Source organism: Pantoea rodasii (genome assembly GCF_002095465.1).
Classification (GTDB): Bacteria; Pseudomonadota; Gammaproteobacteria; order Enterobacterales; family Enterobacteriaceae; genus Pantoea; species Pantoea rodasii.
The window spans coordinates 57,288-145,282 of sequence record NZ_MLFP01000011.1 but is presented as its reverse complement, the minus strand read 5'-3'; the positions used below and the strand labels follow the sequence as shown (position 1 = coordinate 145,282).

Annotated in this window: 71 protein-coding genes, 6 tRNA genes and 11 pseudogenes (1 of these 88 only partly in view); 41 read left to right on the top strand and 47 right to left on the bottom strand. The window is 54.6% G+C overall.

Annotated elements, in window-relative coordinates; all coding sequences use genetic code 11:
* Together HA45_RS15400 and ypfH are read left to right on the top strand one after the other, a co-directional pair.
* A pseudogene (locus HA45_RS15400) lies at positions 1–1,610 on the top strand (tRNA(Met) cytidine acetyltransferase TmcA); the annotation flags it as partial.
* 73 nt (positions 1,611–1,683) lie between these two features.
* A complete protein-coding gene (ypfH, locus tag HA45_RS15395; RefSeq protein WP_100701238.1) occupies positions 1,684–2,379 on the top strand; it encodes an esterase in 696 nt (231 codons plus the stop codon).
* A 125-nt stretch (positions 2,380–2,504) separates the two neighbouring features.
* Here the strand turns inward: ypfH and HA45_RS15390 are convergent, their stop codons facing one another.
* From HA45_RS15390 to HA45_RS15380, 3 genes are read right to left on the bottom strand one after another with little or no spacing between them, the layout of a single operon-like run.
* Positions 2,505–2,693: a YpfN family protein gene (locus HA45_RS15390; protein ID WP_100701237.1), complete on the bottom strand. Its 189-nt coding sequence runs from the start codon at positions 2,691–2,693 to the stop codon at positions 2,505–2,507.
* Between the two features lie 25 nt (positions 2,694–2,718).
* Positions 2,719–3,846: a succinyl-diaminopimelate desuccinylase gene (gene dapE, locus HA45_RS15385; protein WP_100701236.1), complete on the bottom strand. Its 1,128-nt coding sequence runs from the start codon at positions 3,844–3,846 to the stop codon at positions 2,719–2,721.
* Position 3,847: 1 nt separating this feature from the next.
* Positions 3,848–4,207 (bottom strand): ArsC family reductase, encoded by a 360-nt coding sequence (locus tag HA45_RS15380; RefSeq protein WP_058959099.1) that lies wholly within the window; start codon positions 4,205–4,207, stop codon positions 3,848–3,850.
* A gap of 535 nt (positions 4,208–4,742) precedes the next feature.
* Here HA45_RS15380 and HA45_RS15375 point away from each other — a divergent pair.
* Together HA45_RS15375 and ypfM are read left to right on the top strand one after the other, a co-directional pair.
* Positions 4,743–5,891 (top strand): Fic family protein, encoded by a 1,149-nt coding sequence (locus HA45_RS15375; protein ID WP_100701235.1) that lies wholly within the window; start codon positions 4,743–4,745, stop codon positions 5,889–5,891.
* Between the two features lie 335 nt (positions 5,892–6,226).
* Positions 6,227–6,292, top strand: a complete 66-nt coding sequence (gene ypfM / locus HA45_RS29075; protein ID WP_366557345.1) for a protein YpfM — start codon at positions 6,227–6,229, stop codon at positions 6,290–6,292.
* Positions 6,293–6,388: 96 nt separating this feature from the next.
* On the opposite strand, the gene acrD is transcribed toward ypfM, so the two are convergent.
* The 3 genes from acrD to narQ all read right to left on the bottom strand — a co-directional run bounded on the left by acrD (position 6,389) and on the right by narQ (position 12,065).
* Positions 6,389–9,505, bottom strand: coding sequence for a multidrug efflux RND transporter permease AcrD (gene acrD / locus HA45_RS15370; RefSeq protein WP_100701234.1), 3,117 nt, complete (start codon positions 9,503–9,505; stop codon positions 6,389–6,391).
* 196 nt (positions 9,506–9,701) lie between these two features.
* Entirely contained in the window at positions 9,702–10,334 is a 633-nt protein-coding gene (locus tag HA45_RS15365) for a response regulator (protein WP_100701233.1), read from the bottom strand.
* Positions 10,335–10,376: 42 nt separating this feature from the next.
* A complete protein-coding gene (gene narQ / locus HA45_RS15360) occupies positions 10,377–12,065 on the bottom strand; it encodes a nitrate/nitrite two-component system sensor histidine kinase NarQ (protein WP_100701232.1) in 1,689 nt (562 codons plus the stop codon).
* A 243-nt stretch (positions 12,066–12,308) separates the two neighbouring features.
* On the opposite strand from narQ, the gene HA45_RS15355 reads away from it, so the two are divergent.
* Entirely contained in the window at positions 12,309–12,581 is a 273-nt protein-coding gene (locus tag HA45_RS15355; RefSeq protein ID WP_100701231.1) for a YdgH/BhsA/McbA-like domain containing protein, read from the top strand.
* Here HA45_RS15355 and HA45_RS27645 read toward each other — a convergent pair.
* Entirely contained in the window at positions 12,578–12,970 is a 393-nt protein-coding gene (locus HA45_RS27645; RefSeq protein ID WP_211280909.1) for a hypothetical protein, read from the bottom strand. The two genes, HA45_RS15355 and HA45_RS27645, sit on opposite strands and share 4 nt — an antisense overlap.
* On the opposite strand from HA45_RS27645, the pseudogene ansP reads away from it, so the two are divergent.
* From ansP to nudK, 6 genes and pseudogenes are all read left to right on the top strand, one after another.
* Positions 12,878–14,365, top strand: a pseudogene (gene ansP, locus HA45_RS15350) (L-asparagine permease); the annotation flags it as partial. The gene HA45_RS27645 and the pseudogene ansP sit on opposite strands and share 93 nt — an antisense overlap.
* A gap of 162 nt (positions 14,366–14,527) precedes the next feature.
* Complete coding sequence (locus HA45_RS15345; RefSeq protein WP_100701229.1) at positions 14,528–14,818, top strand: chaperone NapD; 291 nt, start codon at positions 14,528–14,530, stop codon at positions 14,816–14,818.
* A pseudogene (gene napA, locus HA45_RS15340) lies at positions 14,815–17,299 on the top strand (nitrate reductase catalytic subunit NapA). The gene HA45_RS15345 and the pseudogene napA overlap by 4 nt, the downstream one beginning before the upstream one ends.
* Before the next feature lie 11 nt (positions 17,300–17,310).
* Positions 17,311–17,742: a nitrate reductase cytochrome c-type subunit gene (gene napB / locus HA45_RS15335; RefSeq protein ID WP_100701227.1), complete on the top strand. Its 432-nt coding sequence runs from the start codon at positions 17,311–17,313 to the stop codon at positions 17,740–17,742.
* A gap of 8 nt (positions 17,743–17,750) precedes the next feature.
* Positions 17,751–18,335: a cytochrome c-type protein NapC gene (napC, locus tag HA45_RS15330; protein WP_100701226.1), complete on the top strand. Its 585-nt coding sequence runs from the start codon at positions 17,751–17,753 to the stop codon at positions 18,333–18,335.
* A gap of 189 nt (positions 18,336–18,524) precedes the next feature.
* Entirely contained in the window at positions 18,525–19,103 is a 579-nt protein-coding gene (gene nudK / locus HA45_RS15325; protein ID WP_100701225.1) for a GDP-mannose pyrophosphatase NudK, read from the top strand.
* Between the two features lie 105 nt (positions 19,104–19,208).
* On the opposite strand, the gene HA45_RS15320 is transcribed toward nudK, so the two are convergent.
* The 8 genes and pseudogenes from HA45_RS15320 to HA45_RS15285 form a co-directional block, all read right to left on the bottom strand.
* Complete coding sequence (locus HA45_RS15320) at positions 19,209–20,186, bottom strand: ribokinase (protein WP_100701224.1); 978 nt, start codon at positions 20,184–20,186, stop codon at positions 19,209–19,211.
* Complete coding sequence (gene alsK / locus HA45_RS15315) at positions 20,186–21,079, bottom strand: allose kinase (RefSeq protein WP_100701223.1); 894 nt, start codon at positions 21,077–21,079, stop codon at positions 20,186–20,188. The genes HA45_RS15320 and alsK overlap by 1 nt, the downstream gene beginning before the upstream one ends.
* On the bottom strand, positions 21,076–21,768 hold the full coding sequence (gene alsE, locus HA45_RS15310) for a D-allulose 6-phosphate 3-epimerase (RefSeq protein ID WP_100701222.1): 693 nt from the start codon (positions 21,766–21,768) through the stop codon (positions 21,076–21,078). Before alsE ends, alsK begins: the two co-directional genes overlap by 4 nt.
* The gene (locus HA45_RS15305) at positions 21,768–22,817 is read right to left on the bottom strand and encodes an ABC transporter permease (protein ID WP_100701221.1); all 1,050 of its coding nucleotides are present in this window, start codon (positions 22,815–22,817) and stop codon (positions 21,768–21,770) included. Before HA45_RS15305 ends, alsE begins: the two co-directional genes overlap by 1 nt.
* Before the next feature lie 13 nt (positions 22,818–22,830).
* A pseudogene (locus HA45_RS15300) lies at positions 22,831–23,819 on the bottom strand (ABC transporter permease).
* A complete protein-coding gene (locus tag HA45_RS15295; RefSeq protein ID WP_100701371.1) occupies positions 23,812–25,317 on the bottom strand; it encodes a sugar ABC transporter ATP-binding protein in 1,506 nt (501 codons plus the stop codon). The pseudogene HA45_RS15300 and the gene HA45_RS15295 overlap by 8 nt, the downstream one beginning before the upstream one ends.
* 2 nt (positions 25,318–25,319) lie before the next feature.
* Complete coding sequence (locus tag HA45_RS15290) at positions 25,320–26,303, bottom strand: substrate-binding domain-containing protein (protein WP_034825834.1); 984 nt, start codon at positions 26,301–26,303, stop codon at positions 25,320–25,322.
* A gap of 12 nt (positions 26,304–26,315) precedes the next feature.
* Positions 26,316–27,146 carry a DeoR/GlpR family DNA-binding transcription regulator gene (locus tag HA45_RS15285; RefSeq protein ID WP_034825836.1) on the bottom strand — a complete coding sequence of 277 codons (831 nt, stop codon included), beginning with the start codon at positions 27,144–27,146 and terminating at the stop codon, positions 26,316–26,318.
* A 580-nt stretch (positions 27,147–27,726) separates the two neighbouring features.
* Between HA45_RS15285 and HA45_RS15280 the strand changes: the two genes are divergently transcribed.
* Entirely contained in the window at positions 27,727–28,785 is a 1,059-nt protein-coding gene (locus HA45_RS15280; RefSeq protein WP_100701219.1) for a DUF1176 domain-containing protein, read from the top strand.
* A 103-nt stretch (positions 28,786–28,888) separates the two neighbouring features.
* Here the strand turns inward: HA45_RS15280 and ampH are convergent, their stop codons facing one another.
* From ampH to tal, 3 genes are all read right to left on the bottom strand, one after another.
* The gene (gene ampH, locus HA45_RS15275; protein WP_100701217.1) at positions 28,889–30,064 is read right to left on the bottom strand and encodes a D-alanyl-D-alanine-carboxypeptidase/endopeptidase AmpH; all 1,176 of its coding nucleotides are present in this window, start codon (positions 30,062–30,064) and stop codon (positions 28,889–28,891) included.
* A gap of 144 nt (positions 30,065–30,208) precedes the next feature.
* The gene (tkt, locus tag HA45_RS15270; RefSeq protein ID WP_100701216.1) at positions 30,209–32,218 is read right to left on the bottom strand and encodes a transketolase; all 2,010 of its coding nucleotides are present in this window, start codon (positions 32,216–32,218) and stop codon (positions 30,209–30,211) included.
* A 69-nt stretch (positions 32,219–32,287) separates the two neighbouring features.
* Complete coding sequence (tal, locus tag HA45_RS15265) at positions 32,288–33,238, bottom strand: transaldolase (RefSeq protein WP_100701215.1); 951 nt, start codon at positions 33,236–33,238, stop codon at positions 32,288–32,290.
* 319 nt (positions 33,239–33,557) lie between these two features.
* Here tal and maeB point away from each other — a divergent pair, with 319 nt between their 5' ends.
* Complete coding sequence (gene maeB, locus HA45_RS15260; RefSeq protein WP_100701214.1) at positions 33,558–35,837, top strand: NADP-dependent oxaloacetate-decarboxylating malate dehydrogenase; 2,280 nt, start codon at positions 33,558–33,560, stop codon at positions 35,835–35,837.
* A gap of 101 nt (positions 35,838–35,938) precedes the next feature.
* Here maeB and hemF read toward each other — a convergent pair whose 3' ends face one another.
* Positions 35,939–36,859 (bottom strand): oxygen-dependent coproporphyrinogen oxidase, encoded by a 921-nt coding sequence (gene hemF, locus HA45_RS15255; protein ID WP_100701213.1) that lies wholly within the window; start codon positions 36,857–36,859, stop codon positions 35,939–35,941.
* A 47-nt stretch (positions 36,860–36,906) separates the two neighbouring features.
* Positions 36,907–37,764, bottom strand: a complete 858-nt coding sequence (gene amiA, locus HA45_RS15250) for an N-acetylmuramoyl-L-alanine amidase AmiA (protein ID WP_100701212.1) — start codon at positions 37,762–37,764, stop codon at positions 36,907–36,909.
* Between the two features lie 210 nt (positions 37,765–37,974).
* Here amiA and HA45_RS15245 point away from each other — a divergent pair, with 210 nt between their 5' ends.
* The 10 genes and pseudogenes from HA45_RS15245 (at position 37,975) to HA45_RS15200 (ending at position 46,774) form a co-directional block, all read left to right on the top strand.
* Complete coding sequence (locus HA45_RS15245) at positions 37,975–38,400, top strand: GNAT family acetyltransferase (RefSeq protein ID WP_100701211.1); 426 nt, start codon at positions 37,975–37,977, stop codon at positions 38,398–38,400.
* 7 nt (positions 38,401–38,407) lie between these two features.
* Entirely contained in the window at positions 38,408–38,866 is a 459-nt protein-coding gene (locus tag HA45_RS15240) for a DUF2919 domain-containing protein (protein ID WP_100701210.1), read from the top strand.
* A 63-nt stretch (positions 38,867–38,929) separates the two neighbouring features.
* Complete coding sequence (locus HA45_RS15235; RefSeq protein ID WP_100701209.1) at positions 38,930–39,550, top strand: RpoE-regulated lipoprotein; 621 nt, start codon at positions 38,930–38,932, stop codon at positions 39,548–39,550.
* 253 nt (positions 39,551–39,803) lie between these two features.
* Positions 39,804–40,820 (top strand): sulfate ABC transporter substrate-binding protein, encoded by a 1,017-nt coding sequence (locus tag HA45_RS15230; protein ID WP_100701208.1) that lies wholly within the window; start codon positions 39,804–39,806, stop codon positions 40,818–40,820.
* Positions 40,820–41,653 (top strand): sulfate/thiosulfate ABC transporter permease CysT, encoded by an 834-nt coding sequence (cysT, locus tag HA45_RS15225; protein ID WP_100701207.1) that lies wholly within the window; start codon positions 40,820–40,822, stop codon positions 41,651–41,653. The genes HA45_RS15230 and cysT overlap by 1 nt, the downstream gene beginning before the upstream one ends.
* On the top strand, positions 41,653–42,525 hold the full coding sequence (cysW, locus tag HA45_RS15220) for a sulfate/thiosulfate ABC transporter permease CysW (RefSeq protein ID WP_100701206.1): 873 nt from the start codon (positions 41,653–41,655) through the stop codon (positions 42,523–42,525). The genes cysT and cysW overlap by 1 nt, the downstream gene beginning before the upstream one ends.
* Entirely contained in the window at positions 42,515–43,603 is a 1,089-nt protein-coding gene (gene cysA, locus HA45_RS15215) for a sulfate/thiosulfate ABC transporter ATP-binding protein CysA (protein WP_100701205.1), read from the top strand. The genes cysW and cysA overlap by 11 nt, the downstream gene beginning before the upstream one ends.
* A gap of 73 nt (positions 43,604–43,676) precedes the next feature.
* Positions 43,677–44,558, top strand: a complete 882-nt coding sequence (cysM, locus tag HA45_RS15210; protein WP_100701204.1) for a cysteine synthase CysM — start codon at positions 43,677–43,679, stop codon at positions 44,556–44,558.
* 178 nt (positions 44,559–44,736) lie between these two features.
* The gene (locus tag HA45_RS15205; protein ID WP_100701203.1) at positions 44,737–45,417 is read left to right on the top strand and encodes a response regulator transcription factor; all 681 of its coding nucleotides are present in this window, start codon (positions 44,737–44,739) and stop codon (positions 45,415–45,417) included.
* A pseudogene (locus HA45_RS15200) lies at positions 45,414–46,774 on the top strand (ATP-binding protein). The gene HA45_RS15205 and the pseudogene HA45_RS15200 overlap by 4 nt, the downstream one beginning before the upstream one ends.
* A 136-nt stretch (positions 46,775–46,910) precedes the next feature.
* Here the strand turns inward: HA45_RS15200 and crr are convergent.
* The 5 genes from crr to cysZ form a co-directional block, all read right to left on the bottom strand.
* On the bottom strand, positions 46,911–47,414 hold the full coding sequence (crr, locus tag HA45_RS15195) for a PTS glucose transporter subunit IIA (RefSeq protein WP_034825872.1): 504 nt from the start codon (positions 47,412–47,414) through the stop codon (positions 46,911–46,913).
* A 42-nt stretch (positions 47,415–47,456) separates the two neighbouring features.
* Complete coding sequence (ptsI, locus tag HA45_RS15190; protein WP_100701201.1) at positions 47,457–49,184, bottom strand: phosphoenolpyruvate-protein phosphotransferase PtsI; 1,728 nt, start codon at positions 49,182–49,184, stop codon at positions 47,457–47,459.
* A 159-nt stretch (positions 49,185–49,343) separates the two neighbouring features.
* The gene (gene ptsH, locus HA45_RS15185) at positions 49,344–49,601 is read right to left on the bottom strand and encodes a phosphocarrier protein Hpr (RefSeq protein WP_034825876.1); all 258 of its coding nucleotides are present in this window, start codon (positions 49,599–49,601) and stop codon (positions 49,344–49,346) included.
* A 387-nt stretch (positions 49,602–49,988) separates the two neighbouring features.
* Positions 49,989–50,960 carry a cysteine synthase A gene (cysK, locus tag HA45_RS15180; protein WP_100701200.1) on the bottom strand — a complete coding sequence of 324 codons (972 nt, stop codon included), beginning with the start codon at positions 50,958–50,960 and terminating at the stop codon, positions 49,989–49,991.
* Positions 50,961–51,100: 140 nt separating this feature from the next.
* Positions 51,101–51,859, bottom strand: a complete 759-nt coding sequence (gene cysZ, locus HA45_RS15175; protein ID WP_100701199.1) for a sulfate transporter CysZ — start codon at positions 51,857–51,859, stop codon at positions 51,101–51,103.
* A 217-nt stretch (positions 51,860–52,076) separates the two neighbouring features.
* Here cysZ and zipA point away from each other — a divergent pair.
* From zipA to HA45_RS15160, 3 genes and pseudogenes are all read left to right on the top strand, one after another.
* Positions 52,077–53,064 (top strand): annotated as a pseudogene (gene zipA / locus HA45_RS15170) (cell division protein ZipA).
* Positions 53,065–53,135: 71 nt separating this feature from the next.
* Complete coding sequence (gene ligA, locus HA45_RS15165) at positions 53,136–55,154, top strand: NAD-dependent DNA ligase LigA (protein ID WP_100701197.1); 2,019 nt, start codon at positions 53,136–53,138, stop codon at positions 55,152–55,154.
* Position 55,155: 1 nt separating this feature from the next.
* Entirely contained in the window at positions 55,156–55,374 is a 219-nt protein-coding gene (locus HA45_RS15160) for a DUF3820 family protein (RefSeq protein WP_100701196.1), read from the top strand.
* A gap of 30 nt (positions 55,375–55,404) precedes the next feature.
* On the opposite strand, the gene HA45_RS15155 is transcribed toward HA45_RS15160, so the two are convergent.
* Positions 55,405–56,406 (bottom strand): bile acid:sodium symporter family protein, encoded by a 1,002-nt coding sequence (locus HA45_RS15155; protein WP_100701195.1) that lies wholly within the window; start codon positions 56,404–56,406, stop codon positions 55,405–55,407.
* Positions 56,407–56,506: 100 nt separating this feature from the next.
* Here HA45_RS15155 and HA45_RS15150 point away from each other — a divergent pair, with 100 nt between their 5' ends.
* Positions 56,507–57,427, top strand: coding sequence for a LysR family transcriptional regulator (locus HA45_RS15150; protein ID WP_100701194.1), 921 nt, complete (start codon positions 56,507–56,509; stop codon positions 57,425–57,427).
* Here HA45_RS15150 and HA45_RS15145 read toward each other — a convergent pair.
* The 5 genes from HA45_RS15145 to HA45_RS15125 all read right to left on the bottom strand — a co-directional run bounded on the left by HA45_RS15145 (position 57,424) and on the right by HA45_RS15125 (position 58,318).
* Entirely contained in the window at positions 57,424–57,774 is a 351-nt protein-coding gene (locus tag HA45_RS15145; protein ID WP_100701193.1) for a FlxA-like family protein, read from the bottom strand. The genes HA45_RS15150 and HA45_RS15145 overlap by 4 nt on opposite strands.
* Positions 57,775–57,922: 148 nt before the next feature.
* Positions 57,923–57,998 (bottom strand) — tRNA-Lys (locus tag HA45_RS15140).
* A gap of 4 nt (positions 57,999–58,002) precedes the next feature.
* Positions 58,003–58,078, bottom strand: a tRNA-Val gene (locus tag HA45_RS15135).
* A 41-nt stretch (positions 58,079–58,119) separates the two neighbouring features.
* A tRNA-Val gene (locus HA45_RS15130) sits at positions 58,120–58,196 on the bottom strand.
* A gap of 46 nt (positions 58,197–58,242) precedes the next feature.
* Positions 58,243–58,318 (bottom strand) — tRNA-Val (locus HA45_RS15125).
* Between the two features lie 273 nt (positions 58,319–58,591).
* On the opposite strand from HA45_RS15125, the gene gltX reads away from it, so the two are divergent.
* Positions 58,592–60,013 carry a glutamate--tRNA ligase gene (gltX, locus tag HA45_RS15120; RefSeq protein WP_100701192.1) on the top strand — a complete coding sequence of 474 codons (1,422 nt, stop codon included), beginning with the start codon at positions 58,592–58,594 and terminating at the stop codon, positions 60,011–60,013.
* An 84-nt stretch (positions 60,014–60,097) separates the two neighbouring features.
* Here gltX and HA45_RS15115 read toward each other — a convergent pair whose 3' ends face one another.
* On the bottom strand, positions 60,098–60,451 hold the full coding sequence (locus HA45_RS15115; RefSeq protein WP_034825897.1) for a YfeC-like transcriptional regulator: 354 nt from the start codon (positions 60,449–60,451) through the stop codon (positions 60,098–60,100).
* 111 nt (positions 60,452–60,562) lie between these two features.
* The gene (locus tag HA45_RS15110) at positions 60,563–61,351 is read right to left on the bottom strand and encodes a formate/nitrite transporter family protein (RefSeq protein ID WP_100701191.1); all 789 of its coding nucleotides are present in this window, start codon (positions 61,349–61,351) and stop codon (positions 60,563–60,565) included.
* A 334-nt stretch (positions 61,352–61,685) separates the two neighbouring features.
* Here HA45_RS15110 and HA45_RS15105 point away from each other — a divergent pair.
* Together HA45_RS15105 and HA45_RS15100 are read left to right on the top strand one after the other, a co-directional pair.
* Positions 61,686–61,761: transfer RNA gene (locus HA45_RS15105), tRNA-Ala, on the top strand.
* Positions 61,762–61,804: 43 nt separating this feature from the next.
* A tRNA-Ala gene (locus HA45_RS15100) sits at positions 61,805–61,880 on the top strand.
* A 251-nt stretch (positions 61,881–62,131) separates the two neighbouring features.
* Here the strand turns inward: HA45_RS15100 and HA45_RS15095 are convergent.
* The 5 genes and pseudogenes from HA45_RS15095 to HA45_RS15075 all read right to left on the bottom strand — a co-directional run bounded on the left by HA45_RS15095 (position 62,132) and on the right by HA45_RS15075 (position 67,781).
* Complete coding sequence (locus tag HA45_RS15095) at positions 62,132–63,748, bottom strand: rhodanese homology domain-containing protein (protein WP_100701190.1); 1,617 nt, start codon at positions 63,746–63,748, stop codon at positions 62,132–62,134.
* Positions 63,741–64,330: pseudogene (locus HA45_RS15090) on the bottom strand (cysteine dioxygenase family protein). The gene HA45_RS15095 and the pseudogene HA45_RS15090 overlap by 8 nt, the downstream one beginning before the upstream one ends.
* Positions 64,327–65,310, bottom strand: a complete 984-nt coding sequence (locus HA45_RS15085) for an ABC transporter substrate-binding protein (protein ID WP_100701188.1) — start codon at positions 65,308–65,310, stop codon at positions 64,327–64,329. Before HA45_RS15085 ends, HA45_RS15090 begins: the two are co-directional and overlap by 4 nt.
* Positions 65,310–66,398, bottom strand: coding sequence for an LLM class flavin-dependent oxidoreductase (locus tag HA45_RS15080; protein ID WP_100701187.1), 1,089 nt, complete (start codon positions 66,396–66,398; stop codon positions 65,310–65,312). Before HA45_RS15080 ends, HA45_RS15085 begins: the two co-directional genes overlap by 1 nt.
* Before the next feature lie 192 nt (positions 66,399–66,590).
* Entirely contained in the window at positions 66,591–67,781 is a 1,191-nt protein-coding gene (locus HA45_RS15075) for a NupC/NupG family nucleoside CNT transporter (RefSeq protein ID WP_100701186.1), read from the bottom strand.
* 368 nt (positions 67,782–68,149) lie between these two features.
* Here HA45_RS15075 and HA45_RS15070 point away from each other — a divergent pair, with 368 nt between their 5' ends.
* The gene (locus HA45_RS15070) at positions 68,150–69,391 is read left to right on the top strand and encodes an Nramp family divalent metal transporter (RefSeq protein WP_100701185.1); all 1,242 of its coding nucleotides are present in this window, start codon (positions 68,150–68,152) and stop codon (positions 69,389–69,391) included.
* A gap of 46 nt (positions 69,392–69,437) precedes the next feature.
* Here HA45_RS15070 and HA45_RS15065 read toward each other — a convergent pair whose 3' ends face one another.
* Together HA45_RS15065 and mgrA are read right to left on the bottom strand one after the other, a co-directional pair.
* The gene (locus HA45_RS15065; RefSeq protein ID WP_100701184.1) at positions 69,438–69,794 is read right to left on the bottom strand and encodes a DUF2502 domain-containing protein; all 357 of its coding nucleotides are present in this window, start codon (positions 69,792–69,794) and stop codon (positions 69,438–69,440) included.
* Positions 69,795–69,953: 159 nt separating this feature from the next.
* A complete protein-coding gene (gene mgrA / locus HA45_RS15060) occupies positions 69,954–70,946 on the bottom strand; it encodes an L-glyceraldehyde 3-phosphate reductase (RefSeq protein ID WP_100701183.1) in 993 nt (330 codons plus the stop codon).
* A gap of 213 nt (positions 70,947–71,159) precedes the next feature.
* Here mgrA and HA45_RS15055 point away from each other — a divergent pair, with 213 nt between their 5' ends.
* Both HA45_RS15055 and glk read left to right on the top strand, forming a co-directional pair.
* A complete protein-coding gene (locus tag HA45_RS15055; RefSeq protein WP_100701182.1) occupies positions 71,160–72,809 on the top strand; it encodes a thiamine pyrophosphate-binding protein in 1,650 nt (549 codons plus the stop codon).
* A 162-nt stretch (positions 72,810–72,971) separates the two neighbouring features.
* A pseudogene (gene glk, locus HA45_RS15050) lies at positions 72,972–73,936 on the top strand (glucokinase).
* A gap of 33 nt (positions 73,937–73,969) precedes the next feature.
* Here glk and HA45_RS15045 read toward each other — a convergent pair.
* Together HA45_RS15045 and HA45_RS15040 are read right to left on the bottom strand one after the other, a co-directional pair.
* Positions 73,970–74,692: a LytR/AlgR family response regulator transcription factor gene (locus HA45_RS15045; RefSeq protein WP_100701180.1), complete on the bottom strand. Its 723-nt coding sequence runs from the start codon at positions 74,690–74,692 to the stop codon at positions 73,970–73,972.
* The gene (locus tag HA45_RS15040) at positions 74,689–76,380 is read right to left on the bottom strand and encodes a sensor histidine kinase (protein ID WP_100701179.1); all 1,692 of its coding nucleotides are present in this window, start codon (positions 76,378–76,380) and stop codon (positions 74,689–74,691) included. Before HA45_RS15040 ends, HA45_RS15045 begins: the two co-directional genes overlap by 4 nt.
* Before the next feature lie 649 nt (positions 76,381–77,029).
* Here HA45_RS15040 and HA45_RS15035 point away from each other — a divergent pair.
* Positions 77,030–77,554: a GNAT family N-acetyltransferase gene (locus tag HA45_RS15035; protein ID WP_100701177.1), complete on the top strand. Its 525-nt coding sequence runs from the start codon at positions 77,030–77,032 to the stop codon at positions 77,552–77,554.
* A 118-nt stretch (positions 77,555–77,672) separates the two neighbouring features.
* A pseudogene (alaC, locus tag HA45_RS15030) lies at positions 77,673–78,907 on the top strand (alanine transaminase).
* 43 nt (positions 78,908–78,950) lie between these two features.
* Here the strand turns inward: alaC and ypdK are convergent.
* The 3 genes from ypdK to HA45_RS15015 form a co-directional block, all read right to left on the bottom strand.
* On the bottom strand, positions 78,951–79,025 hold the full coding sequence (ypdK, locus tag HA45_RS15025; RefSeq protein WP_100701370.1) for a membrane protein YpdK: 75 nt from the start codon (positions 79,023–79,025) through the stop codon (positions 78,951–78,953).
* Between the two features lie 202 nt (positions 79,026–79,227).
* The gene (locus tag HA45_RS15020) at positions 79,228–80,256 is read right to left on the bottom strand and encodes an HlyD family secretion protein (protein WP_100701175.1); all 1,029 of its coding nucleotides are present in this window, start codon (positions 80,254–80,256) and stop codon (positions 79,228–79,230) included.
* Positions 80,257–80,261: 5 nt separating this feature from the next.
* A complete protein-coding gene (locus tag HA45_RS15015; RefSeq protein WP_100701174.1) occupies positions 80,262–81,863 on the bottom strand; it encodes an MFS transporter in 1,602 nt (533 codons plus the stop codon).
* Between the two features lie 152 nt (positions 81,864–82,015).
* Between HA45_RS15015 and HA45_RS15010 the strand changes: the two are divergent.
* The 4 genes and pseudogenes from HA45_RS15010 to HA45_RS14995 all read left to right on the top strand — a co-directional run bounded on the left by HA45_RS15010 (position 82,016) and on the right by HA45_RS14995 (position 84,609).
* Positions 82,016–82,800: pseudogene (locus tag HA45_RS15010) on the top strand (IclR family transcriptional regulator).
* A 7-nt stretch (positions 82,801–82,807) separates the two neighbouring features.
* Positions 82,808–83,260 carry a universal stress protein gene (locus HA45_RS15005; protein ID WP_100701172.1) on the top strand — a complete coding sequence of 151 codons (453 nt, stop codon included), beginning with the start codon at positions 82,808–82,810 and terminating at the stop codon, positions 83,258–83,260.
* A 9-nt stretch (positions 83,261–83,269) separates the two neighbouring features.
* Positions 83,270–84,073, top strand: coding sequence for a hypothetical protein (locus HA45_RS15000; protein WP_100701171.1), 804 nt, complete (start codon positions 83,270–83,272; stop codon positions 84,071–84,073).
* A gap of 254 nt (positions 84,074–84,327) precedes the next feature.
* Entirely contained in the window at positions 84,328–84,609 is a 282-nt protein-coding gene (locus HA45_RS14995) for a putative periplasmic lipoprotein (RefSeq protein ID WP_100701170.1), read from the top strand.
* A 496-nt stretch (positions 84,610–85,105) separates the two neighbouring features.
* Here HA45_RS14995 and HA45_RS14990 read toward each other — a convergent pair whose 3' ends face one another.
* Positions 85,106–86,323, bottom strand: a complete 1,218-nt coding sequence (locus tag HA45_RS14990) for an L-lactate MFS transporter (protein WP_100701169.1) — start codon at positions 86,321–86,323, stop codon at positions 85,106–85,108.
* A 266-nt stretch (positions 86,324–86,589) separates the two neighbouring features.
* On the opposite strand from HA45_RS14990, the gene HA45_RS14985 reads away from it, so the two are divergent.
* Positions 86,590–86,829, top strand: a complete 240-nt coding sequence (locus tag HA45_RS14985; RefSeq protein ID WP_100701168.1) for a hypothetical protein — start codon at positions 86,590–86,592, stop codon at positions 86,827–86,829.
* A gap of 37 nt (positions 86,830–86,866) precedes the next feature.
* Here the strand turns inward: HA45_RS14985 and HA45_RS14980 are convergent, their stop codons facing one another.
* A complete protein-coding gene (locus HA45_RS14980; protein ID WP_100701167.1) occupies positions 86,867–87,766 on the bottom strand; it encodes a DMT family transporter in 900 nt (299 codons plus the stop codon).
* Positions 87,767–87,947: 181 nt separating this feature from the next.
* Here HA45_RS14980 and HA45_RS14975 point away from each other — a divergent pair.
* Positions 87,948–87,995: pseudogene (locus HA45_RS14975) on the top strand (helix-turn-helix transcriptional regulator) (it continues 827 nt past the right edge of the window).

Here is an 87,995-nt window from a genome sequence, read left to right as displayed (position 1 = left end):
CCAGCCTGTACGCGCACCCGCATTGCTGCATCAGCATCAGCCTGTGCACGCACCCGCATTGCTGAATCAGCACCAGCCTGTACGCGCACCTACATTGTTGCATCAGCCTGCACGCACACCGGGGCTGCTGGATTTACCCGAGTGGCACTGCCAGGCTCCGCAGCAGCAGGCGCAGATCCTGCACCAGCTAATGACGATGCCCTCTGGCGTGGCGGTGATCACCGCCGCGCGCGGACGGGGCAAATCGGCGCTGGCCGGGATGCTGGCGCAGCAGAATCAGCACTGCCTGGTGACGGCGCCGGCCAAAGTCTCGACAGACGTGCTGGCGGCGTTTGCTGGTGAGCATTTTCACTTTATGGCGCCGGATGCCATCCTCGCGGCGGATAGCGTTCCGTCGGCTCAGTGGCTGATTATTGATGAGGCGGCTGCCATCCCCGCGCCGCTGTTGCAGCAATTGGTGCAGCGTTTTCCCCGTGTGCTGATGATCACCACCGTGCAGGGTTACGAAGGCACCGGACGTGGCTTTATGCTGCGTTTTTGTGCCACCTTGCCGCATGTACAACATTTCCAGCTCGATGAACCGCTGCGCTGGTCTGCCAACGATCCGCTGGAACAGTGGCTAAGCCGGGCGTACTGTTTGAGGATGCGGCAGAAAGCGAACTTCAGGGCGAGGTAACGATTTTCCCGGCCACGCCAGAGCAAGGGGTGCTGGAAGCCGGTTATCATCTGCTGGCGAGCGCACACTATCGCACTTCTCCCATCGATCTGCGCCGGATGCTGGATGCGCCCGGTATGCGCTTCTGGCTGGCGGGTAACCGGGAAAATATTGCTGGTGCGCTGTGGCTGGTGGAAGAGGGCGGATTGGATAAGTCGTTGGCAGAAGCGGTCTGGGCAGGTTTGCGCCGCCCGCGCGGTAATCTGGTCGCTCAGTCACTGGCAGCCCATGCGGGATATGCAGAAGCCGCCACCTTACGCTCTCAGCGCATCAGTCGTATCGCCGTGTTAGCCGTACAACGGCAATGCGGTATTGGCAGCGCGCTGGTTGCCGCAGCACATCAGCAGGCCGATGGGTGCGATTTTCTGTCGGTGAGTTTTGGCTATACCGAATCGCTGTGGCAGTTCTGGCAGCGCTGTGGATTTACCCTGGTGCGCATCGGCTCACAGCGTGAAGCCAGCAGCGGATGTTATGCGGCGATGGCGATACGCGCCTTAACGTCCGCCGGAGAAAACTACAGCAGCATGCGGCACAGCGATTTGCGCGTGATGCGCTGTGGCTACGCGACATTATTGATCTTCCCTTCGAGACGGCAGATCACCCTCAGACGCTTAACGAGGATGACTGGCCGCTGCTGGCAGGATTCGCCTGGGCGCAGCGGCCGTATGAAGCAAGTTATGCGGTGTTGCAGCGCCTGGTGCGCGCATCGCCACAGCCGTTACTCAAAGCCATCCTCGTGCAAAAACACTCGCTGAATGAGGTAGCCCAACAAGCGAGTCTCAGTGGCAGGAAAGCGGTGGTGCAACGCTTACGCCAGGAGACGGCTGAGGCGTTGATTCAGTGCGATATCCGCCGCGCGGAACAGTGGCGGCAGCACTTCGCTTCGTTGCAATAAATCCATTATCTCGTTCAAATTTTCCCAATATCACTCCCGCCTCAGCGGCGTATAGTGATTTGAGGAGGATCTTATGGCACTACGGTATGTAATAGTTCAGCAACCGACGTACGCTGCGCAGCTGTTTTTGCTGTATCACGGCGTGAATGACAACCCCGATTCGATGGCGCAAGTGGGCAACTGGTTTGCCAAAGCGTTTCCGGAAGCGTTCGTTGTGTCGGTGGGTGCGCCCTATCCGGCTAGCGAGCCGCAGGGTCGCCAATGGTTTGCGGATATTCCCGCGCATGATCGTTCGGAACAGCAGGGCGTCAATGCCGTGATGCCGATGTTTGTGGAATCGGTGCGTCACTGGCAGCAGGCATCGGGTGTTCGGCCGGAAGCGACGGCGCTGGTGGGCTTTTCGCAGGGTGGCACCATGGTGCTGGAGGGCGTCAAAGCCCATGCCGATCTGGCAGGACGCGCGATTGTGTTTAGCGGTCGTTACAGCACGTTGCCGGAGCGCGTCAGTTCACGGAATACCATCCACCTGATCCACGGTGATTATGATGATCAGATCCCGCTGGAACATGCTCAGGCCGCTTTGCAGCGCTTAACCGCGCTGGGAGGCGATGTGACGCTGGATGTGGTGGATGACTTACCGCACGCGATTGACGATCGCAGCATGCAGCTGGCGTTGAATCATCTGCGTTATACCATTCCGCGTCGTTATTTCGACGAGGCGCTTAGCGGTGCTAAACCGGGCGATGATGATGTCATCATGATGATGTGATGGTTGAACAGCGAAGGTTAATCTTAACGTAACGGCGAGATAAATCGCGCATCTCTGACGCTATTTTGCTATCAGATGCACGACGCATCACGCCGTTACGTTTATCGGGAAAGAGTTAACCGCAATTACTTCTTCTTCGGCCAGTCATCCTCATCGTCCCATTTGTCGTTAAAGTCACGATGTGGTGGTAAATTCGGCTTGTTGTCCATGAATTTTTTATGATCGATACGTTTTAAGTCTTTATAAACGTTCATTAAAATACCGACCATCAGCAGGATCACTAAGATCCACCAATACTCTTTAAAGAATTCCATCCCATTGCTCCTTTAGCGTGCTTACTTAAGCGATCAGCTGTTCCATGATGCGCTGGTACATACGACTCAGCATCTGCAAATCTGATGCTTTCACGCACTCATTGATCTTATGAATGGTGGCGTTCACCGGACCCAGTTCCACAACCTGCGCACCCATCCGCGCGATAAAGCGTCCGTCTGAGGTGCCGCCGGTGGTCAGTAGCTGTGGCTTAATCTCATTATAGTGTGCGACGGCGTTAACGACGGCATCGACCAGTTTGCCACGCGTTGTCAGGAACGGTTGACCGGAAACATTCCACTCCAGCGTGTAACGCAATTGATGGCGATCGAGCAGCGCGGCAACGCGCTCTTTGATCATCTGATCGGTGAGTTCGGTGCTAAAACGGAAGTTAAACTGCACGAAAAATTCACCGGGAATCACGTTATTGCTACCGGTGCCGGCTTGCACGTTGGCAATCTGCATGCTGGTTGGCGGGAAGAATTCGTTGCCCTGATCCCATTCGGTGGCCACCAGCTCATTCAATGCTGGCATCGCGCGGTGCACTGGGTTATCGGCCAGATGCGGATAGGCCACGTGGCCCTGCACACCGTGAATGGTCAGATTGGCGGTCATCGAACCGCGACGACCGTTTTTTACCACGTCGCCAACGATCTCGGTACTGGACGGTTCACCGACCAGGCAGTAATCCATGCGCTCGTTGCGCGCCATCAGACGCTCAACCACTTTCACCGTGCCGTTAACCGCGCTGGCTTCTTCATCGGAAGTGATCAGAAACGCCAGACGGCCTTTGTGCTGCGGATTGGCGGCGACAAAACGTTCAGCAGCCACCACCATCGCGGCCAGCGAGCCTTTCATATCCGCGGCACCACGGCCAAACAACATGCCATCACGAATCGAAGGTTCAAACGGCGGGCTAATCCAGCGGTTGGCATCACCCGGCGGCACCACATCGGTGTGACCGGCAAACGCCAGCGTTTCGCCCTGACCGCGCGTGGCCCAGAAGTTCAGCGTATCGCCGATGTGCATCTGTTCGACCGTAAAGCCAATCGCTTCCAGACGCGCCACTAACAGCGCCTGACAGCCGGCATCATCCGGACTCAGTGACGGGCGACGAATAAGCTGTTGAGCCAGCTCAATGACCGGACAGAACATGTTATGACTTCTCCTGGATAAACGCGTGATAAAGGGAATCTTTAAAACCGACCAGCAAGTCACCGTTAGGGGCAGACAATACCGGACGTTTGATAATGGCAGGCTGGGCGAGCATCACCGCTTTCGCGCTGGCCGCATCGGTCACCGCTGCACGCTCCGCCTCCGGCAGATTGCGCCAGGTGGTGCCGCGCGTATTCAGCAGCACTTCATAGCCAAGCTGGTCGATAAACGACTGCAGCAGCGCGTCATCAATGCCATCCACGCGATAATCGTGAAAACGATAGTCGGTGCCGGATTCTGCTAAATAGTTGCGTGCTTTTTTTATGGTGTCGCAATTTTTGATGCCGTACATTTTAAACATAGCTCGTCGGTACTCTTAAATGCGTAAGTGTTTCCTGTATTGCCGTATCCGTTCTGATTTCCAAATCACTGGCAAGGGTCAGGCCGCCAGGAAGTCAGGTTAATTGTTTATCTTCAGAACGTAGGGCATTCCCTGGGGCTGGATTGTAACAATACCGAGATGATCGTAGATAGCATGAAATCCGCATTTAAAGACCAACACCAACGCGATCCGGTTGGGGACGCTGTTCACAGAGGTTAACGCGCAGCTTATCGAACGTACTGCACTTATTTGTGCAAGCCCCGACAGCTTCCCATTCAAGGTAATGACGTTCCTTCTTGATTTACGAGCACAGTAAGTGCTCCATTCTAGCTGCCCTCACAACGGGGCCTTTATCAAAGGTGTCAAGACTGACGCCTCTAAGATGGCTATGGCGTCAGGTCCGACTTAAGATAAAAATTTTTAAAACAGCAATCCGTTATTAAAGCAGTCTTTAATAAGGCGTGGCATAATTAAAAAACCTTTTAATAACGTCATCAGCAATGAAAGGATTTTTATGAAACGTGCTTCCGGTCAACTCATCACAACGACCAGCTATGATGAGACGGTCAGTGCATTTATGCCGGCCCCCTTACCCCCCACGGCACCAGAACTTGACCCTGCATCTTTCACTGAGCTGAATGAGAAGGCGGAAAAATCACTGGCCAGACTTTCTGGTATGTCAGGGCTGGTATCGTCGAGCGAATGGCTGGTCTACAGTGCTATTCGTAAGGAAGCACTGCTGACGTCGCAGCTGGAGGGCACGCAGGCAACGCTGACTGATATCTTTGATGAAGAGGCCGGGCTTGCCGTCACGAATGTAGATGACGTTGAAGAGGTCACTAACTACCTGCGAGCTTATAAATTCGTTCACGATGAAATGAATTCCGCATCGGGGCTGCCTGTTTGCGTCCGCCTGTTAAAAAATGCTCATCAAGTGCTGCTATCTGGCGCACGTGGGGCAGCAAAACAGCCCGGAGAGGTGAGAACGACGCAGAACTGGATTGGCGGAACCAGACCCGGCAACGCATCTTATGTTCCGCCGCCGCCTGAAAAGGTCGGGGACTTGCTGTCCGATCTGGAGAAGTTCATCCACGCGCCCGATCATTCACTTCCGCCACTTGTCCGTATAGCACTCGTACACGCTCAGTTCGAAACCATCCACCCCTTCCTGGACGGTAACGGACGTATCGGCCGCTTGCTGATAGCGATGCTGCTGGAAGAGTGGAAACTGCTGAATGAACCGCTGCTGTATGTATCAGGCTACCTGAAACAGCATCAGAGATACTACTACCAGTGCCTTACTGAGACTCGCTTCGGCGGCAACTGGGAGCAGTGGGTTGCCTTTTTCCTTGAAGCTGTGACCTTCTCTGCTGAGGAAGCCCAGCAGGGCATCATCAGAATTGCGACGCTTTTTGCGGATGACAGAAAAAGGATGCTCTCTATGAAATCAACATCCGTACACAGTATCCGACTGTTCGAATTTTTACCGACAATGCCGAAGCTGACCGTGGATCGGGCCGTCGAACTGCTGGAGGTAACGTACCCGACAGCAAACACAGCGGTGAGAAGTCTGGTAGAAGCGGGCGTGCTGGTTGAGACTTCCGGTAGGCCGCGCCACCGAAGTTACGAGTACAGACGATATGTCGAACTTTTGAGGGAATGACAGGCTTTGGCGCGCTGCGTTTTATTTGTTTTTTAATGATAATTTCTGCGTTATCAATTCTGTTAATTAGGTCCAGTAAACGCTTTCATTAACCTCATGAATAGTCGCCTGCGACATCATCAGGCACCTAAGAATTATCCTAATGACAGAAATGGCCTAAATCGTCACTTCGGTGATTTTTTCCTATGGAGTTAACGGGTTGCTGAAATGTGCGTCAGTACGTATTTTCGACAAATTGAAGGTTTTTTGTGCTTTTGCCGATAGTGTTGAATGGTGGAAACGTATTCACCTGTAGGAAAAATCGGCGTAGAATCACCACTACAATAAGAGAGGGTATGATGGTCGACACCGAATTGGGGAACTGGAAAGAATTTATTGAAGCGATGTTACGTAGTAAGTAACCGCGAAGAGAAAAGCAGGGCACTCCCAACTTGCTGTAATTCAATCCAAATAAGAACGGGGCCGCGAATATCGCGGCCCCGTTCTTATTTTAGGTTTTAATCGTGTGGCTTATCTTTTAGCGGGAAGCGGCGACGCACCAGCACAAAGAACAGCGGTACAAAGAATATCGCTAATACCGTGGCGGAGATCATCCCGCCCATTACGCCCGTACCGACCGCGTGCTGGCTACCGGAACCGGCGCCGCTGCTGATGGCCATCGGCAGCACGCCGAAGATAAAGGCCAGCGAGGTCATCAGAATCGGGCGCAGGCGCTGACGTGATGCCTCCAGCGTGGCTTCCATCAGCTCGCGTCCTTTGCTGTTGATCTCATTGGCGAATTCCACGATCAGGATAGCATTCTTCGCCGACAAGCCAATCACGGTGAGCAAGCCCACCTGGAAGTAGACGTCGTTCTCCAGTCCGCGCATCCAGGTTGCTACCAACGCACCGACCACGCCGAGTGGCACCACCAGCATCACCGAGAATGGAATCGACCAGCTCTCGTATAGCGCGGCCAGACACAGGAATACCACCAGCAGGGAAATCGCATACAGCGCCGGGGCCTGAGAACCTGATAGACGTTCCTGATAAGACGCGCCGGTCCACTGGAAGCCCACACCCAACGGCAGCTGGCCCACCAGTTTCTCCATCACATCCATCGCGGTACCACTGCTGACGCCGTTGGCGGCTTCACCGACAATCTCCAGCGAAGAGTAACCGTTGTAACGTTCGAGGCGTGGCGAACCGGTTTCCCAGCGGCTGGTAGCAAAGGCGGAGAAGGGCACCATGCTGCCGCTGCTGTTACGCACGTACCATTTGTTGATGTCGCCCGGCAGCATGCGGAATTCCGCGCCTGCCTGCACATACACCTTTTTCACGCGACCACGATCGAGGAAGTCATTGACGTAAGTCGAACCCCAGGCGGTGGTCAGCGTGTCATTGATGGTATCAAGCGAAACGCCCAGCGCCTGTGCTTTACGCTGATCTACGTCAATCTGCAGCTGCGGGCTGTCGTCCAGACCGTTGTGGCGCACGCGAGACAGCGCTGGATTGCTGTCGGCCAGTTCCAGCAGCTTGTCACGCATCGCCATTAACTGGGTGTGCCCAACGCCCCCGTGATCCTGCAACTCCATATCAAAGCCCGACGAGCTGCCCATGCCGGTGATGGCCGGCGGGCTGCTGGCAATTACGCGGCCCTCTTTAATCTTATGGAAGGCTTTGGTAGCGCGCTCGATGATGGCGAACGAGGTGCGATCGCTACCCGGACGTTCTTCCCAATTTTTCAAGCGCACAAACAGGCGAGCCACGTTTTGGCCGTTACCGCCCGGACCGGCACCAATGGTCGAGAACACCGACAACACGTTGTCTTTCTCGGCGGTCATGTAATAGTTCTCGACCTTCGCCACCACATTGGAGGTTTGCTCTAACGTCGCGCCCGGCGGCAGCTGCACCTGCGTCAGGAATACGCCACGGTCTTCCAGCGGCAGGAACGAGGTCGGCAGCTTGATAAACAGAAATGCCATCACACCGATGATGCCGAGATAGAGCACCAGCCAGCGCCCGCCCTTCATCAAAATACGTGCGACACCGCGTTCATAGCGTTCCGCGCTGGCGTTGAAAGTGCGGTTAAACCAGCCAAAGAAACCGCGACGTCCATGATGATGGCCTTGTTCCAGTGGTTTCAGCAGCGTCGAACACAGGGCTGGCGTCAAAATCATCGCCACCAGCACCGACAACACCATCGCCGATACGATAGTAATCGAGAACTGGCGATAGATGGCGCCCACGGTGCCGCCGAAGAAGGCCATCGGCACGAATACCGCCGACAGCACCAACGCAATGCCGACCAGCGCGCCCTGAATCTGGCCCATCGATTTTCGCGTCGCGGCGCGCGGTGAAAGTCCTTCTTCACTCATGATGCGCTCGACGTTTTCCACCACCACGATGGCATCATCCACCAGCAGGCCGATGGCGAGCACCATGGCGAACATGGTGAGCGTGTTGATACTGAACCCGCAGGCATACAGCACCGTAAAGGTGCCGAGCAGCACCACCGGCACGGCAATGGTCGGAATCAGCGTGGCGCGGAAATTTTGCAGGAACAGATACATCACCAGGAACACCAGCAGAATCGCTTCCAGCAGCGTTTTCACCACGTCGGTGATCGAGGCTTTCACGAACGGCGTGGTTTCATAAGCCACTTTGGCTTCCAGCCCGTGCGGGAAGTAACGTGATAACTCCTCGACGCGCGCACGCACCAGCTTATCGGTATTCATTTCGTTGGCACCGGATGCCAGCTTAATGCCGAGACCGGACGCCGCCTGGCCATTGTAGCGGCTGAGGAAGTCGTATTTTTCCGCCCCCATCGCCACGTCAGCCACATCGCCCAGCGTCACCACCGAACCGTCGCTATTGGTTTTCAGCGTGATGGCTTTGAATTGATCTGGGGTCTGCAACATAGATTGCGCATTGACGGTGGCATTCAGCGCTTGTTTGTCCACCGACGGCAAGCCGCCGACCTGACCGACCGCCACTTGGGTGTTCTGCGATTCAATCGCCGTCACCACATCATCGGTGGTCAGCGCATAGCCAATCAGCTTGTTGGGATCGAGCCAGATACGCATCGCATATTGCGATCCATAGGCATCAACCTGACCCACACCATCGATACGGCTCAGCGGATCCTGAATGTTACTGGCGACATAATCTGAAATATCCTGTTTGTCCATACTTCCGTCGGTAGAGACAAACGCAATCATCAGGATATTGCTGTCACCGGTTTTATTTACCGTTACGCCCTGAGATTGGACAGCGGCAGGCAGTTTGCGCAGTGCGGTTTGCAACTGGTTTTGCACCTGCTGGCGCGCTTCATCAGGATTGGTGCCAGCGGTAAAGGTGAGGGTGATTTGCGCCTGACCGGTATTACTGCTGTTGGAGGACATATACATCAGGTTATCGATGCCGGTCATGTTCTGTTCGATAACCTGGGTGACGGTGTTCTCCAGCGTTTCCGCAGAGGCACCGGGATAGTTGGCAGTAATACGCACGTTAGGCGGTGCGAGATCGGGATACTGCTCAATGGGCAGGGAGATGATCGCTAGTGTGCCGCACAGACAAAGCAAAATAGCCAAAACCCAGGCAAAAATGGGGCGGTCGATAAAAAAATTCGACATGGAACCGACACTCCTCAGCTGCGTATTTTTTACTTTTATTATGTAAAACGTGAAGCGCGATCGGCTTCACGTCGGCGGAGTGCAAGGTGCTATCCCCAAAAACTCCTGCTGCTGCCTACTGTACGCGGCGCAAATTAGAGAATCGTGGATAAATTATGGAGAAAGTGTAAATGTCGTGCTGGTTTTCTGTGCGCTGCTACACATTGCGGCTCTCAAGCCACAGCACGGTGGCGGCAACGCGCGAACGCACATCGAGTTTACGCAACAAGTTGCGGATGTGCACTTTCACCGTTTCTTCGGAAATATGCAAGGTGGCGGCAATCTCCTTATTCGACAAGCCGCGCGCCACTTCCTGCAGCACATCCAGTTCACGCTCGGTGAGTTGTTTGAAAGGATTGGCGCTCGGCTGACGCGTCGCCAGATATTCTGCCACCACGTCACTAAACACATTATCACCCAATGCAGCGCGCATCACCTGCGCCAGCAGTAATTCCGGTTCGCTGTCTTTCAGCAGATAACCATCAGCCCCGGCATCGACCATGGCGTAAATATCATTGCGCGCGTCGGAAACGGTCAGTACCAAAATGCGTGAGGCGATCCCTTCGTGGCGCAGGGCCTTTAGCGTATCCAGCCCCGACATGCCTTTCATATTCAGGTCGAGCAGGATCACATCGGGCGACAGGCGACGCGCTTCGGCTAACGCTTCGGTGCCGTTATTGGCCTCAGCCACCACTTCCAGGCGCGGTTCCAGTGCCAGCAGTTGGCGGATACCACGGCGCATCAGCGGATGATCGTCCACGATCATGATTGTCAGGGAAGGGGATGCCATAAATTCTCCAGTCAAAGTCCATTCAACAGTAAGTGTATCGCGTTAAACCAGCCGGTGCGCTGGTCGTGGCGGGAAACGCAGCGTGACGCGCGTGCCCCGCGCCTGCGGGGTAATCAGTAAGCTGCCGGAAAGTCGCGCGGCACGTTCCGCCATAATTGTCAGGCCATAATGGCCTGGTGGTTCTTCAAGACTGCGGATGCCACAGCCGTCATCTTCAATCGTCAACAGGTGGGATGCATCGGCATCGCGCTGATAGTAGATTTCAATTTGCTGAGCCTGCGCGTGGCGAATGGCGTTTAGCAGCGCCTCGCGCGCGATTTGCAGCACGTGCACCTGCTGCTGGGCATCCAGCGTTTGCAGGCCTGATTGATATTCAAAGTTGATGGTGGCCTGCGATTGCTCCTGCAGCGGGGCGATCATTGCCTGCATCGCCTGCACCAAATCCGCCTGTTCAATGGTCAGACGGAAGGTGGTGAGCAGCTCACGCAGCTGCTGGTACGCTTCGGCCAGCGCGCGATCGAAATCGGCAATAATCGATTGTGCTTGCGGCTGTGTATCATCGACGTTGCGGCGCAGCAGCGTGAGCTGGATGCGCAGGAAAGAGAGCGACTGCGCCAGCGAATCATGCAGTTCACGCGCGATGGTGGATCGCTCTTCTATTAATAGCATCTGCTGGACCTGTTTTTGCGTCTGCCAGATCCATAACGATCGCGCCAGCATGCTCGCCAGACTGTGCATCAACTCGTCAGCTGGCGGCGCGCGGCGGGTTTGCCAGCAGAGTTCGCCCAGTAACTTATCGTCCTGCTGCAGCGGCAGGCGCTGCCAGCGTAATTCATCTTCTGCCACGCCCGCCTGCAGCTCCACGCTGTCGCTGGTGAGCGTGATGGCCGTCAGCGCTTCACGTCCTTGCACCAGACGCAGTAATCCCTGAAACAGCTCCAGGTTGAGCGGGCCGCTGGTAAGGATTTGCGAACTCTCATATAGCAGCGACAATGTGCGGTTGGCCTGGGTTAGGTCCTCGGTTTTGTTACGCACCGACAGTTCCAGCAGACGGTAGTGAGAGTGCAGCCGTTCAGCCATAGTGGTGAAGGCTTGTGCCAGTACGCCCAATTCGGTGGGTTGGGAAACGGGCAGGGCTGGAAAGCTGAAATTCGCCTGCTCAACGTATTGGCTGGCCGTGACCAGTGAATCCAGTGGACGCACCACGTTGCGACGAATAAAGCGGATCGTCCACAGCGCCAGCGCCACAATTGCCAGGAAACCAAACAGGCTGCTGGCCGCCACCAGATGCATTTTCAGTTCGGCGTAATGCTGCAGGGCCAGCACAAAACGGTCGATTTCACTGACGTAACTGGCGACGCGTTGCTGATAGATTGTTGCGCGTTCGGGCTGGAGTGTTTGCTGCAACTGCGGCCAGCTGTCGCGCAAATAGCGATAGCGGCTGGCCACTTCCTTCGGCACCCATGGACGTTCCAGATGCTGTAGTGCCGGTGAGCTAAGTGTTTGCTGATAGATTCGAATGTGCTGCGCCAGCAGCTGCGGATCGCGTGTGGTATCCCAGGCCAGGCGATAAATTTGCATGCGCAACGAACCGGCGACATTCACCGCTTCGGCATCACGCAAACTGCTGGAGAGCGTTAACAGCGCGAGGCCGGTGGTCAGCAGCGACAACAACACGATCGCGCTCAAGGCACGGGCCATGGTGCGGGTAACAGGACGTTTCACAATCACGATAAAACCCTTCTAAGAGCATGGGATTATAAGGCAGCGCATGGCCAACGGCGAGCCTGAAATCGTCACATCAGGTTACTTTTAGCAGGAAAACTCACTTCTCTTTACCTTTCCCTGGATTGTATGTCGTTAGCTGGCGAATTATTGAACGGCTTTACCGCCTGCTGTGCCTGATTTTCATTTATTCGCTGATAATTTGCTGCGTAATCACTTTTTATCCCCGGACGACAACAGGAGCAAATCATGAAGACACCCCTTGCCATTCTGACTGCTGCACTGCTTGCCACCGCAAGTTTCACTGCTTTTGCAGCTCAACCGTTGAGTGCTGATCAGGCGCAAAACCTGCAAAGTAGCGGCACCGTTTCTATCAGCGGCGTACGCGGTTCCATCGATGATGCAACACGTCAATTGTCGCAGAAAGCGGAAGAGATGGGCGCCAGCCATTATCGTGTGATTGGCGTGCAGAACCCAGGCGACTCGAGCCTGTGGAGCGGCAGCGCAGAGATTTACCGTTAATCCCCTCCTGTAACACCTCCCTGTAGCTTTCCCCCTTTTACCGGCCATTCACTGGCCGGTTTTTTTGTGCACCGCGATGGATTCTTACAAATCAACTCGTGCAGCCAAACGGTATTTTTTGCTTCGTTCATGCAGAACGGGTAGGATTCATCGCCGTAATTTCCCGGCTCGCCGTGCGACATCGTTCCGCCGTATTGGTAACAGGTTTTTACCCCATTTCGCACCGCCGCGCGCAATCGTTTGGTTAAGCGGTGATTGATGGTCAGGACAAACAGGAAAGCTATGAATTCAACTAAAAAACCGCAGCCGAACAACGCGCTGCGAAAAGACGCTGGCTCAATTCCCACGACAGCGGTTACCAGAAAGCCATGGGTAATCGTCAGGTACAAATGATCGCCATTGGCGGTGCTATCGGCACCGGTCTGTTCCTTGGTGCAGGCGCACGCTTGCAGATGGCCGGTCCTGCTCTGGCACTGGTTTATCTGGTGTGCGGTATCTTCTCCTTCTTTATCCTCCGTGCGTTGGGCGAACTGGTGTTACACCGTCCTTCAAGCGGCAGCTTCGTTTCTTATGCACGTGAATTCCTTGGGGAAAAAGCGTCATACGTGGCGGGCTGGATGTACTTCGTTAACTGGGCGATGACCGGTATCGTGGATATCACCGCGGTTGCGCTGTATATGCACTACTGGGGCGCGTTTGGTGATGTGCCGCAGTGGGTGTTTGCCCTTGGCGCGCTGGCGATTGTCGGTACCATGAACATGATTGGTGTGAAATGGTTTGCCGAAATGGAGTTCTGGTTTGCGCTGGTGAAAGTACTGGCGATCGTGGTGTTCCTGATCGTCGGTGTGGTGTTCCTCGGCAGCGGTAAACCGCTGGATGGCAACACCACTGGCTTCCACCTGATCACTGACAACGGCGGCTTCTTCCCGCACGGCTTGCTGCCTGCGCTGGTGTTGGTGCAAGGCGTGGTGTTTGCCTTTGCCTCAATTGAACTGGTGGGTACGGCGGCTGGGGAGTGTAAAGACCCGAAAACCATGCTGCCAAAAGCCATCAACAGCGTGATCTGGCGTATTGGTCTGTTCTACGTCGGTTCCGTAGTGCTGCTGGTGCTGCTGCTGCCGTGGAATGCCTATCAGGCGGGGCAGAGTCCATTTGTGACTTTCTTCTCCAAACTGGGCGTGCCGTACATTGGTAGCGTGATGAACATCGTGGTGCTGAGCGCGGCGCTGTCGAGCCTGAACTCAGGTTTGTACTCCACCGGTCGTATTCTGCGTTCCATGTCGATGGGTGGTTCTGCGCCACAGTTCATGTCGAAGATGAGCAAACAGCAGGTGCCGTTCGCCGGTATCCTCGTCACCATCGCGGTGTACGTGATCGGTGTGGTGCTCAACTATTATGTGCCTTCACAGGTATTTGAGATCGTACTGAACGTCGCTTCACTGGGCATCATCTCTTCGTGGGGCTTTATCGTGGTGTGCCAGATGCGTCTGCGCAAAGCGATTAAAGAAGGTAAAGCGGAAGACGTCAGCTTCAAGCTGCCGTGGGCGCCTTTCACCTCATGGTTGACGTTGCTGTTCCTGGTGAGCGTGCTGGTGTTGATGGCGTTTGACTATCCAAACGGTACCTACACCATCGCTTCACTGCCGCTGATTGCCGTGATCCTGGTGCTGGGTTGGTTTGGCGTGCGCAAACGCGTGCATGCGGAAGCCATGAAAGAGCACGACCATCATCATGACGATCAGGATGATGCCGCGACCAAACTGGCTGAGGATAGCTCGCGTTAATCGCAGCGATTCTCATCAACGGGGGCCTTTAGGCCCCCGTTTTCATTTCAACTGTCCTTCCCTTGATCCCACATCGGGATATACGCCTTTCGGGTGATATAGCCCTGCATAACCTCAGGTTATTTTACGCCTCATCTCAAGCTGGCTAAACGAGGTGAGCGCATGACGCACTCCATTCTCCCTGAAAGCAGTTGGCACGTGTGCGGTCTGGTGATCCAGGCGCGTCCCCACGCCATTCCGGCGGTAAAACAAGCTTTGCTGACGCTTTCTGACTGCGATATTGCCGCCGAAGACAGCGCACGCGGCACGCTGGCCGTGACGTTAGGGGCAGCAGACAGCCGCGCCTTGCTGGACAACATCGAAGTCACCCGCAATATCCCGCATGTATTGGCCGTTTCTCTGGTGTATCACCAGCAGGACGAAACGGAACATCGTCACAAGGAAGCATCATGAAAGTCAGTCGTCGAGAATTTATGAAGGCCAATGCGGCCGCTGCGGCGGCAATCGCCGCAGGACTCACTATTCCCAGCGTCACCAAAGCCGTCACCGCGCTGGGCGCACCGATTCGCTGGGAAAAGGCACCGTGCCGTTTCTGTGGCACCGGTTGTGGCGTGCTGGTGGGCACGCAAGAAGGACGCGTGGTGGCCTCGCAGGGCGATCCGCAGGCGGAGGTGAACCGCGGACTGAACTGCATCAAAGGCTATTTCCTGCCGAAGATCATGTACGGGAAAGACCGCCTGACGCAGCCGTTGCTGCGCATGACTGACGGCCATTACGACAAAGAGGGCGAATTCACCCCGGTGAGTTGGGATCAGGCCTTCGACATCATGGAACAGAAGTTCAAAGCGGCGCTAAAAGCCAACGGACCCGATTCCATTGGCATGTTTGGTTCCGGTCAATGGACGGTATGGGAAGGGTACGCGGCGTCTAAATTAATGAAAGCCGGCTTCCGTACCAACAACCTCGATCCTAATGCGCGTCACTGCATGGCCTCGGCGGTGGTGGGTTTTATGCGCACCTTCGGCATGGATGAGCCGATGGGTTGCTACGATGACATTGAAGTGGCCGATGCCTTTGTGCTGTGGGGCTCGAACATGGCCGAGATGCACCCGATTCTCTGGTCACGTTTGACTGCCCGTCGCCTGAGCGATGACAACGTCAAAGTCGCCGTGCTCTCAACCTATCGCCATCGCAGTTTTGAACTGGCCGATAACGGCATGGTGTTTACCCCGCAGAGCGATTTAGCCATTCTTAACTTCATCGCCAACTACATCATTCAGAACAACAAAGTTGATAAAACCTTCCTGCAAAATCACGTCACACTGCGCAAAGGCGTGACGGATATTGGCTATGGATTGCGCCCGAGCGATCCGCGTCAGGCCTCAGCGAAAAACCCCGACAGCGGCGAATCCACGCCGATCAGCTTCGACGAGTACGCCAAATTCGTTGCTGAGTACACGGTGGAAAAAGCCAGTGAGATGAGTGGTGTGGAACAGGATCAGCTGACCGCGCTGGCCGAATTGTATGCTGACCCGAACATTAACGTGGTCTCCTACTGGACCATGGGCTTTAACCAGCATACGCGCGGCGTGTGGGCCAATAACCTGTGCTACAACATCCATCTGCTGACTGGCAAAATCTCTCGCCCCGGTACGGTCCATTCTCGCTTACCGGCCAGCCTTCCGCCTGCGGTACGGCACGTGAAGTTGGCACCTTCTCGCATCGCCTGCCCGCCGACATGGTGGTGAATAACGATAAGCACCGTGCGACCGCCGAAAAGCTGTGGAAGCTGCCGCAGGGCACCATTCCCGCCAAAATCGGTTTGCATGCGGTCGCGCAGGATCGCGCGTTAAAAGACGGCAAGCTCAATGCCTACTGGGTGATGTGTAACAACAACATGCAGGCGGGTCCGAACCTGACGCAGGAGCGCATGCCGGGCTGGCGCGATGCACGCAACTTTATCGTGGTGTCCGATCCTTATCCCACCGTTAGTGCTTTGTGCGCGGACTTGATCCTGCCGACGGCAATGTGGGTGGAGAAAGAGGGCGCTTACGGCAACGCCGAGCGTCGTACTCAGTTCTGGCATCAGCAGGTGAAAGCACCGGGCGAGGCGAAATCGGATTTGTGGCAGATGGTGAATTTCGCTAAGCGCTTCCGTGTAACGGAAGTGTGGCCGGAAGCGTTGATCGCCCAACAGCCGGAGCTGCGCGATAAAACCCTGTATGACGTGCTGTACGCCAACGGCCAGGTCAATCAATTCCCGCTGAGTGAAGTGGCGGACGATCGACTGAACGACGAGGCGCGCGATTTCGGCTTCTACATCCAGAAAGGTCTGTTTGAAGAGTACGCCAGCTTTGGTCGCGGCCACGGTCACGATCTGGCGCCGTTCGATGCCTACCATGAAGCGCGCGGATTGCGCTGGCCGGTGGTGAATGGCAAAGAAACCCGCTGGCGCTATCGCGAGGGCTTTGACAGCTACGTCAAAGCGGGCGAGGGCGTGCGTTTCTATGGCAAGCCAGATGGCAAAGCCACCATTTTGCCCTGCCGTATGAGCCACCGGCGGAAGCGCCAGACGCCGAGTACGATCTGTGGTTCTGCACCGGCCGCGTGCTGGAACACTGGCACACCGGCACCATGACGCGTCGCGTGCCGGAACTGCATCGCGCCGTGCCGCAGGCGTTGCTGTATATCCATCCGCTGGATGCCAAAGATCGCGGTTTCCGCCGTGGCGAGAAGGTGCGTGTGGTGTCACGACGAGGTGAAACCGTGGCGACCGTCGAAACGCGTGGACGTAATCAACCGCCAAAAGGGCTGGTGTTTATGCCGTTCTTTGATGCTGGCGTGCTGGCCAACAACGTCACGCTGGATGCCACCGATCCGCTATCGAAGCAGACCGATTACAAAAAATGCGCCGTTAAGCTGGTCAAAATCTAAGGCAGGATGCAATGAAACCGTTATTCACTCTTATCACCGTCGCCGCCCTGTTGCTGGGCGGCGGTGTCTGGGCCGCGAACAGCGTCGATCTTCATCAGTCTCCGGAAGTGACCGCCACGCAGCAGGGCACCATCCATCAGCCGAAAGAGCAGAGCCGTAAGCCGCTGAACTATGTTAATCAGCCGCCGGTGATCCCGCATAGCGTCGATGGCTATCAAGTGACGAAAAACGTCAATCGCTGCCTGCAATGCCACGGCACGCAGAGCTATCTGACGACTGGGGCACCTCGTGTGAGCCCAACACACTTTACCGATCGCGATGGGCTGGTAAGCAGCACGGTTTCGCCGCGTCGTTATTTCTGCTTGCAGTGCCACGTCCCGCAAACCGATGCCAAACCGGTGGTGGAAAACACCTTTAAACCGGCCAACGGTTTTGGGCAGTGAGGTTATCAATGAAAGAAAGATTATTACGCATCTGGCGCTGGTGGCGACGTCCGAGTCGCTTAGCGCTCGGCACGTTGCTGATTCTGGGCTTTGCCGGTGGGATCATTTTCTGGGGCGGGTTTAATACCGCGATGGAGATGACCAACCGTGAGCAGTTCTGCATTGGCTGCCATGAAATGCGCAACAACGTGTATCAGGAATATATGCAAACGGTTCACTACAACAACCGCAGCGGCGTGCGTGCGACCTGCCCGGACTGCCATGTGCCGCACGAATGGGGCCCAAAAATGCTGCGCAAGCTGCAAGCCAGCAAAGAGGTGTATGCCAAGATCTTCGGCCTGATTGATACGCCGCAGAAGTTTGAAGAGACGCGTATCGAGCTGGCGCAGAACGAGTGGCGCAGGATGAAAAATAATAACTCGCAGGAGTGCCGTAACTGCCACAACTTTGAGTATATGGATTTCACCGCGCAGAAAACCGTAGCGGCGAAGATGCACAGCAAAGCGGTTGAGGACGGGCAAACCTGTATCGATTGCCACAAAGGGATCGCCCACCATCTGCCGGATATGAGCGAGCAGAAGAACGGTTTTTGATTTTCGCATTGTCATCAATCCGCGCGATAAATCGCGCCGCTACCACTCTCTGCACCCTACCGTAGCGGCGCAATGTATTGCGCGACCGTTTTCGTCCTTCATTGCGCACTGACCGCACGAATTCAGATAGTTTTCCCCGCCGCTAGCGCCTATTATCTCAGGCTCCCTCATTTAAGCGGTGGAGCGGCCATGTCGTTAAAGATCAACATCATCAAAGATAAGTTACTGTCAGATAATTACTTTATCCTGCGAAACTTCACCTACGAACTGACCCGCAGCAACGGCGAAGTCGTGCGCCACAAACGCGAAGTCTATGACCGCGGCAACGGCGCCACCATCCTGCTTTATAACCGCGATAAAAACACCGTGCTGCTGATTCGTCAGTTCCGCATCGCCACCTTTGTGAATGGCAATACCAGCGGTGAATTGATTGAGACCTGCGCGGGCCTGCTCGACGATGACACGCCGGAAGATTGCATCCGCAAGGAGGCAATCGAAGAAACCGGTTATGAGGTGGGTAAAGTGGAAAAACTTTATGAAGCCTATATGTCACCGGGCGGCGTCACTGAGCTGATTCACTTCTTTGCTGCAGAATACAGTGATGCGCAACGCGCTAATCAAGGTGGCGGCGTGGAAGATGAAGAGATTGCTGTGCTTGAGGTGCCGTTCCCGCAAGCGCTGGCGATGGTGAAAGACGGCCGCATCCGCGATGGTAAAGCCATTATGCTGCTGCAGCATGCACAGATTGCAGGTTGGTTAGTGGCATAAAAAAGCGTCGCACCCTAGGTTTGATACCGAGTGTAGCGACGCGATTTATCGCGCATTTATCAGCGATAGATTGCCCATCCAGGCATTACGCAATAAATTGCGTTGCTACGAAGTGTGCACAATTTCAGCCGTCTCCAACGGCTCGGGCACGCACTCCGGATGGGCCTGCATACGTGCCAGCGCTTCGGCGTAAGACGGCATGGAGTTGGCCGCACCAGAGCGTTCCACACACAATGAAGCAAACGCCGAAGCAAACAATGCCGCCTGTGGCAGTTCATCACCTGAAGCTAAACGCGCTGCCAGCGCACCGTTAAACGCATCGCCCGCGCCGGTGGTATCCAGCGGTTGCGCCGGGAACAGCGGAATACGTAACGGCTGTTGTTCTGCTGTGGAAAGCAATGCGCCCGCCATCCCCAGGGTAATAATCACCTGACGCGCGCCTTTGCGGTGCATCACTTCTGCGGCTTTCTGCGCGCTGGCAAAATCAGTCACCTTCACGCCGGTAATCTGCATTGCTTCGGTACTGTTAGGCGTCAGCAGATCCACCTTCGCCAGCAGCGCATCGCTCACTTTCTGCCACGGCGCCGGGTTCAAAATCACGAAAGTGCCGCCCGCACGGGCATTATCGATCATGCGCTGAATGGCACTCAGGTTGTTCTCTAACTGCACCAGCAAAATATCGGCGGCGGCGACCGTGGGCTGACAGCGTGACACTTCCGCCGCCGTTACCGTGGTATTGGCGCCGGGATACACGGAAATCATATTCTCCGCATCATCCCCGGCCACATAGATCAGTGCGTTGCCGGTGGGCTTCTCTTTACAGGTAAACAGCGTAATCGCATCGAAGCCGGTTTTCTCCAGGTGACGACGGGCAAAAATGCCAAAATCATCGTTACCGACCTTGCCGATATAGTGCACGCGCGCCCCGGCACGCAGCGCTGCCGTGGCCTGGTTTGCGCCTTTGCCGCCCGGTCCCATCATGCTGTTGTGGGCAGTCAGTGATTCACCCGGCATTGGAAAACGGTTCATCACCGCGACGACGTCGAGGTTGAACGAGCCAAACACACACACTTTTCCTTTCATCATGCACTCCTGAACAGGCGTTCGGCGGCCAAACAGGCACCGCGACAGCCGGTGTGATCGGTGGACTGACTAAAGATGATTTTTAAATTGTCCCGCGTGGCGGGTGGACGCAGATGCTGCTGAATCTGACTACGTAACTGCGCCAGCGGGAAATCCGCCATCGCCAGCACGCCACCGCCCAGAATCAAATACTCCGGATCGAGGATATTCATCTCGGTGGCAATCAGCTGCGCCAGCCGATACACAAACGCCTGCAGTTCCGGATGGTCGCCATGCTGGGTAAACAGCGCCGACATATCGGTATTCGGCACGTTGGTCCTGGCCCAGTGACTCAGCCAGTTGCCAGAAGTCACCGTCTCCGCACAACCCCGATTGCCGCACGGGCAGGGCAGTTCATTGCCGGCAATCGGCACATGGCCCAACTCACCCGCGCCACCGTGCTGGCCGTGATAAAAACGACCATTAATCCACAAGCTGTTGCCCATGCCGGTACCGGGATACAAACCTACCGCGATATCTGGCAACTGCTCCAGCTGCATTAAATCCCACATCATCAGATGGTTAACATCTTTATCCATCGCCACCGGCACGCCTAGACGTTCGGTGAGGATCGCCGCCACCGGCTGATGATCCAGCGCCTGAATAAACGGCAGCGAAATCACCTGCTGACGATCGCGACTGAGAATGCCAGGCAATCCCAGCATCACGCCGCTCACCGGTTGCTGCTCCAGTGTTTCATTAATTAACTGCCCGAGTGCCGTCAAAGCGTCGGGCTGCTGCGCCCAGCTGGCCGTCGGCACCTTACGGAAGCTGGACCAGATGCGTCCCTCTTCCATTAGCTGCAGACGTGTGCCGGTGCCGCCAATGTCGATACCCAGCCAGCGTGGAATCATGCGGATACCTTCGCCAGACCCTGAGCTTCATCAATGCTGTCACGCATCATGTCCCAGGCCGTTGCCAGATCGTCATGGATGTTGAACAGGCCAGAGGTGCCGACGATCAGCACTTCCGCACCCGCACCAACCAGCGTGTTGTAAGTGCGGGTGTTGCACGAGCCATCGATCTCAATCAGATATTTGTGGCCATGCTGCTGCTTCAGTGCTTTCAGCTCCTGCACTTTCGCCACCATTTCCGGGATGAACGGTTGACCGGCATAGCCCGGATCCACGGTCATCACGGTGATTTTATCCAGCAGATGAATGTAGTGATGGATAAACGACACCGGTGTGGCCGGGTTCAGCACCACGCCGACTTTCTTGCCGTGGCTGCGAATCAGGTTAATCACACGGAACGCATCACGGTTGATGGTTTCCGCGTGCGGGCAAATGTAATCGGCACCCGCTTTGGCAATTGCATCAATGAAATCGGTCGGCTGTTCCACCATCAAGTGCACATCCAGCGCCACTTTGGTGTGCGGACGAATCTGCTCAATGAAGAACGGCGACAGCGTGATGTTTTTCACAAAGTGGCCGTCCATGATGTCGATATGAAGGAAGTCGGCGCGGGAATCCAGCACTTCCAGCTGGTGCTTGATCTCCATCAGATTCATACACATCAACGACGGGGAGACTTGAATACGCATTAGACTTCCTTCTTTTCTGTCAGAGGGTTAAGGGCCGCAGCTAACCTGCTGAGCTTGACGGCACGGTGTTCATTAAAACGGGCTTTAAATTGTTTGAAGGCCAGCACCACAATCAGTACCGCGCCCCACATCGCCAGGCTTACGTGCTGGCTGATGTTCATCAGGTTGAAACCGGTGGAGAGCACTTGCAGCGCAATCAGCGCCAGCACCACACCGGTCACGCGGCCGAAACCGCCGTTCGGGTCGGTGCCGCCGAGAATAATCGCTAGTACGGTGAGCAGCAGATACGCATCGCCGTAGCCCATTCGCGCTGAGTTAAAGCGCGCCATCATGATCAATCCGGCCAACACGCACAGCAGGCTGGAGATCACATACACCAGCACCAGCATGCGATGGGTATTGATACCGCTAAACCAGGTGGCATTAATGTTGCTGCCGCCCATGTAGATGCATTTGCCGGCGCGGGTTTTGCCGAGGAACAGCGCCAGCAGCGCGGCGGCAATCAGGAATACCCACAGCGGCAGCGGCATCCCCAGCAGCGTGTTGGAGCCGAGCGCCTGCACCACTGAAGGCATGCCGCTGACCGCCGCGCCTTTGGTCAGCCAGATACCGATGCCGTTCAGCGTCATCATGGTCGCCAGCGTCACCAAAATCGGGTGCGCGCCAATTCGCGTCACCATCACGCCGGTGATCACGCCGATCACCGCAGCAATCAGCATCGCGCCGACGATGGCGATAAACAGCCACAGCAGTTGCTGACCGGTACCGGCATCAGCGGGCAGGGCGCTCATCAAGGTCCAGGCGATAAAGAGTGCGGTCAGGTTGGCGGTGGCGATAATCGCCAGGTTCAGGCCGCCGCTGAGGATGGCGATAAACATCGCCAGCGTCAGTAAGCCGAGTTCCGGCAGCTGGAACGCCATGCTCATAAAGGTCGAGTCGGTCATAAAGCGGCCCGGCAGCATGATGGTGAATATCGCGAGTGCCAGCGCAATCAATAGCATCAGGCCGATATTGGTGCCGTCCGGACGCAGAGCAGAGAGTGATTTCATGTGAATGCCTCTGTCAGACGAAACTGACGTCAGTTTCTTTACGTTTTTGTAGTGAGTGACGGCAATCGCCACCATGATCACGGCGCCTACCACGATGTTCATGAAGTAGTTGGAGACGCCAATCAGGTTGAGGCCGTTCTTCAGGATGGCGATCAGGAACACGCCCATCAGTGTGCCGCTCACCGTGCCTTTACCGCCCATCAGGCTGGCACCGCCGAGTACCGTGGCCGCCAGCACATCCAGCTCGCCGCCGACTAACGCATTCGGCACCACTTCACCCATGCGATACACCTGTACCAGCCCGCCAATCGCCGCCATCGCACCGAGCCAGCCGTAAGCGAAGACATGAATCAGACCGACGCGAATCCCGATACGACGTGCCGATTCCGCATCGCCGCCCACCGCATACAGCTGGCGGCCGAGGTTGGTTTTGTTGAGCAGCAGCGCGGTCAGTCCGGCAATCACCAGCATGGTGATTAGCGGCAGGCCAATCTGGAAGCTGTTGCCTTGCCAGGAGAAGGGCAGCACGCTGCGCAGCGTGATCCACCAGTCCGGCAGGGAATACAGGCTCTTACCGCCGGTCACCCACATCAGCAGACCAAACAGCAGCGACTGCATACTGATGGTGATGATGATCGACACCACGCGCAGTGAGGTAATCAGCAGCGCATTGACCACGCCGAAAGCGGTACCGCAGGCAATCGCCAGCAGAATGCTCAAGGCAGCGTTATCAAACTGGAACTGCACAAACAGCGAAGCGATCAGGTATTGCACCACCGACGCCACCGCGGCAAAGGAGATATCGATCCCGCCGGTCACCAGCACCACGAACAGGCCCAGCGCAAAGATGCCGGTCACCGCGTAGCTTTCTGCCAGGTCCAGCAGGTTTTGCACGGAGAGGAATTGGTCGCTGGCCACCGAGAAGAACAGGATGAAAGCCAGCAGCACCCATGCCAGCCAGCCTTGACTGGAGTGCGGGCGTAAACGAGAAAAATCAGGCATTGATCACCTCCGCCAGCTGTTGTTGCTCAACGGTATCGGGTTGGTATTCGGCATGAACGGTGCCATCACGGAAGTGCAGAATGCGGTCGCAGTTGTACCAAACCTCGGGCACTTCATCGGAAATCAGAATGATCGACAGACCTTCTTTCGCCAGCTCGTGGATCAGCTGATAGATGCTGGCTTTGGCACCGACATCCACGCCCACGGTCGGGGAATCCAGAATCAAAATACGCGGCTGGGTCAGCACCCATTTCGCCAGCACGATCTTCTGCTGATTACCGCCGGAAAGAGTGGAGATCGCCAGATTGGGATCGGCCACGCGCACGCCGAGCTGCTGAATCCATTGCAGGATCAGCTTGTTTTTTCGGTATTCGTCGATGATATGAAAACGGTTTTGCAGCTTGTCGAGGATCGGCAGCACCATGTTGTCCGCCACCGATTGTTGCTGCACCAGGCCCAGGGTTAAGCGGTCTTCAGAGACATAACCGATGCCGGCTTTGATGGCATCTTCATGACCACGGAAGCGCACTGGTTTGCTGTCGAGCCAGATTTTGCCGCTGTCGGGTTTGGTCATGCCAAACAGTGACAGCGCCAGCTCGGTGCGACCCGAACCCAGCAGGCCACACAGGCCGAGCACTTCGCCCTGATACAGCTTGAAATTGACGTCATGATATTGTCCGGCGCGCGTCAGATTCTCGACTTCGAGAATGGCGCGGTCGGCATTGCGCGTTGGCGCTTTGAGTTGATAATCGAGCTTCAGCCCAGTCATCAGTTCAGTCAGATGATGTGGCGTCATGTCTTTGGCGGGCCAGCAGCCCATCTTGCGCCCATCGCGGATCACCGTTACGCGATCCGAAATCTCCAGCACTTCATCCAGACGATGGCTGACAAACACCACGCAGATGTTTTTGTCTTTCAGATAGCGCACGGTGCGCAGCAGCTGGTTCACTTCGGTACGGGTCAGAGAAGCGGTGGGCTCGTCCATGATCACCAGTCGTGCATCGGCGACCAGCGCACGGCAAATCGCCACCTGCTGACGTGCGGCAATCGACAGCGCCGAGACTTTCTCATCCAGGTCGAGATCGAACTTCAGTTCTTCAATAATGCGGGTCGCCGTTTCGCGCAGTTTGGCTTTACGATGCCAGCCGAGCAGGCCATTGAGGTTGTGCTCAAAGGCGATGTTCTCGGCCACGCTTAAATTCGGGAACAGCGACAGATCCTGATAAATCACCTGGATACCGAAATCACGCGCCTGACGGGTGGTCAGACGCGGGAAGGTCGGGCCATCGCCCAGGGCTATGCGACTGCCGCTATCCGGGGCGTGTACCCCGGAAATGACTTTGATTAAGGTGCTTTTGCCACAGCCGTTGGTGCCAGCCAGGCAGTGGACTTCGCCCGCCAGTAAGCTCAGCGAGATATCGCTCAGTGCGCGGTTGCCACCAAATGTTTTCGACAGGTTGTCGAGCGCAATTAACGTCTGTGGGATCACCTCTTTCATCATTACAGCCCCATTTTCACCAGTTTTGGCAGGTTTTCTTTATCCAGGCTTTCGGTGTTGTTGCCGAGGATGGTGTGGGTCGCCTCGTCAACTTTCACTTTGCCCAGACCGTCGATGGTCATACCGTCGGTGATCGGTTCTTTCTTCTGCATCATGTCGGCGATACGCACGAACACTTCGCCCGCGGTTTGCGGATTCCAGATGTAGCCACCTTTGATCGCACCACGCTGCACCAGAGAAGCACCCTGACCTGGGCTGAAGGCGCCAATCACGCACACCTGATCAATCTTGTTACGGTTCATCACCGCGCGACCGGCACCAATTGGGCCCTGTGAGCCGAACGCCATAATGCCTTTCAGATCCGGGTATTTGGACATCAACTCGTTGGTGGTACGGATAGAGTCATCCAGCGATTCACCGACGCCGAACTTGTCGGTTACCATCTGCATTTTTGGATAATGTTCTTTCTGGTAGTTCAGGGCGGCATCGGTCCATTGTTGATGCAGTGGCACGGTCAGGCTGCCGACGTACATGGCGTATTTGCCTTCTTCATGCATGCACTTCGCCAGCGCTTTCATGTGGTTGATGCCGTGCGTCGGGGCATCCACCAGTTCGAAGTCCCAGTTCGCGCCTTTTTGATCCGGTGATTCGTGGGTAATAACCTGAATACCGGCTTCACGTGCACGTTTCAGCACCGGCTCCAGTACTTTCGGGTCATTCGGCACTACACCGATGATGTCGACTTTCTGCGCAATCAAATCTTCAATCGCACGCACCTGCAGCGCCGGGTCGGCGGCGGTTGGGCCCACCATCCATGCATCAATGCCGCGTTTCGCTGCTTCACTCTTGATGCCCGCTTCCATGGCGTTGAACCACGGAATACCGCCAATTTTCACCACGATGCCCATGCGTAATTTGTCAGCAGCGTGCGCGCCAGTAGCGGCAAACAGGGCAAGCAGAGAACAGGCGATAAGATGTTTTTTCATAAAGACTCCGGATTAATTTTTTATTAGCTGCATTGAATTGTTGCGCTGTGAGCAATCAATAATATTGACGCCGTTCCAGGCTAATTCTTGTTCCAGCTCTTTGTCTTTTAATTGGTCAGTGATGAGAAAGTCCACATCGCGATAATGACAAATACGCGCGAATGAGGGCCGCAGGAATTTACTGGCATCCAGCAGCAGATGTTTTCTTTCTGCTGCTAGTAACATCTGTTGTTTTAAATGTGCGTTGTTTTCGTTACCTTCACGTAAATAACCGTCATTGCCTAAACTGCTACAGGAAAAAAAGATCTTATTAATCTGAAATTCCCGTAAAGGCTGCTCAGCGACCACGCCGTGGAAATCTTCATAACGGTCAGAATATTCTCCCCCCAGACAGATGGTGCGGATACTGCCGCGCGCCGCAAGGGTTTGTACAATTCTGATAGAGTTGGTTAATACCGTTAATTCAATATCCGGTAGCTGTCGCGCTAGATACCAGCAAGTGGTGCTGCTGTCGAGTAATATACAATCGCCGGGGCTGATGAAATCGAGTGCACGTTTGGCTATCGCCATTTTTGCATCTACATGTTCATTCATGCGCTGGCGGAAAGATAACTCATACTCGTTAACACCCCTCGTATTCCCCTGAATGTTAGCGGCTTGTCGTTTTGCGGGTACTGCACCACCGTGGCTGCGCTGTAATAGCCCACGTTTCTCCAGCTGAGTTAAATCACGACGAATGGTTTCTTGCGAAACCTGACACAGCGTGACTAATTCAGCGACAATAACCCGACCATTTAAATTTAGTTCGTCAATAATTCGCTGCTGTCTTTCAATCGGCAACATGACTGCCCTCCGATGGGTATAAAGTACTGGATACCGCAGCGGGAAAATGTGGACTGCGCACGAGTCCGCAGTGACCAAATTGCCCAGCCACGTTAGGGTGATATAAGTCGAATTTTTATGTAAATGAGATCTCATTTTTTCATTTAATAGAGATCTGGTTCACATAAACACGCGTGTTAGCGCTAAATCGGGGGATCGGTAGCAAACAATTATTACCGTATGAAAACACCTTAGCATGACCGGTTATGACCGTTTGTGTGTATTTGACCGTTTTGTGAAGTTAGCTAAATTGTTTTTAGCTAATCCATCCTCGACGGCAGGACTTCAATCGAACAGCTGTTTTACCCGGCCACACGCTTTCAGATAATCATTACTCCACAGTCCGACGAATCCGATTGAGCGCAATTCGGTCGAAACGGATGATGGAGTGATTGCATCATCCAGCCTCAGATCGCCATCAGGCGGCGGCTTTTTCAGCAGTTAGTACCGCTTTTAGGGCCAGCTCACAGTTTCGGCCTGCTGGCAGCGTTGCCGTTACGCTATGATTTCCTTTCAAGGAATTTGGGGACCGTTTTTTTTAATGTCTTATTGGATGAAGTCGCTGCTTTTATTGCCCTTTATGTTTGTCGCGTGCGTTCAGGCAGAGCCACTGCAAAAGTCATTTTCTGACTGGCAGCTCACCTGTAACAACGCGGCTTTTTGCGTGGCACGCAGCTTTCCGGGTGACAACGGATTGGTGATGACGATCTCACGCCATGCCGGTGCTAACGATCGCCCGCTGCTGCGTATCGACTACGGCAGCGCGTACAGCGGTGAGTTGCCCGGTGCGCCATTAAAAGAAAATCTGTTACTTGATCAGCGTCGCCTGACGCCGGATCTCAAACACTGGACAGTGGAACCGCATCATCTGGCTACCAGTAACCCGATTGCCATCGACGAATTCCTCTCGCAAACGCTGGATGCCAACAATCTGCAACTCACTTATCAGGCCAAAGCCACCATTCTGCTGAGCGGCATGAAAGCGGCGCTGCTGTTAATGGATGAAGTTCAGGGCCGGGTGAATGGGGCCAGTGCGTGGGTGAAACGTGGCGATCGCGTGCAGTGGGATGTCCCGCCAGCGCCGCCGCTAACGCAACTGCCCGCGCCATTGCCGCAGCCCGCGCCGTTGACGCAAGAAGAAACTGCCGGATTGATTGATTACGGCAGCTGGCGCATCAATACCGACACCTGTTCGCTGGATCCGCTGCGGCGTGAGGTGAGCGTGGCGCCGCTCACCGACAGTAAGGCGTTGATCTTAGTGAGTTGTGAAACCGGTGCCTACAACGTAATTGATTTGGCTTTTGAGGTGACGCGCACCCAGCCTTACGTTGCGCGCGGGCTCACGCTCACCTTGCCGTTTACGCCGCCCTCGCGTAGCGATAATCAGTTGGAATTGGTGAATGCCGAGTTCGATGCCAGCAGCGGCTTGCTTTACACCTTCAGTAAAGGGCGCGGCCTGGGGGATTGTGGCGTCGCCACGCGCTGGCAGTACGACGGTAATGAATTTGTTCTGGCAGAGTATGCAGAAGAGAAAACCTGTGATGCGTGGCACAGCAGTGATGATTGGCCAACCCTGTGGGTCAGCCAGCCCCCGTCATAATTCGCGCTGCAGATGCGTTGGCTGTTTTCATTCACCCCAGTCACTTACTGATGTAAGCTCCTGGGGATTCATTCAATTGCCGCCTTTCTGCATCACGAATTATTTAGGGGGAAGGTATGGCATTGATCATCATCGGTGAGCCATTTTGATTGCCGACCAGCTCTGCCAGCAGGTTATTGACGCCATCGCTCATGGGTGTGAAGCGTGACAGCGGTGAACGCGTCACCACCACAAACACCCCAACATTATGCTGCGGCACCATTGCCATATAGGTGATGAAGCCACCGCCGCCGCCGGTTTTCTCGATAATCCCCGGACGTCCCTCTTTGGGCCCCATATACACCCAACCCATGCCCAACGCATCGGCGCGGCCGGGCACATCCATGCCTTCAACTTTGGTCAACTGGTCACGGCGATAAATCAGCGTTTGCAAACGATCGACCTGAGGCGTGCGGTGATTGACCGCCGAGTTCAGGAACTGCTGCATCCAGCGTCCCATATCGTCCGGCGTCGAATAGACGCCACCGCTGCCGACTGCCGCGAGCGTGTTATTACACGGGCTGGCGCCTTTTTCAGGAATCATCAAGCGTTGGCACTGATCCGGCGATGGCGTAAAGGTCGTGTCTTTCATGCCGAGTGGGCGCGTTACCAGTTGCTGCAACAGCGCGGGATACGGCAACCCTCCGGCTTTCGACAGGGCATCGCCCAGCAGGTCAAAGCCAAGGTTGGAATAAGCCGCTTGTGTACCCGGCGTAGCTTTTAGCTGCGCGCCCTGCAGCCACTGCCAGCGATCAGATTTGGTCGGCCAGACAAACACCGGGCGATGCGGTTTGCCACCTGGCTGTTCGCGCGGCAGGCTGCCGGTGTGCGTCGCAAGGTTAATCAAGCGAATCGGTTGGCCGTTATAGTTCGGGACGCGCGCGCCAGCCGGAGCATACTTGCTCAACGGATCATCCAGGCGAATCTGTCCGCGCTCTGCCATTTTGACCATCACTTCGCTGGTCATTAATTTACTCAGCGAGGCAATACGAATCACAGAATCGAGCTGAGGGCGCACGTTATTGCCGGGGCTGGTGTCGCCAAAGCTGGCAAATACGCGCTGATTGCCATCAATCGCCACCAGTGCCATGCCGGTTGCGCCGCTGCCGTAAAAAATGTGCTCGGCGTAGCGATCAACGATTTGGGACGCCAGCAGCGGATCGGCCGCTGTCTGCGCCATGCTTTTTAATGGAAGCACAGAAACCATTAAGGCCAGTAAAAAGGGAGTACGTTTTTTCAACGGGAAAGCGTCCGCAACAGGATTCGGAGGAAAGCTTATAGTAATCAGTTTGCGCGAGGCGTGAAGGGGGAAGGCAGGATTTTTTCTGTATCAGGCTGTGATCAAAAAACGGCCCTTACGCCAAAAGACGCAGGGCCGGATCGATTAGTGCGGCTTGAGTAATGCTTCGGTATGGCTGACGATGTTTTCTACCGTAAAGCCAAATTCCGGGAACAGCTTGCTGGCCGGTGCCGATTCTCCAAAGGTGGTCATACCGACAATCGCGCCATCCAGCCCAACATATTTGAACCAGTAATCGGCAATGCCCGCTTCGACCGCCACGCGCGCTTTTACGCCGGAAGGCAGCACCGACTCGCGATAGGCCGCATCCTGCTTGTCAAACACGTCAGTGCAGGGCAGGGACACCACGCGCACCTTGTGGCCGCTGGCACCGAGTTTATCTGCCGCGCCCAGCGCGATTTCAATCTCAGAGCCGGTGGCAATGATGATCGCTTCTGGCGTGCCGGCGCAATCTTGCAGCACGTAACCGCCTTTCGCGATATCGGCCACCTGCGCTTTGCTGCGCTCTGGCTGCAGCAGATTCTGACGCGACAGAATCAATGCGGTGGGGCCATGATGGCGCTCCACAGCCGCTTTCCACGCCACGGCGGTTTCCACCTGATCGCACGGACGCCAGACGCTCATATTCGGCGTCACACGCAGGCTGGCGAGTTGCTCAACCGGTTGGTGGGTTGGGCCATCTTCGCCCAGACCAATCGAATCATGGGTGTAGACCAGTACCTGACGCGCTTTCATCAGCGCCGCCATGCGCACCGCATTACGCGCGTACTCAACAAACATCAGGAAGGTGGCGGTGTACGGAATAAAGCCGCCGTGATGCGCCAGGCCATTACCAATCGCCGTCATACCAAATTCGCGCACGCCGTAGTGGATATAGTTGCCAGCGATATCTTCTTTAATCGATTTCGAACCCGACCAGATGGTGAGGTTACTCGGCGCGAGGTCAGCAGAGCCGCCAAGCAACTCTGGCAGCAGTTTACCGTAGACTTCCAGCGTGTTTTGCGAGGCTTTACGGCTGGCGATTTTTTGCGGGTTGGCCTGCAGCTCATCAACAAAGGCCTGAGTGGCTTCACTCCATTTCGCAGGCATCCCTCCGTCCAGACGGCGGCTGAACTCGCTGGCGAGATCCGGGTGTGCGGCTTTATAAGCAGCGAACTTCTCATCCCAGGCTTTCTCACGCTGGCTGCCGGCTTCTTTGGCATCCCACTGTTGATAAATCTCTTTCGGGATTTCAAATGGCGGATGGTGCCAGCCGAGTTTTTGGCGGGTTAACGCCACTTCTTGCTCGCCCAATGCCGCACCGTGCGACTCTTCTTTACCGGCTTTGTTCGGTGAACCGAAACCAATCACCGTGCGACAGATGATCAGCGACGGTTTGTCGGTGACGCTCTGCGCTTCTTTGATCGCCGCCGCAATCGCTTCAGGATCGTGACCATCAATGCCTTCCGCACTGCCCACCACGTGCCAGTTATAGGCTTCGAAACGTTTATGGGTATCGTCGGTGAACCAGCCTTCGGTTTCACCATCAATCGAGATGCCGTTGTGATCGTAGAAACCAATCAGTTTGCCGAGACCCAGGGTGCCCGCCAGCGAGCTGACCTCGTGCGAGATCCCTTCCATCAGACAGCCATCGCCCATAAACACATAGGTATGGTGATCGACGATGTCATGGCCTGGACGGTTAAACTGCGCAGCCAGCGTACGCTCAGCAATCGCCATGCCGACCGCATTGGCTAAACCTTGTCCCAGCGGGCCGGTGGTGGTTTCCACGCCAGGCGTATAGCCGATTTCCGGGTGGCCCGGCGTTTTCGAATGCAGCTGACGGAAGTTTTTCAGCTCTTCCATCGGCAGGTCATAACCGGTGAGGTGCAGCAGGCTATACAGCAACATCGAACCGTGGCCGTTGGAGAGGATAAAGCGGTCGCGATCGGCCCACGCCGGATTGTTAGGGTTATGTTGGAGGACATCGCGCCACAGCACTTCGGCGATATCGGCCATGCCCATTGGCATGCCGGGGTGACCGGAATTTGCTTTTTGTACCGCATCCATACTTAAAGCACGAATCGCGTTAGCCAACTCTTTGCGTGAAGACATAGGGTTCTCCCTTGTGATTGGGCAATAGCGGACAGGCAGACGCCCGTCCGGCATGAGAAGTTTTGTTGCTTACAGGCGGGATGCCAGCACATCTTCCAGTTTCTGCTGGTCGATGGCGAACTGGCGGATACCGTCGGACAGTTTTTCCACTGCCATCGGATCCTGATTGTGCTCCCAGCGGAATTCCGCTTCGGAGAGCGATGACGGTTGATGGAAGCCTTCGGTTGATGGCTCCAGTTTGCGCTCCAGCGGTGCATCGCTGTTGGCCAACTCTTCCAGCAGGTTAGGGGAGATGGTCAGACGGTCACAGCCGGCCAGCGCCTGAATCTGTTCAACCTTACGGAAGCTGGCTCCCATGATCACCGTGCTGTAGCGGTGCTTTTTGTAGTAATCGTAGATACGACGCACAGATTTCACGCCCGGATCCTCATCGACCACGTACGGGTCAATAGGTTTACGGGTGTTGTACCAGTCATAAATACGGCCGACAAACGGCGAAATCAGGAACACGCCGGCTTCGGCACAGGCACGCGCCTGCGCAAAGGAGAACAGCAGCGTCAGGTTACACTGGATGCCGTTCTTCTCCAGTTCTTCAGCAGCTTTGATCCCTTCCCAGGTTGAGGCCAGTTTGATCAGGATGCGCGAACGATCAATGCCGTTCTCTTCGTACATCCGCACCAGTTTCTCTGCTTTGGTCACACACATGCCACGATCGAAGGAGAGGCGCGCATCCACTTCGGTCGAAACACGGCCCGGTACGCTTTTCAGAATTTCCATACCGAGATTAATCGCCACTTTGTCACTGGCGTTGATGATTTGCGTCTCTTTGCTGCCGCCCTGTTTTTTCGCATAGTCGATGGCATCATCAATCAGATGTTTATAAGCATCGAGACCGGCGGCTTTCAGAATCAAAGAGGGATTGGTGGTGGCGTCTTCCGGATGGTAATGGCGAATAGATTCGATGTCGCCGCTGTCCGCCACCACGGTGGTGAACTGTTTCAATGCATCTAGCTGGTTCATCGCTTAACTCCTTGATTAGCAATAATGTGGGCAAGCAAGTGGTGCCCATTCCTGTTGAGTCGTGGCTCAACACAGTGCTACAGACGTTGCACGAAGAAAATGCGTTTTCTCTGATTGTGGCGCTGAAGGGCATCTGTCACAGAAGGGTGTGCCTGATCGGTTCAGCTACGCGTTTTGCCACCCTTAAGGATAGCAGGCTGCGCCAAAGCCGCAGGCGAAGCCGTGGCAATCTGTGCCCTCGTTCTTTGAGCGCCTTCACCCTCTTTTGTGCCGCAGATTCCTATACTGGTGGTTTTTCAGCCGTGCCAAAGGATGCCCAATGGACGATCAACTCAAGCAAAGTGCGCTCGATTTCCACCAATATCCCACTCCCGGAAAAATTCAGGTTTCCCCCACCAAACCGCTGGCGACCCAGCGTGATTTAGCGCTGGCCTATTCGCCGGGCGTGGCAGCACCCTGTCTGGAGATTGCTGCCGATCCGCTGGCGGCCTATAAATACACCGCACGCGGCAATCTGGTGGCGGTGATCTCTAACGGCACGGCGGTGCTCGGCCTCGGTAATATCGGTGCGCTGGCCGGTAAGCCGGTGATGGAAGGCAAAGGGGTGCTGTTCAAGAAATTCGCGGGCATTGATGTGTTTGATATCGAAGTGGATGAGCTGGACCCGGATAAGCTGATTGAGGTGATTGCCGCGCTGGAACCGACGTTCGGCGGCATCAATCTGGAAGATATTAAAGCGCCAGAGTGTTTTTACATCGAGCAGAAACTGCGTGAGCGCATGAAGATCCCGGTATTCCACGACGATCAGCACGGCACAGCGATCATCTGTACTGCGGCGGTGCTGAACGGTTTAACTATCGTGAAGAAGGCGATTTCGGATGTGCGGCTGGTGGTGTCTGGTGCGGGCGCGTCGGCGATTGCCTGTTTGAATTTGCTGGTGGCGCTCGGCATGCAGAAGCACAACATTGTGGTGTGTGATTCCAAGGGGGTGATCTACCGCGATCGCGAAACGAATATGACGCCGACTAAAGCCGAATACGCCATTGAGGATAATGGCGCACGCACGCTGGATGAGGTGATTGCGGGCGCGGATATTTTCCTCGGCTGTTCTGGTCCGAAAGCGATGACGCCTGAGATGGTGAAGAAAATGGCGCAGGACCCGCTGATTTTGGCACTCGCCAATCCCGAACCAGAGATCATGCCGCCGCTGGCGAAGGAGGTCAGGCCGGATGCGATTATTTGTACCGGGCGCTCGGATTTCCCCAATCAGGTCAATAACGTGCTGTGCTTCCCGTTCATTTTCCGTGGGGCACTGGACGTGGGTGCCACGGCGATCAACGAGGAGATGAAACTGGCCGCGGTGCATGCGATTGCGGCATTGGCGCAAGCCGAACAGAGCGATGTGGTGGCCTCGGCGTATGACGATCAGGACCTGAGTTTTGGGCCGGAGTATTTGATTCCCAAACCCTTCGATCCACGTTTGATTGTGCAAATTGCTCCTGCCGTTGCCAAAGCGGCGATGGAATCCGGCGTAGCGACCCGGCCGATCGCCGATTTCGATGCCTATCGTGAGCAGCTCACCGAGTTTGTGTACAAAACCAACCTGTTTATGAAGCCGATTTTTTCGCAAGCGCGTAAAGATCCCAAGCGCGTGGTGATGGCGGAAGGAGAGGAAGTGCGGGTGCTGCATGCAACGCAGGAACTGGTGTCATTAGGGCTGGCGAAGCCGATTTTGATCGGGCGTCCGAACGTGATTGCGATGCGTATCCAGAAGCAAGGGTTGAAGATCGAAGCGGGCAAGGATTTCGAGATCGTAAACAACGAGTCCGATCCGCGCTTTAAAGAGTACTGGAATGAGTATTACCAGATCATGAAACGGCGTGGCGTAACGCCGGAAACCGCACAGCGTGCGGTGATCGGTAATCCGACACTGATTGGCGCCATCATGGTGCATCGTGGCGAGGCTGACGCGTTAATTTGCGGCACTATCGGCGATTACCGCGAGCATTACGATGTGGTGGAGAAGGTGTTTGGTTTCCGCGATGACGTGAAAGTGGCCGGTGCGATGAACGCGCTGTTATTGCCAAGCGGGAATACGTTTATTGCGGATACCTATGTGAACGAAGATCCGAGTGCGGAACAGCTGGCGGATATCACATTGTTGGCAGCGGAAACGGTGCGGCGTTTTGGTATCGAACCGCGCGTGGCGCTGCTGTCGCATTCCAGTTTTGGCACCTCGAATGCGCCCGGCGCACGCAAGATGCGTGAAGCGTTGGCGCTGATTCAGAGCCGTGCGCCGAATCTGGAGATCGACGGTGAGATGCACGGTGATGCAGCGCTGGTGGAGAGTATTCGGCGCGAGTTGATGCCCGACAGCCCGCTGAAGGGCACCGCTAATCTGCTGATCATGCCGAACGTTGAGGCTGCGCGTATCAGTTATAACCTGCTGCGCGTGTCGTGCTCGGAAGGTGTGACGGTGGGGCCGGTGTTGATGGGAATTAGCAAGCCGGTGCACGTATTGACGCGGATTGCATCGGTGAGGCGGATTGTGAATATGGTGGCATTAGCGGTGGTGGAGGCGCAGACCGAGCCGTTGTGAAGGGCCGGGCGCTATAAATGGCGCCCCTACAGCCCCGTAGGGTGTGCACAAATGAATGGTACCCCTACAATCCCGTAGAGTGCGCATTTTTGCGCACTGATTTATTCACCCAATCCCAGCCAATCTTTCACCGGCAGGAAATCCCTGTACAGCGCCGCTTCTGGCGTGCCGGCTTCGGTTTGGTAATCATATTCCCAGCGCACCAGTGGTGGCATCGACATCAAAATCGACTCGGTGCGGCCGCCGGTTTGCAGGCCGAACAGCGTGCCGCGATCCCACACCAGATTGAACTCGACATAACGCCCGCGACGATACAGCTGGAACTGACGCTCGCGATCGCCCCACGGCAGCGCTTTGCGTTTGGCAACAATCGGCAAATAGGCATCCAGATATCCTTTGCCCACCGCCTGCATGAAATCGAAGCAGTGATCAAAGTCTGGCGTATTCAGATCATCGTAAAACAGCCCACCAATCCCGCGCTGTTCATTGCGATGCTTAAGGTGGAAATAGTCATCACACCACTTCTTGTAGCGCGGATAGACGTCTTCACCGAATGGCTGGCACAGGTCAAACGCGGTCTGATGCCAGTGCAGCGCATCTTCTTCGAAACCGTAATACGGCGTGAGATCGAAACCGCCACCAAACCACCACACCGGATCGGCACCCGGCTTCTCGGCAATAAAGAAACGCACGTTGGCATGGCTGGTGGGGATATAAGGATTTTCAGGATGGACCACGAGTGACACGCCCATGGCTTCAAAACTGCGGCCCGCCAGCTCAGGACGGTGCGCGGTAGCAGAGGCGGGCATCTGATCGCCGTGTACGTGCGAAAAGTTCACGCCTGCCTGCTCAAACACCGCGCCGTTGCGCAGTACGCGGCTGCGCCCACCACCGCCGCCCGGACGCTGCCAGTCATCTTCGGCGAAGGTCGCTGTGCCATCGGCGGCGGCCAGTTGGGCGCAAATTTCATCCTGCAGCGTCAATAAGAACGCTTTGACGCGGGAAATATCGGGATTGCTCATGAGTCACTCGTTCCGGAAATTTGCCGCGATTCTATCACAGGAAAAAGCTACGCCTGGTGGCGATCGTACTCGTTAAAGTAATTGACGATGCCATCGGCAATCGCGCTGGCAATCTTCTGGCGGAAGGCGGTGGTGCCCAGCAATTGCTCTTCACGCGGGTTGGTAATAAACGAGGTTTCGACCAGCACTGACGGAATCGAAGGTGACTTCAACACCGCAAAGGCAGCCTGCTCCGTGTGCTGACTGTGCAGATGATGCACCGGGCGAATCTGATCCAGCACATGTTTACCCAGCGTCAGACTATTGCGGATGGTATCGGTCTGCACCAGATCGAACAGAATCTGATTCAGGTAGTTATCTTTTTCCTGCACTTCTGCACCGCCGACCTTGTCGGCATCGTTTTCGCGCTGTGACATATAGCGCGCCATGGCGCTGCTGGCACCGCGATTCGACAGGGCAAACACCGATGCGCCATTGGCATCCGGGCTGGTGTAGCCGTCCGCGTGGATCGACATAAACAGATTTGCGCCGTGCTGATGTGCGATCTCCACGCGCTGATACAGCGGGATAAAGTGATCGCTATCACGCGTCAGGCGTACTTCAACCTTCGGGTGATTTTGCAGCAGCGTGCGCACGGTGTTCGCAATCGCCAGAACGATGTGTTTCTCTTCTGACCCTTCTTCGCCCACCGCGCCCGAATCAATGCCACCGTGACCCGGATCGATCATCACGATGCGCTTACCATTAGTGGCCGGCTTCGGCGGCGTATGGCCTTTGCTGACACGCAATTCAGTACTCTCTTCTTTCGCCATTACCGCGCGCGGTGACAGCACCGCCAGCGCCAGGCCAGAAAGAATCAGCTGGCGGCGATTGGTGAGGCGCTTCAGCAGTGAAATTTTACTCATAATGGGGTCCCTGACAGAAAATCCTGCCCAGTGTTATATCGTAACAACTGCCTTGCGGCGACTTCACAACCATTTCAGCGCATTACTTTGTATTACACGTTACTAACAGCAATTTAGCCGTTTTTTTCCGCCGTTGCGCGGCGTGAGGGTTGCGCCTGGCAAAGAATGCGTGATAATCAGCGAATTGTGCCTAATAGCAGGGTAACGCCGATGGAAATCCGCTCATTCCGCCAGGAAGATTTTGAAGAAGTGATCACGCTCTGGGAGCGTTGTGATCTGTTACGCCCATGGAACGATCCGGAACTGGATATCGAACGTAAACTCAACCACGATCCGGAACTGTTTCTGGTGGCAGAAGTCGGCGGGGTTGTGGTCGGAACGTTGATGGGCGGCTACGATGGGCACCGTGGTGCCGCTTACTACCTGGCCGTACATCCCGATTATCAGGGGCGCGGATTTGCCAACGCACTGATGAATCGTCTGGAGAAAAAGCTGATTGCACGTGGTTGCCCGAAAATTCATCTGATGGTGCGAGAAGAGAACGATCAGGTGATCGCCTTCTATGAGAAGCTGGATTACGAGCCGGTGGAGTCAATGCTGCTCGGAAAACGCTTAATCGAAGACCGCGAGTATTAAGCCGCCGATGATGGGGCTGAAATATTTACCTGATGAATACGATGCGAAAGGGCAGCTACGGCTGCCGTTTCTTTTTTGGCTGATTCTGTTGTTGCAGGCGCGCACCTGGCTGTTGCTGGTGATGGCGGGCGCATCCCGTCAGCAGGGCAACGATCTGCTGGCACTGTTCTATCCTGACCGTCAAAGCTTTTGGATTGGCCTGGCGCTGGGTATTCCGGCGGCGATGGGCTTGCTGCTGACCGGCTATCGTCAACGCTGGCCACGCTTGTGGCAAAGCTGGCGGCATGTGCTGAGTGTATCCTTATTGATCAGCCTGTTGTCGCAAGGCTACGGTCTGTTACAAGGCGCTTTTCCTGATTCGCCGTTGCCGCTGTTGTTAACCCTGTTTGACCTGCTAGCGATGATTTGGCTGCAAACCCATCGGCGCCTGCGCGACTGTTTTCTGCCGGAACATCACATCGAATAAACTTTTTGCCGGTTTGCGACTCCAACAGGCACGCCAATCGGCACAAGAGATCAAGGAGCATTCATGAAAGTTGTTCGTCCCGCACTGCTGGTCAGCGCCATGATTCTGGCGGGTTGCGCCAGTTCAGGTTCCTCTACCGCCTCCAGCGCGAGCGAAAGCCATTGGTACAATCCGCTGAGCTATCACTGGTCGGCGTTGAATCCAATGAACTGGTTTGGCGGATCGTTAACCGTCACCGAGCAGGGTGTTGCCGGATTGAGCAGCACCACCCCGATGTCAGAAGCGGCGATCGGTAAAGCACTGAACAATGATTATCAGCTGCGTCAGGGCATGCGCACGCAGAATGGTCAGGTGGTGGATTTCTGGCAGGCGCTTGAAGATGGCAAAGTGAAGCTGGTGATCAACGGCCAGAGCAGCGTCGAACGCATTGAAGTGATGGATGCGGATGCTAAGAGCGCCGACGGCAGTAAAATAGGCGATGTGTTTAGTGCGAAGTTCAGCAAAGCCTTCGACAACTGCAAATTGACCACCGGATTAGATGCCCGCGATGTGGAATGTCGCGCACCGGGTAGCCAACATATCTCGTATGTTTACAGTGGCGAAGGGCACGGACCAGAAGGTCTGATGCCGGCTGACGACACGTTAAAAAGCTGGAAAATCAGCAAAATCGTTTGGCAACGCTGATTTTTTTGGTTTGGGCGCCAGGATTGGCGCCCGTAAAACATCGCGCGAAGGGGTGCATTCAAACGCATCACCGTTTAAACAAATCGATCAGATTTAATCCCGCCTGCTGCATAAACTCTCCCGCCGTCTTATGCCTTTTTAGACTTTGAAATCCCCAAACGATATATAAAACCGTTACTGGTTTGCCCTGAGTTATAAATACACTGACAGCATCTAATGGCATTGGCGACTTCGCCGACTAGCAGGGTGCAGCATGACACTTCCGATTGCGAAAAAATGGATGAGCGGAATCGCCTTGTCACTGGCGTTAGCCGGTGCAGCGCAGGCAACAGAGCTGTTAAACAGCTCTTATGATGTCTCGCGCGAGCTGTTTGTCGCCCTCAATGCGCCGTTTGAGAAGCAGTGGGATGCTGCGCACCCGAATGACAAATTGACGATTAAACAATCGCATGCCGGGTCATCAAAACAGGCGTTGGCGATTCTGCAGGGCTTACGTGCGGATGTAGTGACCTACAACCAGGTGACCGATGTGCAGGTGCTGCATGACAAAGGCAACCTGATTCCGGCCGACTGGCAAACGCGTCTGCCAAACAGCAGTTCTCCGTTTTACTCCACCATGGCGTTTCTGGTGCGCAAAGGAAATCCTAAGCAGATTCACAGCTGGGCTGACCTGGCGCGTGACAACGTGAAGCTGGTGTTCCCAAATCCTAAAACCTCAGGCAACGGCCGTTATACCTATCTGGCTGCGTGGGGCGCTGCCGATCAGGCAGATGGTAAAGATAAAGCCAAAACCGAAGCTTTTATGGCGAAGTTTCTTAAGAACGTGGAAGTGTTTGATACCGGCGGCCGTGGCGCCACCACCACGTTTGCAGAGCGCGGTTTAGGTGATGTGCTGATCAGTTTTGAGTCGGAAGTGAATAACATCCGTAATCAATACGGCAAAGATGAATTCGAAGTCATTGTGCCGAAGACCAACATCCTCGCCGAATTCCCGGTGGCGTGGGTGGATAAAAACGTCGAGCAGAATGGCACCGCCGATGCGGCAAAAGCCTATCTGAATTTCCTCTACTCACCTGAAGCGCAGAAAATCATTACCGGTTATTACTATCGCGTAAACAACCCGCAGCTGATGGCGGAGCAGAAAGATCGCTTCCCGCAAACGGCGCTGTTCAACGTGCAAGACGCGTTTGGCGGTTGGGATAACGTGATGAAAACCCATTTTGCCAGCGGCGGTGAGCTGGACAAATTACTGGCAGCGGGGCGCGGTTGATGTTTGCCTTAGCTCAGAAACGCGTATTGCCCGGCTTTGGTCTTAGCCTCGGCACCAGCCTGCTGTTTACCTGCCTGATTCTGCTGCTGCCGATCAGCGCACTGCTAATGCAGTTATCCAACATGACGCTGGCGCAGTATTGGGATGTGGTGACCAATCCACAGCTGATTGCTGCCTATAAGGTGACGCTGCTGTCGGCGGGCGTGGCGTCCATCTTCAATGCGCTGTTTGGCATGCTGATGGCGTGGATTCTGACACGCTACCGTTTTCCTGGCCGCGCACTGCTGGATGGTTTGATGGATCTGCCGTTTGCGCTGCCCACGGCCGTCGCCGGTTTGACGCTGGCGGGATTGTTCTCGGTGAGCGGTTGGTATGGTCAATGGCTGGCCCATTTCGATATCAAAGTCTCTTACACCTGGCTGGGCATTGCGGTGGCGATGGCCTTCACCAGCATCCCGTTTGTGGTGCGCACGGTGCAGCCGGTATTAGAAGAGCTGGGCCCGGAATATGAGGAAGCGGCTGAAACGCTGGGTGCGACACCGTGGCAGAGTTTCCGCCGCGTGGTGCTGCCAGAAGTGGCGCCCGCGCTGATGGCCGGCACGGCATTATCCTTTACCCGCAGCCTTGGTGAGTTCGGCGCGGTGATTTTCATTGCGGGCAACATCGCGTGGAAAACCGAAGTTACCTCGTTGATGATTTTTGTTCGTCTGCAAGAGTTTGATTACCCGGCAGCCAGTGCTATCGCCTCGGTGATCATGGCGGCTTCGCTGCTGTTGCTGTTCGCGATTAATACCTTGCAGAGCCGCTTTGGCCGTCGCTTAGGAGGCCACTAATGGCGGAGATTTCGCAGATTAATCACGCTGAGCGTCAGCCAGTGAACTGGGGCAAATGGCTGCTGATTGGCGTGGGTGCGCTGGTGTCCTTCCTGCTGTTGGTGGTCCCGATGATCTCGATCTTTTGGGAAGCGCTGAACCAGGGCATCATCGCCTCGCTCTCTAATTTGAAAGATGGCGACATGCTGCACGCTATCTGGCTGACCATCATGGTGGCGCTGATCACCGTGCCGGTAAACCTGGTGTTCGGTACGCTGCTGGCATGGCTGGTGACGCGCTTTACCTTCCCCGGACGCCAGCTGCTGCTGACCTTGTTTGATATCCCGTTTGCCGTGTCACCGGTGGTGGCGGGTTTAATGTATCTGCTGTTCTGGGGCATTAACGGTCCGGCGGGCGGTTGGCTGGATGCCCACAACATCCAGATTATGTTTGCCTGGCCGGGCATGGTGCTGGCCACCATCTTCGTCACCTGTCCGTTTGTGGTGCGTGAGTTGGTGCCGGTGATGTTGAGCCAGGGCAGCAATGAAGATGAAGCCGCCGTGCTGTTAGGTGCCTCCGGCTGGCAGATGTTCCGCCGCGTGACGCTGCCGAACATCCGCTGGGCGCTGATGTACGGCGTGGTGTTAACCAACGCTCGCGCGATTGGCGAGTTTGGTGCGGTCTCGGTGGTTTCGGGATCGATTCGCGGTGAGACCTACACCTTACCGCTTCAGGTTGAATTACTGCATCAGGATTACAACACGGTTGGCGCGTTTACCGCGGCCGCGCTGTTGACCCTGATGGCCATTTTGACGCTGTTTCTGAAAAGCGTAGTGCAGTGGCGATTAGAGCATCAGCAAAAGCGCCAACAGGAGGAAAATCATGAGCATTGAGATTAAACAAATTAACAAATCGTTCGGTCGCACCCCGGTGTTGAACGAAATCTCACTGGATATTCCTACCGGTAAGATGGTGGCGCTGCTCGGTCCGTCAGGCTCGGGAAAAACCACGCTGCTGCGTATTATCGCCGGGCTGGAGCATCAGAACAGCGGGCATATTCATTTCCACGGTAAAGATGTCAGCCGCATTCATGCGCGCGACCGTCAGGTAGGCTTCGTGTTCCAGCACTATGCGCTGTTCCGCCACATGACAGTGTTCGACAACATCGCCTTTGGTTTGAGCGTGCTGCCGCGTCGCGAGCGTCCATCTGCTGCTGAAATTAAACAGCGCGTGACCCGCCTGCTGGAGATGGTGCAGCTGGCGCATCTCGCTAACCGTTTTCCGGCGCAGCTGTCCGGTGGACAGAAGCAGCGTGTGGCCTTAGCGCGTGCGCTGGCGGTGGAACCGCAGATCTTGTTACTGGATGAGCCTTTCGGCGCGCTGGACGCGCAGGTGCGTAAAGAGCTGCGTCGCTGGCTGCGTCAGCTGCATGAAGAGCTGAAATTCACCAGCGTGTTCGTCACCCATGACCAGGAAGAGGCGATGGAAGTCGCTGACAGCGTGGTGGTGATGAGCCAGGGCAATATCGAACAGGTCGGGACGCCAGATGAAGTGTGGCAGGAACCGGCCACGCGCTTTGTGCTGGAGTTCCTCGGCGAAGTGAATCGCTTCGACGGCGAAGTGCACGGCTCGCAATTCCATGTTGGTGCGCACCGCTGGCCGTTGGGCTATACGCCTGCGCATCAGGGCGATGTCGAACTGTTCCTGCGTCCGTGGGAAGTCGATATCTCACGCCAGAGCAGCCTCGAAACGCCACTTCCGGTGCAGGTGCTGGAAATCAGCCCGCGCGGTCACTTCTGGCAGTTAGTAGTGCAGCCAAGCGGCTGGCAGGGCGACGTCTTCTCGGTGGTCTACGATGGCGACCATACTGCACCGATTCGCGGTGAGCGCCTGTTTGTCGGCCTGCAGCAGGCACGACTTTATCACGGCACGACGCCGCTGCGTCCGGTTGCCTTTGCCGAGAGCGCCTGATATTTTTGACACTCCTTCGGGCGGGACTTTTCCCGCCCGATTTATTTGCGTCTCTTCTGTCTGGAATCACACCGTGACCACACTAGAAAATACCATCGGCAATACGCCGTTGATCAGGTTGCAACGCCTGACGCCCGATAACGGCAGTGAAATCTGGTTAAAGCTGGAAGGCAACAATCCAGCCGGTTCGGTAAAAGATCGTGCAGCCTGGTCGATGATTCATCAGGCGGAGCTGCGCGGTGACATCAAACCCGGCGATACCCTGATTGAAGCGACCAGCGGCAATACCGGCATTGCACTGGCGATGATCGCCGCGATGAAAGGCTATAAGCTGCGCCTGCTGATGCCGGATAACATGAGTCAGGAGCGTCAGGATGCGATGCGTGCCTACGGCGCAGAATTGCTGCTGGTGACGCGTGAGCAGGGCATGGAAGGTGCACGCGATCTCGCGCAAGAGATGGCCGATCGCGGTGAGGGCAGAGTGCTGGACCAGTTCAATAATCCTGACAATCCTCTCGGCCACTATCTCACCACCGGCCCGGAAATCTGGCAGCAGACGCAAGGTCGCATGACGCATTTTGTCTCTAGCATGGGCACCACCGGCACCATCACCGGTGTGGGACGCTATCTGAAAGAGTTTGCCCCTGCGGTGCAAGTGATTGGTTTACAGCCGCAGGAAGGCAGCAGCATTCCCGGCATTCGTCGTTGGCCTGAGGCTTATCTGCCGGGGATTTTCCGTCCTGAGCTGGTGGATGACGTCATCGATATGGCACAGCTGGAAGCCGAGGAAACCATGCGAGCGCTCGCGCAGCGGGAAGGGATTTTCTGTGGCGTTAGTTCCGGCGGCGCGGTGGCCGGTGCATTACGTATCGCGACGACCTATCCGGGTAGCGTGGTGGTGGCGATTGTTTGCGATCGCGGCGATCGTTATCTCTCGACTGGCGTATTTCACTGATTTTCGCTTTCCCCGCATTTTATCTGGCCTGAGCGTGCTGTGGTGGTGCGACCGGGCCATTTTTGTCTATAGTCTCCCTAATAATCGTCTGGTGTTGGCTCTGTAAGGATCGAGTAAAATCGGCTGCGCTCGCTGCCAACTCAGGACAAAATAGCGGCAATTTACACGAGAGATAAAGATGAAAATTCTGCTTGTTGATGACGATGTAGAACTTGGCACCATGCTGAGCCAGTACCTGATTGCGGAAGGCTTTGAAACGCAATTGGTTTTAACCGGAAGCGCAGGAGTGGAAGGTGCGCTATCGGGCAATTACACCGCGATGATCCTGGATATTATGCTGCCCGATATGAGCGGCATTGATGTGTTGCGTCAGGTGCGTCAGAACAGCCGTCTGCCGGTGATTATGTTGACTGCCAAAGGCGACAACATCGATCGCGTGATTGGTCTGGAAATGGGCGCGGATGATTATGTGCCTAAGCCGTGCTATCCACGCGAGCTGGTGGCGCGCCTGCGTGCCGTACTGCGCCGCTTTGAAGATCAGGCGCCGGTGCCCGATAAAAAAGAAGTGCTGCGCTGGGGCGATCTTAGCCTGAATCCGGCCACACGCATCACCGAATGGCAGGGTAAAGCCTTCGATCTGACGGCCTCCGAATTTAACCTGCTGGATCTGCTGCTGCGTGCACCCGATCGCGTAGTGTCGAAAGATGAACTGTCAGAAAAAGGCCTGGGCCGTCCGCGTGAAGCCTACGATCGCAGCGTGGATGTGCACATCAGCAATATTCGTCAAAAGCTGGCTGCACTGACCGCCGACAGCATTAACATTGAAACTGTGCGCAGTATTGGTTATCGCATTCGATGAAACACAGCTACCGTGGCCGCATGTTCTGGAAGATCCTATTGGGCTTCTGGATCGTCTTTGTCATCATCAGCCAGCTGCTGTGGCTCGGTTTTACGCTCTCCGGTAATCGTCACGAGCCGCCAGAAATCGTTGCCATACGTCGTATCGTGAATTTGCAGATGGCTTCCGCCGTCTCGGTTCTCGAGCGCGGTGGGCCGAGTTCACTGGATGACATGATGGCCGATTGGGAACCCAATGACCGTCAGTTCTTCTCAGTGATTCAGCATGACAAACCTGCTGCCACGCCAGGCAATGCGCCGCCTGAAACCTTCAGTGAGCCGTTCCACGGGCCGTTCCCCAATATCATCGTACGTTGGGTGAAAGGGCAGGACGGCAAAGAGTACGAGCTGCGCTACGACGTTAAGGGACTGCGCGAAGATAGCTCAATGGGCGGCGGTGGCCCGCGTCGCATCCTGAACATCCCAGAGCCGATGTTCACCTTTGCCGGTGCGCTGGGGCTGCTGTTCAGCTTACTGCTGGCCTGGAACCTGACGCGCCCGATGCGTCAGCTGCGTGAAGGCTTTGCCCGCGTCTCCAGCGGCGATTTGTCTGTGCGACTCTATCCGGTGATGCGCCGTCGCCATGATGAACTCTCCAGCGTGGCGCAGGATTTTGATGCGATGGTAGAGCGTCTCGATACGCTGGTGAAAGCGCGCGAGGAGCTGTTGCATGATATCTCTCACGAGCTGCGCTCACCGCTGGCGCGCCTGCAGCTGGCAACCGGCCTGGCGCGGCAAACACCGGAATCGGTGGAATCTTCCCTTAGCCGTATTGATGAAGAAGCTCGACGCCTCGATAAGATGATTGGCGAGCTGCTGACGCTGTCACGCGCGGAACATGAAAGCATGCCCGGAGAGCAGTACTTTGACCTCACGGGCCTGCTGCACGCGGTGGTCACAGATGTGCGTTACGAGGCACAGATCCCGGGCGAAAAGTCGATTTTCAGGTCGATGAGAACGCCGACTACACTGTGCACGGCAATGCCGAACTGATACGCCGTGGCGTGGAGAACGTCCTGCGTAATGCGCTGCGCTTCTCGCACAAAGGCCAGCACATCAGCGTGCGATTGCAGGCGGAAAACCAGTGGCTGGCGATTCGCGTGCGCGATCAGGGGCCGGGTGTGGATGAAGAGAAGCTCTCCAGCATCTTCGATCCTTTCGTACGCGTTAATTCGCCACTGATGGGCAAAGGATACGGCTTAGGGCTCTCCATCGTGCGTAAGGTGATTCTGGCGCACCACGGTGAAGTGCAGGCGGTGAATCGCCCTGAAGGTGGCCTGGAGCTGACCCTGAAGCTGCCGCGATGGAAGCAAGACTAAAGGTTTAAAGCGAAACTTACTGCTAACAGCACGCATTATGTGGAGTAGGGCAGGACGACCGCACCATCCCCAACACACGAGCCACACAAACAAAAACGGCACCCATTGGGTGCCGTTTTTACTATCCAGACGCTGCTTACTTCTTAATGCGGATAACCGGGGTTTCACCCACAGTCACCTGACCGGAGAGTTTGATCAGGTCTTTGATTTCGTCCATGTTCGAAATCACAACCGGCGTCAGCGTGGATTTTGCTTTCTCTTCCAGCAGTGGCAGATCAAACTCGATCACCACGTCGCCTTTTTTCACTTTCTGGCCTTCTTCAGCGATGCGTTTGAAGCCTTCACCTTTCAATTCAACCGTATCAATACCGAAGTGGACAAACAGCTCAATGCCGTTGTCAGACTCGATTGAAAAGGCGTGGTTGGTTTCGAAAATCTTACCGATGGTGCCGTCAACAGGAGCAACCATTTTGTTGCCAGTTGGTTTAATGGCAATACCGTCACCGACGATTTTCTCAGCAAATACCACATCAGGTACGTCTTCGATATTCACGATTTCGCCTGACAGAGGCGCAACGATATCAATAGTCCCTGACGCGCTCTCTGATTTTTCGCCAAAAAGTTTAGAAAACAAACCCATGATCTTCTCCTAAGCAGTAATTTGGGGCCAGCGTCTCGTGGATCAGCAGAGCGTTTTTTCTTTGATGAATTTGTTGACCAGATTCATCAAATCTTCCGCTGTGGGTTGAGCCAGAGCCTGCTCCGCCAATGCCTTCGCATCTTCGAAATTGGTATTACGAATAATCTTCTTGATGCTCGGGATTGAAATGGCACTCATGCTGAATTCGTCCAGCCCCATTCCCAGTAACAGTAGTGTAGCACGTTCATCACCAGCCAGCTCACCACACATGCCGGTCCATTTCCCTTCGGCATGTGATGCGTCGATCACTTGCTTAATGAGGCCCAGTACAGATGGCGTCATTGGGTTATAGAGGTGTGAAATCAAATCATTACCACGATCGACCGCCAGAGTATACTGCGTCAGGTCATTTGTCCCAATACTAAAGAAGTCGACTTCTTTCGCCAGATGGCGTGCAATCACCGCGGAAGCAGGCGTTTCAACCATAATGCCCACTTCAATGGTCTCATCGAAGGATTTGCCTTCTTCACGCAGCTGGGCTTTCAGAAGTTCCAGCTCGCCTTTCAGCGCACGCACTTCTTCCACCGAAATGATCATCGGGAACATGATGCGCAGTTTGCCGAAGGACGATGCACGCAGGATAGCGCGCAGCTGAGCATGCAGAATCTCTTTACGATCCATCGCGATACGAATCGCACGCCAGCCGAGGAACGGGTTGTCCTCTTTTGGCAAGTTCATGTACGGCAGATCTTTATCGCCGCCGATGTCCATGGTACGCACGATCACTGCCTGAGAACCCACGGCTTCAGCAACGGCTTTATAAGCCTGGAACTGTTCTTCTTCGGTAGGCAGCGAATCACGGTCCATAAACAGGAATTCGGTACGATACAGGCCCACGCCTTCCGCACCGTTGCGCTCTGCACCCGCGACGTCGCGCACGGTACCGATGTTGGCGCACACTTCAACCTGATGGCCGTCCAGCGTGATAGCCGGCAGGTCTTTCAGCTTGGCTAATTCGTGTTTTTCAGACAGATATTGTGTCTGGATGGCTTTCAGCTCTTCCAGCACTTCATCGGATGGATTGACATAAATCTTGTTGTTTACGCCATCGATGATCAGGTAATCACCGTTTTTAACGGTGGTGGTCACGTTACCGGTTCCCACAATCGCAGGGATTTCCAGAGAACGCGCCATGATGGACGTATGCGAAGTACGGCCACCGATATCAGTAATAAAGCCCAGCACCTTCTTCAGGTTCAGCTGTGCGGTTTCTGACGGCGTTAAATCCTTTGCCACCAGAATAGATTCGTCTGCAATCGCACCGAGGTCGACAATGTGCAGGCCCAGAATGTTCTGCAGCAGGCGTTTACCGATGTCACGTACGTCAGCCGCACGTTCTTTCAGGTATTCGTCGTCCAGTTCTTCTAGCGCCTTTGCCTGGCCATCAATGACGGAGTAAGCCGCTGCGTCAGCCGTTGCGTGATCTTTTTTAATCAGGTCGATGATTTCCTGCTCAAGCTCTTCATCTTCGAGCAGCATGATGTGACCTTCAAAGATCGCCGCTTTCTCTTCACCGAGGGTTTCACCGGCTTTGATGCGGATGGCTTCAAGCTGTACAGCCGCTTTGCCACGTCCATCAAGGAAGCGTTGAATTTCTTGTTCAACCTGATCGTCGGTAATTTTTTTACGGCTGATGACGATCTCATCTTCCTTCAGCAAAAGTGCTTTGCCGAAAGCGAAACCTGGTGATGCTAAAATGCCTGAAATCATAACCCTACCTTTTAATCACGATGGCTCATTGACCCAATGCGTTGCCACTGTAGCGGAACAGTACTCTAAGGAAGCAAGAACGCGGACAGGTTGTCCGCGATCAAGATATTTGCACTCAATGGGGCAAAAGAGTCGGTTTAGTTGCTTGCCTGAGCGGAATTACTCCAGCTCAGCCATCAGTTTCACCAGATGCTCAACCGCTTGCTGCTCATCTTCACCTTCAGCAGACAGCGTAACAACCGTACCCTGAGTCAGACCCAGAGTCTGCAGTTTGAACAGGCTTTTCGCACTGGCAGATTTGCCATTTGAGGTCACAGTGATATCTGACTGGAAAGCCTTAGCTTCTTTAACGAACTGAGCTGCAGGACGGGTATGAAGGCCGTTAGGTGCGGTAATGGTAACTTCTTGCTGGAACATTCTATTTCCCCAACTTTATCAGGTTTGGTGTTATGGATCTAAAGTCTAGCCTGGAGCCGTCACTTTAGCCTGTGAAGGTGCGCTGGTATGGCATTAAGCTGACCAAAAAATGCGCATAGTAAGGTGCGTCTTTCGGTTGCAGATCAAAAACTGCACACATTCGACACTGTGATTAGTATGCCGTGATTCGCCGTTTCGCCAAATCAGTTTATCGATTCAGCTTGATCCACTTCAAAGCCTGATTAATTTCAGGCACCGAAATAATTGGAAGCTTAAATACCAGAGCCACGACATTGAAATCAATCTGTCTGGTGATAAAAGTGAGATCTGCACCACAAAAAAGCACCCGATCGGGTGCTTTTTTTCATCGTTTTCAGAATTTGGAGGTTACTGCTGCAGCTCTTTTTCGGTGAACAGATCGGCGAAGAGGGCGGTGCTAAGATAACGCTCACCGGAAGAGGGCAGGATCACCACAATGTTCTTATTGGCGAACGCTTCGTCTTCCTGCAGCTTCAGTGCGGCAGCCACGGCTGCGCCCGAAGAGATGCCTGCCAGAATGCCTTCTTCTTCCATCAGCAGACGCGCGGTGCTGATCGCTTCTTCGTTGGTAATCGCCACCACACGATCAACCAGCTTCAGATCAAGGTTGCCAGGGATAAAACCGGCACCGATGCCCTGAATTTTATGTGGACCCGGTTTGATCTCTTCACCGGCGATAGCCTGAGCGATAACCGGGGAATCAGTCGGTTCCACCGCCACGGTGATCAGCCCTTTCTTACCTTTGGTGTTCTTGATGTAGCGGCTCACGCCGGTCAGCGTACCACCGGTACCTACGCCCGCAATAAACACATCCACTTCACCGTCCGTGTCTTCCCAGATTTCTGGGCCAGTGGTTTTTTCGTGGATTTCCGGATTAGCTGGATTGCTAAACTGCTGCAACAGCACGAATTTGTCCGGATCGCTGGCGACGATTTCTTCCGCCTTGGCGATAGCACCTTTCATGCCTTTAGGGCCTTCAGTCAGCACCAGGTTGGCACCCAGCGCTTTTAACAGCTTACGACGTTCAACTGACATGGTTTCTGGCATGGTCAGCGTCAGCTTGTAGCCACGCGCTGCAGCCACATAGGCCAGCGCGATACCGGTGTTACCGCTGGTAGGTTCAACCAGCTCAACGCCCGGCTTAAGAATGCCGCGTTTTTCAGCGTCCCAAATCATATTGGCACCGATACGGCATTTGACGCTGAAGCTCGGGTTGCGCGACTCGACCTTCGCCAGGATGCGTCCATTACCGATGCGGTTCAGTCGAACCAGCGGCGTATGACCAATTGTCAGAGAGTTGTCTTCATAGATCTTACTCATAGCTCGTCCTTAACTGTATGAAATATTGGGAACCCTCAGAGCATACCTGTTCTTCCGGTGTGCGGAAGGAAAGAAATCGCATATCTATATAGCCCACAACCATAAGCCTTACGCAAAAATGCATAAGGCTTTTTGAAGCATTAGTGCCGTGCGTGTTGTGGACGATAGCGATCGACCCACATCGCGGTGGCGCCGCATACCGCCACCGGCATAATCGCCAGGTTCAAAATTGGGATCATCGTAAACAGGCTGACCATCGCACCAAACTGCATATTGGCCGTTTTGTGCTGGCGCAGCGCGCTACGCATCTGGTTAAAGCTTACTTTGTGATTATCGAAAGGATAGTCGCAATATTGAACCGATAGCATCCACGCGCTAAACAGGAACCACAAAATCGGTGCCACCGTCTGACCAAATCCGGGGATAAAGTAAAGCAGCAGCAATCCCAGCGCGCGTGGCAAATAGTAGCCGAGCTTCTGTAATTCGCGTTTCATGATGCGTGGAATATCCCGCAGCATCGCCATCCAGCCACTGTCAGGCAGCGGTTTACCGGTAAGACGTCCCTCCAGTTGCTCGGCCAGCAATCCGCAAAATGGCGCGGCAATCCAGTTCGCAATGGTGGAGAAAAAGTAGCTGAATACCAGCACAATCGAAATCACCGAAAGCGGCCACAGCAGATAACTGAGCCACTGTAGCCAATCAGGAATGTGCGACATCAATGCCGGGATCCATTGGCCCAGGCGTTGAAACAACCAAACAAATGCGCCACCCAACAGCAGAATGTTGATCAGCAACGGGATAATGACATAGCGGCGAATGCCGGGCAGGCGCACTAACTTCCAGCCTTCGGCGAAGTAATGAAGACCATTAAATGATGAGGGCGAATTCTCAACGGGCATAGCGAGCCTTTCTCCTTTATGTGGCGGCGCGAACATCATAACCTGGCTTTTTGTCGGTAGCAGGCGCCCTTTGCGCGAAAAAACAGCAAAAAAGCGTGGGGCGGCTATCTTATTTGTCAGAAAATACTGCACAGACTTGCACTTGTGTAGCTGGGCAAATACAGTTAGAGGATAAAGTTTGCCGTGGTGGCAAGGTATTGGAACAACAGAGAATACAATGATGCAGGATTTGCGTCTGATATTAATCGTTGTTGGCGCGATCGCCATAATAGCGCTGCTACTTCACGGACTGTGGACCAGCCGTAAAGAGCGCTCTTCCGTGTTCGCGATCGCCCGCACAACGTCTGAAACAACGCGAAGAAGCGGATGAAGATCTGCAGAGCGACGAAGATGATGGCGTCGGCGAAGTACGTGTCCGTCGCAATCGTGACGCCCATGAAGAGCCCGAGTTTGACGCGCCTGTGACTAAACCTGTCAGCGCGCCGCGTGCGCCTGAACCCGCGCGTCAGCCGTTCTCGCGTCATGAAACCCCATTGATGGGCGATCCGCTGCTGGATGATGAGCCAGAAGTGCGTCAACCTGCGCCTCAATCACCGGTGACAAGACCGGCGCCAGCGCCGCAGCCAAAACCGCAGCCGCAGCCGGTTCAGGCCGATCCATTACTGGATAATGAGCCGCTGTCTGCCACTCAGCCTGCGCCTGAATTTATGGCGGCTGAAGAGCCAGAATATGAAGACGAGGTGCCGGTTGCACATGAAGCGCCTCAACAGCCCGTTGCTTCTACCCAAAGAAAAAATGAAGCGGTGCTGGTGCTGCACGTTGCCGCCCATGCCGGTGGTGAACTGAACGGCGAAGCGTTGTTGCAGGGTATTCTGCAAGCGGGCTTCCAGTTTGGTGAGATGAACATTTTCCATCGCCATCTGAGTCCTGCGGGCAGCGGCCCGGTACTGTTCAGCCTGGCGAATATGGTGAAGCCTGGCTCTTTCAATCCGGACACCATGGGCGATTTCAGCACGCCGGGCATCTCCATCTTTATGATGGTGCCGTCTTACGGTGATGCTAACCAGAACTTTAAGCTGATGCTGCAATCTGCACAGCGTATTGCGGATGATGTCGGCGGTGTCGTGCTGGATGATGAGCGTCGGATGATGACGCCGCAGAAGCTGGAAACCTACAAAGCGCGCATTCGCGAGGTTATCGGCTGATAGCCGCGAGCAAAATCAAATATTAACGAAACAACCCCGCTTGTCGGGGGTTTTTTATCGGGTAAAACACTATGAAATCGGTTCAGGAGCAGATCACTGCGCTGCGCACCTCGTTACGTCACCATGAGTATCTCTATCACGTGATGGATACGCCGGACATTCCGGATGCAGAATATGACCGACTGATGCAGCAACTGCGCGAACTGGAAGCGGCACACCCCGATCTCATCACACCGGATTCGCCTACCCAGCGCGTGGGCGCGGCGCCGCTGGCCGCCTTCGAACAGGTGCGTCATGAAGTGCCGATGTTGTCACTCGATAACACCTTTGATGAAGCCGGTTTTCTTGCCTTCAATAAGCGCGTGCAGGATCGCCTGAAAAGCAGCGACGATTTAACTTACTGCTGCGAACTTAAGCTGGATGGTTTGGCGGTCAGCCTGCTGTATGAGGATGGACTGCTGGTGCGCGCAGCAACGCGCGGTGATGGCACCACGGGCGAGAACATTACCGCCAACGTGCGCACCATCCATGCTATTCCACTTCGCCTGCACGGTGACAACATTCCTGCCCGTGTCGAAGTGCGTGGTGAAGTCTTTATGACCGAAGCGGGCTTCGAGAAGCTCAATGACGATGCACGCCGCACCGGTGCCAAAGTATTTGCTAACCCGCGCAACGCCGCTGCGGGATCGCTGCGTCAGCTTGATCCGCGCATCACCGCCAGGCGCTCTTTGACCTTTTTCTGCTACGGCTTTGGCCTGCTGGAAGGCGGTGACATGCCTGCCAGCCACTGGCAGCGTCTGCAACAATTTAAAGCCTGGGGATTGCCGGTCAGCGACCGTATTCGCCTCGCGCATACGGCGGAAGAGGTGCTGGAATTTTATCGCCAGGTTGAGCAGGATCGCCCATCTCTCGGATTCGATATCGATGGCGTGGTGATCAAGGTCGATTCTCAGGCGCTGCAGGAGCAGTTGGGCTTTGTCGCCCGCGCTCCACGCTGGGCCGTGGCCTTTAAATTCCCGGCGCAGGAGCAGATGACCTTTGTGCGCGAGGTGGAGTTTCAGGTTGGACGTACTGGCGCGATTACGCCTGTTGCGCGTCTGGAGCCGGTTCAGGTGGCTGGCGTGGTGGTGAGTAATGCCACGCTACACAACGCCGATGAAATCGCACGCCTTGGCCTGCGCATTGGCGACAAAGTAGTGATTCGCCGCGCCGGTGATGTGATTCCGCAGGTAGTAAACGTAGTGGAATCAGAACGCCCGGATGATACCCGTGAAATTGTTTTTCCCAGTCATTGCCCGGTGTGTGGTTCTGATGTGGAGCGCGTGGAAGGGGAAGCCGTCACTCGCTGTACCGGCGGACTGATTTGCGGTGCCCAGCGTAAAGAGGCGCTCAAGCACTTTGTTTCACGTCGCGCGATGGACGTGGATGGCATGGGCGACAAGATCATCGATCAGCTGGTTGAAAAAGAGTACGTTCACACGCCAGCTGATTTGTTCCGCCTGACCGCCGGTAAGCTGACGGGATTGGATCGCATGGGGCCAAAGTCGGCGCAGAACGTGGTCGATGCGCTGGAGAAAGCTAAACTCACGACCTTGCCACGTTTTCTGTATGCGCTCGGTATTCGTGAAGTCGGTGAAGCCACTGCTGCAAATCTGGCCAACCATTTCGGTTCGCTGGAAAAGGTGATGGATGCCGATCTGGATGCGCTGATTGCAGTGCAGGATGTCGGCAAAGTGGTGGCGGCTCACGTGCGCAATTTCATGGAAGAAGAAAGCAATCGCGAAGTGATCCGCGAACTCACCGAGGAGGTGGGCGTGCATTGGCCGCAGCTGGAAGTGGTGAATGTCGAAGAGATCGACAGCCCATTTGCTGGCAAGACCGTGGTGCTGACCGGTTCACTGTCGCAGATGAATCGTGACGATGCCAAAGAACGTTTAGTCGCGCTGGGCGCGAAAGTCAGCGGCAGCGTGTCGAAGAAAACGGATTTGTTGATTGCCGGTGAAGCGGCCGGTTCAAAACTGGCGAAAGCGCAGGAGCTGGGGATTCCGGTGATCGATGAAGCGGAAATGATTCGCCTGCTGGGAGCCTGACATGGATAAATTTCAGCTGGTTGAGATCGCTAATACCGCGATGCCGTTCGGAAAGTACAAAGGTCGGATGCTGATTGATGTGCCGGAAGAATATCTGCTGTGGTTTGCGCGTAAAAATGAGTTTCCCGCCGGCAGGTTAGGTGACCTGATGCAGTTGACTCTGACGATTAAAATCGAAGGGCTGCAGGAATTGGTCAAGCCTCTCAAACGTAGTGAATAACAAAGCGGCCCGCGATTGCGGGCCGTTTGCTTAGGATTTCTGTGCTTCGACTTGCTGTTGTGCAAGCCGTTTTTCATTGCCGGCTTTATAGCGCTGGGCGATGAACGAACACACCATCAACTGCACCTGATGGAAGATCATCAGCGGCAGCACGATAATCCCGACCGAGCTGGCAGGGAACAGGATGTTGGCCATCGGCACGCCATTCGCCAGACTTTTTTTCGAGCCACAGAACAGTACCACGATTTCATCGGCGCGGCTGAAGCCAAACAGACGCGAGGCACCCAGGTTAATCGCCAGCGCCACAAACAGAATCAGCACGCTGCCCGCCAGAATCCACAGCAGAGTATCCACACCCACGCGATGCCAGATGCCATTCACCACGGCTTCACTGAAGGCGGAATAAACCACTAACAGGATCGAGGTCTGGTCGGTTTTACCAATCAGGCTACGGTGTTTCTCTACCCAACCGCCAATCCAGCGACGTGACAGGTGACCAATCACAAACGGCACCAGCAGTTGCAGCATGATTTTACCGATCTGCTCGAAACCATTGCTCGGCGCATCGCTGTGCACGTTCATCACCAGGTTGACCAGCAGCGGTGAAACAAATACACCCAGCAGACTGGAAGCTGAAGCCGCGCAGACCGCAGCCGCGACGTTACCCCCCGCCATTGACGTAAAGGCAATCGCGGATTGTACGGTGGCAGGCAGAATACACAGATAGATAAAGCCCGTGTAAATCTCCGGACCGACGTTCACCGGATGCCACCACACCAGCAGCAAGCCGAGAATCGGGAACACCACAAAGGTGCTGCACATAATCCACAGATGCAGACGCCAGTGGCTGCTACCGGCAATAATCTTTTCGCGAGACAGCTTGGCACCGTGCATAAAGAACAGCAGGGCGATAGCGGCAGTGGTCAGGTATTCAAAGAAATCGACAAACCCGCCTTTGGCCGGGATGAAGCTGGCCAGCAGCACGGTGATGATGAGTTTGACCATCATCGGGTCGAGTCGTAAAAAGCCCATTGTTACAATCCGGTTAAAATAAAAAATGATGGTGCTGATTGTGCGCTAGCCGGGTTTAGAAATAAAATTGATTTATTGCATCAATCTATGAGCGATATCGATGAATTACACCTTACGTCAGTTACGCACCTTTGTGGCAGTGGCACAGCAGGGCAGTTTCAGCCACGCCGGGCAGGCGATTGGGCTGAGCCAATCCGCGGTGAGTCACAGTATTAAAGAGCTGGAAGCGGAAATGGGCGTGCGATTGCTGGACCGCACCACACGTGAAGTGATGTTGACGGAAGCGGGGCATCAGCTGGCTACCCGACTGGAACGTTTGTTAGAAGAGTTGAATACCACGCTGCTGGATGTACGCAGTTACGGCGAGCAGCGCAGTGGCACGGTGCGCGTTGCCGCCAGCCAAACGCCCTCGGCAAACCTGATGCCGCAGTGTCTGGCCAGCAGCCAACAACGCTATCCGGATATCCGCGTTATCTTGCACGATCGCGCTCAGCAGTCAGTGCTGCAAAGCGTGCGTAATGCAGAGGTGGATTTTGGCATTGTGATCGGCCCTCTCAGCGATACTGACTTTGATTACGAAGATATTCTGCAGGAGCCGTTTTTATTGTTGTGCCATGCGGATGATGCTTTGGCGCAGGTGGCGCAAGCTCAGTGGGGAATGTTGGCCGGGCGCAATCTGGTGTTGCAGGATTATGCATCAGGGAGCCGTCTGCTGGTGGATGCCGCATTACAACAGCTGGCTATCAAAGTGCAGGTGGTACAAGAGATTGGCCATCCCTCCACGCTATTTCCCATGGTGGAGGCGGGGATTGGCATCAGCATTCTGCCAGCGTTGGCACTGCCGTTACCTGCGGGGCGTAAATTGACGGTGCGTCGGCTCTATCCAGAGATAAACCGTAACCTGATGCTGATTAAACGCAAGAATCGTTCTCTGACACTGGCTGCCGAAGCAATCTGGCAGGAAGTGCGCCAACAGGCAAGCCTGCTGGCGCAACAACGCACGCTCAAACCGGCGTTTTAGACGTAAACGTTGATTTGATTGGACTCGGTCGGGCGGTTGATACCATCGGCTTTCGGCGCGCTGGTTGCACTTACCGTTGAAGGCTGCTGTGCTTCCTGCTTCTGCTGGGCTTTTTCAGCCGCCTGCTGCTCGATTTGCGCAATCTGCGCTTCAATCATTTGAATCTGGGATTGCAGCATCTGCTCTTGTTCAGATTTTTGCTCATCTGTCAGAGAGTCATCGCTGGATAAATCTTTAATTTCTTTGGTGATGCTTTGAATCTGTTTGTTCAGGCTGGCCACTTCTGACGTCGAACCGCCACCGCTGCTTGCCGTACTGACACTGCTAACACTTGAGATAGTAGACATGGTTTTCTCCTTGCAATAGACCATTATCGTTATCGGCAAGGGGATAAAACGGCTTGAGCGCGCAAAGCGTTAAGTGTTTGCAAAGGTTTCGTCAGGATGGGGCAAATCGCAGATAGCAAAAAGGCGCCTTTAGGGCGCCTTTTTACATTGGTGGGTCGTGCAGGATTCGAACCTGCGACCAATTGATTAAAAGTCAACTGCTCTACCAACTGAGCTAACGACCCGAAGTGGTGGGCGATGACGGGCTCGAACCGCCGACCCCCTCCGTGTAAAGGAGATGCTCTACCAACTGAGCTAATCGCCCACTTCGGAACTGCTTAACAAGAGTGTCATCTGACTAAGATATGGTGGGCGATGACGGGCTCGAACCGCCGACCCCCCTCCGTGTAAAGGAGATGCTCTACCAACTGAGCTAATCGCCCATATCTTACTCTTCAAACTCTTGCACACTGCGAGCCACTTTTAGAGTGGTGGGTGATGACGGGCTCGAACCGCCGACCCCCTCCGTGTAAAGGAGATGCTCTACCAACTGAGCTAATCACCCCCGCTGTGTGGAGTCGCATTATAGGGATCCTTCGAAGTGAGTCAACGCTTTTTAAAACATAAATGCGCGTTCGCTTTAAATTTAGGCATCATGTCGCGCTTTTAGCCAATGTGCTGGTTTTATTAGCAGAAAAACGCACTTCGATTGAGTAAGCCCCCGCGACAGTCATTGAGGAAAGCGTCCCACCTGCTAGAATATGCGCACTGTTTTTTCGCGTTAACCCGTTTTTTTGTCATCCAGATAAAGAAACCTGCGCATCTAAGGCAATGCTGAATGAAAATCAAAACTCGCTTCGCACCCAGCCCAACTGGCTATCTGCATGTGGGCGGTGCCCGTACTGCTCTTTATTCCTGGCTTTATGCTCGCCATAACAAGGGCGAATTCGTTCTGCGCATCGAAGATACCGATCTGGAACGCTCCACGCCGGAAGCCATTGAAGCCATCATGGATGGGATGAACTGGCTTAACCTGCAGTGGGATGAAGGTCCTTACTATCAGACCAAACGCTTTGACCGCTACAACGCGGTGATTGATGAAATGGTTGAAGCAGGCTCAGCTTATAAATGTTACTGCTCTAAAGAACGTTTAGAAGCGTTGCGTGAAGATCAGATGGCGAAAGGCGAGAAGCCACGTTATGACGGTCGTTGCCGTGACAGCCATGAACATCATGCAGCGGATGAGCCTTGCGTGGTGCGTTTCCGCAACCCACAAGAGGGTTCGGTAATTTTCGATGACCAGATCCGTGGCCCGATCGAATTCAGTAACCAGGAGCTGGATGACCTGATCATCCGCCGTACCGACGGTTCACCGACCTACAACTTCTGTGTTGTGGTCGATGACTGGGATATGGGCATCACTCACGTTATCCGTGGTGAAGACCATATCAACAACACGCCTCGTCAGATCAACATCCTCAAAGCGATTGGTGCAGAAGTGCCAACCTATGCGCACGTCTCGATGATCCTTGGCGATGACAGTAAGAAGCTGTCGAAACGCCATGGCGCGGTCGGTGTGATGCAGTATCGTGATGACGGCTATCTGCCAGAAGCGCTGCTCAACTATCTGGTCCGTCTGGGCTGGTCACATGGCGATCAGGAAATTTTCAGTGTGGCCGAGATGGCCGAACTGTTTACTCTGGATGCAGTGAGCAAATCTGCCAGCGCCTTCAACACCGAAAAGCTGCAGTGGTTAAACCATCACTACATTAATACGCTGCCGCCGGAATACGTGGCAACGCAGCTGCAGTGGCACATCGAGCAACAGAATATTGATACCCGCACGGGCCCGGAATTAGCGAAGCTGGTGACGCTGCTGGGTGAGCGTTGCAAAACGCTGGTAGAAATCGCGGCTTCTTGCCGTTACTTCTATGAAGAGTTCGATGCCTTCGATGCTGATGCCGCCAAGAAGCACCTGCGTCCTGTGGCGCGTCAGCCACTGGAAGTGGTGCGTGACAAGCTGGCTGCGCTGAGCGACAGCGAGTGGAACGCTGAGAATGTGCATAACGCGATTCAGGGTGCTGCTGATGCACTCGAATTGGGTATGGGTAAAGTGGGTATGCCGTTGCGTGTGGCCGTCACCGGTGCCGGTCAGTCTCCGGCACTGGATGTGACGGTCGAAGCGATTGGTCGCAGCCGCAGCGTGGCTCGTATCGAAAAAGCGCTGGCCTTCATTGCTGAGCGTGAAGCCCAGGCTTAATTGAGTGAGCGGCAGCCTGTAACGTTGCCGCTGCAATTATCGCGGGTAGTAAAAAAGCCGGGCGCATGACGCGCCCGGCTTTTTTTAATCTTCTTTAATTCCTAGCCGTTCCAGCACGCCACTGATTCCTTCACGCAGTAACAATGCCGCCAGCTGGTCTTGCTCTGCGGTTGTCATTTGCTGGACGGAATTTATTAATAACGCAGGTAACGTATTTTGTTGTGCACCGTAATTAGCTGCCGGTTCGGTCGCGTGGCGGGTGGACTGCACAAAGCTTTTGACACGCTCATCAATATGAATCAATCGCGCTTTACCACCCTGAACACCGGGCTTGGGCGTGGTTGTCCAGTTTTCGCGTTTGATCCACTTATTCACCGTTTGCCGACTATAGCCCGTTTCCAGCGCGAGCTCCTCGGGGGTGAGCCATTCCTTTTTCACGATGCTGTCCCTGTTAAATACATTAGCTGTACATATTACAACAAAACGTAACGGGGAGAAGTCATACGGCAGGAAAATGCCTCTTGTCGGATGACAAAAGGCATAATTCTATTATTGCGCTTCGCTTACGGCAGGTTGTTCAGGACGGAAAGCGAGGAAATAGGTGAGGCCAACAAAAATTGCGCCGCCAACACCGTTGCCGAGGAACACTGCAACCACGTTTGGCGCAAATTCAGCCCAGTTCATTTGGCCAGCGAAAATCGCGGCAGGCACAATAAACATGTTTGCCACCACGTGCTGGAAGCCAATGGCCACGAACGCCATCACCGGGAACCACATGCCAAAGATTTTGCCAACCATGTCTTTACTGGCGAAGGCTAACCACACCGCCAGACACACCAGCCAGTTGCAGCCCACACCCGAAATAAAGGCGTGCAGGAAATCCGCATTCACTTTCGCGTGAGCAATCGCCACGGTCTTTTTCAGATAATCGCCTTCGGTCATGCCCAGCATATGGCCAAAGAACCACGCGACCGCGATGCTGCCGATAAAGTTAGCAATCGTGACCCAGAACCAGTTGCGCAGCACGCTGAAACCGCTGATCCGGCGCGCGAACCAGGCGATCGGCATGGTCATCATGTTGCCGGTTAACAGCTCACCGCCGGCCAGTACGGTCAGAATCAGGCCAACCGGGAACACCGCCGCGCCGAGGAAGCCGCCAAAGGAGCCCCATTCTGCAGGCAGTTGGTTGATAACATGCAGATCCAGCAGGAAACCGGTGGCAATAAAGGCACCGGCCATAAAGCCGAGAATCAATAAGGTAGATACAGGCAAACGGCTCTTAGCCACGCCCGCTTGAATCGCCAGTTGGGCGATCTCTTTCGGTGTATGCAGCGACATAATTCACTTTTCTTTTATTGAACAAGGGGGAAGTTGCTGGCCGGTCAAAGAGTGATAAACCCTGGTAGGTTGACCGGTTAATTAGCGCGCTAAGTTTTACACTTACCCGTAACGAACACAAGATTATTCCTAACATCCTTAACCGGGATTTAACCTCGGTTGACGGTGGAAGAAGGGGAGAAATGCGTGTCACAAGGTCAAAAAAAGGCCTCAGTGGCAGCGGTTTGCCGCCTTTTTCAGCGATTGAACACATAACGAGAATTTGGCGTTGACACTCAGGGAGCGGTTTCATATTATGCCGTCCGTCGAGTTAAATCGGCTGTTTTTCGGTGCTGGGGGTATAGCTCAGCTGGGAGAGCGCTTGCATGGCATGCAAGAGGTCAGCGGTTCGATCCCGCTTATCTCCACCAAATCGTTCCCAACGATGTGCACCGAAAAAAGATTTCCAGATGTGGGGGTATAGCTCAGCTGGGAGAGCGCTTGCATGGCATGCAAGAGGTCAGCGGTTCGATCCCGCTTATCTCCACCAAATCTCTGTTCGTTCTGAACAAATGCACAATTCCAACACTAGTTCGTATTGATATATCCAGTATTGCATGGCTTATTGCGCGATAAATCGCGCCGCTACGGCTTTATGCGTTCTGAGGTTGTTATTCCATTGCGATATCCAGCATGACGAGCCTGAGAGCGATAAATTGCGCCGTGACGGATTGGTGCGTTCTGAGGTTATCCAAACCGCACAATCTCGTTGCGGCGCGATTCATCGCGCGAAGTTAGCTATCAAGCCTTAGCGGTTTGCGCTTGTGCAGGCAGCACGCGGAAGCCATGTGTGCCATCGCGATCCAACTGCGCCACCAGCCCGTATTCCCAATCCAGATACGCCTGCATTACAGCCGGTTCGATATCCGTACCTTCATAGGGGCGGCGATAACGATCAATCGCGGGAGACAATAACTGCTGATCGCCTTGTTCGGTAGGCAGATGCGCCGCGCGCCAGGCCGCATTGCCGCCTTCTAAAACAAACACCGGTTTGCCGGTGAGTTCCGCCACTTGTTCTACCGCATAACCGGCTAACAGGCTGCTGCCGCAGGTCAGCACATAGCGTCGTGCTGCTGGCAGCACGGCTTCGCCTTGTTGTTGCAGCGTTGAGCGTAACAGCCAGCCCGCGCCGGGAATATGGCTATTGAGATGATTGGCGCGCGTGGTGAAGTCCAGCACCTGCGTCTGGCCTTCTTCCAGCCAGTCAGCGAGTTGCTGTGGTGAGATGAATTCAGGCTGCTCCACGGAGGGCACCTGCGCTTTCCAGGGGCCTGTCGCGCTGAAATCGCTGGCTTGCAGCTCTTCCAGCACCGAAACCTGCCAGCCCAGCTGTGCCAGCCAGGAAGCCGTCATGTTGGCGCGTACGCCATCGTCATCAATCAGTACAATCCGTGCACCGCGCACGCTGGCGTAATGATCGGTTTCCTGCACCAGCTGTCCGCCGGGCACATGACGACTGCCGGGCAGATGACCCGCCGCATACTCATCGGCATCGCGCACATCAAACAGGTAAGTGGTGCGCGCTTCCTGCTGCCAGCGCTTAAGCGTTGCCAGTGGAATGCGTTCCACGCCTGCGCGATCGGCAATGCCTCGCGCGTGGCTCGCCGCCTGGCGCTGTGCGGTTTCACTGGTTTCACCGTAACGGCGTGACTGACCTTTATCCAGATCGTGTCCTGCCAGCGTCCAGCCAATAGTGCCGTTGCGCAGCGCAAATACCGGATTGCGGATACCGGCATTGACCAGCGACTGGGTGCCGATGATGCTGCGTGTGCGGCCCGCGCAGTTCACTATCACCGTGGTTTCCGGCGAAGGCGCGAGGTCACGCACGCGTAACACCAGTTCGCCACCGGGCACGCTGGTGGCACCGGGAATACTCATGGTCTGGTATTCATCAAAGCGGCGGGCATCCAGCACCACCACGTTGGCGTTGCTGTTAATTAAGCTGTGCACTTCATCGGCGGAAAGGGAAGGGGTGTGATTATGATGTTCAACCAGTTCACCAAAGGCTTTGCTCGGTGAGTTTACATCGATAAACAGTTCACCGCCGGCTGCTTGCCAACCCGTTAAATCCTCTTTTAACAGCGCCACATTGCTGTAGCCCAGCGCGGCAATACGCTCTGCTGCTGCCTGCGCCAGACCCTCGCCGTTATCATATAAAGTGATGGCTGTTGTAAGTTGTGGAATACGGTCCAATAGCTCCAGCTCCAGTTTGGAGAGCGGGATATTCACCGCAAACAGCGGATGTCCGGTGGCATACAGCGCTTCATCGCGCACATCAATAATCGCCACTTCATGCTGCTGACGCAGTGCTTCCAAAATGTCCGCCGCCTGGCGGAAGGGGAATGCGGTTTTACTCATGTGAAAGATCCCAAATGTTCGGTAAGTAACGGTTGCTGTAACCGGAGATAAACTGTTTTCACTGCCGTCTTCGCGATACACCGCGCGTTTTACCGCGCCGATGTTGGCGCCATAAACGTGGATGCTGATCGAGACGCGATCGTCATAGGCATTGCTCACGCGATGGATATCGCCCACGGTGGGCGAAACGGCTTCAACGCTGCCAGGATCGAGACGTATCGGCGCGCCTTCCGGTTGCAGGCCATTCGGCCCAGGCTGCCAGGATTGCGAAATCTCCGCGCCGCGCAGCATGCCAATTAATCCCCAGACGCGATGGTCATGAATCGGCGTTTGCTGGCCAGGCCCCCACACGAAGCTCACCACGGAGAAACGCTGTCGGGCATCGGCATACAGCAGATATTGTTGATAGTGTTCGGGATGCGGCTGGGTATAAGCCTCGTCCAGCCAGTCGTCATGCCGGATCAGTTCACCCAGCCACGCGCTGCCCTGTTGTAGAACAGTGGCTTCACCGGGATTCTGATCGAGTAACGTAGCCAGATTACCGACAAAGTCGCGTAAACGATGATGCTGATAAACACTCATGATTTATCTCCCGGCGCGCTTTTAGCGACCTGATTGGCCTGAGCCGACAAACTAAAATCAAAGGCTTTACTGACATCGATCGCTTTCGGCAGCACCTGATAGCGATGGAAGAAGTCAGCGGATTTTTGCAGCGTGGGGATCAGGCTGGCATCAAACACCAGCGGCCGAATGCGCGCATCGGCTATCCAGCTGCTGGTGATGTTAGTAGGCATATTCAGTGTCTTACCCAGCACGCTGGCAAACTCCTGAGGATGCTGCTGCGCCCAGATTTGCGCCTTTGCCAGGCGAGCCAGCAGATCGGCAATCGCTTTACGCTTGCCGGCATCATTGATCGCTTCATCACGTGCTAACGCGTAAGAGTAACCCGACATAATGCCTTTGCCGCCGCCATCAGCGACGCGCACCGTGCCATCGACGGCGGTGGAGGTGGCGATATAAGGTTCCCACGGCGCCCATGCGGATACAGCGCCTGAAGTCAGTGCAGCGCGCCCATCCACCGGACCGAGGAAACGAAACGTGACGTCACCCGGTTTTAATCCCGCACGTTCGAGCAAGCCAAGCAGCAGATAGTGGCCCCAGCCGCCGCGATTCACCGCGATCTGCTTGCCTTTCAAATCCTGCAAACGGTGAATGCCGGCATCAGGCCGCGTCAGCAGCGCGATACTGTCAGGATTGTTCTGCCATGCGCCTACCGCTTTAACCGGCGCGCCAGCCGCAAACACAAACAGGAACGGCAAATCGCCAGTAAAGCCGACATCCAGCGCGCCGGCATTTAACGCTTCCTGCACCGGTGCACCCGAATCAAACGCCGTGAGTTTCAAATCGTAAGGCAGGTTATTGAGTTCGCCCGACGCTTTTAACGCGGCAAAACGATCCCCTTTAACATCGCCCAGGCGCAACGTGACTTTATCAGCAGCGAACAGCGGATTGAGCGTGGAGAGCGCCAGCGCAACACCGGTAAACAGTGCAGCCAGCCGCATCAGGCGCTCCTTTTGTCTGCGGCGTTAAGTGCAGCCACTTTCTCGCGCGTCAGCGGAATCAGTTCCTGACCATATTCCACCGCATCATTCAGCGGATCGAAGCCGCGAATCAGCACGCTGTGAATGCCCAGGCGATAATATTCCAGCAGCGCGTCGGAAACCTGCTCGGCGGTGCCGACCAGCGCGGTAGAGTTGTAGCCGCCTTGCACCAGTTTGGCCACGCCGGTCCACAACACTTTATCCAGACGATCGCCTTCATTGGCGGCGGCCAGCAGGCGCTGTGCGCCGACGCTTTGTGGTTTAGGTTTGCCAAACGCAAAGCCGGTTTCGTGTAACTGTTTTTCAGCCAGCTCACGGATGTGCTCGGCGCGCTCCCAGGCTTCCTTCTCGGTTTTACCGATAATCGGACGGAACGAGATATTGAAATCAATTTCACGACCTTGCTGAGCCGCGGCCGCGCGTACAGTGCGCACCGTCTCTTCCGCCCCTTTCAATGGCTCGCCCCACAAGGCAAAGACATCGGCGTGACGCGCTGCGACGTCAATCGCTTCCTGTGACGATCCGCCAAAGTACACCGGCAGTTTTTTCTGCACGGGCTTGATGGCAGAAAATGCCTGCTCAGCCTGATAAAAGTTTCCCTGATGATCATAAGGCTGGCTGGATTCCAGGCTTTGCTTCAGCACGGTCAGGAACTCGTCGCTGCGCGCGTAGCGTTCGGCTTTGTTGAGAAAATCACCATCGCGGCGCTGCTCGACATCGCTGCCGCCGCTGATGATGTGCACTGCCAAACGACCATCGGTGAGGTGATCGAGTGAGGCCAGCTTACGAGCGGCCAGAGTTGGTGCCACAAAGCCCGGACGATGCGCGAGCAGGAATTTCAGGGTTGAGGTGTGTGCTGCCGCATGTGCAGTGACCAGGAAGCCGTCCGGTTGATCGGACCAATAGCCCACCAGAATGCGATCGAATCCCGCTTCCTCATGGGCGCGAGCAAAACGGGCGATGTAATCTTTATCGAACAGCGGGCCGCTGGCGGGGATGATCTCGGAAGCCAGGCGGTGGCCAATCATGCCAAGAAATTGAATGCTCATACGATTCTCCTGATGTGAAGTCATGGAGAAAAGCTACGGGCGCAGGCAACCGTGACGGAAATTCAATATTGTGCAAAGGTTTTGCGTTTGTCGGGGAAGCAGCGAATGGCGGGGATAAACGGCTTTAAACGCGAGATAGAACAGAAAGGCATAATTAAGAAGAGAAGGGCGAGCCGCAGCTCGCCCTATACATCAGAAGGCCAGAACCAGACCGGCAATCGCGGCCGAGAGCACGCTCACCAGGGTCGAACCGTACAGCAGTTTCAGGCCGAAGCGAGAAACCACGTTGCCCTGCTCTTCGTTCAAACCTTTAATCGCACCCGCTACAATCCCGATAGAAGAGAAGTTCGCGAAGGAAACGAGGAACACAGACAGGATACCTTCTGCGTGCGGTGACAGCTGACCGGCAATCTTCTGCAGATCCATCATCGCCACGAATTCATTAGAAACCAGTTTGGTCGCCATAATACTGCCCACCTGCAGCGCTTCGCTGGACGGCACGCCCATCACCCACGCAAACGGATAGAACACATAACCCAGCACACCCTGGAAGCTGATGCCGAAGATAAAATCAAACAGCGCGTTCAGACCAGAAATCAATGCGATAAAACCAATCAGCATCGCGGCAACAATAATCGCCACTTTGAAACCGGCGAGGATGTATTCACCCAGCATTTCGAAGAAGCTCTGGCCTTTATGCAGGTCCTGCAGCTGCAGGTCTTCTTCGTTATCGACGCGGTACGGGTTGATCAGTGACAACACGATAAAGGTGCTGAACATGTTCAATACCAGCGCGGCCACCACATATTTCGGTTGCAGCATGGTCATATACGCGCCGACGATGGACATCGAAACGGTGGACATCGCTGTTGCAGCCATGGTGTACATGCGACGCTGCGACATTTTGCCGAGGATATCTTTATAGGCGATGAAGTTTTCTGACTGTCCCAAAATCAGTGAACTCACGGCGTTAAAGGATTCCAGTTTGCCCATACCGTTAACTTTTGACAGCACGGTACCGATGCCGCGGATCACCCATGGCAGGATACGGAAGTGCTGCAAAATACCGATCAGCGCCGAGATAAACACAATCGGGCACAGAACATTAAGGAAGAAGAACGCCAGGCCTTTGTCGTTCATGTTGCCAAACACGAAGTTGGTACCTTCGGCGGCATACTTGAGCAGATGGTCAAACACCCCCGCAAACCCTTTAACGAAGCCGAGGCCCGCTTCAGAGTTAAGGAAGAACCACGCCAGCAGAACTTCGATCACCAGAAGCTGAACGATGTAACGAATGCGGATGCTTTTACGATCGTGACTGACCAGCAAGGCCAGTACGGCTACCACCACTAATGCCAAAAGAAAGTGCAAAATATGGGACATGTCGGCTCCAAATTTGAGGAGGGTTGTATTTTGTTGCGTATTCTATGTAACGCGTTACTTAAAACGAGATCAAAACCACATTATAAGTATTCGGTATCGACAAATTTCTAAGAATAGTCTCACCGCTCACAACCTCTTCACAAAGCCTTCACAAGAAATATCCACAAAAACATTGTCTATAAAATAACCCGAGAGTAGAGTGATTCCTGTTGCAAACATTTTGGCAAGAACTCACTTTACCGCAAGGTATAGCAATGGCTATACTTTATAGCACCATCTATTATTACGATAACTATAATCAAATTTCACTTGCCTTGAGCGCCCGCTAAGCTGCATGGGTCAACAAGCGTTAGGACAGGGTCCACACTATGTCAGAAAGTCGCACCGCTGAGCGCGCCGCTCGCGGAGCCAGAAAGATCAAACTCGCGTTGCTGGGCCCCGCCTTCATCGCGGCAATCGGTTATATCGATCCCGGTAACTTCGCCACAAATATTCAGGCCGGTGCGGCCTACGGCTATAAGCTGCTGTGGGTGGTTGTCTGGGCCAACATCATGGCAATGATGATTCAGCTGATGTCCGCCAAACTGGGCATTGCGACCGGCAAAAACCTCGCTGAACATATTCGCGATCGTTTTCCGCGCCCGGCGGTATGGTTCTATTGGGTGCAGGCGGAAATCATCGCCATGGCCACTGACCTCGCTGAATTTATCGGTGCGGCACTTGGCTTTAAATTATTACTGGGCATTTCGCTACTGCAAGGCGCGGTGCTGACCGGTGTCGCCACCTATCTGATTTTGATGCTACAAAGCCGGGGGCAGAAGCCGCTGGAGTTAGTGATTGGCGGCCTGCTGCTGTTTGTCGCGGCAGCCTATATTGTTGAGCTGTTTTTCTCTCAGCCAAAAGTGAGCGAGCTGGTCAAGGGCATGGCGTTACCTTCACTGCCTACCTCAGATGCCGTGTTCCTCGCTGCCGGTGTGCTGGGTGCCACCATCATGCCGCACGTGATTTATCTGCACTCGGCGCTGACACAGCACGGTAATGTGGGCAGCAAAGCGGATCGTTATTCGTCAACCAAACTGGATGTGGCGATTGCCATGACCATTGCCGGTTTCGTTAATCTGGCGATGATGGCCACCGCAGCCGCCGCGTTCCACTTTAGCGGTCACACCAGCATTGTGGATCTCGACCAGGCGTATCTGACGCTGCAACCGTTGCTCGGCCACGCGGCTGCCGTCGTGTTTGGTTTGAGTCTGGTGGCGGCGGGGTTATCCTCAACCGTCGTCGGCACGCTGGCCGGTCAGGTAGTGATGCAGGGCTTTATTCGCTTCCACATTCCGCTTTGGCTGCGTCGCACCATTACTATGCTGCCTTCCTTTATCGTGATTTGGGCCGGATGGGATCCGACACGCATTCTGGTGATGAGCCAGGTGCTGCTGAGCTTCGGTATCGCGCTGGCGCTGATCCCGCTGCTTTCTTTTACCGGTAACCGCGAGTTGATGGGCGATGAGATGGTTAACTCACGCCTGATGCAGAATGCCGGGCGTATGATTGTGGTGCTGGTGGTGGCGTTAAATCTCTACTTGCTGGTGGGCGAAGCGCTCGGCTGGTAACTCACCCAGTAAAACAAAAATCCCGGCTGATGAGCCGGGATTTTTTTCAATGATGATGGTGGTCGTGATGGTCACGGCGATCATCGTGACGATGATCGTGTCGCCAATGTTCGCGGCGTTCCCGTTCATGCCAGCGGCGTTCACGATCACGCTCGTAAGCCTGATGACGACGCCACTCTTCATGACGCCACCAGCGGCGATCATTGTACTGATAACGTTCATTCCACCAGCGCGGTTCGCGCCAGCGTCCGCCATCCCAATAGTTGCCTCGACGATCGCGATCGCCAAGATGCAGCGTGACACCCGGTGCCAATGTCAGCGTGGCGCTGTTGGCTTCTGCTGTGTGCATTGCCAGGGGTGAAAGTGTTGCCAGCAAGGCGGCAAACAAAATTGCACGTTTCATAACTTCTCCTTTTCAGTGGCTTATCACTGCCACCGTTGCGCTAGTGTGCCACATCGGACCAGCGATGCCTTGAGAAGGAGTCTGAAAAGGTTGAGGTAAATCTGAATTGAGAATTTTCTGCTGCGGAAAACACCCGGCCTGAGCCGGGTGGGTAAGCGTTTACATCAGTATGGAATGAATCGCTTCGATCTCTTCTTGGGTCAGCACCGGCTGGCTTAACATCTCAACCGCATCATCGATTTGCGCGATTTTACTGGCACCAATCAGCACCGAAGTGACGCGCGCATCGCGCAGCACCCAGCTCAGCGCCATTTGCGCCAGTTTCTGCCCACGCTGCTGCGCAATCGCCTGTAGCTGACGCACTTTCTCCATTTTCTCTTGCGTCAGCTGGCTTTCACTGAGGAATTTACTGCCGCTGGCCGCACGGGAATCCTCTGGGATGCCTTGCAGATAGCGGTCAGTTAACACGCCGCCCGCCAACGGAGAGAAAGCAATACAGCCGACGCCGTTATCACCCAGCACATCAAGGAGACCCTGTTCTTCCGGTGCACGTTCGAACATGGAGTATTTCGGCTGGTGAATCAGGCATGGCGTACCGAGATCGCGCAGAATGGCAATCGCCTCGGCTGCTTTATCCGCCGGGTAGTTAGAAATCGCCGCGTATAACGCTTTGCCCTGACGTACCACCTGATCCAGCGCGCGCATGGTTTCTTCCAGCGGCGTTTCCGGATCGGGACGGTGATGGTAGAAGATATCCACGTATTCGAGCCCCATGCGTTTCAGGCTCTGATCCAAACTGGAAATCAGATACTTGCGCGAACCCCAGTCGCCATAAGGGCCGTCCCACATGGTGTAACCGGCTTTGGTGGAGATCACCAGCTCATCGCGCAGTCCGGCAAAATCTTCACGCAGAATGCGACCAAAATTGGATTCTGCGGAACCCGGCGGTGGTCCGTAGTTGTTGGCAAGATCGAAGTGAGTGATGCCGCGATCAAAGGCGTGGCGCAGTAATTCACGGCTGTTATCGACGCGCGTGCTGTCGCCAAAGTTGTGCCATAAACCCAGCGAAATGGCCGGTAATTTCAGGCCGGTGCGGCCACTGCGACGATATTGCATCTGTTGATAGCGATCGGGATGAGGAAATACAGACATGCAGCGTTCCTGTCTCAAAAGGGGAGAAAGTGACATCAGCATAGCAGTGTATGCGTTTACACTAAGCTGAAACGCGTCGAAGATCGCAACTTACAGAATTTTCTGTCGTCGTAACGATCGCTTGCCACCAATCACAGTGCGGTGATGGTGAAAATCTCGCCAATTCAGCCACATCGCTGATACTTCGATCATCCCCTTAACAAGGAACTGGCGATGAAAACCCTCAACGTTGGCGATTATCTACTGCATCGTTTACAGCAAGCTGGCATTGGTCATCTGTTTGGTGTGCCGGGTGATTACAACCTGCAATTTCTCGACAGCGTTATCGCGCATCCTGACATTACATGGGTCGGTTGCGCCAATGAGTTAAATGCTGCCTATGCGGCGGATGGTTATGGTCGCTGTAACGGAGCCGCAGCGTTGTTGACCACCTTTGGCGTCGGCGAACTCAGTGCGATCAACGGCATCGCAGGCAGCTACGCCGAGTATGTTCCGGTGATCCACATCGTCGGTGCGCCCGCCAGCCGGGCACAGCAGCAAGGCGACTGCGTGCATCATTCACTGGGTGACGGCGACTTCCACCATTTCCTGCGCATGGCGCAAGAAGTGAGTGCGGCCAGTGCGGTGCTGACAAAAGCTAATGCGGTAGCAGAGATTGATCGCGTGATAACGGAGGCGCTCCATCAGCATCGGCCGGGTTATCTATTGCTGGCAGTTGATGTCGCAGCAGCGCAAATCGAGATGCCCGAAGCGTATTCCGGTCACGTTGATCATGATTCATCGGTGGTTGCGGCTTTTGCCGCCGCTGCCGAACGCTTACTGGCCCCCGCGCAGCGCGTCTCGCTGTTGGCAGACTTCCTTGCTTCGCGCTGGCAACTGCAAGCGCCGCTCTCGGCATTACGCCAGCTGCGTGCCATTCCCAGCGCCACGCTGTTAATGGGAAAAGGCGTGCTGGATGAGCAATTTCCGGGTTATGTCGGCACGTATGCCGCCGAAGGCAGCAGCGATGCGGTGCGTTGTGCAATCGAAGAAACCGATGTGACCTTGTGTGTGGGCGTGCGCTTTACCGATACCTTAACTGCCGGTTTCACGCAGCATTTGCCGGCTGAAAAGTGCCTCGACCTGCAACCGTTCCATGCCACCGTGGGTGGAGAGCGCTTTGCCCCGCTGAACATGGCGCAGGCGCTGGCGGCACTTCTGCCAATTTACCAGCGCCATTGCGCGCAATGGGCGTTGGCGGAGACGCCATGTTGCGAAGAAAATGAGCAACATGATGATGCGGTAATCAGTCAGCGTGCATTCTGGCAGGCGATGCAGCGCTTCCTGCTGCCGGGTGATATTATTCTGGCGGATCAAGGCACTGCCGCCTTTGGCGCCGCTGCGCTGCGATTACCCACAGATGCGCAGTTGCTGGTGCAACCGTTATGGGGTTCGATTGGCTATACTTTACCTGCGACCTTTGGTGCGCAAACCGCGCAACCCACTCGGCGCGTCATCCTGATTATCGGTGACGGTTCCGCGCAGCTGACTATCCAGGAACTCGGCTCGATGCAGCGTGATGGGCAGCTGCCGATTATCTTCCTGATTAATAATGACGGCTACACCGTTGAGCGGGCGATTCACGGTGCGCAACAGCGCTACAACGATATCGCGCAGTGGAACTGGACGGCGATCCCGCATGCGATGAGCGTGCAGGGCGCAGCACAGAGCTGGCGCGTCAGCGAGACGGTGCAGTTGACGGCGGTGATGGAGCAATTAATGCTGAATCGTCGCTTGACGCTGGTGGAAGTGGTGATGGCGAAACAGGACTTGCCACCGCTGCTGCGTAAAGTGACGGCGGCATTGCATCAGCGTAACGGCTAAGTTTCGGAAAGTTGCCTCTATACAGTTGCGTTGCCGATCGTCAGGCTGTGGCACGCACCTGATGTGTTTACGCCCATCGTGCTGGTGGGCGTTATTGTTTTATTGGCAGGCTCTTATATAGTGTCCTGCAATTGTTTATGACCCAATCGGAGCAGCAGAAGAATGACAAAATACGCCCTGGTCGGCGATGTGGGCGGCACCAACGCTCGCCTTGCCCTGTGTGAGGTGGAAACCGGCGCCATCTCCCAGGCCAAAACATTCTCAACATCAGACTACGACAATCTTGAAGCGGTGATGCGTGCTTATCTCGACGAGCAGAAACAGGACATCAAACACGCCTGTATCGCCATTGCTTGTCCAATCACCGGTGATTGGGTGGAAATGACCAACCACGATTGGGCATTCTCTACGCGCGAGATGAAAGAACATCTGGCATTCGACAGCCTGGAAATCATCAATGATTTCACCGCCGTGTCGATGGCCATTCCCATGCTGGCTGAAGATGAAGTGATTCAGTTTGGTGGCAAAGTGCCGGTTGAAGGCAAACCGATCGCGATTTACGGTGCAGGCACCGGCCTGGGCGTGAGCCATCTGGTGCACGTCGATAAACGCTGGATTAGCCTGCCAGGCGAAGGCGGTCACGTCGATTTCGCTCCGAACAGTGAAGAAGAGGGCGAAATTCTTGAAGTGCTGCGCGCTGAAATCGGTCATGTATCGGCTGAGCGTGTGCTATCGGGCTCGGGCCTGGTGAACCTCTATCGCGCTATCGTCAAATCTGATCAGCGCGAGCCGGAAAACCTCAAGCCGAAAGATGTCACCGAGCGCGCACTCAAAGACAGCTGCATCGACTGCGTCGTGCGCTGTCACTGTTCTGCGTGATCATGGGCCGCTTTGGTGGCAACCTGGCGCTCAATCTCGGTACGTTTGGTGGCGTGTATATTGCCGGTGGCATCGTGCCGCGCTTCCTCGACTTCTTCAAAGCGTCCGGCTTCCGCGCCGCGTTTGAAGACAAAGGTCGCTTCCGTGATTATCTGGTCGATATTCCGGTATACATGATCACTCACGATCAGCCAGGGTTGCTGGGTGCAGGCGCGCATCTGCGCCAGACTTTGGGCCGCGTACTGTAATGTCTTCAGGCGAGCAGCGTTCTGCTGCTCGCTTTACAACCTCATCAACAGGCGAAACGCCTTCACCTTGCTGCGACTCACCGGCACCTGCGCATCTAAATCGCGCAACTTCACCAAATAGGTATTGTTGAACCACGGCTCAATCTCACGAATTTTGCTGAGGTTGACGCAATACGAACGATGGCAGCGGAAAAACAGCTGTTCTGGCAGGCGGCTGCAAAATTCACTGATCGCCATCGACATCACATAGGCTTCGCGGCGGGTATAAACAAACGTCAGCTTTTCATGCGCCTCAACGTAATAGATATCGTTGATATCGGTGACAATAATGCGCTCATCTTTCACCAAATTAACCGTTTGAGGAACGTTTTGCTGCGCATGCGGCTGAGCCTGCTGCTGGGCGCTGGCCTCCAGTTTGTTGAGCATGGTGATGATGCGCGACTCATGATAAGGCTTCAGGATGTAGTCAAACGCCTCCAACTCAAACGCGTCAACGGCGTGCTCTTTCCATGCAGTGATAAATACGATTAAAGGCTTGTGGGCAAATTGATTGATATTCTGCGCCAGCAGCATGCCGTCCAGCGAAGGAATATTGATGTCGAGAAAGATCACATCCACGCGGTGATTTTGCAGATACTTCAGCACTTCCAGACCGTCATCAAAGCAGGCTTCAATACTGATCTGACTGTGCTGCTGGATCATCCAGCTCAACTCTTGCTGAGCAAGGAACTCGTCTTCGACGATAATGGCTTTCACGCGCTGGGTTCCGTGATATGGCTTAACGGTGCAGCCAGGCGCTGACCATTCTTGCTCAGGGTGAAGGCAATTTCGGTGCCTGGATGATGGCGGGTAATCGTCAGACCGTGGCCAGAAAGCAATTTCACCCGATGATGGACATTCAACAAACCAATCTTGTTACCCGGCATCTCGTCACGCGCTACACGACCAATCACTTCTTCACTGATGCCCGCGCCGGTATCGCGCACCGCAACCCGCACATCATCCCCAAGGTCTTTGACACTCAGCGTGACCACACCTTTGCCGCGGCATGGCTGAATACCGTGCACAATAGCGTTCTCTACCAGCGGCTGAATCAAGAGACTGGGCAGTAAAAAGTGCAGGTCTTCATCAATGTCATAAATCATCGACAGCTTATCGCCGAAGCGTGCTTGCTCTATCGCGATGTAATCTTTCACCTGCCACAGCTCTTTTTTAATATCGATAAGCTCATCATCATTAAGTTCGAGGTTGTAGCGCAGATAGCGCGAGAGGTTAATCACTAACTGGCGCGCGGTATCTGGATTTAGCCGAATTGAAGCGGAGATAGCATTCAGCGCGTTAAACAGGAAATGTGGATTGATTTTGCTTTGCAGGGCGCGCAGTTCGGCTTTGTTGGCCATTTCACGTAATTGCTCCGCGCGCGACACTTCCAGTTGGGTCGAGATGATTTGCGACAGGCCAATCGCCATCTCTTTTAGCGAGCCGGTAATGCGATGAGCACGGCGATAATAGATTTTTAGTGTGCCTGTCACTTCCCCTTTTTCCCAAAGGGGAATAACCAGCATTGAGTGAATATCTTTGGTGCGGTGCGCCTCATCATTGTTCTTGATGATGATTTTGCCGCTCGCAATCGACTGGGCCGTGGTCGGGCTGATGCCATCATCACCATTCTGATAATTGTGTTCGCCATATCCGACATAGGCCAGTATCTGCTTGGTATTGGTGATCGCTACGGCATCGGCATGAATTTCGCTGCGGATGATATCGCACACCTGACGCAAAGATTGGCTATTCACCTGACGAAACAGCGGCAAGGTTTTATTGGCAATTTCCAGTGCCAGCTTCGCCTGACGAGCCGCAATGGCCTCTTTTTCGCCTTCCACGCTCTGCACCAACAGCACAATCAGGCCAATGCTCGATGCGCCGAGAATCATCGGCAAGGCAATCTCCGTGACAATCGAAAACCCTAACGACAGCGGGCTGGCCCACAAGACAATCAGCACCATGGTCAGGGTTTCACACAGCATGCCGCCGAGGATGCCGGCGCGCCAGCGCTGCTCTTTGCTGACGCGTTGATTGATGAAGCCAGAAGCCACGCCGGCAATGATGCTGGTGATCAAACAGGGCACGGCGGTGACGCCATCCATATCGATCAGATAACGATGTATTCCCGCGATCACACCCGTGGCAATGCCCACCCACGGGCCAAACAGAATGCCGCCGGACATCACCGCAATCACACGGACATTCAGTAATGATCCGTCCACGTTGATACCGGACCAGGTGCTGAACAGCGCAAACAGCGAGAAAATCGCCGTCACCACCACTTTCTCTTTGATCGAATGCTCATCTTTTTGCAGCAGCTGACGAAACACCCGCGTACGAGTGAGGAAGAACAGGCAAATCAGCATCAGTGCTGCACGGTCAAAAACCGCCAGCAGCATGTCGAAGTGGGAAGGCAAGGGCATCTCTCAGACAGAGCTTGAATGCCGCTATGATAAAAAATGTGATCAAGATCTGCCAGCGCCGCGATGCGAGCAAAGCGCTAATGATGGTTTAGATCAATTTTCCTGCCGAATTCTCCATACGATTTTCAACAGTAACGCATTCAGCACAAGGCCAAACTGCTCCGTTCGGTTTTTCAAAACAGCAACGTATTCAGCACAAGTCCAAACTTGCTCCGTTCGGTTTTTCAAAACAGCAACGCATTCAGCTCAAGGCCAAACTGCTCCGTTCGGTTTTTCAAAACAGCAACGCCTTCAGCACAAGGCCAAACTGCTCCATTCGGTTTTTCAAAACAGCAACGCCTTCATCTAAAGGCCAGAACGGGCCAGCCCGAAGAGCAAAGCGTCTGGGCCATATATGGCCCAGCCGATCTGCAGGGATGCGTTTTGTCTTTGCGATCGGGCTGGCCCGTTCTGGCCCTGGCACCGAACCAGCAGCGACAATCATACCCAGTACCCAGCTCCCCCAACTCACCAAAAAGAGGAAAACTTGAGTAACAAAAAGAGGATTAGTTATCCGTGCGCGGAATGCTGGTTGTAAATGGTCCGGTTTGCTATGTTGCCGTAAGCACATTTGCGGAGCGCAGCAATGCAACTTCTCACCTCTCGGTTATCCCTGACACGCTTACAACCTGAAGATTGGCAAATATTCAAAGCGGTACATGAAGACGCGGCCACTATGAACTGGGTGAGTGAAATCCCTGATGAAAATGATATTCGCCAACGCTTTACTGAACGTCTCGCACCCTGGCAGATCACCAGCTTCCATATGATGTGCCTGGTGGCGCGCCTGCGCGACACGCATGAGCCAATCGGCCTGTTTGGTTGCAGCGCAGAATGGCAACCCTATCGACAGGCCGAAGTGGGTTACATGCTGAGCCATCGCTTCACGGGCCAAGGCTATGGCAGTGAAGCGCTGGGCGCGCTGTGTGATTTTTTATTGCAGGCAGAATTTCATAAGCTCAAAGCGCTGGTGATTGAGGGGAATTGGCCGTCACGGCGCATTCTGGAAAAGAATGGTTTCGCCCTGGAGGGCACCCTGCGGGATAATTATCTGCTAAACGACCAATGGGTGAACGATTGGGTGTTTGGCCGCCTGAATCCGCAATTTTAAAAATATTTTCAGTCGCTCTCGACAACTCTGTTATCAGCGCGTTATGGTCTTACTTCGGTCACCACAGTGACCAGCGTCGCTCGGACGGTCCGGGCGCCTACGTAAACCAGAGGACATCATGGCTGATAACAGCACACCCCGTCGTTTCTCGCGTATTGAACGCCTTCCCCCGTATGTATTTAACATCACCGCTGAATTGAAGATGGCTGCGCGTCGGCGCGGCGAAGACATCATCGATTTCTCGATGGGGAACCCTGATGGCCCTACGCCGCCACACATCGTGGAAAACTCTGTCAGGTAGCGCAACGCGAAGACACCCACGGTTACTCCACCTCGAAAGGCATTCCACGCCTGCGTCGCGCGATCTCGCGCTGGTACGCAGAACGTTATCAGGTTGAGATTGATCCGGAATCAGAAGCCATCGTCACAATCGGCTCCAAAGAAGGTCTGGCGCACTTGATGCTGGCGACACTCGACCACGGTGACACCGTCCTGGTGCCGAACCCGAGCTACCCAATTCATATCTATGGTGCTGTGATTGCCGGTGCACAAGTACGATCCGTACCGCTGGTGGCCGGCGTCGATTTCTTCAATGAGCTGGAGCGCGCGATTCGCGAAAGCTATCCAAAGCCGAAAATGATGATCCTCGGCTTCCCGTCAAACCCCACGGCACAGTGTGTTGAACTCGACTTCTTCGAACGCGTAATCGCGCTGGCGAAACAGTACAACGTATTGGTGATTCACGATCTCGCCTACGCCGACATCACCTATGACGGCTGGAAAGCGCCATCGATCATGCAGGTGCCGGGCGCACGTGACGTGGCGGTGGAATTCTTTACCCTGTCAAAAAGCTACAACATGGCGGGATGGCGCATCGGCTTTATGGTTGGAAACAAAGAGTTAGTGTCTGCGCTGGCGCGCATTAAGAGTTACCACGATTACGGCACTTTTACGCCATTACAGGTCGCCGCTATCGCCGCACTGGAAGGCGATCAGCAGTGTGTGCGCGAAATTGCAGAACAGTACAAACGCCGTCGCGATGTATTGGTGAAAGGGCTGCATGAAGCCGGTTGGATGGTGGATTTGCCAAAAGCCTCGATGTACGTCTGGGCGAAAATTCCCGATCACTACGCCCATCTCGGTTCGCTGGAGTTCGCCAAATTGCTGCTGCAGGAAGCCAAAGTGTGCGTCTCACCAGGCATCGGCTTCGGTGACTACGGTGATACCCATGTGCGCTTTGCACTGATTGAAAACAGCGATCGTATTCGTCAGGCGGTACGTGGCATTAAAGCCATGTTCCGTGCGGATGGCATTTTGCCGGGAACGGTAAAAGCGCTGGAAGAAGAAGAGTAAATACTAAGAGGGGCGACTCATGGGTCGCCCCGCCTGGCAGGATTTATTTCAGCATCAGCACGAAGGTGCCAACCCAAATCAACAGGAAGAAAGACACTCCCATCAAAGCATATCTCACAAAACGACTCCTCTGAGCGGCTACCAGGCTGGTGATCCCACTCCAGCGTAACCCGAACAGAATAAGAGAAAGGTGAAGTTCATATCCGCTGCACGCTTTCTTCTCAGGTGGTTCTAAGCGAACTCAGAACAGGATCGAGCGCTAATTTACGCGGAATCGATCCGAAAATAAATAGGCCAGTTCTGAGAGATTGCTCACATTTTCACCGGGCTTCAATTTCAGGTATGGCAGACATTCCCACCCGCAATTTCGCCAGATCGGGCTGATTTGCATCAAGCACAATTTTAACCGGTAAACGCTGCACCACTTTCGTGTAGTTGCCTGTGGCATTGTCCGGTGAGATAGCTGAGAAAGTGGCACCGGTGGCCGGTGCGATGCTATCCACGCGACCGGTGAAAACTTTCTCAGGCAGCGCATCCACCTTCACCCGAGCCTTCTGGCCTGGCTGTACATCGGCGAGTTGGGTTTCGAGGTAATTCGCGGTGATATAGGTTTGTTGTAAAGGAACCACCGCCAGCAAACGCGTGCCAGCACTTACGTACGCACCGAGACGCACTGCGCGCTGACCGACCATGCCATCCACCGGTGCCACAATACGCGTATAAGAGAGGTTCAGTTTTGCCTGATCCACGCTAGCCTGTGCCGCGGTGACATCGGCTTCGGCCTGGCGCACCGCCGCCTGCAACACGCCCACCTGCTTCATGGTCGCTGCCAGCGCGGCTTCACTTTGGCGCACCGCCGCGGAGGCTGAACGCTGGGTCGAGCTGGCTTTCTGCTGTTCATCGGCGGCAATCGTGCCACTTTTATACAGCTGGTTATAACGTGCAGCACTCTGACCCGCATACTGCGCTGACGCCTGGCTGGCCGCTAAGGTCGCTTTCGCTTCATCAATGGTCGATTGCTGTTGTTCCAACTGAGCCTGGCTGCTCAGGCGTTTGGCATCACTGACCAGCAAATTCGCCTGCGCCGTTTCCAGCGCCACGCGGTAATCACGATCGTCGAGCGTGGCCAGCAACTCGCCAGCCTTAACGCGCTGGTTATCCAGCACATTGACACTGGCGATATAGCCGGAAACCTTCGGGGCGACCAGGGTGTAATCGGCATTCACATACGCATCATCCGTGCGATGATCGTTACCGGTCATTGATGACCAGACAAAAAAGGCCATGGCCAGCAACACCATTAACAAGGCGCTCAGCAGCACCGTTCTTTTCATAGCAAAAGCTTGCATATCAATTATCTCGACGTCGTCGTAACGGGTTGAATCAGGGTTTGTGGTGGCCAGACACGTTTTGGCAACCACACAGTGAGCAGCAATAGCAGGGCGGCAAAACTTATCAGCATCTGATAGCAATCACTCAGGCTCAACACCATCGCCTGATGCTTCAGCAGCGTGGCAAAACCACTAAGATTCTCAGTGCTGCTGATGCTGCCATCAGGCAATAAAGGAAAGCTGCTGCTGGATTGCGCACTGCTGGGCGCCGTCATCAGCCAGGGCCGGCTGGCCGCATTGCCGACTAATACGTTGGAGTGAAACTTTTCACGGTGGCTGATAAACCACTCAACCAGCGTGCTGGCGGCAATGCTGGAGAAGCCGCGCACGGTATTAAACATCGCCGAAGCAAATGGGCCCTCAGGCGGCGCGACCACGCTGGTGGCGCTCATTAACACCGGCAAAATCACCATCGGCTGACCAAAGGCCTGCAAAATCTGAATCAGCCAAAAATTTTGTCGCGCCCAGTCGCTGGTGATGTTCATCCCCATCAGACAGGAGATCACCAGCAGCAACACGCCGGCGGTCAGCATCCAGCGGCAATCGATCCAGCGGATATTGAGCAGTGCCGCCACCAGCGGGGCGATCAGCAATTGCGGCAGACCAATGGTTAATGCCAGCGGCGCGAATTGCAGCGTGCGGAAACCTTCAACCTGGCCAAGATAGGCTGAGGGCAGCGCCGATCCTGATAGCGACAGAATCAATACGCCCGCCAGCGCCAGCAGACCGTGCGCTAAATTGTGGCGGCGCAACATCTGCAATTTGAACAGCGGCAACGGGTGAAACCATTCATTAATAAAGAACACAGTCAGCAACGCGAAGGCGCTGAATAATAGTCCGATAAACAACGGCGAACCCAGCCAGTCCAGGCGCTCACCCTGCGTCAACGCTAGGATCAGTAATGCCATCCCTGAGCAACCGGTCAGCATGCCGAATATATCCATCTGCTTGAAACGTTCGAAACGCAATGGATCCTGCGGCAGGCCCCAGCCTATCAGCAGCATGGCAATCAGCATTGAGGGGATAACTTGCCAAAACACAAACATCCAGCTGACTTCATCCGTCCAGAAGGCGGCGAGCGTGGCGGCAAGATTAGGGCCAAAGGTGGCGGTCAGCGCATAGGCACCAAGACCATAGAGCTTGATCGGCGGCGGTAAAAAACGCAGCGCCACGGTCATCAGCAATGGCGGTAACGCGCCACCAAACAGGCCCTGTATCACGCGCAGCGCAATAAAGAGTGGCGCATTGGGCATCAGTGGCAGCAGTAATCCACTGAGCATAAAGCCGGCGGAAACGGCCAGAGCAAAGCGACGCAGTGAAAAGGTCACGGCAAACCACGGCGCGATCATCATGGCGGCCACTTCTGCGGCCTGGTAAGCGGAAATAATCCAACTGCCCTGATCGAAGCTAATACCGATGGCGGCACGGATATCTGCCAGCGCAATGTCAGTGACACGGTCGTTAAGTCCGGAGGTGAGCGCAGCAATCAGCACGCCAACCAATCCCAGCGCCAGGCGCAAGGTAAACGGATGGGGTGCCGGAGCCGCAACGGGCTGGGCGTTCATAGCAGGTTTCTCGTTTATTAATATTGATGCAGTGTATTGCGATGTGATACATGTCGCATCTTACATCTCGGTATGATGTATTGCAATGTGATACAGGGTGTAAAAGTGCGGTCATTCGCGCTAAAGTAGGGCAGGCCAAAAAGGAACGCATCATGGTTGAACTTCCCTCAAGCCGTGAGGATGAAAAAGCGGGTGGCATTCAGGTCATCGCGCGTGCGGCAAAAATTCTTAATGCGTTGGGTGAACATCCCGGCGGCATGAGTCTGGGCGAAATTGCGCAAGTGGTGGATTTACCGCGCTCAACGGTGCAGCGCATTATTGCTGCGCTGGACAGTGCTCAGCTGGTTCGCAGCAGCGGTGCGGGCGGTTTGCGTCTCGGGCCGGCATTGCTCAAGCTCATTTCCAGCGTGCACAGCGATGTGGTCGAAATCGTGCGACCCTTCCTGGAAAACTCTCTGCCGATATCAACGAAACGGTGTCACTGGCGCGCGCCAGCGGCACGCAGTTAGCGATTGTTCACTATGTCGTGGCGTCACGGGAATTGCGGGTGGTGCCGCGCATCGGGTTGAATTTGCCGCTTTACAGCACTTCTGGCGGCCGTGCGCTGCTGGCGCTGGAGAGTGATGAAGATGTGCGCGTGATGGTCGGCGAAGCGTATAAAGAGCTTACCGAAATGACGGTGAAAACCCTGCCTCAGTTGCTGGAACTGATTGCTCAGGTACGCGTGAGCGGATTGGCCATCGATCGTGGCGAAACGTTGGAAGGTATTTCAACCATGGCGGTGGCGATAGACACGCTGTTTGGCCGCTTCTCTATTTCGCTGCTGGTGCCGACGGCGCGTTTTCATAAACAGGAAGCGCGTTATCGTGATGAAATCATGAAGTGCAAAGAGGCGCTGATTCGTGAAATCGGCAAAATGACCGCTGTGGAAGGATAACCAACTGATGAAAACCTTGCTGATGGCCATCGATAATTCACCGGTGGCAGAGAAAGTGATCGCGCTGACCATTGAACAGGCGCTGGCGCAACAGGCTCAGGTCACCGTTTTGTGCTGCGTCGATCCGGCTTATTCATCCTGCAATCAGCCCATTGAGATCGATGCGGGCGAAGATCCGGATGATTTTGTCGCCGCGAAAGATGAACAAAACACCGCCGAAATGGTGGTGCGTCATGCGCTGGCACCGTTGCTGCGAGCCGGTGTCGCCGCCAAAGGTTTGATTCTGGCCGGTGAAGCAGCAGAAACCATCGTGGCGCAGTCTCAAGTATTAAAGGCCAGCATGATTATCATTGGCCGCCGTCATCTCTCTCCTTTCAATCGATTATTAAAAGGTTCGGTGAGCGCCGCTGTGATTGAGCGCGCCAACTGCCCGGTTTTGATTGACGTTCGCAAGGATTAATCACGCTCCATGTTTTCCCTCCTTCCTATCACGCTAGCGGCATTTGCGCTGCTGGCGATTATTATCGTCATACTGATTCGTACCACTGCGTTGCGCTTATGGCAGGGCATGGTGCTGTTTTTACTGCCGTTGGTGCTGGCAAATTTGCTGTGGTTTAGCTGGTTGCATCCCCGGCAAGAGCGGCAGGCATTGGAAACGGACGTGGCGAATCAATTAAGCCTGGCACCAGGCTATCGCCAGTTGAAAACGCAAGAGCCGGCGCTGTGGCAAATGCTTAATCGCGAGCTGCTGCACAAGCGCATGGAAGGCGTGCCCGCCGATTTGGCCTTGGGTGAATTACGTGGTTGGTTGATGGATTTGGTCAATCAACGTATGGCGCGTGCGGATGATGAGACGCTACTCAATTATCTGCGCGTCTCGGTAGAAGAGATGCAGGCGTTGCAACAACCTGAACCGCAACGTTGTTTCCGCTTCCTCTATCCACAGGTCAACGGCGGCATCAATCTTCAGCAAGCGTTGTCCCCTGAACTGTATCAGCGAGATGCGCAGGCGCTGGACCAGCTATTGCAAAAAAGCACGGGTGAGGAGCGACCGGTTGATCAACAGGCTGCGCAACGTGATTTGCAAAGTGTGGTGGAAAAACTCTACGGCAAATGGGGTGATAAACTGCAGCAGCTCAACATGCCCGCCGATACCGCTGTTGATCGCAGCGCCATGTGTGCCATGTCGATCGATCTCTACAGCGGCATTCTCGCATTGCCTGCCAAACAGTCAGCCAATCTTTTGCGTAAGATGGTCAGCCTTACCGGTTAGGTTTACGCGCAAAAAAAGCCCGCTCAGCGCGGGCATGAAGGTCACTATCAGTTTGTTTTTCTCGTATCACCTGGTGTGGTGCAGACTTTGTATTGTCTGAAATCATCATGTCACCTCACACGTGATATGGAAAACCGTTTGGTTTGATTGATTTGATTGGTAAAAACTCTGTTTTATTGAACATTTCGCGCCAGTTTCCTATAGATGCGCACGGCGTTGCCTTTTAGACTGCTTCGCCTGAAGAGGACACCTTAATGAAAAAAATGCTTATTAGCGCCATGGCGCTTTTTATGCTGGCCGGTTGTAGTGTCAGCAAACCCGGTGGATTTGAACGTGTTGACGAAGACACCAGCTCAAATACTGTGCAGTACCGTTTTGACCCACAGACGTTAAATAGAGATGCCATGGAAGTCGATCTGGCGAATTATTGTAATCAACGTGGGTTTGATAAAGTGGAATCGTTGCCGGCGCAGGACAGCCATCTTCCCGGATTAAAGAAAGCCTGGTATCAATGTAATTACGCGGTGAAAAGCTAAAAAAATAGGGCGGGATAATTTCCCGCCCTTTTTATTTTATTATTATTTGCTGTGTGTGCTTTGCCCAATTACCAGTGACGTCCATGGTAGCCACGGTCATGGTGCCATCCGCCACCGTGGCCCCATCCCGGGCCGCGGCCATCATGAACGATACAACCACTTAACATAGTCATAATGGCAATAACCGAAGCAGCTTTAATTAATGTTTTCATGGAGAGTCCTCCTCTTTTCCAATGAAGCCAGATTACTGGGGAAAAGTGGAGTGAAGATGCAGTAAATGTAGAGTTATTTCTGGATCTATTGCCAGATGTGTCAATTTAAAGCTAAAAACGTCAGGGCAGGGAATAAACCAATCAGATAAAACCGAATGCCTGTTTATAGTAGCGCGAATAGTCTGAAATGCAATTCTAATTAACAGTTATTCTCAATTCGCTTCTATTTATGTAGAAATGATGGAGAAGAGAGATGCCGCATTTTTATGCGGCATCTGATGGCGTTAATTATGCAGCAAAGGTTCAGCGACGTTTTGACGATTTGGCAGACGGATGCTGAGTGACAGCACCAGTGAAATCACCAGCAGCGTCATGATTAAGCTAAAGGTCACGGTAAAACCGCCAAACACGGAAGCCACCAATGAGCCCATTACGCTGCCGATGCCGAAACCGAGGTAAATCAAACCGTAGTTTTTCGTCAGATTATTCAGGCCAAAGAAATCACTGATCAATGAAGGGAACACAGTAATGGTGCCGCCAAAACTAAAGGCGACGCATGCTAGCGACAGGAAGAAGGTGGTTTCATTCATGCGGGTGAACAGCAGAATGCTCATACCCACCAGAGAAACGATTTGCGCCAGTGATATCACCCGGATGCGCGCCACCTTATCAGAGAGCACACCCAAAATAAGGCGACCGCTCAGATTGGCAATGGCAATCACGGTAACGGCATTGGCTGCGGTTTGCGTGGTCAAATGCACCATACCTTCGCCGATATCTTTCGCTACGCCAATCACATACAGACCGCTCATGCAGGCCGTCAGGAACATCAGTGCCAGCATCCAGTACTGCGGTAAACGCACGGATTGCGCCAGGGTGTAATCTGTCTCCTGGTGTGAAGCATTGCCATTGGCTTTTTGTACCGGCGCATCACGCATCATCAGTGCACCGATAATAATCATGCTCATCGCCAGCACACCCCAAATCATAAAGGTGTTTTCAAGACCGTAAGTGCTCAGCAGCGCACCACAAATAAACTTGAAGCCGAGGCTGCCTAAACCATAAGCACCAATGGAACAGGCTGAGATCAGTCCTTTACGCTCCGGGAACCACTTCACGCAGTTGGACAGCGTCATCAGATAACCTGCACCATCGGCCAGACCGACCAGAATCCCGGCGCTGAGATACAGCATCATCAGGTTATCAGCGTGAGCCGTCAGCCAGAATCCAATCGCCATCAGTATCCCGGCGCCAATGGTGACGTTACGGACACCAAAACGTTCCTGTAATTTCCCAGCCAGCGATGACGCTATCGCCAACCCAAGACTGAGTAAACCAAACGAGAAGGCGACCTGGCTGATCGGTGCATCCAGCTTGTGCGCCAGCTGGCCGTTAAACAGGCTCCAGGTATAGACCGAGCCCAGTGCAAACTGCGTGATGATGGTGCCGATAAGGGTAAGCATACGGGTACGCTGAAATTGAGCGGATGTGGCTGTTTTCATTTTTGTCTCTCCCATCAGGGAATGCGGAATCTGCAGCGATAATAAGCGCACTACGCGCGCGCAGGGCGGAGCAGGGCATCAAGAGACAGGACCAGGGAATGAAATGCAGAAAATCGGGTATGAATGGCGTTTAACAGCAATGATGTCATTTTAAGCGCACCGGTTGCTATGGGTAAACATGTGTAACCAGGTGTGATAAGCGCACCCATTTCGCGGCAAAATGGCAAAACTTTGCCAGGATTAAAACTCAATCAACGGGAGGAAATATGAAAGACCGAGCATATGAATCCGCGTCCAGCGAGGATGAAGTTTGCTGCATCATCGGTCAGGCGGTGATCGAGTTAAGCGATGAGCATCAGCCTGTGAATAAATCCACGCTGTCGCTGAAATTACTGGCTATGGCCGATCGCGACAGAGATGATGAACGCGTTCTGCTTTACTGGATTGCCAGAAAAGCCATCAATAAACCTCACCAGCTCAATATCGGCGTCCAGGGCTGGCGTTAGAGGACCAAAGAGCGGGCGCAATGCCCGCTCTCGCTATTTAGGCCAGACGTAATTTTCGTGCCGTGGGCCAGCGCACAAACATCACCATGTTACCCGCCAAAATCATCACCAACCCGACAATCGCATTGCTGTGCCACTGGTATCCTTCATAAACCGTCGACAGTGTCAGTGCGACCAACGGAAACAACAGCGTACTGTAGGCGGCCTGGCTGGCTCCAATACGACCCACCAGCGTGAAATAGGCACCAAATCCCAGCACTGAACCAAAAATCGCCAGATAGCTCATTGAGCCAAGCCATTGCAGATTGAACGCGGGAGCAAGTGAATCGCCGTTCAGAAGGGCTACAATTGCCATGATGATCGCGCCATAAAACATGGCATAACTGTTGGTGGTGAGTACATCACGCTGGCGGCGCTGGTGACGAGTGGAGATCATATTGCCGAATGAGAAGCCGAGAGTGCCCAAAGCGCTCAGTCCTACACCCCACAACAGTTGTGGAGCCGGATGCGCTGCCTGAATGTCATTCCAGAATAAAGCAACAATTCCCCCCAAGCCGAGCACTGCCGCTGGCAGCAGACGAAACGGCGGGCGCTGACGGAAGAATATCCAGCTGTTGAGGGCGTTATACAGCACCGCCATCGAGAAGATCACCGACTCTAATCCACTGCTGATCCACGCTGCCGCATGATAGAAACAGACGAAATTGAACCCAAAAACACAGCAACCCTGCAGCAAGCAGAATAGGTGATCCTGTTTGTCCAGCGGACGCAGGCGTTTTATCAGTTTTAGGATCACCAGCATTAGCACTGATGCCAACAGGAAGCGCCAGAATACCGCCACCAGAACTGGCGTGTTGGCGGCTTCCTGTTGCAGAAAAATAGCAATCCAGGTGGTGCCCCAGATCAACACCACCGCGAGGTACAACACAATATTCATCGCATGCTCTCCAGCAAAATCATTGCCCATAGTTTGATGGATCGGAGGGCTATCGGCTTGCATGCGGTTGCGTGGTAATTGCAAAATCTTGCGCTTTTTACGCTGATGTCCTGTGCTGGCCTGTTCTCTGGCCGCGGAGATCCGTAAACTATGCTCATTAACCTGTGAGTGGACCCCTTTGATGCCCGACTATCAGACCTTTGACATGCTGCAGCGCCATAAAGCGCAA

Excerpts from the sequence above, each read along its gene's own strand:
- HA45_RS15345 (WP_100701229.1), top strand. The coding sequence starts at position 14,528 with ATGACGCACTCCATTCTCCCTGAAAGCAGTTGGCACGTGTGCGGTCTG.
- HA45_RS15160 (WP_100701196.1), top strand. The coding sequence starts at position 55,156 with ATGGATAAATTTCAGCTGGTTGAGATCGCTAATACCGCGATGCCGTTC.
- HA45_RS14990 (WP_100701169.1), bottom strand. The coding sequence starts at position 86,323 with ATGAAAACAGCCACATCCGCTCAATTTCAGCGTACCCGTATGCTTACC.
- HA45_RS14995 (WP_100701170.1), top strand. The coding sequence starts at position 84,328 with ATGAAAAAAATGCTTATTAGCGCCATGGCGCTTTTTATGCTGGCCGGT.
- HA45_RS15295 (WP_100701371.1), bottom strand. The coding sequence starts at position 25,317 with ATGAAAGAGGTGATCCCACAGACGTTAATTGCGCTCGACAACCTGTCG.
- HA45_RS15095 (WP_100701190.1), bottom strand. The coding sequence starts at position 63,748 with ATGAGTAAAACCGCATTCCCCTTCCGCCAGGCGGCGGACATTTTGGAA.
- cysK (WP_100701200.1), bottom strand. The coding sequence starts at position 50,960 with ATGAGTAAGATCTATGAAGACAACTCTCTGACAATTGGTCATACGCCG.
- HA45_RS15320 (WP_100701224.1), bottom strand. The coding sequence starts at position 20,186 with ATGAAAGGAAAAGTGTGTGTGTTTGGCTCGTTCAACCTCGACGTCGTC.
- ypfH (WP_100701238.1), top strand. The coding sequence starts at position 1,684 with ATGGCACTACGGTATGTAATAGTTCAGCAACCGACGTACGCTGCGCAG.
- HA45_RS15145 (WP_100701193.1), bottom strand. The coding sequence starts at position 57,774 with ATGTCTACTATCTCAAGTGTTAGCAGTGTCAGTACGGCAAGCAGCGGT.
- nudK (WP_100701225.1), top strand. The coding sequence starts at position 18,525 with ATGTCGTTAAAGATCAACATCATCAAAGATAAGTTACTGTCAGATAAT.
- HA45_RS15380 (WP_058959099.1), bottom strand. The coding sequence starts at position 4,207 with ATGTTTAAAATGTACGGCATCAAAAATTGCGACACCATAAAAAAAGCA.
- cysA (WP_100701205.1), top strand. The coding sequence starts at position 42,515 with ATGAGCATTGAGATTAAACAAATTAACAAATCGTTCGGTCGCACCCCG.
- HA45_RS15070 (WP_100701185.1), top strand. The coding sequence starts at position 68,150 with ATGTCAGAAAGTCGCACCGCTGAGCGCGCCGCTCGCGGAGCCAGAAAG.
- alsE (WP_100701222.1), bottom strand. The coding sequence starts at position 21,768 with ATGCGTATTCAAGTCTCCCCGTCGTTGATGTGTATGAATCTGATGGAG.
- HA45_RS15235 (WP_100701209.1), top strand. The coding sequence starts at position 38,930 with ATGAAAGTTGTTCGTCCCGCACTGCTGGTCAGCGCCATGATTCTGGCG.
- ligA (WP_100701197.1), top strand. The coding sequence starts at position 53,136 with ATGAAATCGGTTCAGGAGCAGATCACTGCGCTGCGCACCTCGTTACGT.
- HA45_RS15055 (WP_100701182.1), top strand. The coding sequence starts at position 71,160 with ATGAAAACCCTCAACGTTGGCGATTATCTACTGCATCGTTTACAGCAA.
- HA45_RS15375 (WP_100701235.1), top strand. The coding sequence starts at position 4,743 with ATGAAACGTGCTTCCGGTCAACTCATCACAACGACCAGCTATGATGAG.
- acrD (WP_100701234.1), bottom strand. The coding sequence starts at position 9,505 with ATGTCGAATTTTTTTATCGACCGCCCCATTTTTGCCTGGGTTTTGGCT.
- HA45_RS15110 (WP_100701191.1), bottom strand. The coding sequence starts at position 61,351 with ATGTCGCTGCATACACCGAAAGAGATCGCCCAACTGGCGATTCAAGCG.
- cysZ (WP_100701199.1), bottom strand. The coding sequence starts at position 51,859 with ATGCCCGTTGAGAATTCGCCCTCATCATTTAATGGTCTTCATTACTTC.
- gltX (WP_100701192.1), top strand. The coding sequence starts at position 58,592 with ATGAAAATCAAAACTCGCTTCGCACCCAGCCCAACTGGCTATCTGCAT.
- maeB (WP_100701214.1), top strand. The coding sequence starts at position 33,558 with ATGGACGATCAACTCAAGCAAAGTGCGCTCGATTTCCACCAATATCCC.
- HA45_RS15015 (WP_100701174.1), bottom strand. The coding sequence starts at position 81,863 with ATGAACGCCCAGCCCGTTGCGGCTCCGGCACCCCATCCGTTTACCTTG.
- HA45_RS15020 (WP_100701175.1), bottom strand. The coding sequence starts at position 80,256 with ATGCAAGCTTTTGCTATGAAAAGAACGGTGCTGCTGAGCGCCTTGTTA.
- napB (WP_100701227.1), top strand. The coding sequence starts at position 17,311 with ATGAAACCGTTATTCACTCTTATCACCGTCGCCGCCCTGTTGCTGGGC.
- ptsH (WP_034825876.1), bottom strand. The coding sequence starts at position 49,601 with ATGTTCCAGCAAGAAGTTACCATTACCGCACCTAACGGCCTTCATACC.
- HA45_RS15365 (WP_100701233.1), bottom strand. The coding sequence starts at position 10,334 with ATGGCATCCCCTTCCCTGACAATCATGATCGTGGACGATCATCCGCTG.
- HA45_RS15000 (WP_100701171.1), top strand. The coding sequence starts at position 83,270 with ATGTTTTCCCTCCTTCCTATCACGCTAGCGGCATTTGCGCTGCTGGCG.
- HA45_RS14980 (WP_100701167.1), bottom strand. The coding sequence starts at position 87,766 with ATGAATATTGTGTTGTACCTCGCGGTGGTGTTGATCTGGGGCACCACC.
- mgrA (WP_100701183.1), bottom strand. The coding sequence starts at position 70,946 with ATGTCTGTATTTCCTCATCCCGATCGCTATCAACAGATGCAATATCGT.
- HA45_RS15035 (WP_100701177.1), top strand. The coding sequence starts at position 77,030 with ATGCAACTTCTCACCTCTCGGTTATCCCTGACACGCTTACAACCTGAA.
- dapE (WP_100701236.1), bottom strand. The coding sequence starts at position 3,846 with ATGTTCTGTCCGGTCATTGAGCTGGCTCAACAGCTTATTCGTCGCCCG.
- cysT (WP_100701207.1), top strand. The coding sequence starts at position 40,820 with ATGTTTGCCTTAGCTCAGAAACGCGTATTGCCCGGCTTTGGTCTTAGC.
- hemF (WP_100701213.1), bottom strand. The coding sequence starts at position 36,859 with ATGAGCAATCCCGATATTTCCCGCGTCAAAGCGTTCTTATTGACGCTG.
- HA45_RS14985 (WP_100701168.1), top strand. The coding sequence starts at position 86,590 with ATGAAAGACCGAGCATATGAATCCGCGTCCAGCGAGGATGAAGTTTGC.
- HA45_RS15280 (WP_100701219.1), top strand. The coding sequence starts at position 27,727 with ATGTCTTATTGGATGAAGTCGCTGCTTTTATTGCCCTTTATGTTTGTC.
- HA45_RS15040 (WP_100701179.1), bottom strand. The coding sequence starts at position 76,380 with ATGCTGCTGGCGGTTTTTGACCGTGCAGCACTGATGCTGATTTGCCTG.
- alsK (WP_100701223.1), bottom strand. The coding sequence starts at position 21,079 with ATGATTCCACGCTGGCTGGGTATCGACATTGGCGGCACCGGCACACGT.
- HA45_RS15285 (WP_034825836.1), bottom strand. The coding sequence starts at position 27,146 with ATGTTGCCGATTGAAAGACAGCAGCGAATTATTGACGAACTAAATTTA.
- HA45_RS15240 (WP_100701210.1), top strand. The coding sequence starts at position 38,408 with ATGATGGGGCTGAAATATTTACCTGATGAATACGATGCGAAAGGGCAG.
- napC (WP_100701226.1), top strand. The coding sequence starts at position 17,751 with ATGAAAGAAAGATTATTACGCATCTGGCGCTGGTGGCGACGTCCGAGT.
- HA45_RS15150 (WP_100701194.1), top strand. The coding sequence starts at position 56,507 with ATGAATTACACCTTACGTCAGTTACGCACCTTTGTGGCAGTGGCACAG.
- tal (WP_100701215.1), bottom strand. The coding sequence starts at position 33,238 with ATGAACCAGCTAGATGCATTGAAACAGTTCACCACCGTGGTGGCGGAC.
- HA45_RS15085 (WP_100701188.1), bottom strand. The coding sequence starts at position 65,310 with ATGCGGCTGGCTGCACTGTTTACCGGTGTTGCGCTGGCGCTCTCCACG.
- tkt (WP_100701216.1), bottom strand. The coding sequence starts at position 32,218 with ATGTCTTCACGCAAAGAGTTGGCTAACGCGATTCGTGCTTTAAGTATG.
- HA45_RS15355 (WP_100701231.1), top strand. The coding sequence starts at position 12,309 with ATGAAGACACCCCTTGCCATTCTGACTGCTGCACTGCTTGCCACCGCA.
- HA45_RS15245 (WP_100701211.1), top strand. The coding sequence starts at position 37,975 with ATGGAAATCCGCTCATTCCGCCAGGAAGATTTTGAAGAAGTGATCACG.
- HA45_RS15065 (WP_100701184.1), bottom strand. The coding sequence starts at position 69,794 with ATGAAACGTGCAATTTTGTTTGCCGCCTTGCTGGCAACACTTTCACCC.
- HA45_RS15390 (WP_100701237.1), bottom strand. The coding sequence starts at position 2,693 with ATGGAATTCTTTAAAGAGTATTGGTGGATCTTAGTGATCCTGCTGATG.
- HA45_RS15075 (WP_100701186.1), bottom strand. The coding sequence starts at position 67,781 with ATGTCCCATATTTTGCACTTTCTTTTGGCATTAGTGGTGGTAGCCGTA.
- ptsI (WP_100701201.1), bottom strand. The coding sequence starts at position 49,184 with ATGATTTCAGGCATTTTAGCATCACCAGGTTTCGCTTTCGGCAAAGCA.
- crr (WP_034825872.1), bottom strand. The coding sequence starts at position 47,414 with ATGGGTTTGTTTTCTAAACTTTTTGGCGAAAAATCAGAGAGCGCGTCA.
- HA45_RS15080 (WP_100701187.1), bottom strand. The coding sequence starts at position 66,398 with ATGAGCATTCAATTTCTTGGCATGATTGGCCACCGCCTGGCTTCCGAG.
- amiA (WP_100701212.1), bottom strand. The coding sequence starts at position 37,764 with ATGAGTAAAATTTCACTGCTGAAGCGCCTCACCAATCGCCGCCAGCTG.
- HA45_RS15305 (WP_100701221.1), bottom strand. The coding sequence starts at position 22,817 with ATGAAATCACTCTCTGCTCTGCGTCCGGACGGCACCAATATCGGCCTG.
- HA45_RS15230 (WP_100701208.1), top strand. The coding sequence starts at position 39,804 with ATGACACTTCCGATTGCGAAAAAATGGATGAGCGGAATCGCCTTGTCA.
- HA45_RS15005 (WP_100701172.1), top strand. The coding sequence starts at position 82,808 with ATGAAAACCTTGCTGATGGCCATCGATAATTCACCGGTGGCAGAGAAA.
- cysW (WP_100701206.1), top strand. The coding sequence starts at position 41,653 with ATGGCGGAGATTTCGCAGATTAATCACGCTGAGCGTCAGCCAGTGAAC.
- HA45_RS15290 (WP_034825834.1), bottom strand. The coding sequence starts at position 26,303 with ATGAAAAAACATCTTATCGCCTGTTCTCTGCTTGCCCTGTTTGCCGCT.
- HA45_RS15205 (WP_100701203.1), top strand. The coding sequence starts at position 44,737 with ATGAAAATTCTGCTTGTTGATGACGATGTAGAACTTGGCACCATGCTG.
- HA45_RS15155 (WP_100701195.1), bottom strand. The coding sequence starts at position 56,406 with ATGGGCTTTTTACGACTCGACCCGATGATGGTCAAACTCATCATCACC.